At 68.0% G+C, this 112740-nt stretch carries 96 protein-coding genes and 1 riboswitch (1 of these 97 only partly in view); of the genes, 52 read left to right on the top strand and 44 right to left on the bottom strand.

Translation table 11 applies throughout. The features are described from left to right. Together DFP85_RS09200 and DFP85_RS09205 are read left to right on the top strand one after the other, a co-directional pair. Nucleotides 1–419 (top strand): selenium-binding protein SBP56-related protein (locus DFP85_RS09200; RefSeq protein WP_208108481.1); only part of this gene is annotated, 419 nt, incomplete at its 5' end. Between the two features lie 138 nt (nucleotides 420–557). Further along, entirely contained in the window at nucleotides 558–1094 is a 537-nt protein-coding gene (locus DFP85_RS09205; RefSeq protein WP_208108482.1) for a hypothetical protein, read from the top strand. A gap of 202 nt (nucleotides 1095–1296) precedes the next feature. On the opposite strand, the gene DFP85_RS09210 is transcribed toward DFP85_RS09205, so the two are convergent. The 5 genes from DFP85_RS09210 to recC all read right to left on the bottom strand — a co-directional run bounded on the left by DFP85_RS09210 (nucleotide 1297) and on the right by recC (nucleotide 13862). Beyond that, nucleotides 1297–2502, bottom strand: a complete 1206-nt coding sequence (locus DFP85_RS09210; RefSeq protein WP_133635992.1) for a GGDEF domain-containing protein — start codon at nucleotides 2500–2502, stop codon at nucleotides 1297–1299. A 174-nt stretch (nucleotides 2503–2676) separates the two neighbouring features. After that, nucleotides 2677–3693: a TauD/TfdA dioxygenase family protein gene (locus tag DFP85_RS09215; RefSeq protein ID WP_133635993.1), complete on the bottom strand. Its 1017-nt coding sequence runs from the start codon at nucleotides 3691–3693 to the stop codon at nucleotides 2677–2679. Nucleotides 3694–3923: 230 nt separating this feature from the next. Next, nucleotides 3924–6197, bottom strand: a complete 2274-nt coding sequence (gene recD / locus DFP85_RS09220; RefSeq protein ID WP_133635994.1) for an exodeoxyribonuclease V subunit alpha — start codon at nucleotides 6195–6197, stop codon at nucleotides 3924–3926. Beyond that, on the bottom strand, nucleotides 6190–10233 hold the full coding sequence (gene recB, locus DFP85_RS09225; RefSeq protein ID WP_133635995.1) for an exodeoxyribonuclease V subunit beta: 4044 nt from the start codon (nucleotides 10231–10233) through the stop codon (nucleotides 6190–6192). The genes recD and recB overlap by 8 nt, the downstream gene beginning before the upstream one ends. Next, nucleotides 10230–13862 (bottom strand): exodeoxyribonuclease V subunit gamma, encoded by a 3633-nt coding sequence (recC, locus tag DFP85_RS09230; protein WP_133635996.1) that lies wholly within the window; start codon nucleotides 13860–13862, stop codon nucleotides 10230–10232. The genes recB and recC overlap by 4 nt, the downstream gene beginning before the upstream one ends. 141 nt (nucleotides 13863–14003) lie before the next feature. Here recC and DFP85_RS09235 point away from each other — a divergent pair, with 141 nt between their 5' ends. From DFP85_RS09235 to DFP85_RS09245, 3 genes are all read left to right on the top strand, one after another. Further along, nucleotides 14004–15320 carry a DUF2252 domain-containing protein gene (locus tag DFP85_RS09235; RefSeq protein WP_133635997.1) on the top strand — a complete coding sequence of 439 codons (1317 nt, stop codon included), beginning with the start codon at nucleotides 14004–14006 and terminating at the stop codon, nucleotides 15318–15320. A gap of 117 nt (nucleotides 15321–15437) precedes the next feature. After that, nucleotides 15438–15902 (top strand): hypothetical protein, encoded by a 465-nt coding sequence (locus tag DFP85_RS09240; RefSeq protein ID WP_243737255.1) that lies wholly within the window; start codon nucleotides 15438–15440, stop codon nucleotides 15900–15902. An 87-nt stretch (nucleotides 15903–15989) separates the two neighbouring features. Beyond that, on the top strand, nucleotides 15990–16640 hold the full coding sequence (locus tag DFP85_RS09245; protein ID WP_133635998.1) for a flavin reductase family protein: 651 nt from the start codon (nucleotides 15990–15992) through the stop codon (nucleotides 16638–16640). A gap of 22 nt (nucleotides 16641–16662) precedes the next feature. Here the strand turns inward: DFP85_RS09245 and DFP85_RS09250 are convergent, their stop codons facing one another. From DFP85_RS09250 to dctP, 8 genes are all read right to left on the bottom strand, one after another. Continuing rightward, nucleotides 16663–17610, bottom strand: coding sequence for a D-2-hydroxyacid dehydrogenase family protein (locus tag DFP85_RS09250; RefSeq protein WP_133635999.1), 948 nt, complete (start codon nucleotides 17608–17610; stop codon nucleotides 16663–16665). Beyond that, nucleotides 17607–18359: a haloacid dehalogenase type II gene (locus DFP85_RS09255; RefSeq protein ID WP_243737256.1), complete on the bottom strand. Its 753-nt coding sequence runs from the start codon at nucleotides 18357–18359 to the stop codon at nucleotides 17607–17609. The genes DFP85_RS09250 and DFP85_RS09255 overlap by 4 nt, the downstream gene beginning before the upstream one ends. Continuing rightward, on the bottom strand, nucleotides 18356–18955 hold the full coding sequence (locus DFP85_RS09260; RefSeq protein ID WP_133636000.1) for a 2-hydroxychromene-2-carboxylate isomerase: 600 nt from the start codon (nucleotides 18953–18955) through the stop codon (nucleotides 18356–18358). Before DFP85_RS09260 ends, DFP85_RS09255 begins: the two co-directional genes overlap by 4 nt. A 9-nt stretch (nucleotides 18956–18964) precedes the next feature. Further along, complete coding sequence (locus DFP85_RS09265) at nucleotides 18965–20482, bottom strand: malonate--CoA ligase (protein ID WP_133636001.1); 1518 nt, start codon at nucleotides 20480–20482, stop codon at nucleotides 18965–18967. Continuing rightward, nucleotides 20479–21834, bottom strand: coding sequence for a malonyl-CoA decarboxylase (locus DFP85_RS09270; RefSeq protein WP_133636002.1), 1356 nt, complete (start codon nucleotides 21832–21834; stop codon nucleotides 20479–20481). The genes DFP85_RS09265 and DFP85_RS09270 overlap by 4 nt, the downstream gene beginning before the upstream one ends. Nucleotides 21835–21847: 13 nt before the next feature. Next, on the bottom strand, nucleotides 21848–23182 hold the full coding sequence (locus tag DFP85_RS09275; RefSeq protein ID WP_133636003.1) for a TRAP transporter large permease: 1335 nt from the start codon (nucleotides 23180–23182) through the stop codon (nucleotides 21848–21850). Nucleotide 23183: 1 nt separating this feature from the next. Continuing rightward, nucleotides 23184–23705 (bottom strand): TRAP transporter small permease subunit, encoded by a 522-nt coding sequence (locus DFP85_RS09280; RefSeq protein WP_133636004.1) that lies wholly within the window; start codon nucleotides 23703–23705, stop codon nucleotides 23184–23186. 65 nt (nucleotides 23706–23770) lie between these two features. Beyond that, on the bottom strand, nucleotides 23771–24772 hold the full coding sequence (gene dctP / locus DFP85_RS09285; protein ID WP_133636005.1) for a TRAP transporter substrate-binding protein DctP: 1002 nt from the start codon (nucleotides 24770–24772) through the stop codon (nucleotides 23771–23773). A 145-nt stretch (nucleotides 24773–24917) separates the two neighbouring features. Between dctP and DFP85_RS09290 the strand changes: the two genes are divergently transcribed. Beyond that, entirely contained in the window at nucleotides 24918–25592 is a 675-nt protein-coding gene (locus DFP85_RS09290) for a GntR family transcriptional regulator (RefSeq protein ID WP_133636006.1), read from the top strand. A 25-nt stretch (nucleotides 25593–25617) separates the two neighbouring features. Here DFP85_RS09290 and DFP85_RS09295 read toward each other — a convergent pair whose 3' ends face one another. From DFP85_RS09295 to DFP85_RS09305, 3 genes are all read right to left on the bottom strand, one after another. Then, nucleotides 25618–25848: a hypothetical protein gene (locus DFP85_RS09295; RefSeq protein WP_133636007.1), complete on the bottom strand. Its 231-nt coding sequence runs from the start codon at nucleotides 25846–25848 to the stop codon at nucleotides 25618–25620. Between the two features lie 80 nt (nucleotides 25849–25928). After that, on the bottom strand, nucleotides 25929–27275 hold the full coding sequence (locus DFP85_RS09300) for a short-chain fatty acid transporter (protein WP_133636008.1): 1347 nt from the start codon (nucleotides 27273–27275) through the stop codon (nucleotides 25929–25931). Between the two features lie 82 nt (nucleotides 27276–27357). Continuing rightward, a complete protein-coding gene (locus DFP85_RS09305) occupies nucleotides 27358–28872 on the bottom strand; it encodes an amidase (protein ID WP_133636009.1) in 1515 nt (504 codons plus the stop codon). 105 nt (nucleotides 28873–28977) lie between these two features. Between DFP85_RS09305 and DFP85_RS09310 the strand changes: the two genes are divergently transcribed. After that, entirely contained in the window at nucleotides 28978–29457 is a 480-nt protein-coding gene (locus DFP85_RS09310) for a GntR family transcriptional regulator (RefSeq protein WP_133636010.1), read from the top strand. Between the two features lie 9 nt (nucleotides 29458–29466). Here the strand turns inward: DFP85_RS09310 and DFP85_RS09315 are convergent, their stop codons facing one another. Continuing rightward, nucleotides 29467–29973 carry a methylated-DNA--[protein]-cysteine S-methyltransferase gene (locus DFP85_RS09315; RefSeq protein ID WP_133636011.1) on the bottom strand — a complete coding sequence of 169 codons (507 nt, stop codon included), beginning with the start codon at nucleotides 29971–29973 and terminating at the stop codon, nucleotides 29467–29469. Nucleotides 29974–30064: 91 nt separating this feature from the next. Then, nucleotides 30065–30949 (bottom strand): DMT family transporter, encoded by an 885-nt coding sequence (locus DFP85_RS09320; RefSeq protein ID WP_133636012.1) that lies wholly within the window; start codon nucleotides 30947–30949, stop codon nucleotides 30065–30067. A 121-nt stretch (nucleotides 30950–31070) separates the two neighbouring features. Here DFP85_RS09320 and DFP85_RS09325 point away from each other — a divergent pair, with 121 nt between their 5' ends. From DFP85_RS09325 to DFP85_RS09350, 6 genes are all read left to right on the top strand, one after another. After that, nucleotides 31071–31943 (top strand): LysR substrate-binding domain-containing protein, encoded by an 873-nt coding sequence (locus tag DFP85_RS09325; RefSeq protein ID WP_133636013.1) that lies wholly within the window; start codon nucleotides 31071–31073, stop codon nucleotides 31941–31943. Between the two features lie 105 nt (nucleotides 31944–32048). Further along, nucleotides 32049–33533 (top strand): protein adenylyltransferase SelO, encoded by a 1485-nt coding sequence (locus tag DFP85_RS09330; protein ID WP_133636014.1) that lies wholly within the window; start codon nucleotides 32049–32051, stop codon nucleotides 33531–33533. Nucleotides 33534–33846: 313 nt separating this feature from the next. Then, entirely contained in the window at nucleotides 33847–34704 is an 858-nt protein-coding gene (locus DFP85_RS09335) for an ABC transporter substrate-binding protein (RefSeq protein WP_133636015.1), read from the top strand. Between the two features lie 61 nt (nucleotides 34705–34765). After that, nucleotides 34766–35434 carry an amino acid ABC transporter permease gene (locus DFP85_RS09340; protein WP_133636016.1) on the top strand — a complete coding sequence of 223 codons (669 nt, stop codon included), beginning with the start codon at nucleotides 34766–34768 and terminating at the stop codon, nucleotides 35432–35434. A gap of 19 nt (nucleotides 35435–35453) precedes the next feature. Beyond that, nucleotides 35454–36194, top strand: a complete 741-nt coding sequence (locus DFP85_RS09345) for an amino acid ABC transporter ATP-binding protein (protein WP_133636017.1) — start codon at nucleotides 35454–35456, stop codon at nucleotides 36192–36194. A 3-nt stretch (nucleotides 36195–36197) separates the two neighbouring features. Next, on the top strand, nucleotides 36198–36866 hold the full coding sequence (locus tag DFP85_RS09350) for an amino acid ABC transporter permease (protein ID WP_106230754.1): 669 nt from the start codon (nucleotides 36198–36200) through the stop codon (nucleotides 36864–36866). 133 nt (nucleotides 36867–36999) lie between these two features. Here the strand turns inward: DFP85_RS09350 and katG are convergent, their stop codons facing one another. The 3 genes from katG to DFP85_RS09365 form a co-directional block, all read right to left on the bottom strand. After that, a complete protein-coding gene (katG, locus tag DFP85_RS09355) occupies nucleotides 37000–39180 on the bottom strand; it encodes a catalase/peroxidase HPI (RefSeq protein ID WP_133636018.1) in 2181 nt (726 codons plus the stop codon). Nucleotides 39181–39505: 325 nt separating this feature from the next. Beyond that, the gene (locus tag DFP85_RS09360; RefSeq protein WP_133636019.1) at nucleotides 39506–39904 is read right to left on the bottom strand and encodes a cupin domain-containing protein; all 399 of its coding nucleotides are present in this window, start codon (nucleotides 39902–39904) and stop codon (nucleotides 39506–39508) included. A gap of 213 nt (nucleotides 39905–40117) precedes the next feature. Next, nucleotides 40118–41068 (bottom strand): LysR family transcriptional regulator, encoded by a 951-nt coding sequence (locus DFP85_RS09365; RefSeq protein ID WP_133636020.1) that lies wholly within the window; start codon nucleotides 41066–41068, stop codon nucleotides 40118–40120. Nucleotides 41069–41291: 223 nt separating this feature from the next. On the opposite strand from DFP85_RS09365, the gene DFP85_RS09370 reads away from it, so the two are divergent. From DFP85_RS09370 to DFP85_RS09405, 8 genes are all read left to right on the top strand, one after another. Next, nucleotides 41292–42791: a CoA-acylating methylmalonate-semialdehyde dehydrogenase gene (locus DFP85_RS09370; protein WP_133636021.1), complete on the top strand. Its 1500-nt coding sequence runs from the start codon at nucleotides 41292–41294 to the stop codon at nucleotides 42789–42791. A 211-nt stretch (nucleotides 42792–43002) separates the two neighbouring features. After that, the gene (locus tag DFP85_RS09375) at nucleotides 43003–44241 is read left to right on the top strand and encodes an ABC transporter substrate-binding protein (RefSeq protein WP_133636022.1); all 1239 of its coding nucleotides are present in this window, start codon (nucleotides 43003–43005) and stop codon (nucleotides 44239–44241) included. Between the two features lie 57 nt (nucleotides 44242–44298). Beyond that, complete coding sequence (locus DFP85_RS09380; protein WP_133636023.1) at nucleotides 44299–45168, top strand: branched-chain amino acid ABC transporter permease; 870 nt, start codon at nucleotides 44299–44301, stop codon at nucleotides 45166–45168. Next, nucleotides 45165–46109, top strand: coding sequence for a branched-chain amino acid ABC transporter permease (locus tag DFP85_RS09385; RefSeq protein ID WP_133636024.1), 945 nt, complete (start codon nucleotides 45165–45167; stop codon nucleotides 46107–46109). The genes DFP85_RS09380 and DFP85_RS09385 overlap by 4 nt, the downstream gene beginning before the upstream one ends. Beyond that, entirely contained in the window at nucleotides 46106–46876 is a 771-nt protein-coding gene (locus tag DFP85_RS09390) for an ABC transporter ATP-binding protein (RefSeq protein ID WP_133636025.1), read from the top strand. The genes DFP85_RS09385 and DFP85_RS09390 overlap by 4 nt, the downstream gene beginning before the upstream one ends. Continuing rightward, on the top strand, nucleotides 46876–47577 hold the full coding sequence (locus DFP85_RS09395; RefSeq protein WP_208108483.1) for an ABC transporter ATP-binding protein: 702 nt from the start codon (nucleotides 46876–46878) through the stop codon (nucleotides 47575–47577). The genes DFP85_RS09390 and DFP85_RS09395 overlap by 1 nt, the downstream gene beginning before the upstream one ends. A 314-nt stretch (nucleotides 47578–47891) precedes the next feature. Beyond that, nucleotides 47892–51011 carry a DEAD/DEAH box helicase gene (locus DFP85_RS09400; RefSeq protein ID WP_133636027.1) on the top strand — a complete coding sequence of 1040 codons (3120 nt, stop codon included), beginning with the start codon at nucleotides 47892–47894 and terminating at the stop codon, nucleotides 51009–51011. Between the two features lie 102 nt (nucleotides 51012–51113). After that, entirely contained in the window at nucleotides 51114–51701 is a 588-nt protein-coding gene (locus DFP85_RS09405) for a peroxidase-related enzyme (protein ID WP_133636028.1), read from the top strand. 86 nt (nucleotides 51702–51787) lie between these two features. On the opposite strand, the gene DFP85_RS09410 is transcribed toward DFP85_RS09405, so the two are convergent. Both DFP85_RS09410 and rloA3 read right to left on the bottom strand, forming a co-directional pair. Next, the gene (locus tag DFP85_RS09410) at nucleotides 51788–53206 is read right to left on the bottom strand and encodes a DegQ family serine endoprotease (RefSeq protein ID WP_279512930.1); all 1419 of its coding nucleotides are present in this window, start codon (nucleotides 53204–53206) and stop codon (nucleotides 51788–51790) included. A 67-nt stretch (nucleotides 53207–53273) separates the two neighbouring features. Then, nucleotides 53274–53837, bottom strand: a complete 564-nt coding sequence (rloA3, locus tag DFP85_RS09415) for a retropepsin-like aspartic peptidase RloA3 (RefSeq protein WP_133636029.1) — start codon at nucleotides 53835–53837, stop codon at nucleotides 53274–53276. Nucleotides 53838–54111: 274 nt separating this feature from the next. Next, a riboswitch (TPP riboswitch) is annotated at nucleotides 54112–54231 on the top strand. On the opposite strand from rloA3, the gene DFP85_RS09420 reads away from it, so the two are divergent. Then, the gene (locus DFP85_RS09420; RefSeq protein ID WP_133636030.1) at nucleotides 54221–55603 is read left to right on the top strand and encodes an SLC5/6 family protein; all 1383 of its coding nucleotides are present in this window, start codon (nucleotides 54221–54223) and stop codon (nucleotides 55601–55603) included. It overlaps the preceding riboswitch by 11 nt. A 9-nt stretch (nucleotides 55604–55612) precedes the next feature. Here DFP85_RS09420 and DFP85_RS09425 read toward each other — a convergent pair whose 3' ends face one another. Then, nucleotides 55613–55975 carry a helix-turn-helix domain-containing protein gene (locus DFP85_RS09425; RefSeq protein WP_133636031.1) on the bottom strand — a complete coding sequence of 121 codons (363 nt, stop codon included), beginning with the start codon at nucleotides 55973–55975 and terminating at the stop codon, nucleotides 55613–55615. A 129-nt stretch (nucleotides 55976–56104) separates the two neighbouring features. Between DFP85_RS09425 and ilvD the strand changes: the two genes are divergently transcribed. The 3 genes from ilvD (at nucleotide 56105) to arcC (ending at nucleotide 60149) form a co-directional block, all read left to right on the top strand. Beyond that, nucleotides 56105–57793 (top strand): dihydroxy-acid dehydratase, encoded by a 1689-nt coding sequence (ilvD, locus tag DFP85_RS09430; RefSeq protein WP_133636032.1) that lies wholly within the window; start codon nucleotides 56105–56107, stop codon nucleotides 57791–57793. Nucleotides 57794–57902: 109 nt separating this feature from the next. Beyond that, on the top strand, nucleotides 57903–59150 hold the full coding sequence (locus tag DFP85_RS09435) for an arginine deiminase (protein ID WP_133636033.1): 1248 nt from the start codon (nucleotides 57903–57905) through the stop codon (nucleotides 59148–59150). Nucleotides 59151–59237: 87 nt separating this feature from the next. After that, a complete protein-coding gene (gene arcC / locus DFP85_RS09440; protein ID WP_133636034.1) occupies nucleotides 59238–60149 on the top strand; it encodes a carbamate kinase in 912 nt (303 codons plus the stop codon). A 34-nt stretch (nucleotides 60150–60183) separates the two neighbouring features. Here the strand turns inward: arcC and senA are convergent, their stop codons facing one another. Beyond that, the gene (gene senA, locus DFP85_RS09445; RefSeq protein ID WP_133636035.1) at nucleotides 60184–61533 is read right to left on the bottom strand and encodes a selenoneine synthase SenA; all 1350 of its coding nucleotides are present in this window, start codon (nucleotides 61531–61533) and stop codon (nucleotides 60184–60186) included. Between the two features lie 23 nt (nucleotides 61534–61556). On the opposite strand from senA, the gene senB reads away from it, so the two are divergent. Continuing rightward, nucleotides 61557–62552: a selenoneine biosynthesis selenosugar synthase SenB gene (senB, locus tag DFP85_RS09450; protein ID WP_208108484.1), complete on the top strand. Its 996-nt coding sequence runs from the start codon at nucleotides 61557–61559 to the stop codon at nucleotides 62550–62552. 43 nt (nucleotides 62553–62595) lie between these two features. Here senB and selD read toward each other — a convergent pair whose 3' ends face one another. Continuing rightward, nucleotides 62596–64890 (bottom strand): selenide, water dikinase SelD, encoded by a 2295-nt coding sequence (gene selD / locus DFP85_RS09455; RefSeq protein WP_133636036.1) that lies wholly within the window; start codon nucleotides 64888–64890, stop codon nucleotides 62596–62598. 97 nt (nucleotides 64891–64987) lie between these two features. Here selD and egtD point away from each other — a divergent pair, with 97 nt between their 5' ends. Continuing rightward, the gene (egtD, locus tag DFP85_RS09460) at nucleotides 64988–65965 is read left to right on the top strand and encodes an L-histidine N(alpha)-methyltransferase (RefSeq protein WP_133636037.1); all 978 of its coding nucleotides are present in this window, start codon (nucleotides 64988–64990) and stop codon (nucleotides 65963–65965) included. On the opposite strand, the gene DFP85_RS09465 is transcribed toward egtD, so the two are convergent. The 5 genes from DFP85_RS09465 to DFP85_RS09485 form a co-directional block, all read right to left on the bottom strand. Next, nucleotides 65962–66912 carry an IS481 family transposase gene (locus DFP85_RS09465; RefSeq protein WP_133636038.1) on the bottom strand — a complete coding sequence of 317 codons (951 nt, stop codon included), beginning with the start codon at nucleotides 66910–66912 and terminating at the stop codon, nucleotides 65962–65964. The two genes, egtD and DFP85_RS09465, sit on opposite strands and share 4 nt — an antisense overlap. A 132-nt stretch (nucleotides 66913–67044) precedes the next feature. Beyond that, a complete protein-coding gene (locus DFP85_RS09470) occupies nucleotides 67045–70158 on the bottom strand; it encodes a molybdopterin-dependent oxidoreductase (protein ID WP_133636039.1) in 3114 nt (1037 codons plus the stop codon). Continuing rightward, on the bottom strand, nucleotides 70151–71332 hold the full coding sequence (nrfD, locus tag DFP85_RS09475) for an NrfD/PsrC family molybdoenzyme membrane anchor subunit (RefSeq protein ID WP_133636040.1): 1182 nt from the start codon (nucleotides 71330–71332) through the stop codon (nucleotides 70151–70153). Before nrfD ends, DFP85_RS09470 begins: the two co-directional genes overlap by 8 nt. Then, entirely contained in the window at nucleotides 71316–72092 is a 777-nt protein-coding gene (dsrO, locus tag DFP85_RS09480) for a sulfate reduction electron transfer complex DsrMKJOP subunit DsrO (RefSeq protein WP_133636041.1), read from the bottom strand. Before dsrO ends, nrfD begins: the two co-directional genes overlap by 17 nt. Nucleotides 72093–72353: 261 nt before the next feature. Then, nucleotides 72354–72632, bottom strand: a complete 279-nt coding sequence (locus tag DFP85_RS09485; protein WP_106230791.1) for an XRE family transcriptional regulator — start codon at nucleotides 72630–72632, stop codon at nucleotides 72354–72356. A gap of 398 nt (nucleotides 72633–73030) precedes the next feature. Here DFP85_RS09485 and DFP85_RS09490 point away from each other — a divergent pair, with 398 nt between their 5' ends. The 6 genes from DFP85_RS09490 (at nucleotide 73031) to DFP85_RS09515 (ending at nucleotide 80575) form a co-directional block, all read left to right on the top strand. Further along, nucleotides 73031–74470, top strand: coding sequence for an APC family permease (locus DFP85_RS09490; RefSeq protein ID WP_133636042.1), 1440 nt, complete (start codon nucleotides 73031–73033; stop codon nucleotides 74468–74470). Between the two features lie 154 nt (nucleotides 74471–74624). Further along, nucleotides 74625–75605, top strand: coding sequence for a glutarate dioxygenase GlaH (glaH, locus tag DFP85_RS09495; RefSeq protein WP_133636043.1), 981 nt, complete (start codon nucleotides 74625–74627; stop codon nucleotides 75603–75605). 100 nt (nucleotides 75606–75705) lie between these two features. Further along, nucleotides 75706–76902 carry an L-2-hydroxyglutarate oxidase gene (gene lhgO / locus DFP85_RS09500; RefSeq protein WP_133636044.1) on the top strand — a complete coding sequence of 399 codons (1197 nt, stop codon included), beginning with the start codon at nucleotides 75706–75708 and terminating at the stop codon, nucleotides 76900–76902. Nucleotides 76903–77066: 164 nt separating this feature from the next. Continuing rightward, a complete protein-coding gene (locus DFP85_RS09505) occupies nucleotides 77067–78026 on the top strand; it encodes a TAXI family TRAP transporter solute-binding subunit (protein WP_133636045.1) in 960 nt (319 codons plus the stop codon). A 4-nt stretch (nucleotides 78027–78030) separates the two neighbouring features. Further along, nucleotides 78031–78540: a DUF1850 domain-containing protein gene (locus DFP85_RS09510; protein ID WP_133636046.1), complete on the top strand. Its 510-nt coding sequence runs from the start codon at nucleotides 78031–78033 to the stop codon at nucleotides 78538–78540. Between the two features lie 25 nt (nucleotides 78541–78565). Next, complete coding sequence (locus DFP85_RS09515) at nucleotides 78566–80575, top strand: TRAP transporter permease (RefSeq protein WP_133636047.1); 2010 nt, start codon at nucleotides 78566–78568, stop codon at nucleotides 80573–80575. Between the two features lie 70 nt (nucleotides 80576–80645). Here DFP85_RS09515 and DFP85_RS09520 read toward each other — a convergent pair whose 3' ends face one another. Beyond that, nucleotides 80646–81170 carry a hypothetical protein gene (locus tag DFP85_RS09520; protein ID WP_133636048.1) on the bottom strand — a complete coding sequence of 175 codons (525 nt, stop codon included), beginning with the start codon at nucleotides 81168–81170 and terminating at the stop codon, nucleotides 80646–80648. 231 nt (nucleotides 81171–81401) lie between these two features. Here DFP85_RS09520 and purE point away from each other — a divergent pair, with 231 nt between their 5' ends. Further along, the gene (purE, locus tag DFP85_RS09525; protein ID WP_133636049.1) at nucleotides 81402–81914 is read left to right on the top strand and encodes a 5-(carboxyamino)imidazole ribonucleotide mutase; all 513 of its coding nucleotides are present in this window, start codon (nucleotides 81402–81404) and stop codon (nucleotides 81912–81914) included. A gap of 11 nt (nucleotides 81915–81925) precedes the next feature. Further along, entirely contained in the window at nucleotides 81926–83038 is a 1113-nt protein-coding gene (locus DFP85_RS09530) for a 5-(carboxyamino)imidazole ribonucleotide synthase (RefSeq protein ID WP_133636050.1), read from the top strand. Between the two features lie 82 nt (nucleotides 83039–83120). Here DFP85_RS09530 and DFP85_RS09535 read toward each other — a convergent pair whose 3' ends face one another. Beyond that, a complete protein-coding gene (locus DFP85_RS09535; RefSeq protein ID WP_133636051.1) occupies nucleotides 83121–83672 on the bottom strand; it encodes a DUF2231 domain-containing protein in 552 nt (183 codons plus the stop codon). Beyond that, a complete protein-coding gene (locus DFP85_RS09540; protein ID WP_133636052.1) occupies nucleotides 83669–85108 on the bottom strand; it encodes an ethylbenzene dehydrogenase-related protein in 1440 nt (479 codons plus the stop codon). Before DFP85_RS09540 ends, DFP85_RS09535 begins: the two co-directional genes overlap by 4 nt. Before the next feature lie 245 nt (nucleotides 85109–85353). Between DFP85_RS09540 and DFP85_RS09545 the strand changes: the two genes are divergently transcribed. The 3 genes from DFP85_RS09545 (at nucleotide 85354) to DFP85_RS09555 (ending at nucleotide 88266) form a co-directional block, all read left to right on the top strand. Then, entirely contained in the window at nucleotides 85354–86646 is a 1293-nt protein-coding gene (locus tag DFP85_RS09545; protein WP_133636053.1) for a ferredoxin reductase family protein, read from the top strand. After that, nucleotides 86643–86996: a cytochrome b5 domain-containing protein gene (locus DFP85_RS09550; RefSeq protein WP_133636054.1), complete on the top strand. Its 354-nt coding sequence runs from the start codon at nucleotides 86643–86645 to the stop codon at nucleotides 86994–86996. The genes DFP85_RS09545 and DFP85_RS09550 overlap by 4 nt, the downstream gene beginning before the upstream one ends. Before the next feature lie 67 nt (nucleotides 86997–87063). Next, nucleotides 87064–88266, top strand: a complete 1203-nt coding sequence (locus DFP85_RS09555) for a cation:proton antiporter (protein WP_208108485.1) — start codon at nucleotides 87064–87066, stop codon at nucleotides 88264–88266. 28 nt (nucleotides 88267–88294) lie between these two features. Here DFP85_RS09555 and DFP85_RS09560 read toward each other — a convergent pair whose 3' ends face one another. Then, on the bottom strand, nucleotides 88295–89119 hold the full coding sequence (locus tag DFP85_RS09560; protein ID WP_243737257.1) for a TraX family protein: 825 nt from the start codon (nucleotides 89117–89119) through the stop codon (nucleotides 88295–88297). Nucleotides 89120–89220: 101 nt separating this feature from the next. On the opposite strand from DFP85_RS09560, the gene DFP85_RS09565 reads away from it, so the two are divergent. From DFP85_RS09565 to DFP85_RS09600, 8 genes are all read left to right on the top strand, one after another. Continuing rightward, on the top strand, nucleotides 89221–90180 hold the full coding sequence (locus DFP85_RS09565; protein WP_133636055.1) for a LysR family transcriptional regulator: 960 nt from the start codon (nucleotides 89221–89223) through the stop codon (nucleotides 90178–90180). A gap of 170 nt (nucleotides 90181–90350) precedes the next feature. Further along, nucleotides 90351–90863, top strand: coding sequence for a TRAP transporter small permease subunit (locus tag DFP85_RS09570; protein WP_133636056.1), 513 nt, complete (start codon nucleotides 90351–90353; stop codon nucleotides 90861–90863). After that, a complete protein-coding gene (locus DFP85_RS09575; RefSeq protein WP_133636057.1) occupies nucleotides 90860–92182 on the top strand; it encodes a TRAP transporter large permease in 1323 nt (440 codons plus the stop codon). Before DFP85_RS09570 ends, DFP85_RS09575 begins: the two co-directional genes overlap by 4 nt. Before the next feature lie 84 nt (nucleotides 92183–92266). Beyond that, the gene (locus DFP85_RS09580) at nucleotides 92267–93322 is read left to right on the top strand and encodes a TRAP transporter substrate-binding protein (RefSeq protein WP_133636058.1); all 1056 of its coding nucleotides are present in this window, start codon (nucleotides 92267–92269) and stop codon (nucleotides 93320–93322) included. Nucleotides 93323–93415: 93 nt separating this feature from the next. Then, nucleotides 93416–94795 (top strand): glutamine synthetase family protein, encoded by a 1380-nt coding sequence (locus DFP85_RS09585; RefSeq protein ID WP_133636059.1) that lies wholly within the window; start codon nucleotides 93416–93418, stop codon nucleotides 94793–94795. A gap of 175 nt (nucleotides 94796–94970) precedes the next feature. Beyond that, nucleotides 94971–96356 carry an aldehyde dehydrogenase family protein gene (locus DFP85_RS09590; protein WP_133636060.1) on the top strand — a complete coding sequence of 462 codons (1386 nt, stop codon included), beginning with the start codon at nucleotides 94971–94973 and terminating at the stop codon, nucleotides 96354–96356. Between the two features lie 14 nt (nucleotides 96357–96370). Then, the gene (locus DFP85_RS09595) at nucleotides 96371–97552 is read left to right on the top strand and encodes an iron-containing alcohol dehydrogenase (RefSeq protein ID WP_133636061.1); all 1182 of its coding nucleotides are present in this window, start codon (nucleotides 96371–96373) and stop codon (nucleotides 97550–97552) included. 79 nt (nucleotides 97553–97631) lie between these two features. Beyond that, the gene (locus DFP85_RS09600; protein WP_133636062.1) at nucleotides 97632–98372 is read left to right on the top strand and encodes a glutamine amidotransferase-related protein; all 741 of its coding nucleotides are present in this window, start codon (nucleotides 97632–97634) and stop codon (nucleotides 98370–98372) included. A gap of 85 nt (nucleotides 98373–98457) precedes the next feature. On the opposite strand, the gene DFP85_RS09605 is transcribed toward DFP85_RS09600, so the two are convergent. The 6 genes from DFP85_RS09605 to DFP85_RS09630 all read right to left on the bottom strand — a co-directional run bounded on the left by DFP85_RS09605 (nucleotide 98458) and on the right by DFP85_RS09630 (nucleotide 103650). Beyond that, nucleotides 98458–99228, bottom strand: coding sequence for a transporter substrate-binding domain-containing protein (locus DFP85_RS09605; RefSeq protein WP_133636063.1), 771 nt, complete (start codon nucleotides 99226–99228; stop codon nucleotides 98458–98460). Between the two features lie 146 nt (nucleotides 99229–99374). Further along, complete coding sequence (locus DFP85_RS09610) at nucleotides 99375–100106, bottom strand: ABC transporter permease (RefSeq protein ID WP_133636064.1); 732 nt, start codon at nucleotides 100104–100106, stop codon at nucleotides 99375–99377. Further along, nucleotides 100106–100810 (bottom strand): ABC transporter permease, encoded by a 705-nt coding sequence (locus tag DFP85_RS09615; RefSeq protein WP_133636065.1) that lies wholly within the window; start codon nucleotides 100808–100810, stop codon nucleotides 100106–100108. The genes DFP85_RS09610 and DFP85_RS09615 overlap by 1 nt, the downstream gene beginning before the upstream one ends. 24 nt (nucleotides 100811–100834) lie before the next feature. Continuing rightward, nucleotides 100835–101605 carry an ABC transporter ATP-binding protein gene (locus DFP85_RS09620; protein WP_133636066.1) on the bottom strand — a complete coding sequence of 257 codons (771 nt, stop codon included), beginning with the start codon at nucleotides 101603–101605 and terminating at the stop codon, nucleotides 100835–100837. A 241-nt stretch (nucleotides 101606–101846) separates the two neighbouring features. Then, on the bottom strand, nucleotides 101847–102833 hold the full coding sequence (locus tag DFP85_RS09625; protein ID WP_133636067.1) for a succinylglutamate desuccinylase: 987 nt from the start codon (nucleotides 102831–102833) through the stop codon (nucleotides 101847–101849). Beyond that, nucleotides 102823–103650, bottom strand: coding sequence for a DUF1338 domain-containing protein (locus DFP85_RS09630; RefSeq protein ID WP_166644626.1), 828 nt, complete (start codon nucleotides 103648–103650; stop codon nucleotides 102823–102825). The genes DFP85_RS09625 and DFP85_RS09630 overlap by 11 nt, the downstream gene beginning before the upstream one ends. Before the next feature lie 227 nt (nucleotides 103651–103877). Between DFP85_RS09630 and DFP85_RS09635 the strand changes: the two genes are divergently transcribed. Further along, nucleotides 103878–104756 carry a class I SAM-dependent methyltransferase gene (locus DFP85_RS09635; protein ID WP_133636068.1) on the top strand — a complete coding sequence of 293 codons (879 nt, stop codon included), beginning with the start codon at nucleotides 103878–103880 and terminating at the stop codon, nucleotides 104754–104756. On the opposite strand, the gene DFP85_RS09640 is transcribed toward DFP85_RS09635, so the two are convergent. Next, nucleotides 104753–105196 (bottom strand): hemerythrin domain-containing protein, encoded by a 444-nt coding sequence (locus DFP85_RS09640; RefSeq protein WP_133636069.1) that lies wholly within the window; start codon nucleotides 105194–105196, stop codon nucleotides 104753–104755. The two genes, DFP85_RS09635 and DFP85_RS09640, sit on opposite strands and share 4 nt — an antisense overlap. A 319-nt stretch (nucleotides 105197–105515) precedes the next feature. Here DFP85_RS09640 and wrbA point away from each other — a divergent pair, with 319 nt between their 5' ends. Continuing rightward, nucleotides 105516–106112 carry an NAD(P)H:quinone oxidoreductase gene (wrbA, locus tag DFP85_RS09645; protein WP_133636070.1) on the top strand — a complete coding sequence of 199 codons (597 nt, stop codon included), beginning with the start codon at nucleotides 105516–105518 and terminating at the stop codon, nucleotides 106110–106112. 99 nt (nucleotides 106113–106211) lie between these two features. On the opposite strand, the gene DFP85_RS09650 is transcribed toward wrbA, so the two are convergent. After that, nucleotides 106212–107285, bottom strand: coding sequence for a tartrate dehydrogenase (locus tag DFP85_RS09650; RefSeq protein ID WP_133636071.1), 1074 nt, complete (start codon nucleotides 107283–107285; stop codon nucleotides 106212–106214). Nucleotides 107286–107392: 107 nt separating this feature from the next. On the opposite strand from DFP85_RS09650, the gene DFP85_RS09655 reads away from it, so the two are divergent. Next, nucleotides 107393–108343, top strand: a complete 951-nt coding sequence (locus DFP85_RS09655; protein WP_133636072.1) for a LysR family transcriptional regulator — start codon at nucleotides 107393–107395, stop codon at nucleotides 108341–108343. Next, on the top strand, nucleotides 108340–109668 hold the full coding sequence (locus tag DFP85_RS09660; RefSeq protein WP_133636073.1) for a glycosyltransferase: 1329 nt from the start codon (nucleotides 108340–108342) through the stop codon (nucleotides 109666–109668). The genes DFP85_RS09655 and DFP85_RS09660 overlap by 4 nt, the downstream gene beginning before the upstream one ends. Before the next feature lie 6 nt (nucleotides 109669–109674). Here the strand turns inward: DFP85_RS09660 and DFP85_RS09665 are convergent, their stop codons facing one another. Then, a complete protein-coding gene (locus DFP85_RS09665; protein WP_133636074.1) occupies nucleotides 109675–110355 on the bottom strand; it encodes a TVP38/TMEM64 family protein in 681 nt (226 codons plus the stop codon). 252 nt (nucleotides 110356–110607) lie between these two features. Between DFP85_RS09665 and DFP85_RS09670 the strand changes: the two genes are divergently transcribed. Together DFP85_RS09670 and DFP85_RS09675 are read left to right on the top strand one after the other, a co-directional pair. Next, nucleotides 110608–111072, top strand: a complete 465-nt coding sequence (locus DFP85_RS09670) for a (2Fe-2S)-binding protein (RefSeq protein ID WP_133636075.1) — start codon at nucleotides 110608–110610, stop codon at nucleotides 111070–111072. Next, nucleotides 111069–112740: the 5' portion of a xanthine dehydrogenase family protein molybdopterin-binding subunit gene (locus DFP85_RS09675; protein WP_133636076.1), read on the top strand. Its footprint extends 662 nt past the window's final position; only the first 1672 of its 2334 coding nucleotides appear in the window; the start codon lies at nucleotides 111069–111071; the stop codon falls past the right edge of the window. Before DFP85_RS09670 ends, DFP85_RS09675 begins: the two co-directional genes overlap by 4 nt.

Below are 112740 nucleotides of genomic sequence, written 5' to 3' on the forward strand. Positions count from 1 at the left end.
ATCTCAGTCTCGACGACAAGTACCTGTACGTGGCCTGTTGGGGCCTGGGCGAGATGCACCAGTATGACGTGTCGGACCCCATGAACCCGGTCCTGGCCGGGAAGGTGGAACTGGGCGGCATCGCCCGAGGCACGCCCCATCCAGGCGGCGGGGCCTTCGCCTTTGGCCCGCAGATGGTCGAGATCAGCCGCGACGGCAAACGGGTCTACTGGACCAACTCGCTCTATTCCTCATGGGACAACCAGTTCTATCCCGGGCAGGAGGGCGGCCAGATGGTCATGGCCCGTGTCGGTGACAATGGCGGCCTGACGCTTGATCCCGATTTCTACGTCGATTTCCCCAAGGGCTATCGCGCCCACCAGATCCGGCTTGAGGGCGGCGATTGCTCGACCGACAGTTTCTGCTATCCCAACCTCTGAATGGGGCTCCACGACGCAGGCACGGTGACGGCCCTTTGGGGGGCCGTCCTGCTTTCCGGGTTCTATCACGGCGTCAATCCCGGGATGGGGTGGCCGCTTGCAGTATCGTCCGGCTTGATGGACGGGCGGGGCCAGGCCATGGTCAAGGCGCTCGGGGCGCTGGCGGCCGGCCACCTTCTGGCGATGCTGGCGATCCTGCTGCCCTTCTCCATGATGACCGTTCTGCTCGATTGGCAGACCGAAATCCGCGTCGGCGCCGCAGCACTGGTGATCGCCGCAGGTGCCTACCTGCTGATCAATCGCCGGCATCCGAGGATTCTTGCCCGGGTGCATCCCTCGCGCCTGGTGCTCTGGTCGTTTCTCGCCGCGATGGCGCACGGTGCGGGCTTGATGCTGCTGCCGATCTACCTGGGCATGTCCGGAACTGAGCCGGGCGAGGCCGGCCACGCGGCCGCGCACGAACTGATGGGGCGCAACATCGGCTCGGCGTTCGTCGTGGCGCTGGCGCATACCGCCGCCATGACGGTGGCCGGCGGCGTGATCGCCGCAGCGACCTATTACTACCTCGGGCTCAGGTTCCTGAAGCGCACATGGTTCAATCTCGATGTGGTCTGGGCGTTGAGCCTGATTCTCGTCGGTCTCTCGGGGCTGTATCTGGCCATCAACGGGCACTGACGCAGGCGCGGACACGATCTCGGGCCTGGTTCCGTCCAATCAGTGGCGTCAGATCCGCAATGATAGATGACGGACTGGAACTGCCCGGTTCGGCGCTAGAGTAAGAATCCCCGGCGGCCAGCGCCGCTACGCCCCAGCCGGTCGCCAGCGCCTGCACTTCATCCGCCACGCAAGGGAATTCGGCTTCTCCGGTGGCTGCCCTTCACGCCTCGCCTTCAACCTCCTGACTCGTCACGACCCGGTTCCTGCCGCCGTGCTTGCCGGCGTACAGGGCCTGGTCGGCCTGGTGGATCAGGTCGTCCAGATCGACATCCTCGTCGAGGACCCCGGCGATGCCGATGGTGACGGTCAGTCGGTGGTCTGGATTTTCCTCTCTCACCGACAGCTCGGCGACCTTGCTCTGCAGCCGTTCCGCGACCATTTGCGCGTCCTTCAGGTGGGTCTCCGGCAGGGCCACGATGAACTCCTCGCCGCCGAAGCGCCCGATCACGTCCTTGGGCCGGAGGGATCGCTTGCAGGTCTCCGCGATCGCGGCCAGCACCCGGTCGCCCTGGCTGTGCCCCCAGGTATCGTTGATGGCCTTGAAGTGATCCACGTCGATCATGAACAGGCTGAAGGGCGCCTTCTCATGCCGCGAGCGCCGCAGCAGCGCCTCTGCGCGTGTCATGAAATGACCGCGACTGTCCAGGCCCGTCAGTCCATCCCGTTCGGCGACTCGGCGCAGCTGGGCTTCCAGCGACTTGCGGTGAGAGATTTCCTCGGCCATCTGCTGGTTCTGGACCCGCTCTTCCTGCAGGAGCGCGAACTGCTTTCGCTGCAGCTTTTCCAGGCGCAGCAGGGCGAAGAAGCCCACGGCATTGGTCATGATCAGCAGCAGCGAGATGCGCAGGGCCACCACGGCAGGAATGTCCGCCACCACCACCGCCGCGGCCAGGAAGCCCAGGCTCAGGTAGAGGCTGGCGGTGGCCACCACGGGCAGCAGGTTGGGGATCAGCAGGTAGAACGCCATGGTGGCCACGACCACCGCGGTGACCTGGGTGGCGAGGCTCTCGGGGCGCAAGGGAATGATCAGGATGATGCCCGTCGCCAGTATCCAGAGGGGCAGGGCGTGCAGCCACCCCCGGCGGTTATAGTCGCCGGCGCGACCGATCAGGAAGGCCAGCACCAGGCAAGAGACCACCACCACCAGGCGCATGGCGAGCAGCAGGGTGAGTTCCGTGCTTACGCCGGTGTAATGGTAGTCGGAAATGGCAAACATGCCGAAGACCAGGGCCGCCACGCAGATCGCCAGGCCGGACTCGAGCCGCACCCTGGGCGCGATGTCCTGGCGGTAGATCGCTTCCCTGCCTGGCTCGAGAAACTGACCGGTCAGCCGGTTCAACCGATCGCTTGTGAAGGGTGACGACAAGGGGCGGTTCTCCCGGTCCTGTGGTGAGCGATGACGTGTCCTTTCAGGCGCTCGCGGTGAGCGCCCTTCCTGCCGGCCTGATGTAATATAAGTGATACAAGGTGGTGGGAAAACGGGCGGGTGCCAACGCTCATCCGGCTCGTGGCTCGCTGACCCGTTGCGCCACCGCGTCGCTCAGTTCTGCATGGGAATGCCATCTTCCCATCGAAAGCCGATACCGCCGCCTTTCCAGACCCCTTCGCCCAATGGATTGGGCCCCTGAATATCGACGTGTTGCGGCAGCCCGAATCCCGGCGCCAGGTCTTGCACGCCGCGAACGGTGCTGCGGTGCATGATCCGCAAGCCCTGCTCCTCGACCGGCAAATGGGCCTCGGGTGCCGCCCGATGGGCAACGGCGAGGTTGTCGATGAACACGCAGTCGTTTTCCTGATACTCGTAGGCGGTGGCGTATCCGTCCTCCAGCCCGGCATTCAGGATGTCGTTGTATTCATGACAGAGCCGTTTTATTTCGTCGGCATTCAACAGGCGAAAGGCATCTTCATCGGGTAGCTTTTCAATCACCGCCCCTGTCATGCCCAGATGCAACCAGATGCACTTGCGACCGGATATGGGATGCTCATGCACCACGGGGTGAACGACGCCCGACGCGGAGTTCACCGAGGAAAGACGGCTCCAGTACTCCTTTCGATCCTCCGGGAGCGCATCATGGGCGGCACCCTGATGGGCGAAGTAGGTCCCCCCGCCTTTTTCGGCCGGCCGAATGATGTGGTAGCCCGAGTGCGAAAAGGTGTCCGCGTTGAAGCTGCCATCATTGTGCCATTGCGGTCCCACACCCGGGATGCCGTGACGCTGATCGTTCGACAGGCGGAAGATATGTTGATTGCCGCCAGGCGTCGCCGGATGGACGCCATGAGTGCTGTGCAATTCCCTGCCGCCCCACCAACAGCTGGCCCGGAGAAAATCGTCGGCATCCAATGGTTTCTCGTTCTTGAAAACAAGAAACCCGCGGTTCGCCATCTCGTGTTCCAGAGCTTCGAGAACCTCGGGTGGCGGCGCGTCCCTGGATGACAAGTCGATGCCCTGTACCTGCGCACCCAGGGGATCCAGCGGGGTGATGGTTCCACCGAAAGCCTCGATCGTGGCAACGCGTGACGGATCCAGGGGTGGTAGCGTCGATTGACGGGGTTTCATGCGGGCCTCCTGTGGTTCAGCTCGCTGCAATAAGGATGACCGCGCCGCCGAGAGCGTCAGTGCAGCAGGGTGCGCCAGGAAGGCAGCGCCGTCATCCGAGCACAGGATGTATGGGCGGATCATGCTGGCAGAGACAACCCCGTTTTCCAAACGCGGGTCAGGTGTGCCGCAGCGCCTGGCGATGATGCATCAGTGCTTCATCAAGGATCGCCACCAGCCGCTGGCTGAGGTCACCGCGCTGACGACCTCCCGAGCCCGCTCACCCGCATCACGCGCCGCTCCACCGCGTCCAGCAGCTGGCCGCGGCCGGTCTCCACCAGAGTGAGCCAGTGCCTGGCGCGGGTGATGCCGGTGTAGACCAGCTCCCGGGTGAGGATCGGGTTGGGGGCGTCGGGGAGCAGCAGGGCGGTGTGGGTGAACTCCGAGCCCTGGGACTTGTGCACCGTCATGGCGTAGACCGTCTCCACCGCCTGCAGGCGGCTTGGCAGCACCCACTTGATCTGGCCGCTGCCATCGCCGGCGGGGAAGGCCACGCGCAGCGCGGGGCCGCGTCTTGCATCACCGCTTGGGCTTGCCGGCTGCGGCAGCGCCAGGGTGATGCCGATATCGCCGTTCATCAGCCCCAGCCCGTAGTCGTTGCTCGTCACCAGCACCGGGCGGCCGGGGTACCAGAGCCGGCGGCCCTCGCCGGTGTCGATCAGTCCTTCCTTCTCCAGCGCGACGCGGATGCGCTCGTTGAGCCCCTCCACGCCCCAGGGGCCGCGGCGCAGCGCGCAGAGCAGCTGGAACTGGCCGTGGGCGGCGAGCACCGCGCGGGCCCAGTCATCCAGGGCCTCGCGGTCGATCTCGCCATCCGCTCCCGCCTGTGGCGCGGCGGCCTGCATGACCTCCAGGTAGTGGCGATAGCCCACCGGTGGCGGCAGCGGCCGGCCGCGCAGCGTGCGGCCCCCGCCGCGGCTCTTTCCTCGATCAGGGAAGCCCGCGGCGTGGCCCGAGACCACCAGCCGCTCCAGCTTCCGGTCGTGGTCGGTCTCGAGCTTGAGGTGCGAGAGGTCGACATAGCCGTGGCCGAGCACCTCCCGAATGGCGGCGCGCTTCTCCCTGCCAGGGGCCTCGCGGTTGACGGCGCCGGCGAGCTGGCCGATGCCGCTCTCGGCATCGAAGCGGTGGCTCACGCGCAGCATGGCGATGGCCTGGTCCAGCGGGGCACCTTCGGCGTCGAGCATCTCCGCGGGTAGTGCCTGGCCGGTGGCCTCAGCGAGCCAGTCGGCGGTCTCGGGCGTGTAGTGGCCGCCCTCGGCGTGGGCGCAGAGGTCGCCCAGCACCGAGCCAGCCTCCACCGAGGCGAGCTGGTCCTTGTCGCCCAGCAGCACCAGGCGGGCCCGGGGCGGCAGGGCATCGAGCAGGGCGGCCATCATCTCCACGTCGACCATGGAGGCCTCGTCCACCACCAGCACGTCCAGCGGCAGAGGATGGCGGGCGTTGTGGCGGAAGTGGCGGGTATCGGGCCTTGAACCTAGCAGCCGGTGCAAGGTGGTGACCTCTGTCGGAATCGCCTGGCGAAGTGCCTCGACACCGCTATCGCCGATGTGTCGGCCCTTCACTGACGATTGCTCCCACAGAGGGGCCTGGCCATCCAGTTGCAGCGAGCTGACCTGCCCGGCGATGGATTCATTGAGGCGTGCGGCAGCCTTGCCGGTGGGGGCGGCCAGGCGGATGCGCAGCGCTCGATGTCCGCTGCCCAGCGCCAGGGTCTGCAGCACGGCGAGCAGCTTGACCACGGTGGTGGTCTTGCCGGTACCGGGGCCGCCGGTGATCACCGCGAAGGGCGATCGGACAGCCAGGGCGCAGGCGGCCTTCTGCCAGTCCAGGGTGTCGCTGGTGGGGAAGAGGGCGGAGAGGGCGGTGGCCAGGGTGGTGGGGTCGGAGGTATGGGTGGCTTCCGCCGGGCGCCTGTCGGCGCCATTCGCGCAATGAATTGCGCTCCTACAGGTTTCCTTGTCCAGTCTGGAAGCAATGTGCTGCTGGATCGAGCGCTCGTGGTGCCAGTAGCGGCGCAGGTAGAGCCGGGTGCCGTCGAGCACCAGCGGCGTATTGCCCGGCCCGTGGCCGACGACCAGCGGGTGAGTGAGCGCTTCCTGCCAGTCGGCCAGCGCCAGCTCGTCGAGCAGCTGGCTGGGCCGCGGTGGCGGTTCCTCCAGGCTGTCGCCCTCCGGCGGCAGCGAGAGCGCCAGGTCCGGCTCAGCCAGGGTACGTTCGAGGTCCAGGCAGACATGGCCGCGGCCGAGCTGGTGGCTGGCCAGCGCCGCGGCCAGCAGCAGCGGGGCGGGGGCGTCCGGCACCTCGCGGGCCAGGAAGGCGGCGAAGGCACGGTCCAGGGCGCGCAGCCAGCCGCGGGCCACCCAGCGGTCGAGCAGGGTGAACAGCGCCTCGCTGTCGTGCAGGGCCCCGGCGGTGGCGGCCTCGTTAGGAGCGGCCTCGTCGGCGTGCGGGTGGTCACTCATGGCTGGGCTCCTTTGTCGTGACGTGCTGGGCGTCGCGGAACAGGGCGTCCAGGTCTTCGATCAGTTGGCGGGGCGGGCGCTCGCGGTGCACGCCGCGGGAGGGCGCGTGCTGGCCGCGCAGGAAGACGTAGAGCGCGCCTCCCAGGTGGCGGTCGATGTCGTAGTCCGGCAGCCGCGCCTGGAGCAGGCGGTGCAGGGCCAGCAGGTAGAGGCAGTACTGCAGGTCGTAGCGCTTCTCGCGGACCGCCTCCGCCATGGCCGCCTCGGCGTAGGCCTCGTCGTCGCGGCCCAGGTGGTTGGACTTCCAGTCGAGCACGTAGAAGCGCCCCTCGTGCTCCACCACCAGGTCGATGAAGCCCTTGAGCATGCCGTTGAGCCGGTCGCGCTCCAGCGCCGGGCGGGCGGCGCCGCCCAGTGTGTGAGCGCTCACGAGGGCGTCCAGGCGGCCGGTGTCGACCCGGTGGGCGGCGAACCAGAACTCCAGCTCCACCTGGTAGTGAGCGCTCTCCAGCCGGTCGAGGCGCAGCGGTGCCACCGGTCCCTCCGGGGCGTTCGGCACCGGCAGCTCGCTTTCCAGCAGGCCACGCAGCCAGGCCTGCAGCACCGGGATGCGCTCGCGCCAGCCGCGCAGGTTGGCACGTCGCGCCAGGGTGTCGTTCAGGCGCTCGGGCTCGGCGGCCAGCCGCGCAAAGCCCTCATGCCCGGCCCATTCCAGCAGGCCGTGCAGGAAGGTGCCGGCCGCCGGGCCGCGGGGGAAGCGGTGGAGTGAACCGTCACTCGCCAGCTGGACAGGCAGTGCCGGGTCCTGGGGCTCGTCGCGCATCTCCCGGGCGGTGGCTTCAAGAGCGCTTTCAGGTTCTTCCAGAAGGGGGGGCTCTTCCATGGAAAGCGCGGTCTCGGGCTCTGCTATCAACACCGAGGGCAGGGGCGCGGTCTCGGGCTCTTCCTCCCCACCCCCGGTGCGCTCGACGCCCAGCCGCAGCGCCGAGTAGCTGGCGATCCACCAGTGCTCCCGGGCGCGGCGTGCCGGTGTCAGCGCCTCGCGCAGGGCCTTGTCGTTGGCCTCGACGGGCACCACCCGATCATCGGGCTCGGGGGCCGGTGCCACCGTCAGAACGCCATCGCTGCCACCGGCATCCTCCACCAGGGGGAAGAGCGCATCCAGCAGGCCATCCGGAGAGAGCGGCGCGCCCGCGGTGAGCACCTGGCCGATGGCGCTGCGCTCCAGCCCCTTGAGCGGGGCGATGCCCAGCCAGGTGGCGTGGCGGGCACGGGTCAGGGCCACGTAGAGCTTGCGCAGGTCCTCGCCGAGGCGCTCGTCGTCGGCGCGGGCCAGCACCGTCTCGTCGGCCTCCAGCGAAAGGTGGCGCCGGCCCGCCTCGTCGTGCCAGGTGAGCGGCAGGTCGGTGGCCTTCTTCTCGCGGAAGGCGCAGATGAAGGGCAGGAAGACCAGCGGGTACTCCAGCCCCTTGGACTTGTGGATGGTGATCACCTGCACCAGGTCGGCATCGCTCTCCAGGCGCAGGCGGTGGGTGTCGGCCTGCGCCGGCGGTTGGCTGCGCGCCTCGCTGAGGTGGCGCAGCAGGGCGTGCTCGCCGTCCAGCTCGGCGCTCGCCTGCTGCAGCAGCTCGCCGAGGTGCAGCAGGTCGGTGAGGTGGCGCTCACCGCTTGCGCTCTTCAGGAGCCGGGTAGGCACCGCGAAGTCGGCCAGCAGCCGGTGCAGCATGGGCAGCACGCCCTGGCGCTGCCACTGGCGGTGGTAAGCCCGGAACTGCAGCACGCGCTCCTCCCAGGCCAGCTCGTCGTGCTGCAGGGCGTCAAGGTCGTGGAGGCCCATGCCGAGGCTCGGCATGGCGAGCGCCGCATGCAGGCGCCGCTCGCTGTCGGGCTCGGCGCAGGCGGCGAGCCACACCTCCAGCTCCAGGGCCGCCGGGGTCTCGAACACCCCCTCCTTGTCGGAGAGATAGACGCTCTTGATGCCGCGCTCGAGCAGCGCGCCGCGGATCGCCCTGGCCTCGTTCGCGTTGTTGACCAGCACGGCGAGATCCGACGGCTTGAGGGGCCGGAAAGGCTCGCCTGGCGCGCCGATGCCGGTGCGCACGGCCTGGCCCTCGCGCAGCAGCTCGGCCATCCGGGTGGCGCAGCGCGCGGCCATCTCCTTGAAGTAGGCGCCCTTGCTCATGCCCTCGTCGTCGTCACCCGGTAGATGCCCGCCCGTCAAATGCCACAGGGTCATGGCCGGCAGCGGCTCGCCGTCGCGGGTGAGTGAGTCCTTCCTGCCCTTTGCCGCCACGGGTAAAAAAGGCACCGGGTTGTCCCCCTCGGGGGAGCGGAACAGGAAGGCGCCGCGGCCGGCGGGGTGGGCCTCGGCGAAGCGGAACACCCGGTTGACGGCCTCCACCATGGCGGTGGCCGAGCGGAAGTTGGTGCCCAGGGTGACGTGGCGCCCGGCGGTGTCGCGTCGCGCCTGCAGGTAGGTGTGGATGTCGGCGCCGCGGAAGGCGTAGATCGCCTGCTTGGGGTCGCCGATCAGCAGCACGGCGCTGGGGTCCTCAGGGTCCGGCGCCTGGGCCAACCGGTAGACGTGGTCGAAGAGCCGATACTGCACCGGGTCGGTGTCCTGGAACTCGTCCACCAGGGCCACCGGGAACTGGCGGCGCACGTGGGCCGCCAGCGCCTTGCCGGCGGGGCCCTCGAAGGCGCGGTCGAGGCGCTCGAGCAGGTCGTCGGGGCCGAGCTCGGCGCGGCGCTGCTGCATGCGTTCACGACGCTCGGCCATCCAGTGCACGGCGTGGGCCAGCAGGTCGGCGTGGGCATCGGGCAGGGCCTCGAGCCGCGCCGGCAGCTCGGCCAGGGCATGCAGGGCCGGGTGGTCCAGGGGCTCGCCCTGTTGCCAGATCTCGGCCATGCCCTCCGGCGTCAGGCGCTTCCAGGCGGTGTCGGTCAGCGCCGGGGTGGCGAGCTCGGGGTCCTGGGCCCAGTCGCGCAGGGCGCCCAGCCAGCCGGCACGGCTGCGGCTGTTGAGCTTGCGCTGGTCGAAGGCCTTGGCGGCGGCGGCCGCCTCCAGCCGCTCGGCGAGCTCCTCCAGCCAGGCGGGCCAGGGCGCCTTGAGCTCGGAGAGCACCCGCGCGCGCTCGGCCTGCATGGTGGCAAGTGCCCCGGCGGGGGGCGGGGCGTCGGGCAGCAGATCGGCGTCGCCCTGCAGGCGGCGCACGTCCTCGGCCAGGGCATCGGGGGTCTCCCAGTAGCGGGTGACCACCGCCAGGGCCTCGGCGTCCAGGGCGTAGTAGAAGCTGCGCCAGTAGTCCCGGGCGACCTCGAGCTCGAGCTCCGACTGGTCGAGGTTCATCTCCAGGGAGAAGAGGCTGCCGCTCTCGAAGGCGTGCTCGCGCAGCATGCGGTGGCACCAGGAGTGGATGGTGGAGACCGCGGCCTCGTCCATCCACTCGGCGGCGAGCTGCAGGCGGCGGGCGCAGGCGGGCCAGCGCTCGCGGGGGTAGCTGTCGCGCAGGGCGAGCAGCGGGTCGCCGCCCGGCGGATCACCAGGCGAATCGTCCACCGTCGTTGAGTTATCCACTGGCGGTTCGTCGAAGAGGTCTCCCGTGAGTCCATCGTTCGAGCTGGACGTGGCAGAGTCGGCGGTAGGCCGAAGAGGAGGTCCTACGCCAGGGATGGCGTCGGTAGCGCCCAGGGAAGGGTTCACAGCGCCTCCTCGTAGGCCTGCCGCCGACGATTCGTCTCCATTCCTTGACGCCAGAAATGCATCCGCAGCCTCCACCAGCCGGGCGCGGATGCGGTCGCGCAGCTCCCGGGTGGCGGCGTTGGTGAAGGTCACCACCAGGATCTCCGGCGGGGTGAGGGCGCGAGGGAAGCTCTCGGCGTCGGCCTCGTCCCGCGGGCCCAGCACCAGGCGCACGTAGAGCAGGGCGATGGTGAAGGTCTTGCCGGTGCCGGCGCTGGCCTCGATCAGTCGGCTGCCGGTGAGCGGCAGGTGGATCGGGTCCAGGGTGGGGGGCGTCCGGTCCTGTGCGCTCATGCCTTGCCTCCCTTGCCCTTGCCGCTATTGCCCTTCTTCTCCTTCGGCTTGCGTACCGCCTGCAACAGCGGGGCGTAGAGCCGCTCGGCCAGCTCCGCGAAGCCGCCACCTTCCGGCGACTGGACCAGCGCCTCGAGCTCCGGCCACTGGCGCATCAGGTAGGCGTCGCGGCCGCGCTCGCCATGGTCGCCATTGAAGCCGCTGCCGTGGAAGGCGGTGTCCAGCGCCTTCCAGGCCTTGGCGTCCTCCTCGCTGGCCTTGCCGGCGAGGCAACGTTGCATGGCCTGGGGCGTGCCGCCCTTCTCCAGCCAGGCGAAGGCGGTGTCCCGGGCCAGCGGCAGGGGCGTGGCCATGCCGAGCTGCCAGGCCGCGGCGATGTCGGCCAGGTGCGCGCGGGCCTGCTCGGCGGGGAGCGGGGCCAAGGTGCCGCCGCCGGCGCGGGAGAGCAGCCGCGTGGTCATGGGCCCCTCCAGCTGGCCGGCCAGGTGGGCCACCCAGGGAGTGAGCCAGTGCCGCCACTGGTACTTGCTCTTCTTGACCAGGCTGCTGGTGGTGAGCAGCACCCGGCAGCGCTCCATGGCGTCGTTGACGCGCAGCTCGCCCAGCCAGTCCTCCAGCGCCAGGCCCTCACCCCGCGCTTCTTGCAGGTCCAGCGAGACGCCGAGCGGTTCGTCCAGGGCGTGGGGCCACGCCTCGAGCACCTGGCGGTAGTCGGCGAAGAGGGTGTCCATGGGCTCGACGAGCTTGTCGCGCATCTGCTCGGCGAAGCCGCCCATGGCCAGGCGCCCCTGGCGCTCGAGGCGCTCCAGGGTGGCCAGCATGGCGGGCTCATGGGGCTCGCCGGCCTCCACTGCTTCGCGGCTCGCCTCGATCAGCGCATGCTGCAGCTGCCAGTGATCGAGGCCGTCCAGGGTGAAGGGCTCATGGTCGAGGCGCTCCATGGCATCAATCTCCAGGAAGACCTTGAGCCGGGTGGTATAGAAGGCCTGCACCGGGGCCTTGAGGAAGTTGCCCAGCTGGGCCAGGGTCAGCGGGCGCTCCTGCCGGAAGGGGGCCATCGGCGGCTCCGCCGCCGGGGCCTTCGCAGGCTCGGCATCGGGGCGGTGCAGCTCGCGCCACTCGTGGGCATAGGTGGCAAGGTGGGAGCCTTCGCGGAAGTACTCGACGCTGAACGGCTGCAGCGGGTGCTCGGTAGTCAGCGCCGCCAGCAGCGCCTTGCCGTCGGTATCGTCTGCCTTTCCGGCCAACCGCCAGCCGCGGGCGAGATGGTCACGCAGCTGGCCGAGCAGCACCGAGGGCGGCTGCTCCGTGTTGTCGATGATGCTGCGCCCCACCCAGCTGATGCTCAGCCGGTCGCGGGCCGAGAGCAGCGCCTCGAGGAAGAGGTAGCGGTCGTCCTCGCGGCGCGAGCGGTCGCCGGGGCGGTAATCCTGGGCCATCAGGTCAATGTCCAGCGGGCGCTGCACCCTGGGGTAGTCGGCGTCGTTCATCCCCAGCAGGCAGACGTGGCGGAAGGGGATGGCGCGCATCGGCATCAGGGTGGCGATGTTCACCGCCCCGGCCAGGAAGCGCTGGGAGAGGCTCGCCTCGTCCACCTGGGCAAGCCAGTGCTCGCGTACCACCGAGAGCGGCAGGGGCTCGCTGAGCCCGGCCTCCTCGGCGCTCTCCTGCCAGGCCTCCAGCGCCTGCTCCAGGCGGGTCAGCGCCATCAGGTCCTGGTCGGCCTCGGCCAGGAAGCAGGCCGCAAGCATCTCGCGCAGCCGCTCGCCCCAGGTGGCCACGTCGCAGGGTTCGGCGAGGGTCTGCCACTGGGCCTCCAGGGTGTCGATCAGGCTGACCAGCGGGCCGGCCAGCGCCGCCTCCAGCCCGCCGATGTCGTCATAGGGCTCGATGCCCTGCCAGTGGCCCTCGGCGGCATCGCCCACCGCATAGCCGAGCAGCAGCCGGCGCAGGCCGAAGGCCCAGGTGTTGGCGGTGAGGCCTTCCGGCAGGTCGAGGCTCTGGCGCTGGCGGGCATCGAGCCCCCAGCGGATGCCGGCACCCTCGATCCAGCGGCGCAGGGTGGGCAGGCCGCCCTCCGGGATGCCGAATCGCGCGCGGATGGCCGGCACCTCCAGCAGGTCGAGCAGGTCGCTCACCGAGAGGCGCAGCTCAGGCAGGCGCAGCAGCGATTCCAGGGCGATCAGCAGCGGCAGGCGGTGGCGGCTGGCCTGGTCGGAGAGGGTGAAGGGGATATGGCGCGGGTCGTCGGGGTCGAGGCGGCCGAACACCGCCTGCACCGCGGCGGCGTACTGGTCGACGTCGGGCACCATCACCAGGATGTCGCGGGGCTTGAGGGTGGGGTCCTCGCTGAAGGCGTCGAGCAGCTGGTCGTGGAGGATCTCCACCTCGCGCAGGGCGCTGTGGGCGACCTGGAAACGCAGCGAGTGGTCGCGGTCGGGGTCCACGGCGGGCCAGGTCTCGCGGGTCTCGGCGAGCGGGCGCAGCTCGAGGATATCGTCCTGCAGCTGGCGCAGCAGGCTGGGCTCGGCGTTGCTTTCCCCTTTACCCAGCGGTGAATCGAAGAGGTCAATGCGTAGCGCCTCGCCCTCGAAGAGGCCGCGGTAGGCCTGCTGCTCGTCGAACTCGTCGAGCAGGCGCAGGTAGTCGCGGCCCTGCTTGCCCCAGGCGGCCAGCAGCGGCTGGGCGTGGAGGTGCAGCTCGGTCTCGGCGAGGTCCGCCGGCATGCCGGGGCGGCGCTGCTGGCGCTTTCTTTCGGCTCGAAGGAGGTCCTTGTGCTCGATGATGTCCGCCCAGTAGTGGCGGCAGGGGTTGTGCACGCAGAGCAGCACCTGGCTGACCCGCGCCATGGCGGCCAGCGCCTCCAGGGTCTGGGCGGGCAGCGAGGAGATGCCGAAGACGATCACCCGGCGCGGCAGGCCCGGTGGCCGGCGTTCTGGGGAAAGCGCCTGGCATGCCTCGAGGAAGCGCTCATGCACCGCCGCACGGCTGGAGGCCAGGCCTTCGGGGCCCTGGGCTTCAAGAATGTCATCCCTGAGCGCGCGCCACAGCTCGGCCTGCCAGCGCTGCTCCTCGGCCAGCGGACGCGCCTCGCCGCGGGCGGTAAGGATCACGTCTTCGCCCGCCGCCCAGGCCGCCAGCCAGTCGGCGCGGTAGACCTGGTACTGGTCGAGGAGGTCGGCCAGGCGCTCGGCCAGTTGGTGGCGCTTGCGCAGGTCGTCGTCGTCTTCCAGGAAGCGTGCCAGGGGCGCGAAGGTGGGGGCGTCGAGCAGGGCGGGCAGCAGGCGCATCAGCCGCCATACCAGGCGCGGCTTGTCGAAGGGGGAGACCGGCGGCACCTGCTCTTCCCCGAGCACGGCCCGGTAGGCCTGCCACAGGAAGCGTGCCGGCAGGGTCACGTCCAGGGCCGCGGCGATGCCGGCACCGCCGTGGGCGCGGTCCTCGGCGAGCGCCAGCTTGAGCCACTGGCTGATGCCGTTGCTCTGCACCAGGATCGTCTCGTTCTCCAGCGGCCCCAGCGGGTGGCGGCGCATCCACTCCACCGCCAGGCCGCGCAGGGCCTCCAGGCGGTTGCCGTGGATCACCATAAAGCCGGGTTCGAGTTCGGGGCCCTGAAGAGCGAGTGGCATGGCGCGGTTCCTTCGCTGGGTGCCGGAGCGGTCTTCTCAATGGTGCCATATTCGCGGGGCGCGGGTTGCCCTGCGTCCTTGTCACTTTCCCGGGAGCCTGCTTGACTGGCCCTCGCGCCCGCCGACGAAGGGAATCCCGACATGACCCAACCGCTGACCCGCCACCATCGCGCCCGCCAGGTCCTCGACGAGATCCATGCGGCCAATGCCTCGCTCACCGACCAGGACCGGGCCGCCAAGTACGCCAAGCTCGCCGAGTCGCCCTATCGCTTCTTCCGCGGCACCAACCACCTCTACTGGCGTGACGTCTGGCACGACTGGCGCTTCGCGCTGTTCGGCGGCCTGCCGGAGACCCAGACCTGGCTGCAGGGCGACGCCCATGCCTACAACTTCGGCGCCTATGGCCACCACGACGACGCCGTGCGCTACGGCATGGACGACTTCGACGACGCCATGATCGGCGACTACCAGTACGACCTGTGGCGCCTGGCCATCAGCCTGGTGCTGGATGCCCGGGAGAATACGGGCCTGTCCGGCAAGGCCGTTCGCAAGGCGCTGAAGGCGCTGGTCACCAGCTACCACGACGAGCTGGCCGGCCACGTGGAGGGCGAGGTGCCCGGCGCAGTGACCCTGGCCACCGCCAGGGGGCCGCTCGGGCCCTTCATGAAGAAGGTGGGCAGGAAGAAGAGCCGGGCGAAGATGCTCGAGAAGTGGACCGTGCTGAGCGACGACGGGCGGCACTTCGCCGAGCGCCCCGAGAAGCTGGCGACCCTGCCGGCGCACCTGGCCAGCCAGTTGCGCAAGGCGGTCGAGGAGGAGTACCGCCAGACCCTGGGCGGTGCCCGGAGTGAGGCCGAGGAGGGACACTTCCGCGTCAAGGACATGGCGCGGCGCCTCGATGCCGGCACCGGCTCGCTGGGCCTAGAGCGCTTCTATGTGCTGATCGAGGGCGGGCAGGACCACGAGCACGACGACGTCATCCTCGATATCAAGCAGCAGACCCCGCCGGAGGGGTGGCGGCTGATGGACAGCGCCGAGAAGCGTGCCTGGCGTCGCGCCTTTCCCCACGAGGGGCTGCGCCACGCGGCCGCCTTCACCGCCATCGCCGAGCACCCCGACCCCTACCTGGGCTGGTTGCACCTGGGCGACACGGTGTTCTCGGTGCGCGAGCGCTCGCCCTACAAGGAGGACTTCCCGACCCACAAGCTCGACGGTGCCAAGCCCTATCGCCAGCTGGTCAGGCAGTGGGGGCGCATCCTGGCCCGGGAGCACCTGCGCGGCGCCCACGCCCTGAGCCCCGACGATCCCGGGTGCTTCGCCCGCGCCGTCGGTGCCTGCGTCGAGGGACGGCTCGAGCGCTGCGTGGACATGGTGACCACCCTGGCGGTCAGCTATGCCGACTGCGTGGGCCAGGACTATCGCACCTTCCTGACATGGCAGGACGATACCCCCACATGAGTGCCTGGTGGCTGGCAGTGGGCGGCGCCTCCCGTGGCCATGGCGCCGTGGACTATGCTGGAAAGAGGGCCGGAGCATGCGCCGGTCGAACCCAGGAGTCCCGAAAGGAGGCATGTCATGACAGGCTTCACGTCTCTCTTCACCCCCCTCGCCAAGGCAGTCTCGTGCCCGCTGGCCATCGGCCTGCTGCTCGCGGCGGCGCCCGCCCTGGCCAGTGAGGGCCACGACCTCACCTTCAGCGGCGACGGCACCTTCATCGCGCCCCATGGCGGCCAGGCCATCCGGGTGGCGCTCTACGACGTGGCGGCCGGCGAGGTCGTGGCCACCGAACAGGGCACCGTGGCGGCGGAGGAGCCCCCGGCCTTCGCCTTCACCTTCCCCGGCGCGCTGGAGGAGGGCCGGCTCTACGACGTCCACTACTGGATCGACTCCAACTTCGGCGGCGGCAGCGAAGGGAGCTGCGACCCGGTGAACGTCGACCACCAGTGGCGCGCTGCCCTCACCAACGTCAGCGAAGCGGTCAGCCTCGAGGTGGCCCACGACCCCGCCGAGCAGGCGCCCGTCTGCACCAGCTTCGAGTAGAGGAGTCCGCGACGTCGCCCCCCCTTGGACAACCGAGCCCCGAGGGGGCGACACTCTCGGGCCCGACCCCTGACGCGAGGCCACACCATGAGCGACTACCTGCTGGAGGAGCACGGGCTGAGCCCGGGCAAGATCTACCGCCTGCTGTCGGGCAGCATCTGCCCGCGCCCCATCGCCTGGGTCTCGACCCGGGACGCGGCAGGCAACACCAACCTGGCGCCCTTCTCGTTCTTCAACGTGGTGAGCGTCAACCCGCCGGTGCTGGGCTTCTCGCCGCTGCTCGACGGCGACGCCAGTCCCAAGGACACCATCCGCAACCTCGACGAGATAGGCGAGTGCGTGGTGCATATCAGCGGCGAGGGGCTGGTCGAGGAGATGAACGCCACCAGCGCGGGGCTCGAGCACGGCGACGACGAGTTCGTTCACGCCGGCCTGGAGAAGGTGGCCATGCCCGGTGTCTCGGTGCCGCGGGTGGCCGGCGCCCCGGTGGCCTTCGGCTGCCGGCTGCGCGAGATCATCCGCTTCGGCGACCAGCCGCTGGCCGGCAACCTGGTACTCGCCGAGGTGGTCTCGATCCACGTCGACGACGCCCTCTGGGACGGCCGCCACGTGGATGCCGAGGGGCTCAGGCCCATCGGGCGCATGGCCGGCAACGACTATGCCCGCTGCACCGACCTCTTCGAGGTGGAGCGCCCCGCCTCTGGCAGCGCCATGAGTCGCCAGCAGCGCGGCGGCTGATGGCAGCTCGCGCCCCCCTGCCTCACCCGGCCAGGTTGGTCACCGGCTGGCCGTCGGCAAAGGCCAGCAGGTTGTCGAAGGCATCGCCAAAATAGAGCTCGTAGCTGTCCTTCTCCACGTAGCCCAGGTGCGGCGTGGCGAGCAGGTTGGGCAGCTCGAGCAGCGGGTGAGCGATGAGCGGCTCCTCATCGAAGACATCCACCGCGGCCATGCCGGGGCGGCCGGCGTGCAGCGCCGCCTCCAGCGCCCCCGACGCGACCAGCGGGGCGCGGGCGGTATTGACCAGCAGCGCCGAGGGCCTCATGCGCGCGAGGTCCTCGGCGGTGACGATGCCGCGGGTCGCCTCGTTCAGGCGCAGGTGAAGGCTCAGCACGTCGCTGCGCTCGAAGAGCTCGGCCTGGCTGCCGGCGACCTCGAGCCCTGCCTCGGCAGCACGTTCCCGCGTGCCCTCGCGGCCCCACACCAGCACCTCCATCTCGAACGCCTGGCCATAGCGGGCTACCAGCTGGCCGATCCGGCCGTAGCCGAAGATGCCCAGGGTGCGGCCCTTCAGGCCGGTGCCCAGGGTGCGCTGCCAGCGCCCGGCCCTGAGGTTCGCCACCTCCTCGGGGAGATGGCGCAGGGCGGCGAGCACCAGGGCCCAGGTAAGCTCCGCGGCGGCATGGGGCGAGCCTGTGCCGGCCATCACCGTGATGCCGCGCTCCCGGCAGGCGGCGAGGTCGACGTGGGCAGCGCCGCCGCCGGTCTGGCTGATCACCTTCAGGTTGGGCAGGCGGTCGAGCAGTTCCGCGGTGATCGGCGTGCGCTCGCGGATCAGCACCAGCGCCTCGGCGTCCTGGAAGCGCTCGGCCAGGGCGTCCAGGTCGCTCACCGTGTCGTGGAAGACGGTGACGTCGTGCCCGGCCAGCCGTTCGAAGGCGTCCAGGTGGCGCACGGCGTCCTGGTAGTCGTCGGAGATGACGATCCTCACGAGCGGGGTCCCCCGGGCAGGCCGAGCCGGTCGGCCAGATCATGGAAGTCGTCGGCCACCAGGTCGAAGATCGGATCCACCGAGAGGTCGGGCGTGGCCTCGGGGCCGTGCTCCAGGGGGCGCCGGACGAAGGCGGTGCGAAAGCCCTCGCGGTGGGCGGCCTGGAGATCGTCCTGGTGAGCGGCGACCATCAGGACCCGCTCGGGTGGCTGGTCGAGCAGGCGGGCGGCCATGCGGTAGACCTCGGGGTCGCGCTTGTAGTGGCCGGCGAGCTCCGCCGAGAGCACGCAGTCCCAGGGCAGGCCGGCGCGCTTCGCCATGTTCACCAGCAGCGAGACGTTGCCGTTGGAGAGGGTGGCCAGCACGTAGCGCTCGCGCAGGCGGGCCAGCCCGGCGACGCTGTCCGGCCAGGGATCCAGGCGGTGCCAGACCCGGTTGAAGCGCTCCCGTTCGGCCTCGTCGAGGGCAGCACCGATGCCGAACTCCTCCAGCAGGCGGTCCAGCGTCATGCGGTGCAGGTCATCCAGGCGCGTCCAGGGCAGCTCGCCGTGGCGCACCCGGTCCATGGCCGGCGCATAGCCGCCGCGCCAGGCGTCGGCGAAGGCCGCCCAGTCCACCGTCAGGCCCAGGCGTTCGCCCAGCGCCTCGCCCTCGCGGATGACGCTGCTGCGCCAGTCCACCACGGTGCCGAAGACATCGAAGGTCAGGGCCCTGACATCGGCCAGGGCGGCAGGCGGTTGCGGCATCATCTGTTCTCCAGGGCCTCCTTGAGCAGTTCCAGGCGGTCCTGGCCCCAGAAGGGCTCGCCGTCGAGCAGGTACCAGGGCGCCCCGAAGCAGCCATCGGCAAGCGCCGCCTGGCAGGCCTCGTCCAGGCGCCGCTGGCCCGCCTCGCTCTCGGCGTCCTCCAGCAGGGCCGCGCCGTCCAGCCCGCAGGCCTCGGCGATCTCGCGCAGGGGTCCGGGATCGGCGATGTCCCGCTCCTCGGCCCAGCAGGCCCGCATCAGTGCCAGCGACAGCTCGGCGATGTCATGCCCCCGGGCCTTGGCCGCCAGCGCCAGCCGGGCCGCCGGGCGGTCATCCGTCGGGAAGTGCGCCGGCTCCCGGTTGAGGGGAATGCCCAGCCGCTGTGGCCAGCGCCTGAGCTCGGCCATGCGGTAGGCCTGGCGCTCCGGGGCGCGCTTGGCCAGCGGCAGCCCGCCGGTCCTGGGGAAGATCGCCCCGAGGGTGATTGGCACGTAGTCGATGCTGGCCCCGTGGCGGGCGGCGATCTCGCCGAGGCGCGCATGGCCCAGGTAGCTCCACGGCGAGACGTGGGTGTAGTAGTAGCGGATCGTGGTCGGCACGGTTGCCCCTCAGCGGTAGGTGTCCTGGTACTGCTCGCGCAGCTGGTTCTTCTGCACCTTGCCCATGGTGTTGCGCGGCAGGCTGTCGGCGAAGAAGACCCGCTTGGGTTGCTTGTACCTGGCCAGCTGGCCCTGCAGGTGGTCGAGCACCCGCGCCTCGTCGAGGCTTGCCCCCGGCTCGGGCACTACCACGGCGGTCACCCCCTCGCCGAGGTCGGGGTGGGGCAGGCCGATCACCGCGGACTCGTGGACGCCCTCGAGCTCGTCGATCACCTGCTCCACCTCCTTGGGATAGACGTTGTAGCCGCCGGAGATCACCAGGTCCTTGTCGCGGCCGACGATGTGCACGTAGCCGCGCTCGTCGACCATCGCCAGGTCGCCGGTGACGAAGAAGCCGTCCTCGAGGAGCTCCTCGCGGGTCTTCTCGGGCATCCGCCAGTAGCCGACGAAGACGTTAGGCCCGCGGATCTCCAGCATGCCGATCTCGCCCTTCGGCACCGGCTCGTGGGTCTCGCGGTCGGTGATGCGGTACTCCACGCCGGGCAGCGGCATGCCCACGGTGCCGGCGCGGCGCTCGCCGTCGTAGGGGTTGGAGATGTTCATGTTGGTCTCGGTCATGCCGTAGCGCTCGAGGATGGCATGGCCGGTCTTCTGCTCGAACGCCTGGTGGGTCTCGGCGGTCAGCGGCGCCGAGCCGGAGACGAACAGGCGCATGTTGGCGGTGACCGCCGGGTTCAGGCGCTCGTCGGCCACCAGCCGGGTGTAGAAGGTCGGCACGCCCATCATCACCGTGCCGCGGGGCATCTCCTCGAAGATCACCTCGGCGTCGAACTTCGGCAGGAAGAGCATGCTGGAGCCGGCCATCAGGGTGACGTTGCAGGCCACGAAGAGGCCGTGGGTGTGGAAGATCGGCAGGGCATGGATCAGCCGGTCCTCCTCGCTGAAGCGCCAGGCCTCGACCAGGGTGGCGGCGTTGGAGCCCAGGTTGCGGTGGGTGAGCATGGCCCCCTTGGAGCGGCCGGTGGTGCCCGAGGTGTAGAGGATCGCCGCCAGGTCGTTGTCGTCGCGCTCGACGATGGTGTCACGGGGCGTGGCCTTCTCGGTCGCCTCCATCAGGCTGCCGTCGGCCGACGTGCCGAGGGTCGCGACCTGCGGGCAGCCGGTGTCGGCGGCGATGCTCTTCGCGTTCTCGGCATCCTGCGGGCGGCAGACGAACAGCGCCGGCTCGGCATCGGCGAGGAAGTAGTGGATCTCCTCCCCGGTGTAGCCGGTGTTGAGCGGCAGGTAGACGCCGCCCACGCGCAGGGTGGCCAGGTAGAGCAGGATCGCCTCGGGGCTCTTGTCGACCTGCACCGCCACCCGGTCGCCCGGCGTCACGCCCAGCTCGACCAGGGCGCCGGCCAGGCGCTCGGTGGCGGTCAGGGCCTCGGCATGGCTGTAGCCGCGGCCCTCGCGGGTGGTGATGAAGTCGGCGTCGCCGCGCTCGCGCATGCGCCGGGCGAAGGTGGCGAAGAGGTTGTGGTTCATTTGGCGGTTTCTCCCTTGACCAGCTTCCTGGCCTTGCGGACGAGGTCCTTGACCTCGCTCGACCGGGCCATGGTGGCGTTGGCCGTGTAGTTCTCGTGGTTGCGCTCGATGTCGTCGAGCACGTAGAGGTAGTTGACCATCAGGCCGGCGGCCTGCCTGAGGCCCTTGGCCGAGACGTCGCCCAGCCAGTTGATGCGGTGCAGCTCGGCGCCGTTGCCCAGGTGGAAGCGGGCCACCGGGTTGAGCGGCAGGCCGCGGGCGTTCTTCTCCTCGACCAGGTAGCGGGCGGCCAGCGGCTTGACCACCGCCCGCAAGCGCTCGGCCTGCTCGGCGTCCTCGTGCCAGGCCGGCGCCTCCAGCTCGGCCAGGGACTCGCGCACCGCCTCGGGCAGGGTCTCGTCTTCGCGCCGCTCGGCCAGCCACTGGGCGAAGCCGGGCACCGGCGAGAGGGTGACGAAGTGCTTGAGCTGGGGCAGCTCCTGCTTGAGCTCCTGGACCACCTGCTTGATCAGGAAGTTGCCGAAGGAGATGCCGCGCAGGCCGGTCTGGCAGTTGCTGATGCCGAAGAAGGCGGCGGTGTCGGCGAGTTCGGGGTCGTCGATGCCGGCGTCCTCGCCGGCCAGGATCGGCTGGATGCGGGCCGGCAGCCCCTTGTGCAGGGCCACCTCCACGAAGATCAGCGGGTCGTCGCCGATCGCCGGGTGGAAGAAGGCGAAGCAGCGCCGGTCGCGGGCATCCAGCCGGCGGCGCAGGTCGTCCCAGTCGCGGATCTCGTGCACCGCCTCGTAGCGGATGATCTTCTCGAGTATCGAGGCCGGGGTGTCCCAGTCGATGCGCTTGAGCATCAGGAAGCCGCGGTTGAACCAGGAGCCGAAGAGGTGGGCGAAGTCGGCGTCGATGGCCGAGAGCTCGGGCTGCTCGCGAAGCAGCCCGAGCAGGTCCTCGCGCATCCGCACCAGCTCGACGGTGCCGCCGCTGGTCAGGTTGAGGCGTCGGATCAGCTCCTGTCGGCGTGGCTCGCAGGCCTCGAACAGCGCCTCCAGGCTCGCGTTGTCGCGCTGCTCGGCATAGCGCGCGTAGGCCGCGTCGATCTGTTCCGGCTCGGCGGCGAAGTCGCTGGCCAGCCGCTCGAAGAAGCGCTGCCGCTCCTCCGGTGCGAGGCGCTGGTACATGCCCAGGGCACGGCTGGCCAGGGCGATGCTCGAGGCCTCGCCATCGCTTTCCAGCAGGCGCTGGCAGGCCTCCACCAAGCGGCGATGGTCCGGCGGCGTCCCGTCGCCCTGGCGGCGACGCAGCAGGGCGTCGCGCTGGGTGATCGACTGGAACATCTCCTGCAGGAAGGTCATGTTCATGATGGCGACTCCGTCAGCCCATGAGCAGGTCGGGCAGCCACAGGGCGATACCCGGGAAGAAGCACAGCAGGACGATCGCCAGCACCATGCACAGGGCATAGGGCAGGCTGCCCATCAGGATGTCGCGCAGCGAGATGTCCGGCGCGATGCCCTTGATGATGAACAGGTTGAGCCCCACCGGCGGGGTGATCAGGCCGATCTCCAGGTTGATGGTCAGCACCACCGCAAACCAGTAGGGATCGAAGTTCGCGGAGAGGATGATCGGCAGCAGGATCGGCGCGGTCATCACGATCACCGCCACCGGCGGCAGGAAGAAGCCGGCGACCAGCAGGAAGAGGTTGATCACCGCCATCAGCACCCAGCGGTTGACCTCCAGGTCGGCGATGGCGCCGGCCACGGTCTGGGTGATGAACAGCGAGGAGAGCGCATAGGCGAACACCTCGGCGCAGGCGATCACCAGCATGATCATCACGCTCTCGCGCAGCGAGTCGCGCATGATCAGCTTGATCGGCCCGACCTGCCACATGCGGTAGATGATGATGGCCAGGGCCAGGCACAGGAAGGCGCCGACGCCGGCCGCCTCGGAGGGCGTGGCCACCCCGCCGTAGAGCGCGAAGAGGATGCCCACCACAACCGCCAGGAAGGGCAGCACCCGCACCAGCGCCTTGAGGTTGGTGTCGACGTTGGCCTTGATGGTCTCCTTCATCTGCCCGGCGGCCTGGCCCAGGGGGTTGGCATAGCCCCCGGCGAGCTTGCAGGCGATGACCGTCCAGATCATGAACAGGCCGGCGAGCATGAAGCCCGGCACCACGCCGGCGATGAACAGGCGGCCGATGGAGGTCTCGCTGGCGATGCCGTAGATGATCATGGTCACCGAGGGCGGGATCAGGATGCCCAGGGTGCCGCCGGCGGCGATGCAGCCGGCGGCCACGCCGTCCGGGTAGCCGCGGCTGCGCATCTCGGGAATGCCCATCTTGCCGATGGCCGCGCAGGTGGCGGGCGAGGAGCCGGAGAGCGCCGCGAAGATCGAGCAGGCGCCGATATTGGAGACCGCGAGGCCCGCGGGCAGTCGGCCCATCCACAGGTCCAGCGAGCGGTAGAGGTCGCGGCCGGTGGGCGAGGAGGCCACCGCGGCGCCCATCAGGATGAACATCGGGATGGCCACGAAGCCGAACTCGGCGAGGCGCTCGAAGAAGGTCTCGCCGAAGTAGGTGAGCTCGGGCAGGCCCCGGTCGTAGAGCAGGGCGATCAGCGAGACGCCGCCCAGGGCGAAGGCGATGGGGGTGCCGATGGCCATCAGCGCGACGAGGCCGAGGGCGACGATGATGCCGAGGGTGATCGGATCCATGTCAGGACTCCCCCCGCAGCATTTCGGCCACGTACTGCAGTGTCAGCAGGGTGGCGCCGACGGAGACAGGGAGCAGTGCCGGCCACAGGATGGGGTTCCATACCGTGCCGGTGGTCCACTGGCCGTGGAAGGCCTCTGCCACGTAGATCCAGCTGCCGTAGGCCAGCGCCGCGCAGAAGGCGAAGCCGAACAGCGAGGAAGTCCAGTACATGGCCTTGCGGGCGACGCCGCCGACCAGGTCGGGGAGCAGGGTGATGGCCACATGGCCACCGGTCATCAGCACGTAGGCGCTGCCCATCAGCATGGCGCCGGTGACCGAGAAAATGGTGAACTCCGTCTGCCAGCTGGTGCTCATGCCCAGCATGTAGCGCACGAAGACCATGTGGCAGATGGCCAGCACGCCGGCCACGAACATGGCGGCGGCGAGGTAGGCCGAGGCGCGGGAGATGGCATCCATCAGGCGGATGTAGCCGTGGATGAGGGGCGATCGTCTGGAAAGGGGCGAAGGGTTGGCCATGGCCATGTCGTCCTCCCGGAGTCAGGGACACCGGCCGCGGGGGCCGGTGTCGATGGCTGAGAAGAACCGGCTCACTCGACGGCCAGGGCGGCGTCGATCAGGGCCTGTCCGTTGGGGACGTTCTCGGCGAAGTTCTTGTAGGAGGTCTCCTTGGCGATCTCCAGCCAGGCGTTGTAGTCCTCCTCGCTCATGCTGACCACCTCGACGCCGTTCTCCTCGAACACCTCGACCATCTGCTGGTCCAGGCCGGCGGCCTCGGCGGCGAAGAAGGCCTCGGCTTCCTCGGCGGCGGCGGTCAGTGCCTGTTGCTGCTCCTCGTTGAGCCCCTCCCAGCTCTGCTCGGAGATCAGGATCGGCTCGTACATGAACCACAGGGCGTGCTCGCCGGGCTCGGTGAGGCACTCCACCTGCTCGTAGATGCGGTAGGAGACGAAGGACATCGACGAGGTGTTGGCGGCATCCAGCACCCCGGTCTGCAGCGCGGTGTAGATCTCCGAGGAGGGCATGGAGGCGATCGAGGCACCGGCGCCCTCCAGCATCTGCTCGAAGGCCGGGCCGGCGGCGCGGAAGGTCTGGCCGTCGACGCTCTCCGGCGAGGTGATGCAGTTCTGGCTCGAGGCGAAGCCGCCGGCCAGCCAGGCGTCGGCCAGCACCCGGGCGCCGCCCTCGTTGATCACGTCCTTGATCATGCCCATGAACTCGGAGTCGTTGAGGCGCTGGGCGTGCTCGTGGTTGCGCACCAGGCCGGGCATCAGGGTCGCGGAGAACTCCGGGTGGCGGCCGCTGGCGTAGTCGAGCGGCAGGGCGGTGATGTCCAGGCGCCCGCGGGAGAGGGCGGCCCACTGCTCGCGTGCCTTGAACAGCGACTGACCCGGGTAGACCTCGATCTCCAGGCCGACATCGGCCTCGGCGACCTTGTCGGCCATCATCTGCACCATCTCGTCGCGCACGTCTCCCTGTCCGCCGGGGAACTGGTGGGAGGCGCGCAGCACGGTCTGGGCGGAGGCGGTGGAGCTTGCGGCGATGGCGGCCAGGGCCAGGCCCGCCACGACGGGAGTGAGTGAGCGTTTCATGGCATCTCCAGCTACGGTTGTTGTTGTGAAGTGTGTATCAGCTTAGCTGATGTATACTTCAATAGACGTTCAGGCATGCCAGTGTCAATGTTGCGGCCTTAGACGAAGGTAGAGAGCCGAAGGAAGAAGCGGAGGAAATCGCGCCATGAAACGTTCGAACGCACAGCGCCTGAGGGACGCCCTGGAGGATGACATCATCAACGGCCGCCGGGCCCCGGGTGAGCGTCTGGACCCGGATGCGCTGTGTCGCGAGTTTGGGGTATCGCGCACGCCGGTGCGCGAGGCGGTGCAGCAACTGGTGGCCAGCGGCCTGGTGACGGTATCGCCCAAGAAGGGCACCTTCGTGGCCCGGGTGGGCATTGACGAGCTGATCGAGATGTTCGAGGTGATGGCCGAGCTCGAGGGGATGTGCGGTCGTCTGGCGGCGCGCCGCATCGGCGCGGAGGAGCTCACGGCGCTTCGAGAGGCGCACAATCGCTGCGAGGCGGCCGCCGAGGCAGGGGATGCCGACGACTATTACTACGAGAACGAGGCCTTCCACGACTGCATCTACCGCGCCAGCCACAACGGCTTCCTGGCCGGCGAGGCGCGCCAGCTCAAGCAGCGCCTCAAGCCCTACCGGCGCCTGCAGCTGCAGGTGCGGCAGCGCATCGGCTCCTCGCTGGAGGAGCATAGCGAGATCGTGGCAGCGATCGAGGCGGGGGACGCGGCCCGCGCCGAGCAGGCGATGCGCGACCACGTGCTGATTCAGGGGGAGCGCTTCAGCGACTTCGTCTCCAGTGTGCGCCGCTTCGGGGTCAACCAACCGGCCAGCGCCTGAGGCGTCGACGCCTCCCGGAGACGACTCAGTCCAGTAGCATCGGCACCTCGCCCGCCTCGAATGCGAGCAGCCAGCGCTTCCGGCCGATGCCGCCGTAGCCGGCCATGCGCCGGTCGCTCTCCAGCAGGGGGTGACCGGCCGCGACCAGGTCGTCTTGACCGGGCGACTCCCCCGCCCCTGCCGCGACGCCGCAGTAGGACGTCGGCTGGGTGGTGGTGATGCTGTTGAACAACTCCGGCAGGAAGGTCATGTTCATATGAGTGTGCTCAATTTTTAGTCTATTCGTCGATATCCCCCGGCTAAGCCGGGGGATAAAATCTTTTCTTGGAAGGAAGTTTAAGGGAAGAAAGTCAGCCCGATTACGTAAAACGGGACTGCAATCAAAAGCAGAGTCATGCAGTAGCCCATAATGTGGCGAGCCTTGACCCCTGTTATGCCAAGCAAGGCGAGAGCCCAGAAAGGCTGGAACATGTTCGTCCAGGTGTCGCCTGCACCGAAGGCTGTGATGATTCTTCCAACGGAGACCCCCAGTTCTTGAGCAACTTCCGCAAGAATGGGGCCCTGCACAGCCCACTGGCCACCCCCGGAGGGAACAAAAATGTTTAGCAAGCCTGCAGAAAACCAGGTGATCACAGGAAGAGTTTCAGGCGTTGCAATGCTTAGCATTGCGTCTACAAAAATAACCGCAAGCCCTGACAGGGTCACCATCCCCATGATCCCACCGTAGAATGGGAACTGAAGTATTATTCCGCTTGCTCCTTTTGAAGCGTCTGTCACGGCGTTCATGTACCTGACTGGTGTCTTGTGTAAAGCCAAGCCAAGGAAAAGGAAGATGAAGTTGACAATGTTCAGGTTGAGATCAAATCCGTTCCGAGAAAAGTGCAAGAATGCATAGCAGACAGCCAGTGTCAAAAGAATCACTGTGAACCATACAGAATCCATGCGGGCCCCGATGCTGTTAGAAGTATCTATATTTGCATTGGGGTCTTCTTCCTTGAGAAATTGCGGCGCGTAGTCTTCAATTCCAGACAATTCATTTTCTTTGCGTGGTGACATCAGGAAGAAAGTGACAGGGACAACCACTGCAATCAGCATTAAACTGTTGAGAAGCGCATAGCTTGAAAATGCTGTCTCGGTGATAGGTATGATGCCTATGGCGTCTTCAAGAAAGTGACCGCTTGTTGCAACAGTCAAGCCTGATGAGGAAGAAGGCCCCAAGTGCCAGACCATTTGCCCAGAATAGCCGGCTGCTACAATTAATGGGTAGTGAAGTTTTACACCTTGTCTATATGCTGCCTTGCCTATCTCTAATGCAAAAATAGCCCCGACGATCAAGCCAAGCGCCCAGTTGAACCATGAAAAGATACAGGCCACCAGAGCAGTCAGTGCAGCTGCTTGTGCGCTGCTACTTGGCTGAGAGGCCAGCCGCTGTATCCACTTTTTTACAGCAGGAGCGGTTGCCAATGCGTGCCCGGTAACCAATATCATTACCATCTGCATGGTAAAGGATAGTAGGTTCCAGAACCCCCCGTACCAATGGTCAACCATTGTTATAATGCTGTTATCTGTAAGAAAAAGCCCAAGGATAAATGTTACAATTGTCAATAAAAAAGCAAAAATTATTGGCTCAGGCATAAATCGCTCTGAGAATGTGGAGAATATGTCGCCTAGTTGTTTTATCATAGTGGGGGTCTCTTTTTGGTTGATTTCGTTATTCCCTTCCGATGGAAGGTTTCATGAGCTTGCGTGTTCAACCAAGCTTCTTTCATCTTTTATTATTTTCTATAATTTGGGGTTTCCTTTTTTTCCAGTCGGGAGCAGCCTCCTCGTAAGCTTTAGCCAGTTTAAGAAGCGATAACTCACTCCGGTGAGGAGCGATGACTTGAATGCCCATCGGAAGTCCTTTAGAGCTGAAGCCTGCCGGCATATTCAAAATTGGGCATCCGGAGAGAGAGCCGGGCACAACTACTTGCATCCAACGGTGGTATGTGTCCATCTCCCTCCCAGATATTTCGCTAGGCCATGGCGTTGTTGCAGGGAATGGGAAGCATTGCGCGCTTGGTAATACTAAAAAATCATAGTCTTTAAATTGTTGATGGAGAGTGGAATACCAATGGCTTCTTGCTACGCTGGCTTTGTGTATCTCATGCGCAGATAGAGATAGGCCCTCTCGTATTTCCCATTGAGCTTCCGGCTTCAGTAATTTACGCTTTGATGTGTCATTGTATAAATCTGCAAGATTCCCTGATATTGCCCATTGGCGAAGTTTTGTCCAGCTCTCCCAGATGCGGCTCATCGCCATGGGAGGGGGCGCATTTTCTACTTCGCAACCTATGTGCTCGAAAATTCTCAGGGCATCTTCACAAAGGTCTATTACCCCTTCTTCCATCGGAAGTTCGCCATCCCAGTCTTTTAACCAGCCTATTCGCGTGCCCTTTTGGTTGCTTCCTAATGTTTCTAATAACCTGGAAGGGTCATCCGTTAGTGTAAGTGGGCTTCTTGGTTCATGCCCTGCCTGGGTTGCAAGCAATCTTTGTAAGTCATCAACATTTCGAGCCATCGGCCCTTCTGTGCCTAACTGGTGGCAAAAGATTTCCGGTGCTGGACCTGATGGTATGCGTCCAAATGTGGGTCGTAACCCATATATATTATGGTAAGCGGCTGGGTTTCGCAGTGAACCCATCATATCGCTGCCATCTGCAACTGGTAGCATGTTTAATGCTAATGCAGCAGCTGCACCTCCACTTGATCCGCCTGCAGTCAGTCTGGTGTCGTAGGCGTTGCGGGTTATTCCAAATACGCTGTTGAATGTCTGAGACCCCAAGCCAAATTCCGGTGTGTTTGTTTTTCCTATTAATATTGCGCCACTGTTTCTTATTCTGCTCACCATGAAGCTATCCGCAGAAGGGATTTGGTCCTTGAATAATGGCGAGCCCAGAGTGGTCTTGATGTCGTATGTTGATGATAAATCTTTGATAGCTAGTGGTATGCCGTGTAACCATCCCCGGGAATTTCCCTTGGATATCTCAATGTCACATTGGTGAGCCTCTTTAAAAAGCTCTTGCGGCTGCTTCAGAGATACGATTGCATTTACTACAGGGTTTAGAGATTCGATATGCTTGAGATATGCTTCCATGACTTCAGCACAGCTGACTTCTCTCGAGTGGATCTTGTTTGAGAGTTCTATTGCACCATATGTCACAATTTCTGGCGCCCTATAGTCAGCTGGCCAGTCAATAGCATCGTGTTGTGGTATGTCAGATCTGTAATTTTGGCTCATCGCATCTATACTTCATAATTATTTGTTGTATACAACAGATACATATAGCGCATATATCAACGTTGTGCAAGTAGGCTTTCTGAGGAGCACGCTAAGGTGATTCGTATGGACATAAAGAAACGCTCGAACGCACAGCGCCTGAGAGACGCCCTGGAGGACGGCATCATCAACGGCCGCCGGCCCCGGGTGAACGCCTGGATCCGGAGGCGTGGTGTCGCGAGTTCGGGGTGTCGCGAGTTCGGGGTGTCGCGCACGCCGGTGCGCGAGGCGGTGCAGCAGCTGGTGGCCAGCGGCCTGGTGACGGTATCGCCCAAGAAGGGCACCTGCGTCGCGCAGGTGGGCATCGACGAGCTGATCGAGATGTTCGAGGTGATGGCGAATTTCGAGGGGATGTGTGGCCGTCTGGCGGCGCGGCGCATCTGCTCCTCCCTGGACGAGCACCGCGAGATCCTCGCGGCCATCGAGCACGGCGATGCCGAGCGGGCGGAACGCCTGCTGCGCGAGCATGTGGTGATCCAGGGCGAGCGCTTCAGCGACTTCGTCTCCAGCGGGCGCCGTTTCGGGGCCCAGCTCGACGCCGTCTGAGGGTCCCCTTCAGAGCAGCCCCATCGGGACCTCTCCCGCCTCGTGGGCGAGCAACCACTGCTTGCGCCCGATGCCGCCGGCATAGCCGGTCAGGCGCCCGTCGCTGCCGATCACCCGGTGGCAGGGCACCACGATGGCGATGGGATTCTTGCCATTGGCGGCGCCCACCGCGCGCTGGCCCCCCTTGCAGCGCAGCTGCTCGGCGATCTCGGCGTAGTTGCGCGTCTCGCCGAAGGGGATGGTGGCGAGTGCCGCCCAGACCCGCTGCTGGAAGTCGGTGCCGGTCGGCGAGAGCGGCAGGTCGAAGTCATGGCGGGCCCCGGCGAAGTAGTCGGCCAGCTGCTCCCGGGCGCGTTCGGTCAACGCATTCGGCCGGGCGGGGACGTCCGCCCTCTCGACGAACTCGATCCCGGTGATGCCGGTGGCGCTGGCGTGGATGCGCACCAGGCCCAGGGCGTCGCTGCCGGGCGGATGGTAGTGGTCCAGGTAGTGATCGGTAGAGACATCGCGGCTCATGGTCTGGCCTCCAGGGTGGCGAGCAAGGCCCTGTCTCGGACAGGGCTTGCGGATCGGCTCTCCCTTGAGTGTATCGCAACCTGCGGCGCTGTCAGCGGGAAGCGGTCATGCTGCCGGCGAGCACCAGCACCGCCGCCACCGGCAGCCGCCAGTCCGGCGCGGTGACTCCGGCCAGCACCAGGAACAGCGTGGCGAGTACCGGCACGGCGTGGGCCAGGTTGCCGACCCGCTGGGCCTGCGGGTCGCGCATGGCGCGGTCCCAGGCGAGCATGGCGATGCCATAGGGGCCCAGTCCCAGGGCCGCGGTGGCCAGCAGCGCCGGGGGCGAGGGCAGTTCGCTGACCCCCTCCAGCACCAGGCTGGCGACGCCGGTCACCACGCTGGCGGTGAGCAGCAGGTGCGACATGCGCTCGCCGAGGCGCCAGCCCGGGACCTGGCAGGCCAGGGAGTAGAGCGCCCAGCACAGCGCCGCCACCATCGCCAGGCCGTAGCCGCCCCAGGCACCGGAGAACCCGCCCGCCAGCACTTGGGGCACGACCAGCAGCGCGGCGCCCGAGAACGCCAGCAGGGCCCCGCCGAGGGTGTCCAGCGGCAGGCGTCCCAGCATCCGCCAGCGGCTCGCCAGCAGGAAGAGCACCGGCCAGGTGTAGGTGATCAGCGCGGCCTCGGCAGGGGGCGCCAGGGAGAAGCTGGCGAAGCAGGCACCCACGGCGCCGGCCATCAACAGCGGCACCCCGGCATGGACCATCAGGCCATGGCCCCTGGCGAGCCTCGCGACGCGCTGATTCCCGCCACGCGCCATGGGCAGGGTGCCCAGCGCCCCGGCCAGCAACGCCAGTGCCGCGAGGCGCAGCGGCGGCAGCTCTCCCGCCCGGGCGACCAGCAGCGGCACCAATGCCCAGAGCACCACCGCCAGCGCCGCGGCGCTGCCGCCAAGCCAGGGGGAGCGAGTGAGCCGTGAGGCATGGAGCTGCATGGTCGTGGCCTCCGATATCGTGCGGACAGGAGCGGTGGATGGTGCCGCCATGCTATCCATGCCATATTCATCACGATAACGATCTTTGTTGATCCAATTCATCAAGACTGGTGATGTATCCATGCGTGCCCCGACCCTCGACCTCGGCCTGCTGCGCACCCTGGTGGCCGTCGCCGACACCGGCAGCGTCACCGCGGCCGCGCGGCGCCTGGCCTATACCCAATCCACCGTCAGCATGCAGCTGCAGCGCCTCGAGAGCGCGCTGGGGGTCGCCCTGCACGAGCGGGAAGGTCGCCGCCTGCGCTTCACCGCCGAAGGGGACCGTCTGCTGGGCCACGCCCGCCGCCTGCTGGCGCTCAATGACGAGGCGCTGGCCGACATGCGGGCGCGGCGCGTCACCGGCGAGCTGAACCTGGGGATTCCCGAGGACTACGCCAGCCTGCTCACCTCGGTGTTCTCCTGGTTCCATCAGCTCTACCCCGAGGTGCGCCTCCAGGTGACCTGCGGCACCAGCGCTCACCTGATGGAGCGGGTGCGCGCCGACGAGCTGGACCTGGCGCTGGTCACGCGCCAGCGCCACTCGCCGGGCGGCGAGATGATCCGCCGCGAGCCGCTGGCCTGGGCGGTGGGCCTGCAGCACCAGCCCGCGCTCTCCGACCCGCTGCCCCTGGGGCTCTACTCCCCCGGGGCCGACCTCTTCCGGGAGGTGGCGGAGCAGGCGCTGGCCGCCGCCGGTCGCGACTGGCGGGTGGCCTACATGAGCCAGTCCATGGTCGGCCTGGGGCCGGTGGTGCAGGCGGGGCTGGCCATCGTGGTGGTGACCCGCAGCATGCTGACGCCGCAGCTGCGTGCCCTGGACGAGTCGAGCGGCCTGCCGCCGCTGCCCGCCGTGGAACTGGCCCTGCACCGGGCCGCACGGCGGCCCACCGAGCCGGCCCGGCGCCTGGCCGAGCTGATCCGCGAGCAGCTCTCGCCGGTGGCAAACGCGGATTGAGCGCTCCGGCCGGCTATGGGCACGACAGGTCGAAAGCCACAATCCCGAGCGTTATACTCGGGTATTGAATCCCAGGCCCTGCCTCGGCCGTCGACCGGAGTCGCCATGTTTCCCGAGTTCACCCTTCGCTACGCCCGCCTGCCCGAGCACTTCTTCCTGCGTTTCGACCCCGTGCCCGTGAAGGCCCCGCGGCTGGTGGCCTTCAACCGGCCGCTGGCCGAGGCGCTGGGCTTCGACCTGGATGCCTTCGACGCGGACCAGGTCGCCGAGTGGTTCTCCGGCAACGCCGTGCCGCCAGGCGCCGAGCCCGTTGCCCAGGCCTATGCCGGCCACCAGTTCGGCCACTTCAACCCGCGCCTCGGCGATGGTCGCGCGGTGCTGCTTGGCGAGGTGACCGACCGCGAGGGTCGGCTGCGCGACATCCAGCTCAAGGGGGCCGGCATGACCCCCTTCTCCCGGGGCGCCGATGGCCGCGCGCCCCTGGGTCCGGTGCTGCGCGAGTACCTCGTCAGCGAGGCAATGCATGTGCTGGGCGTGCCCACCACCCGGGCCCTGGCTGCGGTGACCACCGGCGAGCGCGTGTTCCGGCGCGTGCCGGAACCCGGTGCCGTGCTGACCCGCGTCGCCACCAGCCACCTTCGCGTGGGCACCTTCCAGTACTTTGCCGCCCGGGAAGACGTGGAGGCGGTGCGCACCCTGGCCGAGATGGCCATCGAGCGCCACTATCCACATCTTCTGGGGCCTGAACTCGTCGAGGTGGACGAGGGCGAGCGTTACCTGTCCCTGGTGGAGGCGGTGGCCGCGCGCCAGGCGAGGCTGGTGGCCAGGTGGATGGGACTGGGCTTCATCCACGGGGTGATGAACACCGACAACTGCAGCATCGCCGGCGAGACCATCGACTACGGCCCCTGCGCCTTCATGGAGGCCTATGACCCGGCCACGGTGTTCAGCTCCATCGACGAGGGCGGCCGCTATGCCTATCGCAACCAGCCGTGGATCGCCCAGTGGAACCTGGCGCGTTTTGCCGAGACGCTGCTGCCGCTGATCGATGACGACCAGGAGCGCGCGGTGGCGCGCGCCACCGAGCTGATCAAGCGCTATGAGCCGCGCTACGAGGCCGAGTGGCTGGCGGTGATGCGCGAGAAGCTGGGGCTGGCGACGGAAGAGGAGGGCGACCGCACCCTGGTGGATGCCTTCCTCGAGGCCATGCAGGCCGGTCGTGCCGACTTCACCCTGGCGTTCCGCCGCCTGGGCGAGGCGGTGGAGGAGGACGCCCCCGCGCTGCTCGAGCAGTTCGATAACGACGAGGATCTGCGCGCCTGGCTGCCACGCTGGCGCGAGCGGCTGGCCCGGGAGGATGCCGGCCCCGAGGCGATCGCCGAGCGGATGCGAGCGGTCAACCCACTCTACATCCCCCGTAACCACCGGGTGGAGGAGGCCCTGGCCGCCGCCGCCGAGGACGACTTCGCGCCCTTCGAGACCCTGCGCGAGGTGCTGGCCGACCCCTTCACCGAACAGCCCGGCCGCGAGGCGTACGCCCAGCCGGCGCCGCCCACGGAGGCCGTCTTCCGCACCTTCTGCGGAACCTGAACGCCGCCATTCGGCAGGCAGAAAAGAAAACGCCCGGGTGCAGCACCCGGGCGTCTCTGTATAGGTCGGATGCCTTTCCGTGTCTTGCATACCATTGTTCTCCGCAGAGCCGGTGTTGGAGCCAGTGGCATGGAGAGGCTACATGCTGCAGACCGTCGGCCCCTCTTCCCGGTAGTGCCCTGGACGTGGCGCGAGCAGGTGTCGTGTCGCAGTGTCGCGGAGATGCGCCCCTGTGGCGATTTGACAGTCGTGAAACGGCGCACTCATATTGACGTGGCGGAATAATAAAACTCACCAACAACGCGAGAATGTCATGAAAGGAATAAAAGCATCGCTTCTGCCTGCCGCCCTGATGGGAACCATGGTCATCGGCAGCGGACTGGCCACGACCGCCTCTGCACAGGATCCCTACACGGTTGGTGTGGAGGCCTCCTTCCCGCCCTGGGCCTATGTCGAGGGGGGAGAATTCAAGGGCATTGCCATCGACGCCATGGAGGCGATTGCCGAGGAGGTCGGCATCGAGATCGAGTTCCAGGACATGCCTTTCCCGTCCCTGATTCCGGCACTGGCGGCGGAGAAGATCGATATCCTCGCTACCGGCCTCACCGTCACCGAAGAGCGTAGCGAAAACATCGACTTCACCATTCCCTGGTGGGAAACCAACGACGTGGTACTGGTGCCCGAAGACTCCGACCTGAACGTCTTTACCGCCGTATGCTGCGGGGCCCGAGTCGGTGTGCAGGGCGGCTCTTCCCAGCAGGCCTGGATGGAAGAGAACGTGGTGAATTCCAGCGATATCGACGTCGAGCTGGCCAAGTATGATAACTATGTCACCGCCGTGGATGACATGGCGATCGGTCGTATCTCCTCGGTCATCGTTGATGACACTTCTGCTCAGGAGTACATCAATTCCGGCAAGCCGGTGAAGATGGCGGGCAAGATCTATATCCGCGCACCGCTGGCGCTGGCGGTCTCCAAGGACGACCCCCAGGAGATCCTCGGTGATCTGAACCAGGGGATCCTGGCCATCTATGAGTCCGGCGAGTGGGGCGAGATCGTCGACGAGTACATCCCCGGTGTCACCGTTCCTGCCATTCCGGGGCACATGCCCGATTTCGTCGATACCTACCAGAAACCGGTGGCCGGTCTTCCCGAGCTGGGTAACGAATAAGTCGCCGTGACATGGGCGCCCTCCCACCAGGAAGGGCGCCCGTCAGGTCAGGGAAGTCGGCATGGATATCTACGACGTACTGCTACGAGATTTCCCCTTCCTGTTGAAGGGGCTGGGGGTGGCCATCGTGCTGTTGGCCGCCCTGTTGACGATCGGTTTCGTGCTGGGCATGGCTATCTGCCTGGTGCAGCTCTATGGCCCAAGGACCCGGCTGGTACAGTGGCCACTGACCCTCTATGAACGTGTGTTCAGGGGTGTGCCGATCATCATCATGCTGTTCATCTTCTTCTATGGCATCTCGGGTGTTATCGACATCTCGGCCTTCGGCGCCGCCATACTGGCCATGGGGCTACGCTCGGCGGCCTATCAGTCGCAGATATTCCGCAGTGCCTTCCAGTCGGTGCCTGCCGGGCAGATGATGGCGGCCCGTGCCATGGGCATGTCCAAGATCAAGGCGATTCGCCACATTGTCTTTCCCCAGGCGGCGCGGCATGCCATCGGCCCCTGGACCAACGAATTCTCCTCGGAGATCAAGGAGACCTCCCTGGCCTATGTCATCGGGGTGGTCGAGCTGACCCGGCAGGCGCATTACATCATTACCAGTACCCAGGGCAACGTGTTGACGGTATTTGCCGTGGTGGCGCTGCTGTATTTCATCCTCAACCGGACAGGCAACAGCCTGCTGTATGCCCTTGAACGCAAGCTGGCCGTGCCGGGCTTCGAAAAATGATGCGAGAGGAACGCCGATAATGGCCGACGATCTGATTCTGGACGTGCAGGATGTGAAGAAGGCTTACGACGGCCTCGAGGTGCTCAAGGGCATCGGCTTCAGTCTGAAAAAGGGTGAGACCAAGGTGCTGATCGGCCCCTCCGGCTCCGGCAAGAGCACCCTGCTGCGCTGTATCAATCATCTCACGGTGCCGGATGCCGGGCGCATCTTCCTCAATGGCGATGAGGTGCTGGATTCCAACATTGACGCCATGCGAGCGCGGATGGGATTCGTCTTCCAGGACTTCAACCTCTTCTCTCACCTGACGGTGCTCGACAACGTGCGCATCTGCCAGATCAAGGTCAATGGTACTGACAAGGAAACCGCTACCCAGCGGGCGCATCGTGAACTGGAGCGGGTCGGCCTGGGTGACAAGGCCGCCGCCTATCCGGCCGAGCTCTCCGGTGGCCAGCAGCAGCGCGTCTCCATTGCCCGAGCCCTGGCGATGGACCCCGACGTGCTGCTGTTCGACGAGCCTACCTCGGCGCTGGACCCGGAGTTGACCGGCGAGGTGGTGAGGGTGATGCAGCAGTTGGCCATCGAGGGCATGACCATGGTGGTGGTCACCCACGAGATGAGTTTCGCACGGCAGGCCGCCGACGAGATCATCTTCATGGAGAACGGCGTCATCGTCGAGCAGGGGCCACCCGAGACCATGTTCAACGACTCCACTCACGAGCGGACCCGGGCCTTCCTCAATGTCATCACGGAGCACGGGTGAGCCATGCGGGAATTCATCGAGTTTGGCATCGAGTGGCTGCCTGAGCTTCTCAAGGGTGTACCGGTCACCCTGTCGCTGTGGGTGATCGCCATCACCCTGGGCTTTTTCCTGGGTCTGGTGCTGTGCTGGGCCAGGGTCTACGGCAACCGGCTCTTCTACTGGATCAGCACCGTCTACGTGGAGCTGTTTCGCGGCACGCCGATGCTGGTGCAGATGTTCTTCATCTACCTGGGGCTGCCCCACGTGGGGATTGTCTTCGACGCCTTCACCGCCGCGGTGATCGCGATCACCCTCAACAGTGCGGCGTACCAGGCCGAGTACTTCCGCGGCTCGGTGCTGTCGGTGCCCAAGGGACAGCTTGTGGCGGCCAGGGCATGCGGGATGAGCCAATGGCAGGCGATCCGCCATATCATGCTGCCCCAGGCGCTACGCCGGGTGATCCCCCAGTGGTCCAACGAGGCGATCATCGAGCTCAAGTTCACCTCCATCGCCTATACCATCGGCGTGGTGGAGATCACGTCCATTGCCTCGGATATCGGGTCGCGCACCCTGGACTTCTTCCTGGTCTTTCTCTGGGCAGGGCTGATCTACCTGGTGCTCACTTCCACTGTGGCGAGCCTGCTGGGGCTCCTGGAGCGACGCACCTTCGTGCCCGGGGTGACAACCCATTGATGACACTCCCGGACTAGCCGAGCGATCTAGCTGGCCGGGCGAGAGGTCACGCAGAGGGGCAAAAAGAAGACGCCCGGGTGCAGCACCCGGGCGTCTCTGTATAGGCCGGGCTGCCGCCCGGCCTGGACCAATATCAGGCCTGGGTCTTCTCCAGGTCGAAGCGGTCGGCGTTCATTACCTTGCTCCAGGCCTTGACGAAGTCCCTGACGAACTTCTCCTGGTTGTCGTCCTGGGCGTAGACCTCGGCGTAGGAGCGCAGGATGGAGTGGGAACCGAACACCAGGTCCACTCGGGTGGCAGTCCACTTCTTCTGGTCCGTCTTGCGGTCGCGAACCTCGTAGAGATTCTCGCCCACCGACTTCCAGCTGTAGGCCATGTCAGTCAGGTTGACGAAGAAGTCGTTGGTCAGCTGGCCCTCGCGGTCGGTGAACACGCCATGCCTGGTGTCGCCGTGGTTGGTGCCCAGGACGCGCATGCCGCCAATCAGCACGGTCATCTCCGGGGCGGTCAGCCCCAGCAGCTGGGCGCGGTCGAGCAGCATCTCTTCCGGCTTGACCACATACTCCTTCTTCTGCCAGTTGCGGAAGCCATCGGCCAGCGGCTCCAGCGGCTCGAACGACTCGGCGTCGGTCATCTCGTCGCTGGCATCGCCGCGACCTTTCAGGAATGGCACGTGTATCTCGTAACCCGCGGCTTTCGCGGCTTTCTCGATGCCCACGCTGCCGCCCAGCACGATGATATCGGCCAGGCTGGCGCCGCTGTCGGCGGCGATCTTCTCGTAGACCTTGAGCACCCTGGCCAGGCGGTCCGGCTCGTTGCCTTCCCAGTCCTTCTGCGGGGCAAGGCGGATGCGCGCACCGTTGGCGCCGCCGCGCATGTCGGAGCCGCGGAAGGTACGGGCGCTGTCCCAGGCGGTGCTGACCATCTCGCCGATGGAAAGGCCTGCTTCGGCGATCTTCTCTTTCACCACCTCTTCGATGTAGTTGGTGTTGCCCGCAGGAATCGGGTCCTGCCAGATCAGGTCCTCGTCCGGCACTTCCGGGCCGATGTAACGGGATTTCGGGCCCAGGTCGCGGTGAGTCAGCTTGAACCAGGCGCGAGCGAAGGCATCCTGGAAGCGCTCCGGATCCTGGCGGAACTCCTCGAGGATCTTGCGGTAGGTCGGGTCCACCTTCATGCCCATGTCGGCATCGGTCATGATCGGGTTGTGGCGAATGGACGGGTCGCTGGCATCGACCGGCTTGTCCTCCTCCTTGATGTCGACGGGCTCCCACTGGTTGGCGCCGGCGGGGCTCTTCTTCAGCTCCCACTCATGGTCCAGCAGCATGTCGAAGTAACCCATGTCGAACTTGGTCGGGTGGGTCGTCCAGGCACCCTCGATACCGGAAGTGATGGCGTTGGAGGCCCTGCCCTGCATGTTGGGGTTATCCCAGCCGAGGCCCTGGCCGACGATATCAGAGCCTTCCGGCTCCGCACCCAAGGCATCGGCATCGCCGTTGCCGTGGCACTTGCCGACGGTGTGACCACCGACCGTCAGGGCCGCGGTCTCCTCGTCGTTCATGGCCATGCGGGCGAAGGTTTCACGCACCTGGGCGGCGGTCTTCATGGGGTCGGGCTCGCCGTTCACGCCCTCGGGGTTCACGTAGATCAGCCCCATCTGCACGGCGGCCAGCGGGTTCTCCATGGTGTCGGGCTTGTTGACGTCTTCATAACGGCTGTCGGACGGTGCCAGCCACTCCTTCTCGGCGCCCCAGTAGGTGTCCTTTTCCGGGTGCCAGATGTCCTCGCGGCCGAAGGAGAAGCCGAAGGTCCTGAGCCCCATGGACTCATAGGCGACGTTGCCGGCCAGGATCATCAGATCCGCCCAGCTGATCTTGTTGCCGTACTTCTTCTTGATTGGCCACAGCAGACGGCGAGCCTTGTCGAGGCTGGCGTTGTCCGGCCAGGAGGCAATCGGGGCAAAACGCTGGTTGCCGGTACCCCCGCCACCGCGGCCATCGGCCAGCCTGTAGGTGCCGGCGGAGTGCCATGCCATCCGGATCATGAAGCCGCCGTAATGCCCCCAGTCGGCCGGCCACCACTCCTGGCTGTCGGTCATCAGGGCATGCAGATCCTGCTTGATGGCATCGAAGTCGAGCTTGCGAACCTCCTCCCGATATTCGAAGCCCTCATCCATGGGGTTGGTCTTGATATCGTGCTGGTGGAGGATGTCGAGATTGATTGATTCGGGCCACCAGCCGGTTACGCTCTGTCCGCTGGTGGAGTTCGCGCCGTGCATGACCGGGCACTTGCCTATGTTCTGCTGATCACCCATATCGCTCTCCAATCTGGCTGCGTTGTTGAACTGCTACCTGTGTATAGACGATGGCAGTCCTGCGAGACAATGAGGCCGGTCAACCATCGGCCTCCAGCAGGCCTGATGGACGGGTCTCCTTGTCCTGTGAGTTCAAGTTACGCCCCTGCAGTCCATTAGCTCAATGTGACATTGCCGACCATGCCGATAGCGAATCTTTATCGTGCCGTCCAGGCCGGCGCTGCCTCGCCTGACAAGGGCGCTCGGGCCGGGGCGCCGTAAGAAAGGGACCGATCGGGGTTTGCCCCGACCGGTCCCTTTGTCGCCACTTTTCCATGGCGTCAGCTCATTCGGGCTGGGATACCATGATGGGCTCGCCCTTGGGGCCCACCTGGAAGACGACGAAGCTGGCGCCATCGCTGCTCATGGTCCTGGCGACCATCGGGCGATCGGGGGGTTCCTGGAAGCCCTCGCCGGCGGCAATGCGCCTGGGCTCTTCTCCCTCGACATCGACCTCGATGGTCCCCTCGATCACGTAGACGAAGACGTGTCCCGGATGGATATGGCGGTCCGTCACCCAGTCCTCGCCTACATCGAAGCGCACGATGTTGGCTTCCATCTCCTCCTGGCCCTCGAGTGTCGATTTCAGGATCGAGGTCGTCTCGCCGGTGGCGAACAGGGGCATGAAAGCCAGGGCGGCGACCAGGGCAGAGGCGGCGCCCATGGCTGTCCGGTGTGGATGCATGATCTCCTCCTTCCACCTGGGGTGGTAGTCGGATACGGGGGTGCCGTCGCAGGGAGCCTCGGCCTGGCGTGCCTGACGACTGCCGACCAGGAGACCCCCACCGGCATCCCTCACTATAGTCCCGTCCGGGCGGGTTCGCCCTGCGTCAAGCCGCCGGTGGCTCGTGCCCGAAGTCCTCGTGCGTTCGCGCACCGGTACCCCGGTGGCATGTGCTCAGGAGGGGCTGACCTCGGGGATCACCATCGCCTTCGCCTCGCCCATCAGGAAGGCGCGGTTGGTCTCCAGCGCCTCGCGCAGGAAGTCCCACAGCAGGCGTACCCGGGCCAGGCGGCGCTGCTCCTGGCGAGCGGTGATCCAGAACTGGCGGTCGATCGCCACCTCGTCTTCCAGCACGTTCACCAGCGCTGGCGAGGCGCCGGCCATGAAGCAGGGCAGCACGGCGAGGCCCGCCCCGTGCAGACAGGCGGCGTGCTGGGTGGTGACGCTGGTGCTGCGCATGGCGAAGTGCGGGCCCGGGTAGCCCACTACCGCCGGGTCGAGCAGCGGCTCCAGATAGCTGAGCTGCTCGCTGAAAATCAGGTCGTCGACGTAGCCCACCAGGCGGTGCGCGCCCAGCTCGGCGAGCCGCTGTGGCCTGCCATGGCGGGCGAGGTAGCCCTCGCTGCCGTAGAGGCGCAGCCGGTAGTCGCAGAGCCGCGAGATCACCAGGCCCGGGCTCACCGGGCGCTCCACGGTGATGGCCAGGTCCGCCTCGTGGCGGCTCAGGTTGACCACGCGGGGCAGGGCGAGCAGGTCCAGGGTGACGCCCGGATGGCGTTCGCAGAAGGCCGAGAGCAGCGGGGCGATCACCCAGGTGCCGAAGCCCTCGGTAACGCCGAGGCGGATCTGGCCACTGATCTGGTGGTTCTTGTCGGTGAGGCTCTCGCCGGCCTCGAAGGCGTGGCGGGCCATCTCCTCGGCGTGGGCGAGCAGCTGCTGGCCGGCCTCGGTGAGGTGGTAGCCATGGGTGCTGCGCTCGAACAGCTGGGTGTTGAGCGCCTGCTCGAAGCGCCGGGTGCGCCGCGACAGGGTGGAGTGGTCCAGCCCCAGCCGGCGGGCGGCGTCGGTGAGCCGCTCGCTGCGCGCCACCTCGAGGAAGATCTGGATATCCTGCCAGTCGAGCATGAGCGTCTCCCGCGGCCGTGTGGTTGTGCATAGGTGCACAAGCAATGTGCCCGAGTGCCCGTTGTCACGCCATCCGACGTCTGTATAGACTCGATGTCACCACAGTTCGTGTATAGATACACATAAAGTCTAATATCCCCGCCGCCGCGGTGCCTGACGATGGCCGAACAACGACAAGCCAGGCTCGCGGCGGGGCAGGAACAGCCCAGAGGAGCATGCCACCATGTCCGTTCGCGAGATTCCCATGTACATCGAAGGCCAGCCCGTCCAGTCCCAGAGCCAGGAGTGGCGCGACGTGGTCAACCCGGCCACCCAGGAAGTGGTGGCGCGGGTGCCGTTCTGCACCGCCGAGGAGGTCGAGCAGGCCGTGGCCAGCGCCAAGGAGGCCTTCAAGACCTGGCGCAAGGTGCCGCTGGCCAAGCGCATGCGCATCATGCTCAAGCTGCAGGCGCTGATCCGTGACAACACCGACGAGCTGGCCGCGCTGATCACCGAGGAGCATGGCAAGACCCTGCCCGACGCCGCCGGTGAGGTGGGCCGCGGCCTGGAGGTGGTGGAGCACGCCTGTTCGATCACATCCCTGCAGCTGGGCGAGCTGGCCGAGAACGCCGCCAGCGAGGTGGACGTCTACACCCTCAACCAGCCGCTGGGCGTGGGCGCCGGCATCACTGCCTTCAACTTCCCGATCATGCTGCCCTGCTTCATGTTCCCGCTGGCCATCGCCACCGGCAACACCTTCGTGCTCAAGCCCTCCGAGCAGGACCCGAGTTCCACCATGCGCCTGGTCGAGCTGGCCCACGAGGCCGGGGTGCCGGCTGGCGTGCTCAACGTGGTGCATGGCGGCCCGGACGTGGCCAACCAGATTGCCGACCATACCGACATCAAGGCGCTCTCCTTCATCGGCTCCACCCATGTGGGCTCGCTGCTCTACAACCGCGCCGCGGCCGCCGGCAAGCGCATGCAGTCGATGATGGGCGCCAAGAACCACTGCGTGGTCATGCCCGACGCCAACCGCAGCCAGGCGATCAACAACCTGCTGGGCTCCGCCTACGGTGCCGCCGGTCAGCGCTGCATGGCCAACTCCGTGGTGGTGCTGGTGGGCGAGGCCCGCGAGTGGCTGGACGACATCGTCGAGGGCACCCGCAGCATGAAGGTCGGTCCCGGCACCCAGACTGACGCCGACCTCGGCCCGCTGGTCTCTCCCCAGGCCAAGGAGCGCGTGGAGCGGCTGATCGCCGCCGGCGAGAAGGAGGGCGCGAAGCTGCTGGTCGACGGCCGCGGCTGCCAGGTGGAGGGCTATCCGGACGGCAACTTCGTCGGCCCGACCCTGTTCGCCGACGTGACCCCCGAGATGACCATCTATCGCGAGGAGATCTTCGGCCCGGTGCTCTGCGTGGTGAGCGTCGACACCCTGGATGAGGCGATCGCCTTCATCAACGCCAACCCCAACGGCAACGGCACCTCCATCTTCACCAACTCCGGCTGGGTGGCGCGCCGCTTCGAGTCCGACATCGACGTCGGCCAGGTGGGCATCAACGTGCCGATCCCGGTGCCGGTCGCCTACTTCAGCTTCACCGGCTCCCGCGCCTCCAAGCTCGGTGACCTGGGCCCCAACGGCAAGCAGGCCATCGCCTTCTGGACCCAGACCAAGACCGTCACCGCGCGCTGGTTCGAGCCGGAGAACGTCTCCAGCGGCATCAACAGCACCATCTCGCTGAGCTGATCCCCGCCCGCTTAAGGGCTGTCGGCGGCCCCGTCTCGAGAGAGGCGGGGCCGCCGTCGTTGCGGGGCCTGCGTTGAGGGAAGGGCGGGCAGGCCGTTTGACAGGGGCATGACGTCATACCTATAGGATATGGACCGCCGCCCCTCGGGTGGCGAGCTCACCCGACCGTCAACCACAACGACAAGACAAGACAAGACAAGAGGTGGAGAGCATGTCGAACCAGACTCGCACCATTCCCCGGCCCCGGCGGCTGTGCACCGCCGTGTGCCTGGCCCTCGGGCTCGGCGTGGCGGGGAGCGCCACCGCCCAGGAGCCGGTCCGCATCGGCGCCATCTACATCATGTCCGGCTCCCCCTCGGTCTATGGCCAGTTCGCCCAGCAGGGCATGCAGCTCGCCGTGGACGAGATCAACGAGGCGGGGGGCATCCTCGACCGCCAGGTCGAGTTCGTGCTCGAGGACAGCCAGATCAAGGCCGATGCCGCCATCCAGGCCGCCCGCAAGCTGGTCTACTCCGAGCAGGTGCACGGCCTGATGGGCCTGGACAGCTCCGGCGTGGCCACGGGCGTCGTCCCGGTGGTGCCCGAGCTGAAGCGGCCCTTCATCATCACCCACGCCGCCACCCCGGACGTCACCGGCAAGCTCTGCAACCGCTACACCTACCGGCTGAGCGTCAACATCAGCCAGAACACCCGGGCGGCCGCCGAGATCGCCGCCGAGACCGGCGCCCGGCGCTGGACGACCATCGGGCCGGACTACGCCTTCGGCCACCAGTCCTGGGAGTTCTTCGGCGACTACCTCAAGGAGCTCGACCCCGAGGTGGAGCTGATGGAGCGCACGGCCTTCCCGCGCTTCGGCAACGAGGACTTCACCCCCTTCATCAACAACGTCATGGATGCCGAGCCCGAGGGCGTGCTGGTCTCGCTGTGGGGCGGCGACCTGGTCAACTTCATCCGCCAGGCCAACAACCTCGGCTTCTTCGAGCAGGACTTCGAGGTGCTGATGACCCTGGGCGGGGCCACCGAGGTGATGTCCGCCCTGGGCGAGGACATGCCCGAGGGGATCTGGGTCGGCACCCGCTACTGGTTCGCGGCCCACGAGAACGCCACCAACGACGCCTTCGTCAGCGCCTACATGGAGCGCTTCGGCAACCCGCCGAGCTACAACGCCCAGGGCGCCTATGCCGGCATCTATGCCTACAAGGCCGCCATCGAGGAGGCCGGCTCCACCGATCCCGAGGCGATCACCGATGCGCTCTCCGGCCTGACCTTCCAGGCCCCCAACGGCCCGCTCACCTTCCGCGAGGGGGACCACCAGGCCGTGGTCGGCCCGACCTGGGGACAGACCGCCGAGGTCAGCGACGAGTACGGCGTGCGCATGCTCGACCCGATGAAGACCTTCGACGGCGACCTCGTGACGCCCGACGTGTCGGAGACCGGCTGCTCGCTCTGACACCGCCTGCCGGCCGCCCCTCCCGGGCGGCCGGCCCGACCCATCCGGGAGTCCACGATGCAGAGCTTCATTGCCGCGCTGCTCAACAGCCTCGACATCGCGCTGCTGCTGTTCGTCATCGCCGTCGGCCTCAACATCATCTTCGGCGTGCTCAACGTCATCAACTTCGCCCACGGCGCCCTCTACATGCTGGGCGCCTATTTCGCCTATACCGCGATGGGGTTGCTGGGGCTCTCCTTCTGGCTGGCGCTGGTGGTAGCCCCGCTGCTGGTGGCGGTGGTGGCGGTCGCCATCGAGCGGCTGATGCTGCGCACGGTCTATGACCGCCACATCACCGACAGCCTGCTGCTCACCTTCGCCCTGCTGCTGATCATCGACGAGTCCGTGCGGATGATCTGGGGGCCCTCCATCCAGGTGGTGAACCCGCCGGCGCTGCTCGCCGGGACCGTCTCGGTGTTCGGCGTGAACTACCCCCTCTACGGCCTCTTCGTGATCGCCGTGGGGCTCGCCATGATGCTGGGCCTGTGGTTGCTCTTCACCCGCACCCGCCTGGGGCGCATCGTCCGCGCCGCGGCGCTGGACCGGGAGATGGCCCAGACCCTGGGGATCAACGTGCCGCTGGTGATCACCGGGGTGTTCGCCTTCGGCGCCTGGATCGCTGCGGTGGGGGGCGTGGTGGCCGCACCCATGCGGGCCATCGGGCCGGCGATGGGCGAGAAGATCATCATCGAGTCGTTCATCGTGGTGGTGATCGGCGGGCTCGGAAGCTTCCCCGGCACCCTGCTGGGCGCCCTGGTGCTGGGCGGCATCCACGGCTTCGGCGGGCGCTTCCTGCCCGAGATCAACCTGGTGCTGCCCTACATCGGCATGGCGCTGGTGCTGCTGCTCAAGCCCCAGGGGCTGATGGGCAAGGGGGCGAGCGCATGACCACACGACTGCTGATCGCCGGGCTGCTGGCGCTGGTGCTGGCCGCGCTCTTCCTGCTGCCCTATGGCGTCTCCTACTTCTACATCTTCGTCGCCACCGAGATCCTGATCATGGGACTCTTCGCGGCCAGCTTCAATCTGGTGTTCGGCTACACCGGGATGCTCTCCTTCGGCCATGCGGCCTTCTTCGGGATGGGGTCCTACACCACCGCCATGCTGCTGCTCCACCTGCAGGTGCCGCTGGTGTGGACCCTGCTGGCGGCGATGCTGACCTCGATGCTGCTGGCCGCGGTGATCGGCTTCTTCTGCGTGCGGCTCAACGAGGTCTACTTCGCCATGCTGACCCTGGCGTTCGGCATGATGGTGTTCTCCGTGGCCCACCAGTGGCGCAGCGTGACCAACGGCAGCGACGGCATCACGGGCTTTCCCCTCACCGAGTTCGGCCTCGGGCTCGACCTGCAGCTCGCCAACCCCCTGGTCTACTACTACGTGGTGCTGGTGGTGGTGGTGCTGGCCGCGGCACTGCTCTACCTCGTCACGCGCTCGCCCTTCGGCCTGATCCTCAAGGCCATCAGCGAGAACCCGGAGCGGGTCGCCTTCTGCGGGCTCAACGAGCGGCGCTTCCGGCTGATCGCCTTCATCGTGGCGGGGCTCTTCGCGGGGCTGGCCGGCGGGCTCTTCGCGCCCTTCAACCGGGTGGCGAGCCCCGACATGATCCACTGGAGCCACTCCGCGGAGGCGGTGCTGATGACCATCCTCGGCGGCTCGGCCTACTTCCTGGGGCCCTTCTTCGGCGCCATGGTGTTCGTGCTGCTGGAGACCTGGATCACCAGCTACACCGACCACTGGATGCTGGTCCTCGGCATCATCCTGGCGCTGATGGTGATGTTCTTCCGCCGCGGTATCCTCGGGACCGTGCTCGACCGGGTGCTGAGACGATGACCGAACCACTGCTCTCGATCCGCGACCTCACCAAGACCTTCGGCGGCGTGCATGCCGTGGACGGGGTCTCCCTCGACGTGCGCCCGCGCGAGACCGTGGCGCTGATCGGGCCCAACGGCGCGGGCAAGACGACCTTCTACAACATGATCTCGGGGCGCATGACGCCGACCTCGGGGAGCATCCACTATGACGGCGAGGAGATCACCGGCCTGCCGCCGCACCGCATCAGCCGGCTCGGCATCTCCCGCTCCTTCCAGATCACCAACATCTTCCAGGAGCTCACGGTACGCCAGAACGTCGAGGTCGCGCTCACCGCCTTCCACGGCAAGGCGCTCGCGATGCTGCGCCTGGCCTCGCGCGACCGCGAGATCATCGACGAGGCCTACGCCCTGCTCGAGCGGCTGGGGCTCGAGGCCCTGGCGGATCAGCGTGCCGGGGTGCTCAGCTACGGCGACAAGCGCCTGCTCGAGATCGCCATCGTGCTGGCGACCCGCCCGCGGCTGGTGCTGCTCGACGAGCCCACGGCGGGCATGACCCCGGAGGAGACCCGCCACGTCACCCAGCTGATCCGCAGGCTCGCCGACTCCGGCGACTACACCTTCCTGGTCACCGAGCATGACATGAGCGTGGTGTTCGGGATTGCCGACCGCATCCTGGTGATGCACCGCGGCCAGCGGCTGGCGGAGGGCACGCCGGAGGAGATCCGCAACGACCCCGAGGTGAAGCGCGCCTATCTCGGCGAGGAAGAAGAGGAGGCGGCATCCTGATGCTCAAGGTCGAGGATATCCACACCTACTACGGCGAGAGCCATGCGCTGCAGGGCGTGAGCCTGGAGGTCGAGGCCGGGGAGGTCGTCTGCCTGCTGGGCCGCAACGGCGCCGGGAAGAGCACCACGCTCAAGAGCATCATGGGGGTCACGCCGCCGCGGCAGGGCAGGGTGCTGTTCGAGGGCCGGGACATCCGCGGGCTGCCCGCCCACCGCATCGCCCGGCTCGGCATCGCCCTGGTGCCGGAGGACCGGCGCATCTTCCCCGGGCTCAGCGTCTACGAGAACCTGGAGGTGGCGATGCAGCCCGGCCACCGGGGCGAGCGCCGCTGGACCCCGGAGCGGGTGCTCGACACCTACCCGATGCTCGCGGAGCTGCGCCACCAGGACGGCGCCACCCTCTCGGGCGGGCAGCAGCAGATGCTGGCGATCGCCCGGGCCCTGGTCACCGAGCCGCGCCTGCTGCTGCTCGACGAGCCCAACGAGGGGCTGGCCCCGGTCATCGTCCACCAGATCGGCGAGCTGATCGACGACCTGGCGAGCACCACCACCATCCTCTTCACCGACCAGAGCGTGCCCTTCGCCCTGCGCCATGCCAGCAAGGCTTTCATCCTCCAGAAGGGGCAGGTCGCCTACGCCGGCACCACCGCCGAGCTGCGCGAGAACCCCGATCTCCAGGAGCGCTATCTCTCCGTTGCCTGAGCAGGCTGGGGGCTACGCCGAAGGAAGTTGGCCACCTGTAACCTAACGTTCGCATACGGTGCCCTGGCTCCGATTGGAGGCGGGGCATCTTGCTTTGAGTCCCTCGCCCTTTGTTCTGGAGCGGTTCCAGCGTTTCAGTAATTCGTCATGTTGCGACTTGGATGCGATAGTGGCGGTGCGATAAAGAAATCGGGCGGTTGGATCCATTACTATGAGGTACCAATCTTTGCAGCGATGGCATCCTCGGGAGCGACTGTAGTGGGTGGATGTTTCCACTGCTGTCTCTCGTCGGACACGCAAGGGAGAAGAAGGGCATGGACAAGCTTCCCGAAGGCCTTTACGAGCGGTTGCTCGATGAAGAGCTGCAGGCACAGTTGGAGGCGTATCCCGAACTGAAACCGGTGCTTCGCTCGCTCGATGATGAAACGGCACCTCACGCTTACTCTCAGTTTCTCGGCCAGCTACTTCATCAAGCGCTGAGGAGCGTCGCATCTGAGCAGCGTCTTCCTCTTTTGAACCGCATTATTGAGCTGGTGTCAGCCACCGATGGCCTCGACTACCTGACTCGTAAGCAGCTGCTCAGCACCGATAAGCCGATTCTTACTGAGATAAGGCGAAGCCGCGAATCATTACCCCGCCCGTATACGCCGCTTTCTACCAGCGCACTGTTCACGGGGCTGGGACATGACCCGCCCCTGGAGCATGAGCTGCGCGCGGAAATGGCGACGGCAGATAGCGTTGATGTTCTGGTCTCGTTCATTAAGTGGTCCGGCCTCCGGTTGTTGATGCCCGCCTTCGAGCGCTTGGCCGAGAGAGGCGTGCCGGTTCGCCTGATCTCCACCAGCTACATGGGTGCCAGCGATCCGACGGCACTGGAGTGGCTGTCCCGGCAGCCTAACGTCACCGTACGTGTCTCCTACGACACCGGTGGTACTCGATTGCATGCCAAGGCTTATCACTTTCGGCGTGAGAGTGGTTACTCCACGGCCTATATCGGCTCAGCGAACATGTCCCACTCGGCGATGACCCAAGGGCTGGAGTGGACCGTCAAGGTTACCGCTCAGGATATGGCACATATCCTTGAGCGCTTCGAGGCGGAGTTCTCCGCTTATTGGGAGAGCGACGAGTTCGAGCACTATACCCCGGAGGATTTCACGCGCTTTCGACAGGCCATCGCCGCGCACAAGGAGCGCGGCCGGGGTGGGGCGACATTTTTCGCCGAAATCACGCCGCGGCCGTTCCAACTACGAATTCTGGAAGCCATCGATGCCGCCCGGCAGCGCGGCTCGTTTCGCAACCTGGTGGTGGCGGCGACCGGAACCGGCAAGACGGTGATCTCGGCGCTGGATTATCGGCGACTCTGTGAGCGTGAAGGCAGCCAGGTGCCCCTGCTCTTCGTCGCGCATCGCAAGGAGATCCTGGAGCAGGCTCAGTCCTGCTACCGCACCGTGCTGCGTGACCAGAACTTCGGTGAGCTCTGGGTAGGCGGGCATGTCCCGACAGAGCATCGTCACCTGTTTGCCTCGGTGCAAACCCTGAATCGCCACCGCCCTTGGGAGACCTCGGGCCGGGAGCATTTCCAGTATGTGGTGATCGATGAGGCTCATCATGAGACCGCTAGCAGCTATCGGGCGCTGCTCGAGGAGCTAAACCCTGCCGTTCTGCTGGGGCTGACGGCGACGCCCGAACGTATGGACGGTAGCAGCATCCTGCCGGACTTCGATGGCGACTTCGCCGCGGAGATTCGCCTGCCCGAGGCCCTCGAGGAGAAGCTGCTATGCCCCTTCCACTACTTCGGGGTCAGCGATAGCGTCGACCTCAGTGATGACTCGCTGTGGCGCAACGGCCGCTATGACGTCCGTCAGCTGGAGAATCTTCTAACCGGCGATGACTTTCGTGCCAAGCAGCGGGTCGACACCGTCCTGCAGGCGCTGGAGCGTTACCAGCCCGATCTGCACGGCATCCGTGCGGTAGGGTTCTGCGCCGGCCTTCGCCACGCCGAGTATATGGCCGAGTGTTTCAATCAGTTGGGCAGTGAGTACCGAGCCGCGGTCCTGGTCGGTGATACGCCAGCGGAGATCCGCGCCGAGCGGCTGCGGGAGTTTCGTGACGGAAGACTGCCCTTTCTGTTCACCGTGGATGTGCTCAGTGAAGGGGTGGATGTTCCGGATATCAACCTGGTGATGTTCCTACGCCCCACCGAGAGCCTGACGGTATTTCTGCAGCAACTGGGACGTGGGCTGCGTCATGCGCCAGGCAAGGAGTGCCTCACCGTCTTGGACTTCGTGGGGCAGACCCATCGCCGCTATCGCCTGGATACCAAGTTCACTGCACTGCTATCCGGCCAGCGGCAGCGACTTGATCGTGAGGTAGAAGCCGACTTCCCCAGCCTGCCGCCTGGCTGCAGTATTCAGCTTGAACGGGTCGCTCGGGAGCGAGTGCTAAGCAAGATTCGCGCGGTGCTCAGCGACCTCAATCAGTTTATCCCCGAGACCCTGCGCACTTGGCCAGAGGAAGTAGGGCAGCCACTGACGTTTGGGCGTTTCCTGGAGGTGACGGGACTGTCCCCGGTACAGGTGCTGTCGCGCAAGAGTTGGTCGGAGTGGAAGGCAATAGCCGACCGCAACCCACTCCCTGCGGATCCGGACCTCGATCAGGCCCGCAAGGCTCTACCGCGTATCGCTTTGCGTAGCGATCCAGTGCTCTTGAGAGCTATCGAGGACATTGGCGGTCAAGATGGGACGGTTCAGGAGGCGTTGGGGCGCTACGACGTGGCACAGCAAACGGCGCTGCACTATCTGCTGTGGGGCCGGAAGGGCGGTCTCGTGGGCGTGAATAACCTTGAAGAGTCGCTGCAGAAATGGCGTGACAATCCCAGTGTAGCGGCCGATGCCGCCGAGATCGCCGCCTGGCGGCGGGCTCATCAACAGGTGCCTCTGCAACGGCTGAGTGAGCTGCCTTTCGACTGCGGGCTACTCCTGCATGGCGCCTACGGTTTGCCAGAGATCAAGGCGGCACTTGGGATAGCGAGCTTGGAAAAGCCGGGTGCCACCGGCGTGGGGGTGATCCATGCAAAGGACATTCGTGCCTATATCCATCTGGTAACCTTTCAAAAAGATGACACCGACTTCTCTCCTACCACGCGCTATCGAGACTATCCCATCAGTCGCACGCTACTGCATTGGGAGAGCCAGTCGAACACCAGTCAGGCCAGTGCAACGGGGCAGAACTACCTTCACTTCGAGGAGCGCGGCTACACGATTCTCTTCTTCGCTCGCCTCACCAAGCGCATCGAGGGTGAGACGGCGCCATTTGTCTTCCTTGGTCCAGCCAAAGCGCTTAAGAGCTATCACGGCGATCGCCCCATCGCCATGACCTGGGAGCTGGAGTACCCCATGCCTGCCGAGCTCTTCGAGGAGGCGCGCCCGGCGTAGCGAACCCAAGGTCAGGGCCATGCGACTTTGGCAGCCATGTTGACGTTGACGTTAACTGCTATCTTGGTGTCATCGCCAACAACCACAACACCTGGAGCCTCCATGTCCGCCCCGATCAGCCGCTTCCCCGTTCCCGAATCGATCCACGATCTGCCCGATGACGTCCGCGATGCCATGCTGGCGGTGCAGGAGAAGGCCGGCTTCGTGCCCAACGTCTTCCTGATGCTGGCCCACCGGCCGGCCGAGTTTCGCGCCTTCTTCGCCTACCACGATGCCTTGATGGAGCGGGAATCCGATACGCTCACCAAGGCCGAGAAGGAGATGATCGTGGTTGCCACCAGCGCCCGCAACCGCTGCCTCTACTGCGTGGTGGCCCACGGCGCCCTGGTGCGGATCTACAGCAAGGACCCGCTGCTCGCCGACCAGGTAGCGACCAATCATCGCACCGCGCCGATCAGCGAGCGGCATCGCACCATGTTGGACTTCGCCCTCTACTGCGGCCTGGAGGTGGGAGAGCTCACCGACGAGTGGGAGGCCCGCCTGAAAACGGCCGGGTTCACCCACGACGACATCTGGGACATCGGCGCCATCACCGCCTTCTTCGGCCTCTCCAACCGCCTGGTCACCCTGACCGGCACGCCCCCCAACGAGGAGTTCTACCTGATGGGACGGGTGCCGCGGGAGAAGTAAGGCGGAATGACCGGGGCTACGTAAATCAGCGCCCCGGCGGTGTTACCTCCGGGGCGCTGAGTCATGGCAATGAGTGAGCTCTGGGGTCAGTCACCGCCGAGGCTCAAGGCCACGAAGTAGGAGTTGCCATCCCGGTAGAGCCGTACCGGGATCGCCTGGCCTTCCGGCAGGTCGGCGACGATATCGGCCAGCTGTTCCGGGCTCTCCACCTGCTGCTGCCCGATGCTCACCAGCACATCGCCGGGGCGGATCCCGGCGGCTGCCGCGCGTCCGGTGGGGTCGACATCGGCGATGCGCACGCCATGGTCGAGTCCGAGCTGTTGGCGCTCTGCGTCGCTCAAGGGCTGTGCCGCGATGCCGAGGCGGGCCGGTTCGCTCTCGTTGCCGGCCTGGTCGGCACCCGCGTTCGGCCACTCGCCAACCTCCACGGTGATCGACTGCCGCTCGCCTTCACGCAGCACCAGCAGCTCGACCTCCTCGCCGGGGGCCACGGCGCCGATCAGCCTGGGCAGCGTGGTGGAGTGGTCGACCTCCTGGCCATTGGCTTCCAGGATGATGTCGCCCGCCTGGAGCCCGCCTTCGGCCGCCGGGCCGTCGGGGGCCAGGTCCGCGATCAGGGCGCCTTCGGCCTGGTCCATCCCGAAGGAGCTTGCCAGGTCCGGGGAAACCGGCTGGATCCGGACGCCGAGCCAGCCGCGGCTGACGTACCCCTCATTGCGCAGCTGGTCGGCGACATCCAGGGCCACATCGATCGGGATGGCGAAGGAGAGCCCCATGTACCCGCCGCTGCGCGTCAGGATCTGGGCGTTGACGCCGATCACCTCCCCTTCCAGGTTGAACAGTGGCCCACCGGAGTTGCCCGGGTTGATGGCCACGTCGGTCTGGATGAAGGGCACATAGACATCCTGGGGCAGGGTGCGGTTGATGGCACTGATGATGCCGGCCGTCACGGAATGATCGAAGCCGAAGGGGGAGCCGATGGCGGCGACCCACTGGCCCACCTCAAGGTCTCCCGATTCGCCCATCTCGAGGGTGGGAAGGTCGTCGGCATCGACCTTGAGCACGGCGACATCGGTCTTGTCATCGGTACCCACCAGTTCGGCCTCGAGTTCGCGCCGGTCGTTGAGGCGCACCAGGATCTCGTCGGCCTCCTTGACCACATGGGCATTGGTCATGATGTAGCCGTCTTCATCGAAGATGAAGCCCGAGCCCAGCGAGCGGCGCTCCTGGTTGCCCTGGCCTCGGCCGCCGCCGGGGGGCATGGGGATGCGGTCACCGAAGAAGTGCCGAAAGATCTCGGGGATCTCCTGGCCGCCGAACTGGCCGGTGGGGGGAGCCTGTCGCTCGACCGTCCGGGTCGTCGAGATATTGACGACCGACGGGGCGGCGTCCTCCACCAGCTCGGTGAAGTCCGGCAGGCGCTGTTGCGCCAGGGCAGGCTGGGAAGCGACAAGGAGAAGTCCCAGCAGCATTAGCCAGGAAAGCGTGCGTGTCTTGACTGTCACGATGGGCTCCTGTTTGGCATCGGGTGTCAGGCGTCATGATCGGCGGCGATAGCCCCGGCGGGGCCCGTCATACGCCGATATCCTCGTCATACTCCTTCCCGGAGTGTGACTTGACGGGCGAATCATCGTTGCATTCGGGCTCATGCATGAAGGTGCGGGTCGTCTCGACACTGCCCAGGTCCTGGATCGTGCGTCGCCCGAGCAATACCGGGTAGTTCATGTCGTCGCGATCCTCCAGGCTGAACTGCTCCTCGCGAAGCGTCTCTCCCATGCAGAGCGTCATCAGCACCACGGGCCGGCTCTCCACCCCGCCGGCACCCCTCACCCGCAGGTCGCGAAACACTGGCCGCTCGAAGGTCTTCGAGACGACCTCGTTCGTCGCCTCGTCCTCCACCTCGGTGGTGAATCGTACCCAGTCCTCGCCGTCGCGCTCGAACGCCTCGATCTCCTCGGCCTGCATCGACGACGTCAGGGCGCCGGTGTCGAGCTTCACCTTGACCTCCGTGCCCCACGGCTCGATGGTGCCCTTCTCGACCCAGCCATAGGTGGTGGTCTCGGCCGCCTGGGCGGCACTCCCCAGCAGCCCGGCGCCGAGCAAGGCCAGCAGTGTTCTTCGGATCGATCTGTGCATGCGTTTCCTCCCTGGCTACACGTGGATGATGTCGGTGATGCGAATGGCAAGGCGTCCATGATCCATGGACTCGCCCTGCGACCGTCATCGAGGAGAGGGAGTTCCGTCATCGCCGAGAGGGACCTTCGCGAGAGACCGCCGGGGCCTGTTGCCTGGCGCCGCCGGCAAGCCCACGGGAACCGGGCCCGGGTGGTCGCCAGGGGAGGTCGGCGCTATGATGTCCCTCGATCGCCCCGCCAGGCCAGGATGCGAGGCGCGATCCCACAATCCATTCACTTGTCGCCAGGGGAGTCCCGCCGCCGAGAGCATCGGCCGGGGCTGAGAGAGCGCATGGCGCTGACCCTGGAACCTGATCCGGTTCACACCGGCGGAGGAAGTGCGACATGCCCTACCTGACGTCTGCCGTGCTCGGCGCGGCGCTGCTGTGCTTTGCGTTCCTGGGCCTCAGGGCCCGCCGGGCCGATGGCCCCCTCGATGACTACGTCACCGCGCGCAACTCCCAGGGGGCCCAGTCGCTGGGCCTCTCCTTCCTGGCCTCGGGGATGGGCGCCTGGATCCTCTTCGTGCCCCCCGAGATCGGCGCCTTCGTCGGCCCGCTGGCGCTGGCCGGCTATGCCGTCGGTTCGGCGCTGCCGTTCATCGTGCTCGGGCTCTACGGGCCGGCGATCCGCCGCCACCTGCCGGAGGGGCGCAGCATCGGCGAGTTCGCCGAGGCCTGCTACGGCGCCGGGGTACGGCGCTGGGTGTCGCTGGTCTCGGTGCTGTACATGGCCTGCTTCCTGGCCGCAGAGCTGACGGCCATCGGTGCCATCACTGCGCTGCTCTCGGAGGTGCCGCCGGCGCTGGTGGTCATCGGCGTGGCGGTTTCCACGTTGCTCTACACGGCGGTGGGCGGCCTGCGGGCGAGCCTCGCCACCGACCGCTGGCAGGCCTGGCTGCTGATCGCGCTGCTGGCCCTGGTCGGTGGCGTGGCGCTCACGCGCCTGCCCGAGATGCCGGTGGACGCCGCGCTGCCCTCGATCCCCACCGGCAGCGCCCTCGCCGTGGCGCTGACCCTGGTGATCGCGGTCACCGCGGCCAACCTCTTCCACCAGGGCTACTGGCAGCGCGTCTGGGCGGCGCGCGACGACCGCGCCCTGGGTCGCGGCGCCTGGCTGGGCGGCGGCATCACCGTGCTGGTGGTGATGGTGGTGGGCGGCCTCGGCATGCTGGCGGCCATGGCCGGCGTGGCGCTGGGCGAGCCGCCGATCCCCTTCTTCGCGCTGCTCGCCGAGGCGCCGGGCTGGCTGGCCCTGCCGGCGCTGGTGCTGGCGGTGACCCTGGTCGCCTCCAGCGTGGATACCCTGCAGAACGGCCTCGCCTCGCTGGTGGTGGCGGGTTCCGGCCGGCGCGGGCTCTCCCTCGGTGCGGCACGCTGGGTCACGGTGGCGCTGATGGTGCCGGTGGTGGTCGTGGCGCTGCAGGGGCTTTCGGTGCTGCGGCTGTTCCTGATCGCCGACCTGCTCTGTGCGGCCATCGTGGTGCCGGTGCTGCTGGGCCTCTGGTCGCGGATGAGCCCCCTGGCCGCGGTGGCCGGCGGGGTGGCAGGCATGCTCGGCGCCATCCTGCCGGGCTGGGTCGCCCAGGGCAGCCTCGCGGCGGGCGTGCTGGCGGCGAGCTTCCCCGGCAGCATCCCGACCCTGCCGCCCTTCCTGGGCGCGCTGCTCGCCTCCACCCTGGTCAGCCTGCTGGTGGCCGGGTGGCGACCCGGCTCTTCTACGCGTTGAGATATCGAGTCAGTCGAGAAAGAGATCGGCGGGTAGTCCGAAGCGCTGGGTCAGTGCCTTGATCTGGCGGACGTTCAGCCGTCGCTTGCCATTGAGGATCTCGGAGATCACCGACTGGGTGCCGACCTCCGGCAGGCTCGACTGGTCGAGGCCATGCCACTGCATCAGGTGGCGGAGCATGTCGGCGCCTCTCACCTCCGGCATCGGGCGGTGAGTGTCGTCGTACTCCTCGATGAGGTCACCCATATGGGAGGCGAGGCTCGCCAGTGGGTGTTCCTCGTCATCCCCGATCAGCTCCAGCAACTCATCGAGTGCCGCGACCAGGGCGTCGTAGTCGTGCTCGGATTCTGGTGAGCGAAGAGCATGTGGCATGGTGTTTTCCGTCTTGCTGTGCTCGATAGATTCTAGCGCAGCGATAGATGGACCTGCTGGCAATATGGACAGCCACATGACTTGCGGTCCACCCTCTGGAGGTCACGCCATCTTCACAGGAGCCCTGCCATGTCCGATACGCCGAAGGATCCCCGCCGCCGCCATTCCGCCGAGGTGGTAGACGGAGTCGGCAAGTCCGCCAGCCGCGCCATGCTGCGTGCGGTGGGCTTCACCGACGAGGATTTCGCCAAGCCCCAGGTGGGCATCGCCTCCACCTGGAGCAACCTCACCCCCTGCAACAGCCATATCGACGAGCTGGCCCGCCGGGCCAGCGACGGGGCCGACGGGGCCGGCGGCAAGGGGGTGATCTTCAACACCATCACCATCTCCGATGGCATCGCCAACGGCACCGAGGGCATGAAGTACTCGCTGGTGTCGCGGGAGGTGATCGCCGACTCCATCGAGACGGTGGCCGGCTGCGAGGGCTTCGACGGCCTGGTGGCCATCGGTGGCTGCGACAAGAACATGCCGGGCTGCATGATGGGGCTGGCGCGGCTGAACAGGCCGAGCGTCTTCGTCTACGGCGGCACCATCCTGCCCGGCACCGGCCATACCGACATCGTCTCGGTGTTCGAGGCCATGGGCGCCTACAGCCGCGGTGACCTGGACCTGATCGAGGTGAAGCAGATCGAGGAGACGGCGATCCCCGGTCCCGGCTCCTGCGGCGGAATGTACACCGCCAACACCATGGCCTCGGCCATCGAGGCGCTGGGCATGAGCCTGCCCGGCAGCTCGGCGCAGAACGCGGTCTCCCAGGCCAAGCGCGACGACTGCAAGGCGGCCGGCGCGGCGGTGCTCGAGCTGCTCGAGCGCGACATCAAGCCCTCCGACATCATGACCCGCCGGGCCTTCGAGAACGCCATCACCGTGGTGATCGCCCTGGGTGGCTCCACCAATGCGGTGCTGCACCTGATCGCCATGGCCAGCACCATCGGCGTGGAGCTCTCGCTTGCCGACTTCACCGAGATCGGCCGCCGCGTGCCGGTGGTCGCCGACCTGCGCCCCAGCGGCCACTACATGATGAGCGAGCTGGTGGCGATCGGTGGCATCCAGCCGCTGATGAAGACCCTGCTCGAGGCCGGCCTTCTCCACGGCGACTGCCTGACGGTGACCGGCCAGACGCTTGCCGAGAACCTGGCCGATGTCGCCCCCTATCCCGATGACCAGCAGATCATCGCGCCGATGGATCGCCCGGTGAAGGCCGAGAGCCACCTGCGCATCCTGCACGGCAACCTGGCGCCGGAAGGGGCGGTGGCCAAGATCACCGGCAAGGAGGGCACGCGCTTCGCAGGCTCCGCCAGGGTGTTCGGCTCCGAGGAGGAGGCCCAGGCACGCATCAATGACGGCACCGTGGTGGCCGGCGACGTGGTGGTGATCCGCTACGAGGGGCCCCGGGGCGGGCCCGGCATGCGCGAGATGCTCACCCCGACCTCGGCGATCATGGGCCGGGGGCTCGGCAGCGAGGTGGCGCTGATCACCGACGGGCGCTTCTCCGGCGGCAGCCATGGCTTCGTGGTAGGTCACGTGACCCCCGAGGCCTTCGACGGCGGCCCCCTGGCGCTGGTGGAGGATGGCGACCTGATCACCATCGATGCCGAGGCCGATACCATCGACGTCGACCTCTCCGACGAGGAGCTGATGCGCCGCCGCGCCGCCTGGCGCCAGCCCGAGCCGCGCTATGCGCGGGGGGTGCTGTCGAAGTACGCGCGCACGGTGAGCTCGGCCTCCACCGGGGCGGTGACCGACCTGCCGGAGTGACCCTTCCCGGCCGCCGGCATCGCGCCCGGCGGCATGGGCTATGCTTCGTCACGGCAGGCGCCGGCCGCTACCGGTGCCTGTCGCGATGCCCGGCGACACGGAGGCCACCATGCCCGAGCCCATCGGGGGGGTCCTGCCCGAACTGGGCGTGCATTCCGAGACCGGCACCCTGCGGCAGGTGATCGTCTGCCGTCCGGGCCTGGCCCATCGGCGGCTGACGCCTTCCAACTGCCATGCCCTGCTGTTCGACGACGTCTTCTGGGTCAAGCAGGCCCAGCAGGATCATGACGTCCTTGCGGGCGTGATGCGGGACAAGGGCGTGGAGGTGCTCGACGTCAACGACCTGCTGGCCGAGACCCTCGATATCACGGAAGCCCGCGCCTGGGTGCTGGACCACCGGATCACCTGGAACCACATCGGGGTGGGGATGGTGTCCGACCTGCGCGCCTGGCTGGACGAGCTGCCGGGCGATGCCCTGGCCGGGTTCCTGGTCGGCGGGCTGGGGGTGAGGGACCTGCCGTTCGAGCCGGTGGGGCTGTTCGGCAACCACCTGGGGCATGCCGGCTTCGTGCTGCCGCCCCTGCCCAACTTCCTCTTCACCCGCGACAGCAGCGCCTGGATCCATGGCGGGGTCACCCTCAATCCCATGCGCTGGGCCGCCCGCCAGCCCGAAACCCTGCTGATGGCGGCGGTCTATCGCTTCCATCCGGCCTTCGCGGGCCGGGTGAAGGTGCACTGGGGGGATCCCCTGGCGGACCACGGCCTCGCCACCCTCGAGGGCGGGGATGTCATGCCGGTGGGGCACGGCACGGTGCTGGTGGGCATGGGCGAGCGCTCCTCGCCCCAGGCCATCGGCCAGCTGGCGAAGGCGCTGTTCGACAGCGGCACGGCCGAGCGGGTGGTCGCCTGCCAGCTCCCCCGGTCCCGCTCGGCCATGCACCTGGACACGGTCTTTACCTTCTGTGGCGGCAACGTGGTGACCGCTTTCAGGGAGGTCGCGGAGGCGGTGGTCTGCTATGACCTGCGTCCCGGCGAGGGCGGCAGGACCCTGGCGTTCCGGCGGGACCCGCGCCGGCTGTTCGACATTGTCGCGGACATCCTGGGCTACCCGGCGCTGGAGGTGGTGCCCACCGGCGGCGACACCCCGGAGGAACGCGAGCGCGAACAGTGGAACGACGGCAACAACGTGCTGGCGTTGAGCCCCGGTGTCGTCGTCGGCTATGACCGCAACGATGACACCAATGCGGCGCTCGAGGCGGCGGGTATCGAGGTGCTGGCCATTCCCGGCGCCGAGCTGGGAAGGGGACGCGGCGGCGGGCGCTGCATGAGCTGCCCGACCCGTCGTGATCCTGTCTGAGAGGGGAGGGAAGCCGCATGGCATATGGTATCGAGAGCCGGCATCCGGCCCCCGGTGTGATTCTCGTCGCGATCCTGGGAGGCTGACATGCTGGTGGTGGCGGCACTGGGCGGCAACGCCCTCCTGAAGCGCGGGGAGCCGCTGACGGCCGCGGCGCAGCGGGCGAACGTGCAGGTGGCGGTCCGCGCGCTGGCCGAGATCGTGCGCGCCGGGCATCGCTTGGTGATCACCCATGGCAACGGCCCCCAGGTGGGCCTGCTGGCGCTGCAGGGCGCGGCCTATCGGCCGGACGAGGCCTATCCGCTGGACGTGCTGGGCGCCGAGACCGAGGGCATGATCGGCTACATGATCGAGCAGGAGCTGGAGAACGCGCTCGACCATGACCGCCCGGTGGCCACCCTGCTGACCCAGGTGGTGGTGGATCCCCGGGATCCCGCCTTTGCCCATCCCACCAAGTTCGTCGGGCCGGTCTACGAACGGGACGAGGCCGAGCGTCGCGCGGCGGCGGCCGGCTGGCAGATCGCCCGGGACGGCGACAAGTGGCGTCGGGTCGTGCCGTCGCCGACGCCGCTGGAGATCCCGGACCTGCGGGTGCTGCAGCTGCTGCTCGCCCAGGGCGTGGTGGTGGTCTGCACCGGGGGCGGCGGGATCCCGGTCCTGCGCCGGGAGGATGGCAGCATGATCGGCGTGGAGGCGGTCATCGACAAGGACGCTGCCAGCGCGCTGCTGGCGCGCCAGCTGGGCGCCGACGCCCTGCTGCTGCTGACCGATGTGGAGGCGGTGTACCGGGATTACGGCACGGACGCCGCGACCCCGGTTCACGAACTGACGGTTGTCCAGGCCCGGGAGATGGCCCTGCCGGCCGGTTCCATGGGACCCAAGCTGGCGGCCGCCTGTGACTTTGCCGAAACTGGTGGTATCAGCGGCATCGGCCGGCTGGTCGATGCCGTCTCCATCCTCGAGGGAAGGGCGGGGACACGGGTGTCAGCCGACGCATAGGCCGCGCAGGTCCTGAACCCCCAGGGCGGGGCCCTCAACGGGCGCAGGTGCGAAAGCCGGCCAGGATGTCCTGGCGGTCCGGCGTGAAGAAGTTGCGGTAGCCGTTGTGGGCCAGCCGCGAGCGGGTGGCCCAGGCGCCGCCGCGCAGCACGTAGCGCCCCTCCCGGAACCAGGGGGCCGAGTAGTCGCGGTAGAGCTCGGGTTCGAAACCCGGGAAGGGCGCGAAGGGCGAGGCCGTCCACTCCCAGACGTTGCCCAGCATCTGCCGGCAGCCGAAGGCGCTGTCGCCCTCGGGCAGCGCCGCCACGTCGAGCCGGCCCAGGCGCCAGGCGTCGAGGTTGGCGCGGGCGGCATCCGGCGGTGACTCGCCCCAGGGGAAGCGTCGCTTGCCGGGGGCGAGCGAGCCCCCGTCGGGTGACGGCGCCCGGCTGGCGGCGACCTCCCATTCCGCCTCGCTGGGCAGGCGTCGCCCGGCCCAGCGGCACCAGGCCTCGGCCTCGTGCCAGCCGACGTGCACGACCGGCTGGTGGGAAGCCAGCGGCCGCCAGCGGTCGAAGCAGCGCTCCTCCCAGTGGCCATCGGTGTCGCGGCGCCAGTAGATCGGCCCCTGCAGCGCCTGGTGCTCGCGCCACTGCCACCCGGCCTCGCTCCACAGCTCGCGCCGCGCGTAGCCGCCGTCCTCGATGAAGGCGGCGTACTCTGCGTTGGTGACCGGCGCCCTGGCGATCGAGAAGGGCGCCACCTCGACCTCCAGGGGCGGCTTCTCGTTGTCGAAGCGGAAGGGCACGGCCTCGTCGGAGCCCAGCCGGTGGCGCCCGCCGGGGATGGCCACATCGCCGGGCAGGGGGCCGTTCGAGGCGGGAGCGGGACGCTGGCCCGGCAGTGGGGTGCCCAGGTCCGGGGCCGGGTCGCCCAGCGTCTGGCGGGTATAGAGGAAGGCCTCGCCGTGCATGTCCTCGTGCAGGGTGGTGAGCTGGTAGACATAGCTCTGGGCGGCGCTCGCGGTGCCGTCGGGCAGGCGCTCGAGCATCGCCTGCTGTACCCGCGAGAGGTAGTCCAGGGTCTCGTCGCGGGAGGGCAGCGGTAGCGCCCAACGGTCGTCGTGGGCGATGCTGCTCGAATCGAACAGCCGGTCGGCGCCGGCGAGCTGGTAGTCGGGCAGGCCATGGAGGCCGCGCAGGGCGAAATGGTCGTGGAAGAAGCCCAGGTGGCCGAGCTCCCACAGCGGCGGGTTGACGATCGCCAGGCGCGGGCCCAGCTCGCGGGCCTCGAGGATGTCCTGCATCAGCGCCAGGCTGCGGGTGCGGGCATCGACGAGCATCGCCGCCAGCTCATCGGCGGCCCGCGGCGGCGTCGGTGGTGTGCCGAGAGGTGAAGAGGGCATGCTGACTTCCTCGAGGAGAGACCATGGCATTGAAGGTAGCCCTGATCAGCCCGGCGGGTCGAGGCTCACGAGCCGGCAACCGCGCCACGGCGACCCGCTGGGCGGGCCTGCTGCGGACGCTGGGCTGCCGGGTGCGGATCGCCGGCGCCGAGGAGGACACCGACCGTTGGCAGATCGCCGGCCAGCCGCCCGACCTGGTGATGGCGCTGCATGCCTGGCGCAGCCATAGGGCCATCCGCACCGCTCGCCGGGCCTTCCCGGGCTGCCCCCTGGTGGTGGTGCTGACGGGCACCGACGTCTATCGCTTCCAGCACAGTCATCCCGAGGCGTTCGAGGAGAGCCTGGCGGCGGCGGATGCCCTGGTCGGCCTGCATGACCGCCTGGCCGAGGACCTTCCCCCGCGTTTCCTGTCGCGGCTGCAGGTCGTCCACCAGTCGGCGCAGCCGCTACCTCCGCATGCCCCGCGGCCGGGTCGCCGGCATCTGGACGTGCTGGTGGCGGGCCACCTGCGCGAGGAGAAGGACCCGCTGCGCGCGGCGCTTGCGGTGCGCGACCTGCCGGCGGACTCGCGGCTGCGGGTCATCCAGCTGGGCGGTGCCCTGGACGAGGCCTGGGCCAGGGCGGCCCGTGACGAGATGGCGGGCAACCCCCGCTACCGCTGGCTGGGTGACCAGCCTCGCTGGCGGGTGCGACGGTGGATGGCCCGGGCCCGGCTGATGGTGATCAGCTCGCGCATGGAGGGGGGCGCCAACGTGGTCAGCGAGGCCTGCGTGGCGGGCCTGCCGGTGCTGGCCTCCGACATCCCGGGCAACCGCGGCCTGCTGGGCGAGGACTATGTCGGCTACTTCCCGGTCGCCGATACCGCGGCGCTTGGCGACCTGCTGCGCCGCGCCGAGACCGAGCCGGCCTTCGTCGAGGGCCTGCGCCGCCAGGTGCTGGCGCGTGCGCCGCTGTTCACTCCCGAGGCCGAGCGTGAGGGGCTGGCGCGGGTCATCGTCGCCTGCGGGCTCACCCCCTGATGCCGTCCCGCCCCCGGCTCCCTCTGCCCGCCATCATCGGTCCTCAGCCCCTCAGGTGGATGGGCTCCAGCGCCTCGCCGGGGTCGAGGACCCGACCGATGACGGCGGCCCGGGCATAGCCCAGGGCATGCAGGGCGTCCAGGCAGGCCCCGGCGCGTTCGGCGGGCACGCTGGCCAGCAGGCCGCCGGCGGTCTGGGGGTCGAAGAGCAGCGGGTAGCGGGGGTGGTCGACCCACGCGGCCTGGTCGCGGATGGCCCGGCGCAGGCGCACGTTGGCGGGCTGCAGGGAGCTCAGGATGCCGGCGGCCACGGTCTCCTCCGCGCCCTCGAGCAGCGGCAGGGCGGCCAGGTCGAGTTCGGCATCCACGCCCGAGGGACGGGTCATCTCCACCAGGTGCCCCAGCAGGCCGAAGCCGGTGAGGTCGGTGCAGGCGGTGGCGCCGTGCTCCCGCAGGCAGTTCGCCGCCTGGCGGCTGGACTGGCTCATGCTCGTGAGTGCCGCATCGATCCAGCGCCCGCGGGCGGCGAGCCGCGCATGGGCGGCGAACAGGGTGCCGGTGCCGATGGGCTTGGTCAGGATCAGCGCCTGGCCGGGCCGCAGGCCGCCCTTCGTCAGGGCGCTGTCGCCGCCGGCATCGATCAGGCCATTGACGGCAAAGCCCAGGGCCAGCTCGCTGCCCTCGCCGGTGTGCCCGCCGACCAGGGCGCAGCCGGCCTCGTTGAGCACCTCCACGGCGCCGGCCATCATCTGGTAGACGGTGTCCTCCACCTTGGCCTCGAGCCCATGGGGCACCGTGGCCACGGCGGTGGCGGTCTGCGCCTCGGCGCCCATGGCGAAGATGTCGCCCAGGGCGTGGTTGGCGGCGATCCTGCCGAACACATAGGGGTCGTCGATGAAGGCGCGGAAGAAGTCGATGGTATGCACCATGTCCTTGCCCGGCGGTACCCGCACCACGGCGGCGTCGTCCGGGGCATGCAGGCCGACCAGGACCTCCTCGCGCGCCACCGGCTCCAGGGTCGAGAGGGCCCGGGAGAGCACCGAGGCGCCCACCTTGGCCCCGCAGCCGCCGCAGCGCATGGCAATGGCCGAGATCGCCTGGCTGTGCTCCTCCTCGTCCAGCACCACCCGGCTGGGGGGCGGGGCCTTCATGGTGTCCTGCATCATGGGCGGCAGGTCGTTGAAGCGGGCCATGAAGCGCCGGTCGATGAAGTCCTTCCAGCGCCATACCCAGTCGCCGGCCAGGCACATCGCGCCCCGGGAGGCCACGGCGTGGCGGTCGCCGGTGCTGATCAGGGCCAGCCATCTCGCCTGGGGGCGGTAGGGGGTGAGGGGACGGCCGGTCACGGCGGCGCGCAGGTTGTCGGCCAGCGGTCGGCCCTGGCGCACGGCGAAGACCCCGGCCTTCTCGCGGGGATGGTTGACCTGGGTGGCGATGTCGCCGGCGGCGAAGATGCGCGGGTCCGACGGCGAGCGCAGGGTGTCGTCGACCTGGATGAAGCCGTCGTCATCGAGTTCGAGCCGGGTGTCCTTGAGCCAGTCGGCACCGCCGGCGTTGGTCACCCAGACGATCTCGTCGGCGCCGTGCCAGCTGCCGTCGGCGGCCTGCAGGTGGCCCGCCTCGACGTCGACGACCTCGGTGGCGGTATGCACCTCGACCCCCCGGCGGCGCAGCGTGACGTCGAAGTGCTGGCGTACCCGGGCATTGTGGGTGGGCAGGATGCTCTCGCCGCGGGTGAAGAGGGCAAAGGCGAGCTCGGCCGGGTCGCGCCCGCGGGCGGCCAGCTCCCTGCCCAGCCGGTACTGCATGGCCAGCAGCAGCTCGACGCCGCCGGCGCCGCCGCCGACCACAGCGACGCGGGTCCGGCCCGGGTGCGCCTCGATGCGCCGGAGCAGCGTCTGCCAGCGGTCGTTGAACTGGTGGATCGGCTTGACCGGGACGGCGTGCCCGGCGGCACCGCCTAGCGCATCCACGCGCGGCGTCGAACCGATATTGATCGACAGCCAGTCATAGGGCACAGGGGGGCGCGAGCGGCAGAGCACGGTGCGGGCATCGTGGTCGATGCCGATGGCCTCGTCGCGGAAGAAGCGCGCCCCGGCGTATTCGGCCAGCCGGCGCAGGTCGATATGCACCTCGTCGTAGGTGTAATGCCCGGCGACATAGCCCGGCAGCATGCCCGAGTAGGGGGTATGGGTGTCGCGGCAGATCAGGGTGAGCCTGACGCCCGGCTCGGGCTTCATGGCGAAGCGCTTCAGCACCCCCACGTGGGTATGCCCGCCGCCGACGAGGACGATATCCCGTAACGCTGGTAATCCCGGGGGCTGCTGCGGTTGCTGCATGGTCAGGCTCGCTCTAGATTGGTGAGGCGTTGCCGCCACAGTCTAAAGGCAAACCGGTGAGGCGACGCCAGAACCGTTCGCCAGCGAGGGGTCCCTGATGTCCGCAGCCGTGCAGTTCCATGACCAGCATGCCGGCGAGGCGGGGCCCTCGTTTCGCGACGAGGTGATCCGGGGGCTCGGCGCCACGCCGAAGGCCCTGTCGCCCAAGTATTTCTATGACGAGCGGGGCTCGCGGCTCTTCGAGGCGATCTGCGAGCAGCCCGAGTATTACCTGACCCGCACCGAGGAGGGCATCCTGTCCCGGGCCGCCGACGAGATCGCGGCGCGGGTCGGCCCGGATTCGCTGATGGTCGAACTGGGCAGCGGCGCCAGCCGCAAGGTCAGGCTGCTGCTGGAGGCGATGCGTCCCCGCCGCTACCTGGGCATGGATATCTCCCGCGACTTCCTGCTGCAGAGCACCCGTCGCCTGGCGGCGGACTACCCCTGGCTGGAGGTGCATGCCGCCTGGGGGGACTTCTCGCGCCGCCTCGAGCTGCCCCCGGGCCTCGAGGGCCGCCGGGTGGTGGCGTTCTTCCCCGGCTCGAGCATCGGCAACTTCACCCCGCGCGAGGCCGAGGCCTTCCTGGCCCGCCTGCGCCGGGCGATGCCGCCGGGCAGCGGGGTGCTGGTCGGCGTCGACCTGGTCAAGGACCACGAGATTCTGGAGGCGGCCTACAACGATGCCGCGGGTGTCACGGCGGCCTTCAACCTCAACCTGCTGGCGCGCATGCGCCGCGAGCTGGGGGCCGCGGTGAAGTTGGATGCCTTCCGACACCTTGCCTTCTTCAATGCGCCGGCATCGCGCATCGAGATGCACTTGGTCAGCCGGCAGCGCCAGGCCATTACCCTCGACGGACAGCGCTTCGCCTTCGAGCAAGGCGAGACGCTGCACACCGAGAACTCCTGCAAGTACAGCGTGGCGGGGTTCCAGGCCCTGGCGGCGCGTGCCGGCTACCGGTCACGCGCCGTGTGGTGCGATGACGAGGCGCTGTTCAGCGTGCACTATCTCTCAAGCGACCAGCTATCGAGCGACTAGCTGTGTAAACCCATCAGGTTGTTCACGGAAAGGCCCAGCCGGCTAACCGGAGGATGATAATCCAGGCTGGCATGCGGCCGATGCCAGTTGTACTGATGGAGCCAGGCAGGCAGGTGCCTGCCACGCTCTTCCGAACTTACGTATGACCGAGCGTAGGCCCACTCACGTAGTGCCGTCTGGATGAATCGTTCCGCCTTGCCGTTGGTGCGGGGGCTGTACGGCTTGGTCCGGCGGTGTTTCAGCCTCAGCCGCCGGCACAGGCGCCGGAAGCGCCGAGACCGGTAGCAAGCACCGTTGTCGGTGAGCACCCGGGTAAAGCGGATGCCCAGGCCGGCGTAGTAGCGCATGGCCCGCAGCAGGGCCAGGCAAGCGCTCCAACTCGTCTCGTCCGGGTGAACGCTGCTGAAGGCCACTCGCGTGTGGTCATCGATGGCGACATGAACGTACTCCCACCCTGCGCCACGCGTGTTCTGCTGGCGATCGCCGGTCACGCGATGCCCCGGTCGCTCGAAGCGTCCCAGCTTCTTGATGTCCAGATGCAGGAGGTCCCCTGGGGCGTCGTGTTCATAGCGGTTGTCGGGCCTTGCCGGGGACAGGACAGCCAACCGGTTCAGCCCATTGCGTTTGAGAATGCGCGCCACCGTGCTCTGGCCGATGCCCAGTGCCTCGGCGATCTGGCGATAGGTCTGGCGCTGCTGACGACGTTCGATGATCTGCTCCACAGTAGCCGCGCCTGTCGCGAAGGGGCTTCGGGCAGGGCGTGACGTACGATCCTTGAGACCGGCGCGACCCTCCTCGCGGAAACGACGCACCCACTTGTAGACCGTTCTCACACTGACGCCCTGGGCTTGTGCTACTTCTCTGGGCCGAAGCCCTTCATCGATCACGCGAGCGGCCAGCAGGGCTCGACCATGCGGAGTGAGACGGGCATTCTTATGGGTGTTCATCCGGGCCTCCTGGAGCGATTGGTTGGTTCGCATCTCCAGTCTTCCGGGTAGGCTCCGGATGAACAACCTACCGAGAGATCACAACTAGCGATCGGGTGACCAGCCGCTCGCTGGGCCGGGCAGCGCTGCCCGTCAGGCCTCGAGCCGGGTCACGCGGATCGGCAGGCCCTGGCGCACGGCGGCGCCGCTGATGGGCTCGAGCCAGGTACCGTCCACGCGGCGGGTCGGGTCCTTGAAGCCCAGGTCGTTGATGTTGATGCCGGCGCGCAGCCACTCCAGGTCGGGCTGGGACTCGCCGTCGATCACGTGGGGGGTGGCCCCCAGGTCGCGGTGGCCGTAGCCGTGCTCGATGCCCAGGGCCCCCGGCATCACCCCCTCGCCGACCAGCGCCAGGGCGACCACGCTGCCGCCGGGGCTCTCGATGCGGATGGTGTCGCCGTGGCGGATGCCGAAGCGCTCGGCGTCCTGGCGGTGCATCATCACCGGGTTGTAGGGCTTGATCATGCGCAGCCGCTCGAGGCCGATGGCGTAGGAGTTCATCAGGTTCGACTTGAACGAGAACGCCAGCAGCGGCCACTCGTCCTCGGTGAACACCTCGCGCATGGCGCGGCCGTCGGCCAGCGGCGGCAGGGCATGGCGCGGCACGCCGCGGTTGGGTTCGCCGGTCTGGGTGTTGATGCTGGTGCCCACCTGCTCGTTGTAGACGCACAGGGTGCGCTTCCAGGCGCTGGTGAGGTTCTCGCCCTTGAAGTGGTCCTTGAACGCCTCGAAGCGCCCGCCGCGGGCGTAGAGGTAGGCCACCGGGCCGTGTTCCTCGGGCGGCAGGGTGCGCGCCAGCCTCGGGATCAGCGGCGCCAGCCCGGCGTGGTCGATGTCGTTTCGCCCGGCGGCCGGCAGTGGCTCGCCCTGGAAGGCCACGTTGGCCGCGGCGCGCAGGAAGAAGTCCTCGGCGCGATTCAGCGGGTGCAGGTTGCCGTCGGCGTCGGGGATCGCGCCCTCGCCGAAGCCGGGCAGCCCCAGGCGCTTGGCGGTGGCGATGAAGAAGCTTTCCATGGAGACCGGTTCGCCTTCCTTGGTCTTCTGCTGGCGCGGCTCCACCACCGGCCAGCAGGCGGTGGTCATCCTGCCCAGGGTGCCTTTCCAGGCGCCGGTGAAGCCCCACACCTCGTACATCACCGAGTCCGGCACGATGTAGTCGGCGTAGCGGTTGGTCTCGTTGAGGAAGCCGTCGACGGCGACGAAGAGCCCCAGGCGCTTCGGGTCCTTGAGCTTGTCGGCGATCAGCGCCTCCAGGCCCGCCTGGCCGTAGATGGGGTTGGCCATGCAGCCGATGACTGCCTTGATCGGGTAGGGGTAGCCGTCCAGTGCCGAGGGCAGGTGCTCGGTCAGCGTCGGCGGTGCCAGTGAGCGCCAGGGGGCACGGGCGGGGTAGGGGGGCTCCCCGGCGGCCACCTTGCGCTGGTACTCGGAGGACTCCTCGTAGGGGAAGCGCGAGCGGGAGAGAAACACGCCCTTGGGGCCGCGCTTGCCGGGGAAGTTGGCCAGGTCGTAGCGGGGGCCTCCGCCCACGCCGTTGAACTGGCCGCCGCCGGGGGCGCTGCCGCCCTTGCGGTTGTGGTTGCCGGCCAGCACGTTGAGCATCTGCATGCCGAAGGCGGCGTAGAAGCCGTTGCCGGACATCATGCCGCCGTGGGAGTTGGTCACCGCGCGGCGGCCATGGCTGGCGAAGCGGGTGGCCAGGTCGATGATGGTGGCCTCGGGAATGCCGCAGTGCGCGGCGTACTCGGCCAGGGAGTATTCGTTGGCGGACTCGCGCAGCAGCACCATGCTGCTCTTGACCCGCACGTTCTCGCCAGGCCCTTCCTCAAGACCAGCGAGTTCGACGTCGCGGTCGACGAAGAGCTCGGCAGCCATGACATCCATGCTCTTCGCCAGCTCGCCGTCGGCCATCACCATGGGCACGTCGGCATCGCTTCCGGCCTCGGCCAGGCCCAGGTCGCTGGCGCGCAGGAAGCGGCCGCGACGCGGGTGCTCCTCGGTAGCGATCACCAGGTGGGTGGCGTTGGTGTGGGTCGCTTCATTGGCGGCGTCCGCGGCGGATTGGCCGGGCAGCGCCAGGAACTCCTTCGCGTAGCCCTCGTGGTCGAGCAGCCACTGGATCATGGCCATGGCCAGGGCGCTGTCGCTGCCCGGGCGGATCGGCACCCAGCGGTTGTGATCGGCGGCATGGGAGGCCGAGGCGTTGAGGCCCGGATCCACCACCACGTACTCCAGGCTGCCCTCGGCGCGCGCCTGGGCGATCAGCCGCCCCTGGCGCTTGAAGGGGTTGCCGGCCTGGCTGGGGGCGGTGCCCACGTAGAGGATGAAGTGGGCGTTCTGGATGTCCGGCTTGGTGTGGGCGTTCTTGGCCAGGTCATCCATCACCGCGCCGGACCCCATGCGATAGGCCAGGCCGCAGTAGGAGCCATGGTGGCCGTAGTTGCGGGTGCCGAAGGCGTTGAAGGCGAAGCGCTTGAGCAGCGCCGAGCGTCCGTAGTCGGTGGCCTCCATCACCATCAGCTGGTTGGCCTTCGGGCCGTACTCGGGGTTCTCCGGGTCGGTGGGGGTGTCAAGGTCATGTATGGCGCGAAGCCCGTCCACGTGGCCCTCGCCGAACAGGTCGCCGCCTTCGCAGATCTCCTCGATGACCTGCTCGAAAGGCACCTTCTGCCATTCACGGCTGCCGCGCCCGCCCACCCGCTTGAGGCAGTGGGTGACGCGGAAGGGGCTGTCGATCTGCGCCATCATGGCGTTGCCGCGGGCGCAGGCGGTGGAGCGGTTCTGCTGGCCCTGGTCGCCATAGGCGCTCAGCCCGCGCAGGGCCTCGACCACCGGGGTGCGCATGGGCAGGTGCTCGTCGGAGGAGAGCGGGTTGTAGGGGTTGCCGGAGACGCGCAGCACCTGGTCGGTGGCGTTGTCGACGCGCACCCGCACGCCGCACTTGGTGGTGCAGCCGTAGCAGACGGTGAAGGCCACGCGCTGGTCGGGGTTGAGGGTCAGCTCGCCGCTCTCGGGGTCGACGGTGTACTCCGGCGCCAGGGAGTTGCCGTGGATGCGGTGCTCGGGCGTCTCGCCGGCGCTGCCGGTGACGCCCTTGGCCATCTTGACCAGCGGGTCGGAGTAGCCGGCGGCGAAGGTGGCGGCACCGCCGGCGGCGACGGCGCCCTTGAGGAAGCGGCGACGTGAGGTGTCGGGTGACTTAGCCATGACGGAGGGCTCCTTCGACGTCAGGATGTTCGGGGGCGGCGGGGGAGGCGTCGGCGGCGCTGCCGCCCCGGGAGGCCTGGCGCCACGGCACGAAGAGGTCGACCAACAGGAGGGCGGCGAGCCACAGGCCGAAGGTGCCGACGATGCCGAGAATGCCGGACGAGCCGGCGGGGATGCCGTAGTGGTGGAAGCCGGCGCTGTGGCGGGCCACGGTCTGCACGTCCATCAGCACCACCCAGCGGAACATCCAGCCGACGTGCAGGGCCACCAGGCCGAGCACCCAGGCCCAGGCGTAGAGTGCCGGGCGGCGTGAGGCGGGGCGGGTGAGCAGGTAGAGCACGGCGCCGAACAGCACCAGGCCGGTGAGGCCACCCCACAGGGCGGTGCTGCGCCACTCGGCGCTGTCGCGCACGGATTCCATCGCCGCGGCCACGGAGCCGACGTTGGCGTTGATGCCGTCGAGGAACCAGCTGCCGGCGACGAGTCCGGCCACCAGGCAGGCCCCCAGCATCACCTTGAGCATCTGCCGACTGACCGTGGTGCTGCGCTCACCGGCCACGCGGTTGAGCACCAGGGTCAGGCCGGTAGCGGCGATGAAGCCGGTGGCCACGAACATCGGCGGCAGCCAGACGGTGTGCCACAGCGGACGGGCCTTGACGATGGCCACCTCGGCGCCGGTATAGAGCATGATGCCGGTGGAGAGGGCCAGGGTCCCCAGACCCACCAGCACCACCAGGGCGCGCGGGGTGGGAGCGGAGCCGAAGGACAACCAGTGGGCGACGAAGCCCTTGAGCCCGGGGGCCTGGCGATGGGCCTGCAGCGCCGGACGCCAGGCGAGCCAGGCCAGCACGATCACGCCGACCACGTAGAGGGGCAGCACCAGGCTGCCGACGGACATCCAGGAGTGGCTGTTGGCGTAGGCATAGAAGTGCCAGAAGCGCAGCGGCTGGTGCAGGTCGGCGAGCAGCGCCACCGGCGCCACCAGGGTGGTGGTGAGGCAGGCGAGCAGCGCCAGGCGTGCGGTGGGCAGCCAGGCTTTCCTGCCGAATACCAGCGCGGGGGCGGCCAGCCACAGGGTGGCGTAGGAGAGCGCGATCATGAAGAAGTACTGCACCGCCCAGGGGTACCAGGCGATGTCGTAGCGCGGGGCGAGCAGCTCAATGGTGGAATTCATAGCCCATCTCCTTGCCGTGGGGGTCGAGGACGTCCAGGGCGACCGGCTCGGCGTCGGGGCGAGTGACGAAGCGCTCGTCCATGCCGAGATAGAAGACCTGGGGCAGGGTGTTCTTCTCGGGCTGCAGCACCATCAGCTCGTCGCGGTGCTCGGCGATCATGCGGCTGATCTGGCTCTCGGGGTCGCGCATGTCGCCGATGATCCGCGCGCCGCCTACGCAGCTCTCCACGCAGGCCGGCAGCAGGCCCGCCTCCAGGCGGTGGGCGCAGAAGGTGCACTTGTCGGCGGTCTGGGTGCGCTCGTTGATGAAGCGGGCGTCGTAGGGGCAGGCGTTGACGCAGTAGGCGCAGCCCACGCAGCGGTCGCTGTCCACCACCACGATGCCGTCCTGGCGCTGGAAGGTGGCCTCCACCGGGCAGACCGGCACGCAGGGCGGGTTCTCGCAGTGGTTGCACAGGCGCGGCAGCATGAAGGTGGCGACCTCACCGGTCTCCTGGTGCGCCACCTCGTACTGGGAGACGGTGGTACGGAAGCTGCCCAGGGGGGCGGCGTTCTCGATATGGCACGACACGGTGCAGGCCTGGCAGCCGATGCACTGGCGCAGGTCGATGAGCATGCCGTAGCGCTTGCTGGGATCGCCTTCACGGCGGGGCGGCTGCTGGTTGATGCCGGCGCTGGCGATGCTCGAGAGCGGTACCATCGCGGCGCCCGCGCTGAGGCGGGCCAGCTGGCCGAGCAGGGTGCGGCGAATGGGGTCCATGGCGCCTCCGGTGGCCTGGTGGGGCGGCGTCTCCGCCTTAGGGACAAGGGTTGATACCGGAAGGCTACCTGCGACCAAGGTCTAGGCACTTGATGTCAGTCAAGAGTTCGTTAGCAAGCTCTTAATCCTGGCATAATGTTCATTCAAATAGTTGAGAATAAAGGGCTTTCTGACGCCCGGCAGGCAAGAAAAAAACGCCCCGCGGGGAAGGCGGAGCGTTCGCTGTTCGTCATCGAGTCGGCCTCCCGCGGGAGGGGGCGATCAGGGCGGTGAGCCGCTCGGGTCGATGGTGCGATAGACGAGGCGGAGCTCGTCCACGGAGAGGTGCTCCAGTTTCCCCGAGAGGAGGTCGCTGATCTTCTGCATCGGCAGGCCTGCGCGGCGGGCGATTTCCTTGCTGCCCAGGTCCGACACGGCGATCAGCCGCGTGATGATGCGCATGAGGCGTGTACGTTTTTCCAGGTCCCTGACATCGAGGTCAGGGCAGCTTCGCGGGGGGTCGGTGAGTTCCGCGTGGGCGGTGTGACGTGCCGTGCTCATGATGCTCCAGTGGGCGGTTTCGACAGCCACACTATGGGGTCTATCCGACGATTTTGCCAGTATCGATTCGGTGATTCTTTGGTGTGAGATGAGGCCCTGTCGCGGGGTCGCCGTCCGGGGCAGGGTGTGCAGAATATCGAACCTTCCGGGCAGTCCGGCCGAGGGCTGGCAGATGGCGCCAGCGGCAGCTTCTGGATGCACATATCCTGATATTAACGGGCTTGTATTGTCCTGACCTGACGGGGATTCCTCGACTGCCATTGGCCAGTTGCGACAAATGTCTAGGCTCCGGGTGTTCAATATTCCTTGAACGTTTGTCCTTCGTTTACTATTTTTGTCGATGTTTTTAGGAAAAATCTTACATCATCACAATCGACAACCGACGAGAAGAGGCTGACATGAACAACGAGACGTCCACGGAGACGCACCTGACGCGAGTCCTTGCCCGCAAGGACGTGCTGGCCCTGGCCTTCGGCGCCATGATCGGCTGGGGCTGGATCGTGCTGACCGGCAGCTGGATCCAGTCGGCCGGCAGCCTGGGGGCGATCACCGCCTTCCTGATCGGCGGGCTGATCATCGTGCTGGTGGGCCTGACCTATGCCGAGCTGGCCTCGGCGATGCCCCAGGTGGGCGGCGAGCACGTCTACAGCTACCGGGCCATGGGGCACTTCGCCTCCTTCCTCTGTACTTGGGCGATCACCCTGGGCTACGTGAGCGTGGTGGCCTTCGAGGCCGTGGCGCTGCCCACCGTGGTGGAGCACCTCTTCCCGAATTATGCCGTGGGCAAGATGTGGAACATCGCCGGCTGGGACGTGAAGGCCACCTGGGTCGCCGTCGGCGTGGCGGGGTCGGTGCTGATGATGTGGATCAACTACATCGGCGTGCGCACCGCCGCCCTGGTGCAGAAGGTGGTGACCCTGCTGATCCTGGCGGTGGGCATCCTGTTCATCACCGGGGCCCTGTTTCAGGGCAGTACCGAGACCATGCAGCCGCTGTTCAGCGTCGAGGAGGGCGTGATGGGCGGCATCATGATGGTGATCATCATGGTGCCCTTCATGTTCGTCGGCTTCGACGTCATTCCCCAGGCCGCCGAGGAGATCAACCTGCCGTTCCGCGAGATCGGCCGGGTGCTGATGATCTCGGTGATCCTGGCGGTGTTCTGGTACTCCTTCATCATCCTGGGGACCGCGCTGATGCTCGATCCCGAGGCGCTGGGCGCGAGCTCCCTGGCGGTGCCGGATGCCATGCAGGCGGCCTTCCAGGCGCCCTGGGCCGGCAACCTGATGATCCTGGCCGGCATCGCGGGCATCATCACCAGCTGGAACGCCTTCTACATCGGCGGCTCGCGGGCCATCTATGCCCTGGCGCACTCCGGCATGCTGCCGGCCTTCCTGGCCAAGCTGCACCCGAAGCATCGCACCCCGACCAACGCCATCCTGGTGATGGGGGCGCTCTCTTCCATCGCGCCCTTCTTCGGCCGCCAGGCGCTGGTCTGGCTGGTGGTGGCCGGTGGCCTGGGCATCGTCATCGCCTACCTCTTCGTGGCGCTCTCCTTCGTGGTGCTGCGCCGGCGCGAGCCGGAGATGGCGCGCCCCTTCCGGGTCCGCCGTGGCAAGACCGTGGGGGCCCTGTCGGTGATCCTGTCGGTGATGCTGATCGGCATGTACCTGCCCGGCAGCCCCTCGGCGCTCTCCACCATCGAGTGGTTCATGTTCGCCGGCTGGATGGCGATCGGCCTGGTCCTCTATGCCTGGTCGCGACACCGCTATGGCGTCGCCTACAGCGACACCATGATGAAGCGCGAGCTGGCCGGCGCGGATCCCTATCCCGGTCGCTGATCCCTGGTGCGACAGACGGCCGCCCCTTTAGTCCCGGGGCGGCCATCGACAACAGGACGTAAAGGATGGCCACTGGCCGTCCTTTATTTTTGACAAAAACAAAAAATATAGATATTTTTAGATTGTGTCCACGTAACGCCATGGAGCCCCTGACATGACCGTACTGACCCAGCTTCCCGAGACCGCCATGCCCCTGCCCGCCGACATCCGCGGCTTCACGCTGGCCCCCTCCGCCCAGTCGCCGCGCCTGCTGCAGCTGACCGTCAGCCGCGAGGTCGTCGAGGCCTTCCTCGAGGCCGTCGCCGAGTGGCCGGTGCAGGCCCTGGAGTACAAGTCCATGCTGCGCTTCCGCGTGGCGAAGATCCTCGACGACCTGTGCGACAACACCCTGCAGCCGGTGCTGGTCAACACCCTGGTGGATCGCACCACCGGTGGCTTCCAGGTGGTTCCCGAAGGGCTCGACTCCGTCGAGCAGGCCGACGAGATGGTCAAGGTGGCCACCGCCGTGGCGCACCTGATGGGGCGTTCCAACTACGACGCCATGAGCGGCCAGTACTATGCCCGCTTCGTGGTGCGCAACGTCGACGAGTCCGACAGCTACCTGCGCCAGCCGCACCGCGTGATGGAACTGCACAACGACGGCACCTTCGTCGAACAGGACACCGACTACGTGCTGATGATGAAGATCGACGAGCAGCACATGGAGGGCGGCAACTCCCTGCTGCTGCACCTGGACGACTGGGAGGGGCTGGAGCGCTTCTATCACCACCCGCTTGCACGCCGGGCGATGCGCTGGACCGCGCCGCCCAGCAAGAACGTCGCCAAGGATGTCTACCATGCGGTCTTCGACGTGGACGCCAGCGGCCTGCCGATCATGTCCTACATCGACCAGTTCGTGCAGCCCAAGGACTTCGAGGAGGGCAACTGGCTGACCGACCTCTCCGAGTCGCTCGAGAACAGCCCGGCGATCCTCTCGGTGCCCAACCCGGTGGGCAGCTTCCTGCTGATCAACAACCACTTCTGGCTGCACGGCCGGGATCGCTTCACGCCCCACCCGGAGCTGCGCCGCGAACTGATGCGCCAGCGGGGCTACTTCACCCATGCCAAGACCCTGCGCAACCCGCGCCAGTCTTGAGCAGAGCGAGCCGAGGCGCCGCGAGGCGACCGGCGGGTTAGACTGACGAGGCCACGCCGTGACCACGGCGTGGCCGTCTCATGGGAGGAGCGAGGACGGCATGTACGATTTCATCATCATCGGCGGCGGCATCCTGGGCATGTCCACCGCCATGCAGCTCAAGCAGGCCTATCCGGACCGCCGCATGCTGGTGGTGGAGAAGGAGCGCGAGGCGGCGTGCCACCAGACCGGCCACAACAGCGGCGTGATCCACGCCGGGGTCTACTACACGCCCGGCAGTCTCAAGGCGCGCTTCTGCCTGGAGGGCAACCGCGCCACCAAGGCCTTCTGCGAGGCCCACGCCATCCCCTACGACAGCTGCGGCAAGCTGCTGGTGGCCACCAACGACCTGGAGATGCAGCGCATGCAGGCGCTGTGGGAGCGCACCGAGGCCAACGGCCTGGAGCGCGAGTGGCTGGGCCCCGAGGCGCTCGCCGAGCGAGAGCCCAACATCACCGGGGTCGGCGGCATCTTCGTGCCCTCCAGCGGCATCGTCGACTACGCCGCGGTGACCCGGGCCATGGCCGCCGAGTTCGAGCGGATGGGCGGCGAGGTCCGCTACGGGGCGGAGGTTACCGCCCTGGAGGAGCGGCGCCAGGAGGTGGTGGTGACCACCGGCGCCGGCGAGTTCACCGGGCGCTACCTCGTGACCTGCTCGGGGCTGATGGCCGACCGGGTGGTGCGCATGCTGGGCCAGGATCCCGGCTTCACCATCTGCCCCTTCCGCGGCGAGTACTATCGGCTGCCGGAGAAGCACAACGACATCGTCAACCACCTGATCTACCCGATCCCCGACCCCTCCATGCCCTTCCTGGGCGTGCACCTGACGCGGATGATCGACGGTTCGGTCACCGTGGGCCCCAATGCGGTGCTCGCCTTCAAGCGCGAGGGCTATCGCCGGCGCGACGTGTCCCTCGGTGACATGGCGAGGATGTTCAGCGACCCGGGCATCCTCAAGGTGCTGGGCCGCAACCTGAAACCGGGCCTCACGGAAATGAAGAACTCGCTGCACAGGCGCGGGTATCTGGAACTGGTGCGCAAGTACTGCCCGAGCCTGGGCCTGGAGGACCTGGGGCCCTACCCGGCCGGGGTGCGGGCCCAGGCGGTGTCCCGTGACGGCAAGCTGGTGGACGACTTCCTGTTCGTCAACACGCCGCGCACCGTCAACGTGGGCAATGCGCCCTCGCCGGCGGCCACCTCGGCGATCCCCATCGGCGCCCATATCGTCGACAAGGTGAAGGCGCTGGTCGAGGCGTGAGGCGAGGGTTCGACCTTGGGGGAATTGCCGAAAATCCCAAGGAACGTAGAAATAGTGGTATTGGGTTCTCACGCAGCGACCGTGCTAGCGTGAGATGGGGCGCCACGAGATGCCGGCGCCGAGACACTCCACAATAAACCTGGTTCCAGGACCGGAGGATTGCCATGCGTTTCTTCAAGTACGCCGCCGCCGCCACGCTGCTGGCCACGGCCCCCCTGGCTGCCGCCCAGCAGCTCTCCATCGCCACCGGCGGTACCGGCGGTACCTACTATCCCTACGGGGGTGGCCTGGCCGAGCTGATCGGCAACCACATCGAGGGGGCCGAGGCCGTTGCCGAGGTCACCGGTGCCTCCGTGGAGAACATGGGGCTGGTGTGGCGCGGTGACTCCGACCTCGCCCTGGCGCTGGCCGACACCGTCTACCAGGCCTACAACGGCACCGGCGACTTCGAGGGCCGCCAGCTGGAGAATATCCGCGCCCTGGCCTCCATCTACCCCAACGCCGTGCAGATCGTCACCCTGGCCGATTCCGGCATCGAGTCGCTTTCCGACCTCGAGGGCAAGACGGTCTCCGTGGGCGCGCCGGGCAGCGGTACCGAGGTCAATGCCCAGGCACTGCTCGAGGCCAACGGCATCAGCTACGACGATTTCGACCCGCGGCGCCTGAACTTCAACGAGACCGCCGACGCCATCCGCGATGGCGACATCGATGCCGGCTTCTGGAGCGTGGGCCCGCCCACCAGTTCGATCATGAACCTGGCCACCACCCGCGACATCCGCCTGGTCGGCCTGAGCCAGGAGGAGATCGACAAGGCCAAGGAGGCCGAGCCTGTCTTCGCCGCCTACAAGCTGAAGGCCGGCCTCTACGAGGGCATGGACGAGGCGGTGCAGAGCATCGGCATCCCCAACGTGCTGGCGGTGAGCAGCGAGATGGACGAGGAGCTGGCCTACCAGATCACCAAGGTGCTCTTCGAGCAGACCGACGAGCTGATCGCCATCCACCCGGCGGCCAATGACACCACCGTGGAGTTCAGCGTGGAGTCGACCCCGATTGCCTTCCATCCGGGCGCGCTGCGCTACTACGAGGAGGTGGGCGCCGAGATCCAGGACCACCAGCGCCCCTGAGGCGATGCGTGATTCGCCCCTGAACGCAGGGCGGGCCTGGCTGCCCGCCCTGCTGCTGTGTGCGGGTCTCGTCCTGGCCGGCCCGGCGGCAGGCCAGGACGAGGCCCGGCTGGAGGTGCTGGACGCCGAGGGCGAACACCTGGTGAGCCTGCCGATGCCCGAGGGGGAGGGTTGGTGCCTGGAGTGGAACCACTCGGTCGAGGGGTTCCCGGTGCTGGACTGCTATCGCCACCGGGAGGGGCGCATGGTGCTCGAGCGCAGCCACCTGCCTGACTTCGCGGCGGGGCTCGACCATATCCCCGGGCGCGGTCGCCAGGTCTCCGACGGCGAGGGCGGCTACTGGATCGAGGCGATCGACGAGCCGGTACCCGGCAATGCTTATCGGCTTCGGGTGGGCGCCATGCGCGTCGACCACCGCCTGGTGGTGGACGGCGAGCGCATCAGCCTGAGCGGACTGGCCGCGAACCGGCGAGTGACGATCCGCCTGAGCTTGGCTGCCGCTTCCCCTGACTGAACGACAACCCTTCGAGAGAACCACGATGAGCGATTCGGGTACCTCCCCCATCATTCCCGGCAGCCAGGCGAACCATTCCCGCCCGGTGCTGTGGCTGATCACCCTGGTAGCGGTGGGACTGTCACTGTTCCAGCTCTACTCCGCCGGCATCCAGCCGCTGGGCCTCTTCTACCAGCGCAGCATCCACCTGATGCTGATCATGATGCTGGCCTTCCTTATGTTCCCGCTGCTGGGGCCGAAGCATGATCGGGGCCCGATCAGTGGCCTGATCGACGCGGTCTTCCTCGGCGGGGCGCTGGTCACCGGTGGCTACCTGGTGCTCTATCTCGACGAGATCATCAACCGCGCCGGCTTCTGGAGCCAGACCGACATCGTGGTCGGCTGCATCGCCACCGTCACCGTCCTCGAGGCGGCGCGCCGGGCGGTAGGCCTGGGCATGACCATCATCGGCGTGGTCGCGATCCTCTACGCCTTCGCCGGCCCGCGCGGCGAGCTGCCATGGCTCGGCCAGTTCCTGCCCGGCATCCTCGAGCACCGCGGCTACAACCTGGACCGCCTGGTGGGCCAGCTCTACCTGGGCCAGGAGGGCATCTTCGGCCTGCCCATGGGCGTGGCGGCCACCTACATCTTCATCTTCGTGCTGTTCGGTGCCTTCCTGGAAATCACCGGCGCGGGCAAGTTCTTCATCGACCTGGCCTATGCCGCCACCGGCCGCCAGCGCGGCGGCCCGGCCAAGGCGGCGGTGATCGCCTCGGCGGGCATGGGCTCGATCTCCGGCAGCGCCATCGCCAACGTGGTGACCACCGGGGCCTTCACCATCCCGCTGATGAAGCGCCTGGGCTACAAGCCCCACCAGGCCGGCGGCATCGAGGCGGCGGCCTCCACCGGCGGGCAGATCATGCCGCCGCTGATGGGCGCCGGGGCCTTCCTGATTGCCGAGTACACCCGGATGCCCTACCTCGAGGTGGTCAAGGTCAGCATCCTGCCGGCCATCATGTACTTCGCCACCGTCTACCTCTTCGTGCACATCATCGCCCTGAAGCAGGGCATGCAGGGCATGGCGCGCTCGGAGCTGCCCCAGATGCGCGACGTGATGGGGGCCGGCTGGCACTTCCTGCTGCCGCTGCTGGTGCTGGTGTGGCTGCTGGTGATGAACATGTCGCCGATGCGGGTCGGCTACTACGCGATCCTCACCATGCTGGCCGTGGCGGTGCTGCGTTTCGCGGTGTGGTTCCTGTTCATCGCGCCGCGCGAGGGGCAGAAGGTGACCGGGGAGACGCTGCGCGAGGCGCTCAAGGCCGGGCTGGTCAAGCTGGTCGGCGGCCTGGAGCTGGGCGCGCGCAATGCCGTGGCCGTCTCCATGGCCTGCGCCGTGGCCGGCGTGATCGTCGGCGTGGTGGGCCTGACCGGGCTGGGGCTGAAGTTCTCCTCGATGATGATGGCCTTCTCCGGCGGCAACCTGCTGCTGGCGCTGGTGATGGTGCTGCTGGCCAGCCTGGTGCTGGGCATGGGGCTGCCGGTCACCGCTAGCTACATCGTGCTGATCGTGCTGGTGGGCCCGGCGCTGACCGCCGAGTTCGGGGTGCCGCTGCTGATCGCCCACCTGGTGGTGTTCTGGTACTCCCAGGATTCCAACGTCACGCCGCCCATCGCGCTCGCCGGCTTCGCCGGCGCGGCGATCGCCGGGGCCAAGCCCATGGACACCGGCTTCCAGGCCTGGAAGTTTGCCAAGGGGCTCTACCTGATCCCGCTGTTCATGGTCTACAACCCGGAGATCATCATGGGCGGGCCGCTGCCCTTGCTGGTGTGGACGGCCTTCACCGGGCTGCTGGCCCTGGGGGCCTTCGCCGCGGCCCTGGAAGGGTACCTGTTCACCCGCATGTCCTGGCCGGTGCGCCTGGTGCTGCTGCCGGCGATCGTCGCGGTCTTCTACCCGAGCCTCGCGGTGGAAGTCGCCGGCGCGGCGGTGATGGCGCTGGCGCTGGCCGGCAACTGGCTGGCCAGCCGCCGCGAGGCAGGGGCACCGGCCGGCTGAGAGTTGCGGCGAGACGCGCAGGGCCCGCCCGGGGTTGCCGGGCGGGCCCTGCGCATTTCGGCCTGTGGGCTTACTGGGAAGTGGACGTCTCGGTCTCGGCGTCGACATCGGCCTCGGCATCGGCTTCCGCCTCGGCCTCTGCGGTGGTTTCGTCACCCTCGGCGTCCAGGGCGTCGCCGGCGTCCTCCATCGCCTGTTCCGTCTCCTCGGCGGCCTCGTCCAGTGCCTCTCCAGCGTCGTCGGCGGCCTGCTCGGCCTCCGCTTCCGTGGCCTCGGCGGCCTCGCCGGTTTCCTGGGCGGCCTCGTCACCCGCGGCCTCCAGGGCGTCGCCGGCGTCCTCCATCGCCTGTTCCGTCTCGTCGGCGGCCTCGTCCAGCGCCTCGCCAGCGTCGTCGGCAGCCTGTTCGGCTTCCGCTTCCGTGGCCTCGGCAGTCTCCTCGGCGGCCTGCTCTGCCGATTCTTCTGCCTGCTGGAGCTCCTGCTCGGCCGTCTCTTCCTGCTGTGTGGCCTGGTCGGTCGGTTCGCTGTCAGAGTCGCAGCCGACGAGCAGCAGTGAGCCGGCCAGTGCCGTGGTGAAGATCAGTGAACGCTTCATGGTCATTCTCCTTGAGGGTTTCCAGGTGGGCTTGTCCTTGCTGCCCCCTCACCATGACCCTAGCAACGAAAGTCGCATCCAGCATGCAAGCCGCTGTCTTCTTCCGGCGACAGGAGGGGAGGGGAAGAGGCTGGCCGAGTGGTCAAGATGACTGCGAAGGCCCGCAGCGCTAGAATGGCCGGCTTTTCCGCACTCTACTACCGTACTGAGGCAGTCGCCGAGGAGCAGGCCATGCAGTCCGATACACAGGCGCCGAAGGTCGGCGTGATCATGGGGTCGAAGTCCGACTGGCCGGTGATGGAGCATGCCGTGGCGATGCTCGAGCGGCTTGGCGTGCCCTGCGAGACCCGGGTGGTCTCCGCCCACCGCACCCCCGACCTGCTGTTCGACTACGCCAAGGGAGCGGCCGAGCGCGGCCTGCAGGTGATCATCGCCGGCGCCGGCGGGGCCGCCCACCTGCCGGGGATGGTGGCCTCCCAGACCGCGCTGCCGGTGCTCGGCGTGCCGGTGGAGTCCAAGGCGCTCAAGGGGCTGGACTCGCTGCTTTCCATCGTGCAGATGCCCGGCGGCATCGCCGTGGGCACGCTCGCCATCGGCAAGGCCGGCGCCACCAATGCCGGCCTTCTGGCCGCACAGATCGTCGGCCTGCAGGATGCGACGGTGCGCACCGCCGTGGAGGCCTTCCGCGCCGAGCAGACCCGAACGGTGCTCGACAATCCCGATCCCCGGCCTGACAGCGAATGAAGGAGCCCACCATGAATATCGGCGTCCTGGGGGCCGGCCAGCTCGGCCGCATGCTGGCCCTCGCCGGCTACCCGCTGGCCAACCGCTTCACCTTCCTCGATACCACCGGCCACCCCAGCGCTGGCATCGGGGACGTGATGATCGACACCGACCGCAAGCACCTCGAGGCCTTCCTGGAGAAGGTCGACCTGGTCACCTACGAGTTCGAGCACCTGCCGGTCTCGCTGGTGCAGGCGATCGAGGAGGTCAGGCCGGTCTTTCCCTCCAGCGAGGCGATCCGCGTCTGCCAGAACCGCGCCGAGGAGAAGGCGCTGTTCGACCGACTGGGCATTCCCACCCCGGCCTACCGCCTGGTGGAGCACGCCGACGAGCTGGAGGCCGCGGCCCGCGAGCTTGGCTGCCCGGTGGTGGCCAAGTCGGTCACCGAAGGCTACGACGGCAAGGGCCAGGCGGTGCTCAGGGATCCCGCCGAGGCCCATGACGCCTGGCGCGCGATCAACCACCCGCGGCTGGTCGTGGAAGCCTTCGTCGACTTCGTGCGCGAGGTGTCGATCATCGCCGTGCGCGGTCGTGACGGCGAGGTGGCCTTCTACCCCATGGCCGAGAACCAGCACGTGGACGGCATCCTGCGCTACTCCATCGCGCCCCTGCCGGACCTGGACGAGGGGGTCGAGCAGATCGCCGACGGCTACATCCGTGCCCTGCTCGACGAGCTCGACTACGTGGGCGTGCTGACCCTGGAGCTCTTCCAGTGCGCCGACGGCAGCCTGCTGGCCAACGAGATGGCCCCCCGGGTGCACAACTCCGGCCACTGGTCGATCGACGGCGCGGTGACCAGCCAGTTCGAGAACCACCTGCGCGCCATCCAGGGCCTGCCGCTGGGCGACACCTCGGCGCGCATGCCGACCTGCATGGTCAACGTGATCGGCCGCGAGGGCGAGGCGGCCGAGATCCTGGCCCTGCCGGACGCCCACCTGCATCGCTACGACAAGAGCGAGCGAGCCGGGCGCAAGCTGGCCCACGTCAACCTGCTGGCGCCCACCCACGAGGCACTGCTGGAGCGGGTGCGCGCCTGCGCCGCCCTGCTGCCGGACGCCCCGGCACCGCGCTTCAGCTTCGAGTAGGCCGGGCTCACCCGCCGCCATGAGGAAGGCCCCGCCGATGCGGGGCCTTCTTCGTTGGTGCAGGGTATGGCAGAGGCGGGGGTCAGGTGGCCGTGCGGCGCCCCCTGAGTCCCACCACGGCACAGGCGACCCCGATGAGCACCATTACGGCACTGACCCAGAAAGGACTGTAGAAGGTGGTATAGACCTCCCAACCCATCAGGCCGAGGACATCGGAGAACAGCGTCGGAGCACCGACGAGATGGCCACCCAGGGTGCCGGCGGCGGCGAAGAACAGCCCGCCGATCAGCGCGAGGAGCACCAGTACCCAGCGCCGTGCGCCTTCGAAGGCCGCACTGCCGGCCCGCCAGACCAGCACGGTCAGCATGGTGAAGATACCCAGCGACCAGAACGCCATCAGGATGTGGTTGCGGGCCAGGGGGCTGTGGGTGCTGGCCTCCAGTGGCCAGACCAGGAACCCCGTGACGATGGCGGCCAGGGCGCCGAGCAGGCTGAGGACCAGCACCGGCAGCAGGGCGGCGCGACTGAGGTCGGCCATCCGGCCGGGCAGCAGGGCACCGACCAGGATCATCAGGGTGGCGAGTGCCCAGAAGCCCAGCGGGAAGTGGACGAGCATATGGTGCATGCCGGTCATGAGCGGTCTCCTTCACGAGTGGTATGGAAGCCGGGAAGCAGGGCAAGGGTCACCCCGAGCATGGCGACCAGTCCGGCCAGCAGGGTCATCCACCAGCGCCAGGTGATGGCGTCGTTGAACTCCATCTCCACGCCGTAGAGCGCCAGCTGCTTCTCGCTGTGGCGCGCGCGCACCGGGGTGCCCTCGGCGATGTCCTCGGCACCGGCATGGGCGCGGCTGATCAGCAGCGGCCAGTCCACCTGACCGGGGTAGAAGAGGGTCATGTCGAACCAGTCATCGCTCCACTCGGGCGAACTCCCCGAGAAACTGACGGCCTGGAGGTCGGCGTCCCGCCCCAGCCCCAGGGAGTAGGGATGGGAGACATAGTGCCAGCGGCTGCCGGTGGCGTTGCGGTAGACGGCGATTCCGATGTCGTAGATTCCCTGCTCGGCGAGGATCTTGTCGTCCAGCGGGCTGCCGGTGTCCAGGTCGCGCACCAGGGTCACGTCCCAGTGGCCGTCCTCCCAGCGTGCCTGGCCGTGCACGGCGATGCTGCCCCGCGAACCCTCGGGCTGGCGCAGCAGGCGGCGAGGGATGACGTCACCCTCCTGCCAGTCGTGGTCGGGGTCGAAGTCGGTCCGGTTCTCTTCCGACAGGTAGTAGAGGCCGTCGAAATCGACCTCGCCGGAGGTCACGTCCTCCCAGCGCAAGGCGCGCTGGCCGGTCTGCTCGGGGTCGAGCATCCAGCGTGGCTGGTTGGTGTCGCCATCCCAGTTGGTGGTATAGGGCCCCGAGCCGGCATCGCTGTTGCGGTATTCGCCGATCCACTGGTCGTCCGAGGCGCCGATGGGGTTGGAGCGTCCGGCCCGCCAGTGCCAGAGGTCGAGGAAATAGCCGGCCTCACGCTGGGCGGCGAGGACCTCGGCATCCGCCACGCTGCGCCAGTCGTTCTGGTCGCTGCGGGTGGCGGGCAGGTACTTGCGGACGTCGCTTTGCCCCAGCTGCTCCCCGAGATGGGGGTGCTCCGAGACCTCGGCCGGGCTGGCCGAATCGCTGAAGAAGCGCATCCGGTCGCCCACGGTGATATAGCCGCCATAGCGGCCGAAGTCGGGGACCCCACCGTCGTCCACCAGCATGGCGACCCGGTCCTCGTAGGTGCCGTCGGGATCGGGACCCGGCCGGGAATTGCCGTGGCGGACCCACTCGCCCTCCGTGTAGCGCAGCATGTCGTGGTAGACATGGGCCTGCTCGGCGGGCCAGCGGTAGCGGAAGAAGATCTGCTCCTCGTTGTAGGCGGCCTGGACCTGCAGCGGCATGGTCAGCTCATCGGGGATCGAGATGTTGCGTTCCGGGTCGTCCTCGATCACCCCGGTTCCCTGGGTGACCCAGGCGAGGCCCAGCGCGACAGGCAACCCCAGGACCAGCCAGGGGGTGGTGCCCTTGTCTTGACGTGCCATGTGAACTCCTGAATCAGAGGGTAAGGTGATGTGTTGGATCTTCAGTGTGGACCCTGGCGACCCCCATGGCATGACACAGGTCAAGTCGGCTGCGACAAGGCGCCACATCCGCTGATGGCGGGCCGTCGCGTGCCCGGGCCCGTGGGTGATCGGGATCAAGGAAACATCGACTCGTGACGCTTTCCATTGCTCCCGGCACGACCAGGGCAACAATGGGAGGACGACACCGGGGCAGGGGAGGGAAGATGCGACACCATCCGAGAACGGGCGATCTCGCCCTGGCGGCGGCGGTGCTGCTGCCGCTGGTGGTGGCCCTGCCGCGGTTGGGCTGGCCCGCCGATGATGCCGGCGCCTGGCTGGCCTGGGTCGGCCGTGCCGCAGGGATCCTGGGACTCGCGATGCTGCTGCTGGCGGCGGCGACCAGCATCCGGGTGCCGGGCTGGGATCGTCCCTTTGGCGGTTTGGCCCGGCTCTGGCGCCTGCACCACGCCCTGGGCTTCGGTGCCTTCGTGCTGCTGATGGCCCACGCCCTGGCGCTGGCCCTGGCGGCGGTGCCGCTGGGAGTGCCGGTAGCGGTGGAGGTGCTCTTCCCGCCCCTCTCCCGAGGCCCCGTCTGGCTCGGCTGGCTGGCCTGGCTGGCGATGCTGCTGTTCCTCGCCCCCACCTTCGGCTTCTTCGGCCGGCCCCGCTACCAGACCTGGAAGCGTCTTCACCTGTTGTCGGCCGCGGCCCTGCTGCTGGCCCTGGCCCACGCCCTGCCGCTGGCGGGGGAAGCCTGGCCCTGGTGGCTGCTGGGGCTGGCCGGCCTGGCGGCCATCGCCTGGCGCAAGCTGTTCTCGTCCCGGGCGCGACTGGCCTATCGCATCGAAGCGGTGGAGCCCCTGGCCCGCGGGGTGGTGGAGCTGGTACTCGCCCCCGAGGGGCGGCGGCTGGTCCACGAGCCCGGGCAGTTCGTCTACCTGGCCCCGCTGGACGAAGCACTCTCGGCCGGCCGCGGCGAGGAGCATCCCTATACCCTCGCCTCGGCCCCGGCCGATGAGTGCCTGCGCATCGGCATCAAGGACCTGGGCGATGCCAGCCATGCCCTGCAGTCGGTGACGCCGGGCTCGATGGTGCAGGTCGAGGGCCCCTACGGCGACTTCTTCGGCCGCCACCTGTCGCGTCGCCACCGGCTCTGGCTCGCCGGGGGCATCGGCATCACGCCCTTCGTCGGCGGGGCCCGCGACCTGCTGGCCCGCGGGGCGGTGGAGGGGCAGGTGCTGCTGATCTACCTGGCCAACCGCCCGGAGCGGGCCTACTACCTGGAGGAGCTCGAGGCGATCGCCGAGCGGCTGGCGGGCTTCTCGGTGGTGTCGCACTACTACCTCGAACGGGGCGCCCTGGATGCGGCCTTCCTCGCCGCGCACTGCCCCGACGTCGCCGAGCGGGAGATCCACCTCTGTGGCCCGCCGGCCATGAACGCCCACCTGAGGCGACTGCTCGCCGGCCAGGGGGTGCCACGCTCACGCATCCATAGCGAGGTCCTCGATTTCCTGTGAACACCGTCGCCTACACCGCCTTCGTCGCCTTCCTCTCCAGCGTGCTGACCCTGGTCTCGATCCATGCGCTCTCCTCGCCGGACGCGACGGTGCCCGGCAACCCGGAAGCCATCACCCGCGAGGAGCTGGCCCGCCACGACAGCGCCGAGAGCTGCTGGAAGGCCATCCATGGCACGGTCTATGACGTCACCGGCTTCATTCCCGACCACCCGACCCCCGCGGCGGTGATGCTCGAGTGGTGCGGCCGCGATGCCAGCCAGGCCTGGGAGAACAAGCGCCCCGGTCGGCCCCACAGCAGCTTTGCCGAAGGCATGCTGGAGCGCTTCCGGATCGGCCTGCTGGTCGACTAGGCGGTTGCGTCGCCATGCTAGGCTGGGCGCTCGACAACCTGCCCCGCGCGATCAAGGAAACGACACCGTGACGCTCCCCGACACACTCGCCTGGCTGCCCGTGGCCCCGAGCCTTGCCGCGACCAGCCTGATGCTGCTGGGGGTGATCCTCTCCACCAGCATCCTGGCCGACGTGGTGGCCAGCCGGACCTGCCTGCCGCGTATCTCGCTTCTGGTGCTGGTGGGCGTCGGGGTGGCGGTCATCCAGCAGTGGGGCCTGGACCAGCCCGGTGCCCGGCCGCTGGATGGCCTGGCCGAACCGCTGATCCAGGTGGCACTGGTGATGGTGGCCTTCCTGCTCGGCGGCGAGCTGACCCTGGATCGGCTGCGCAGCACCGGGCCGCTGATCCTGATCGTCTCCATGTCGGTGATCCTGGCCGGGGTGCTCTCCGTCGGCCTCGGCCTGCTGGCGCTGGGATTCCCGCTGGCGGTGGCGGTGTCGCTGGCGGCCATCTCCGTGGCCACCGACCCGGCGGCGGTCAGCGAGACGATCCATGAGAGTGGTGATAGCCGGCTGCGCGCCCGGCTGCTGCTGGGGATCGTCGCCATCGACGATGGCTGGGGCGTCCTGGCCTTCGGCCTGGCCATGGCGCTGCTCGGCTGGTGGCTCTCGGGGGATGGCGGCATGGCGCTGCTGCATGCGACCTGGGAACTGGGCGGGGCGATACTGCTAGGCACCGCGATCGGGCTGCCGGCCGCCTGGCTGACCGGCCGGCTGCGCCGGGGGGAGCCGACCCAGGTCGAGGCCGTCGCGCTGATCCTGCTGCTGGCCGGGACCTCGGCCTGGCTGGGGGTCTCGTCGCTGCTGGCGGCCATGCTCGCCGGGACCCTGGTCGCCAACCTCTCCCGCCACCACACCCGCTCGTTCAACGAGATCGAGCACATCGAGTGGCCCTTCCTGGTGTTCTTCTTCGTGCTCTCGGGCGCCAGCATCGACCTCTACCGCCTGGACGAGGCGCTCGGCCTGACCCTGGCCTACATCCTGCTGCGCCTGGCGGGGCGCTACCTGGGCGGCAGGCTCGGCGTGCGCCTCGCCCGGCAGCGGCAGACCGAGCTGCCGGCAAACCTGGGACTGGCGCTGACCCCCCAGGCCGGGGTGGCGATGGGCATGGCGCTGCTCGCCGCCGAACGCTTTCCCGAGCATGGCCCGGTGCTGCTCTCGGCGGTGGTGGCCTCGACCGTGGTCTTCGAGATCCTCGGGCCGCTGCTGGTCAGGCGGGTGCTCCGCTGACGGGCGCCGGCCGGTTCCCCGCGGCCCGTCAGCCGAGCTGGCCGGCAAGCCACAGCCACAGCGCCATCGCCGCGAAGTGGCCCGGGTACCAGGCGAGCCACAGCCGGCGCGGCATGGCCGTGGGCACCGCCGGGGCCAGGCGGTGGGCGCCGGCGGCCAGCAGCAGCGCCGTGAGGCAGGTGGCGACGGTGAACGACTTGGCCATGTCGGAGCTGTTCATCAGGCCGGCGACGACCAGCACCGGCAGCGCCATGGCGGCGGCCTTCAGGCGGTCGGCGAGCGTGTCGCCGGCCAGGTGCAGGTGTTGCATGGCGAGCATGTAGAGGGGGATCATCAGCAGGCCATGGTGGCTGTACTCGACCCAGAGGCCGGCGACGCCCCACACGCCCAGCGCGATGGCGGCCTCGGCGACCAGCCTCGGCTGGCCGAGGGTGCCGGCGGCGAGACGAGCCGGCAGGGCGCGCAGCCAGACGCCCCCCGTCAGGCCCAGCGAGAGGGTGAAGCAGATATTGAGGATCAGGGCGTCGGAGGCGCGCGGCATCAGCATGTAGGGCAGCTGGGCGACCAGGCCGATCACCAGGATGCGCCGGGCATAGCGCAGCGGGTTGCGGGTGTTGAAGAGCCCGTGCCAGGCGACCATGGCGGCGAACAGCGGAAAGGCGATGCGGCCGATGGAGGAGCCTGCCCAGCCCAGGTCCCAGGCGTCCGGCGCGATATAGCGGGACAGGTGGTCGACGGTCATGGTGACGAGTGCCAGCCATTGTCCCCAGCCGGTCCAGGTGGACGAGGGGCGGGCGCTGCTCGGCGTGGCGGGGGCCATGGCATCGGCAGTGGCATTTCCCTGTGGTGTCATCGGAACCTCCCTGGCGTGACGATGCGGACCGATTGACCGGGGCCGCCGGCAGGAGTTCCCGGTCGCCATTCGGCGACAACCAGGTGCCGGGAGAGCACGGGATGCGAAACGGATTCGGATTCGATCTGCGCAGCATGGAGATCTTCGTCGAGGCCCTGGAGCAGGGCAGCCAGAGTGCCGCCGCCCGGCGCCTCGGGTTGACGCAGTCCTCGGTGTCGCAGTGCCTGGCCAACCTGGAGCATGCCCTGGGGGTGGCCCTGTTCAAGCGCCATAGCCGGCCGCTGGAGCCCACCAGCGCCGGGCGGCTGTTCCACGACCGGGCCCGGCGCATGCTCGAGGAGGCCCGGGCCACCCGGCGCGAGCTGCTCTCGGGGACGGCGGGACAGCTGCACCAGGTGCGCATGGCACTGGTGGACTCGCTGGCCACCGCGGTCGGCCAGCCGCTGATCGAGGTGATCCGCCGCCACACCGGGGACTACACCCTCACCACCGGGCTCTCGCACATGCACGGCCATGCGCTGCTCACCCGGCATGTGGACATCATCATCTCCGACGACCGGCTGGAGAACTACGACGGCCTGGAGCGCCACGCCGTGCTCGGCGAGCCCTTCGTGCTGGTGGTGCCCGCGGAGGTGCCCGGCCCCCTGGACAACCTGCGCTGGCTGGCCCGCCAGCTCGACTTCATGCGCTACACCCCCCAGTCGCTGATCGGCCAGGCGATCGAGCGCCACCTGCGCCTCAACCAGCTGGAGCTGCCGGCACGGCTGCACCTGGACAACACCTTCGCCTTGCTCAGCCTGGTCAGTGCCGGGGCCGGCTGGACCATCACCACCCCGCTTTGCCTCTACCAGGCGGGCCTGACCGGATTGCGGGTGAGGGTCGCGCCGCTGCCCACCGCTCCCTTCGCCCGCCAGCTGACCCTGGTCGCACGTCGCGACGAGCTCGGCGCCCTGCCGGCCCTGCTGGCCAGCGATAGCCGTCGACTCCTCGAGCGCCACTTCCTGGCCGAGATCACCCGCGAGCTGCCCTGGCTGGCCGAGGGGATCCGCTTCGACGGCTGAGTCGCCGCGGCGCTGCCTCCTGACGGCGCAGGGCGCTCGGTGCGGCCCCTCCGGCATGCACTATCGGTTCTGTCGATAGTACAGCCGTTGTCGAAGCCGATGCTGCTTGCGGTTCCTCCCGGGCCTGCCAAGACTCCAGGCATCGTCGGCCCAGGAACAATGACAACACCATGCCGAGAGCCATCGTCTGCTACGTGCGCTGGGTGGATGCCTTCAACCGTCGGGTGGGGCGCCTGGTCATGCTGCTGATCTTCGTGATGATCGGCCTGCTGCTCTATGCCTCCATCTCGCGCAGCCTGTTCAACAGCCCACTGGTGTGGGGCGTCGAGGTCTCCCAGTTCCTGATGGCCAGCTACTACCTGCTGGGTGGCGCCTACTCCATGCAGCTCGATGCCCACGTGCGCATGGACCTCTTCTACACGCGCTGGTCGGACCGCACCCGGGCCCTGGTCGATGTCCTGACCATGCTGCTGCTGTTCGTCTTCCTCGGGGCCCTGCTGGCCGGCGGCATCTCCAGCACCGGCTATGCGCTGCGCTACGGCGAGACCAGCTACACCACCTGGGCGCCGCCGCTGGCGCCGATCAAGATCATCATGACCCTCGGCATCCTGCTGATGCTGCTGCAGTGCCTCTCGACCTTCTTCAAGGACATCGCGCGGATCCGCGGGGAGGTCATCGAATGACCTACCAGGCCATCGCCGCGCTGATGTTCTCGACCATGATGCTGCTGCTGCTCACCGGGCAGCGGGTGTTCGGCGTCATCGGCTTCGTCGGGGCCGCCTCGGCACTGCTGCTGTGGGGCGACGGCGGCGTGGAGATGCCCTTCACGGCGGCGATCCAGCTGATGAACTGGTACCCGCTGCTGACCCTGCCGCTGTTCATCTTCATGGGCTACATGCTCTCGGAATCGGGCATCGCCGGCGAGCTCTACGAGATGTTCCATGTCTGGATGGGCTCGCTGAAGGGGGGCCTGGCGGTGGGCACCATCGGCCTGATGGTGGTGATCTCGGCGATGAACGGCCTGAGCGTGGCGGGGATGGCCATCGGCGCCACCATTGCCCTGCCGGAGCTTTTGCGCCGCGGCTACGACAAGACCATGGTCACCGGGGTGATCCAGGCGGGCAGCTCCCTGGGCATCCTGGTGCCGCCCAGCGTGGTGCTGGTGCTCTACGGCATGATCGCCCGCCAGCCGGTCAGCCAGCTGTGGCTGGCGGGGGCCATCCCCGGGCTGATCCTGGCCGGGCTCTTCGTGCTCTACATCGTCGTGCGCTGTCACTTCCAGCCCCACCTGGGTCCGGCGCTGCCCGCCGAGGAACGCAACCTGTCACTGGCCGAGAAGCTGCGCCTGCTGCGCGCCGGCATCCTGCCGCTGCTGATCTTCTTCTTCATGACCGGCCTGTTCCTGATGGGCGTGACCAGCCTGGTGGAGAGCTCGGCCGTCGGCGCCCTGGCGGCGACCCTGGCGGCGCTGGCCAAGCGACGGCTCAACGGCAAGGTGATGGAGGCGACGCTGCACAAGACGCTGGGCATCAGCTGCATGTTCATGTGGATCATCCTCGCCGCGCTCTGCTTCGGGGCGGTGTTCGACGGGTTGGGGGCCGTGCGCGCCATCGAGGGGCTCTTCCTGGACCGCATCGGCATGAGTCCCTGGCAGATACTGGTGATGATGCAGCTCTCCTACCTCCTGCTCGGCATGTTCCTCGACGATACCGCCATGCTGGTGATCGTCGCACCGCTCTACGTGCCGCTGGTGATCAGCCTGGGCTTCGACCCGATCTGGTACGGGGTGCTCTACACCATCACCGTGCAGATCGCCTACATGACCCCGCCCTTCGGCTACAACCTCTTCCTGATGCGGGCCATGGCGCCGCCGGAGATCTCGCTGGGGGACATCTACCGCAGCGTCTGGCCCTTCGTGGGCATCATGCTGGTGGGGCTGGCGCTGATCACCGCCTTCCCGCAGCTGGCGCTGTGGCTGCCGCAGCTCTATCGCGGCTATTGAGCCGGGCGAGCGCGCCCAAGGAGGTGCCGACACGCGACTGCAACGACCTTGCCGAACAACAACCACCATCGCAGGAGAAGAACCATGACCAACCGTCGCGATTTCCTCAAGAAGGCCGGGGTGGCCACCGCCGCCACGGTCGGGGCGGCCACCGTCGGTGCCCCCTACGTGAAGGCGCAATCCAGCCCCATCCGCTGGCGCCTGCAGACCTATGCCGGCCCGGCCCTGGCCGAGCACGTCATCAAGCCCTCCATCGATGCCTTCAACCGGGCCGCCAACGGCGAGATGGAGATCGAGCTCTACTACGCCGACCAGCTGGTGCCCACCGGCGAGCTGTTCCGCGCCATGCAGCGCGGCACCATCGATGCGGTGCAGAGCGACGACGACTCCATCAACGCCCCGGTGGATGTCTCGGTGTTCGGCGGCTACTTCCCCTTCGCCTCGCGCTACAGCCTCGACGTGCCGGCGCTGTTCCACCACTACGGCCTCAAGGAGATCTGGGAGGAGGCCTACGGCGAGGTGGAGGGCGTGACCTGGCTGGGGTCCGGCTCCTGGGATCCCTGCAACTTCGTCACCCGGGAGCCGATCCGCAGCATCAAGGACCTCGAGGGCAAGCGGGTCTTCACCTTCCCCACGGCGGGGCGCTTCCTGAGCCGCTTCGGCGTGGTGCCGGTGACCCTGCCCTGGGAGGACATCGAGGTCGCCATGCAGACCCGCGAGCTCGACGGCATCGCCTGGGCCGGCATCACCGAGGCCTACACCGTGGGCTGGGCCGATGTCAGCAGCTACTACCTGACCAACAACATCTCCGGCGCCTGGTCCGGCTCCTACTTCGCCAACACCGAGCGCTGGGAGGAGCTGCCCGAGCACTTGAAGACGCTGTTCCGCCTCTGCATGGACAGCTCCCACTACTACCGCCAGCACTGGTACTGGTGGGGCGAGGCGCACTACCGCACCACCGGCGGCAAGCTGGAGCTGACCTCGATCCCCGAGGCGGAGTGGCAGACCATCGAGGACGAGGCGCTGTCGTTCTGGGACGAGATCGCCCAGGAGAGCGAGCGCAGCGCCCGAGTGGTGCAGATCCTCAAGGACTATCGCCAGACCATGCAGGAGGCCGGTCCTCCTTACCGCTACTCCTGAGCAACGGACGGGGTGGTGCGGCGCCCGTCGCCCGCCCCGCAGGCTCGCCGTCGGTCGACGGTGGGACAGGACCCGGCAGGATGAGGAGGCGCCATGAGCCGATTGCAGCCAAGAGCGGTAGCCAGTGCCGAGGACGCGCGCCGCATCGTCGAGGCCCGTGGCCTCAGCCACGTCAAGGTGGGGATGTTCGACATCGACGGCGTGATGCTCGGCAAGTACATGGGGCGCGAGAAGTTCTTCGCTTCCCTGGAGAAGGGATTCGCCTTCTGCGATGTGGTGCTGGGCTGGGACAGCAAGGACGAGCTCTACGACAACGTGCGCTTCACCGGCTGGCACACCGGCTACCCGGATGCGCCACTGCGGATCGTGCCGGAGAGCTGTCGCGAGGTGCCCGCCGAGGGCGACATGCTGCTCTTCCTCGCCGAGTTCGAGGGCCCCGCCGAGGCGATCTGCCCTCGCGGCCTGCTCAGGCGGGTGCTGGCGCGGGCCGAGGCGATGGGCTTCACCGCCCGTGCCGCCCTGGAGTACGAGTTCTTCCTCTTCCAGGAGACGCCGGAATCGGTCCGCGAGAAGGGTTTCCGGAACCTGAGGCCGTTCACCCCCGACATGATGGGCTACTCCATGCTCAGGAGCTCGGTGCACGGCGAGCTCTACCACGAGCTGCTGGCCATGGCCGAGGCCATGGACTTTCCCATCGAGGGGCTGCACACCGAGACCGGCCCCGGGGTGCTCGAGGCGGCGATCGGGGTGGACGAGGCGATCGCCGCCGCCGACAAGGGGGCGTTGTTCAAGACCTTCACCAAGGTGTGGGCCCAGCGTCGAGGCCTGATGGCCACCTTCATGGCCAAGTGGTCACCGGACTATCCTGGCCAGAGTGGCCATATCCACCTGTCGCTGCGCCACGCCGACAGTGGCGCCTCGGCCTTCTTCGATGCGGCGGCGCCGGACCGGATGAGCGACCTGCAGCGCCACTTCGTGGCCGGCCAGCAGGCCCTGATGCCGGAGCTGCTGGCGATGTTTGCCCCCACCATCAACAGCTACACCCGGCTGATCCCCGGCTTCTGGGCGCCCACCGATGCCACCTGGGGCGTCGAGAACCGTACCACCGCGCTGCGGGTGATTCCCGGCAGCGAGGCCTCCCAGCGGGTCGAGTACCGCCTGGGCAGCGCCGATGCCAATCCCTACCTGGCGATGGCCGCGGCCATCGCCTCGGGACTCTGGGGGATCGAGCAGCGCCTCGAGCCCGACCCGCCGGTCGAGGGCAACGCCTATGATCGCGAGCATCCGCCGCACCAGGCGCTGCCCCGTACCCTGTGGGAGGCCGCCCAGCGCCTGCGGGGCTCGGCGGCGGCCCGCGACCTCTTCGGCGACGACTTCGTCGAGCACTTCGCGGCGACCCGCGAGTGGGAGGAGCGCCAGTTCCGGCGCCATATCACGGACTGGGAGTTGGATCGCTATTTCGAGATCATCTGAGGAAACGATGAATACGCTATTGCGCTCCGCATCTCGCACGCGGGCGGTGCTCGGATTCCTCACCTACTGGAGTAGGCTCCGGATCCTGCGCTCCGGCCACGCACGACCTGCGTTCGCTCATGACGCGTCTTCAAGGTTTCCTACGCGGCAACATTGAGTGGGAGTGCCCAAAATCATGGCCATACAACGCACGATTTCGCCGGTGGACGGGTCGGTCTACGTGGAGCGGGAACAGGCCTCTGCGGCGGCCATCGAGGCGGCCCTCGACAAGGCGGTGGCGGCACAGCGTGACTGGCGCGAGGTGCCGCTGGAGGAGCGCGCGCGTCTCTGCTCGCGCATGGTGGATGCCTTCGTGGCTCGCCGCGACGCCCTGGCGGAGGAGCTGACCTGGCAGATGGGGCGGCCCATCGCCGCGGCCGCCGGCGAGGTGGGCGGCTTCGAGGAGCGGGCGCGGACCATGATCGCCCTGGCCGAGGAGGCGCTGGCGCCGATCCAGCTGGCAGAAAAGCCCGGCTTCACGCGCTACATCACCCGCGAGCCGCTGGGGGTATCGCTGGTGGTGGCACCCTGGAACTACCCCTACATGACCGCGGTGAACGCCCTGGTGCCGGCGATCATGGCCGGCAACAGCGTGCTCCTCAAGCACTCCGCCCAGACGCCGCTGTGCGCCGAGCGCCTCCAGCAGGCCTGCGACGAGGCCGGGCTGCCGGCTGGCGTTTTCCAGCACCTGCACCTCTCCCATGCCGACACCGAGGCGCTGATCCGTGACCCGCGGCTCGACCACGTCGCCTTCACCGGCTCGGTGGCGGGCGGGGCCATGGTCGAGCGCAACGCTGTCGGGCGCTTCATCGCCACCGGCCTGGAGCTGGGCGGCAAGGATCCGGCCTACGTGCGCGCCGATGCCGATCTCGACGCCGCGGTGGAGGGGGTGATGGACGGGGCCTTCTTCAACTCGGGGCAGAGCTGCTGCGGGATCGAGCGCCTCTACGTGGACGCCTCGATCCACGACGCCTTCGTCGAGCGCGCGGTGGCCTGGGTGCGACAGCTCCGGCTCGGCAACCCCACCGACCCGGCGACGACCCTCGGCCCGCTGGTCAGGCCGGCGGCGGCGGACTTCGTGCGCGGCCAGGTGGAGGAGGCGGTGGCGGCCGGCGCCACGGCCTGGATCGACCCCGGCGACTACCCGCTCTCGGTGCCGGGCAGCGCCTACCTGGCGCCCCAGCTGCTGACCGGGGTCGACCACACCATGCGCGTGATGACCGAGGAGAGCTTTGGCCCGGTGGTGGGCGTCATGCCGGTGGCCGACGACGAGGCCGCCATCGCGCTGATGAACGACAGTGCCTTCGGCCTCACCGCGGCGGTGTTCACCCGCGACCTCGTCGCCGGCGAGGCCATCGCCCGGCGGCTGGAGGCCGGCACGGTCTTCACCAACCGCTGCGACTACCTGGACCCGGAACTGGCCTGGACGGGGGTCAAGTGTTCCGGTCGCGGCTGCTCGCTGTCGCGGCTGGGCTACGAGACCCTGACCCGGCCCAAGTCCTTCCATCTCAAGCATGCCTGACGGCGGAGGTCCCCATGAGCTTCGATCCCGACCACTACCGCATGGGCTGGAACTACCCGGCCCCCATCCTCACCGGCCCCGGCCGCGTCCGCGAGCTTCCCGGGCTGTGCCGGGAGCTCGGCATGACCGCGCCGCTGCTGGTCACCGACCCGGGCCTGGCGGGCCTGCCCATGGTGCGCGACCTCCTCGACCTGGGCCGGGCCGAGGGCCTGGCCATCGGGGTCTTCAGCGAGATCAAGGGCAACCCCACCGGGGCCAACGTGCTGGCCGGGGTGGCTGCCTTCAACGATGGCGGCCACGACGGGGTGATCGCCTTCGGCGGCGGCTCGGGGCTCGATGCCGCCAAGGCCGTGGCACTGATGGCCCGCCAGCGCGAGGGACTCTCGCTGTGGGCGCTGGAGGACGTGGGCGACAACTGGACCCGTGCCGACGGGGCGGCCATCGTGCCCTGCGTGGCGGTGCCCACCACCGCCGGCACCGGCTCCGAGGTGGGGCGCGCCTCGGTGATCACCGACGAGGCGGCCCACGTCAAGCGGATCATCTTCCATCCCGGCATGGTGCCGGACCGGGTCATCCTCGATCCGGAGCTCACCGTCGGCCTGCCGGCGGCCATCACCGCGGCCACCGGCATGGACGCGCTCTCCCACTGCCTGGAGGCCTGGTGCTCGCCGATGTTCCACCCCATGGCGGAGGGCATCGCCGTGGAGGGGGTGAGGCGGGTGCGCGACTTCCTGCCCCGGGCCTTCGCCGACGGCGGGGACCTGGAGGCGCGCATGAACATGCTGGTGGCCTCGAGCATGGGCGCCACCGCCTTCCAGCGCGGCCTGGGCGCCATGCACGCCCTGGCCCACCCCCTCGGGGCGCTGCATGACGCCCACCACGGCACCCTCAATGCGGTGCTGATGCCCTATGTGCTGCGCGCCAACGAGCGGGCCATCGGCGAGCCCATGGTGCGCCTGGGACGCTACCTCGCTCTGTCCCAGCCCGGGACGGCCAGCGTAATCGACTGGGTGCTGGACCTGCGCGAGCGGCTCGGCATCCCGCACACCCTGGCCGAGCTGGGCATCGACAGCGGGCGTGCCGAGCGGGTGGGACGGATGGCGGTGGAAGACCCCTCCTCGGGGACCAATCCCGTCGCCTTCTCGGCCGACGAGTACCGCGACCTCTTCGTGGCGGCCGTGGAGGGCCGGCTCTGAACGCATCGGGTCGATGGCCGGCCGCGGCGCCTGGGCGCTCGGCTCGAGTAGGGGGCGAGATGACGCGGGAGGGCAGGGCATGGTGATCGGACTGCTGCAGTGTGACGACGTGGCGCCGGAGTTGCGCGGGCGCCACGGCAACTACCCCGAGATGTTCGAGGCGCTGTTCCATCGCGTCGACCCGAGCCTGAGGTTCCGGGTGTGGCGCTGCCTGGACGGCGAGATCCCCGACGACGTCGAGGCGGTGGATGCCTGGCTGACCACGGGATCGAAGTTCGGGGTCAACGATGACCTGCCCTGGATCGCCGCGCTCGAGGCCTTCGTGCGCGCCCTCTGGGTGGCGGGCAAGCCGCTGGTGGGCATCTGCTTCGGCCACCAGCTGATGGCCAGGGCGCTGGGCGGCGAGGTGGTGAAGAGCACCAGGGGCTGGGGCGTGGGCCTGTCGTTCAACCGGGTCACCGAGCGGGCCGACTGGATGACGCCCTGGCAGCCGGGACTCGACCTGCTGGTGAGCCACCAGGACCAGGTGGCGCGGCTGCCGGAGGGCGCTCGGGTGCTGGGCGGCAGCGACTTCTGCCCGGCCTACCTGATGCAGGTCGGCGAGCACTTTCTCGGCGTGCAGGGCCATCCCGAGTTTACTCCGGCCTACTCCCGGGACCTGATGGCGCTGCGCGCCGACCTGGTCGGCCACCACCGGGTGCGCGAGGGCGAGGCATCGCTCTCGGCGCCGGTGGACGACACCCTGATGGTGCGCTGGATCCTGGCCTTCATGCGCCGGGCCATCGAGCGGCGCGGGAGCGCTTCCCGGGCCCCGTCCTGAAGGCCTCGCCCTGAAGACCGGACCCGAACGCAGGACCGGGGCCGCTGGGGCCCCGGTCGTGTCGGCTGGCGGTTGACCGCTCGGGTCAGTCCGCGCCGAAGTACCTCTCGTGGATCTCGTCGTAGGTGCCGTTCTCCTTCAGCGTCGCCAGGGCCGCGTTGAAGGCCTCGGCCAGCTCCTTGTCACGCTGGCGGAAGGCGATGCCGAAGCCCTCGCCGAAGTACTCCTTGGGCTCGGTGATCTTCTTGCCCACCACCTTGTAGTCGCCGGCCTCGCTGTCGAGCAGGGTGGACTTGCCGATCGGGAAGTCGAGGAACACCGCATCGAGGCGGCCGGAATCCATGTCCAGCACCATGTCGTCGGCGGTGGCGTAGCGGTTGACGTCGGCCACGTCGCCATACAGGTCGGTCACGTAGTTGTCCTGCAGGGTGCCGCGCTGCACGCCGAGGGTCAGGCCATCGAGGGTCTCCTCGGACGGGGTACCGATCTCGACATCGCCGGGGGCGAACCAGGCCGACGGCGGGGTGATGTAGGGATCGGAGAACAGCACCTGCTCACGGCGCTGCTCGTTGATGGTCATCGAGGACATGATGGCGTCGTACTTGCGCGCCTGGAGGCCGGGGATGATGCCGTCCCAGCCCTGCACGACCCACTCGCACTGGATGCCGATCTCGGCGCACAGGGCGTTGCCCAGGTCGATGTCGAAGCCGGTCAGCTCGCCATCGGGGGTGCGGTACTCCATGGGCTCGTAGGGCACGTCGACGCCGATGCGGATGTCGCGGACCTCGGCACTGGCGCTGCCGGCGACCAGGGCGGCGCCGAACACGCCGAGGCTCAGGATCTTGTGTAGCTTCATGGGTGTCTTCCCGTGTTGTTGGTGGTTTCACCTCGTGGGTGACGACGCGACCACGATAGCGTATGCCCGGGTCCGTCGGAAGGGAGAACCGGTCGCTTTCAAACGCCGGTTCCCAACGATTGTTTTACGCTCCCCGTCGTCGCCTGTCAGCCGCTGGCCGGCTTGAGGTGCGCCAGCAGGCGCCGTTCCAGGTAGCGGAACAGGTAGAGGATGGCGAACGTCAGGCAGAGGTAGATGGCCGCGACGAACAGGAAGGCGTCGAAGGGCGCGTAGTAGCGTGCATAGACGAAGCGGGCCGCGCCGGTGAGGTCCATGATGGTGACCACGCTGGCGATGGCGCTGGCGTGGAGCATGAAGATCACCTCGTTGCCGTAGGCCGGCAGGGCGCGCCGGAAGGCGCTGGGCAGCACGATGCGCCGCAGCATCAGCCCCCGGGACATGCCGTAGGCCCGCGCGGCCTCGATCTCGCCCCGGGCCGTGGACTTGATGGCGCCGCGGAAGATCTCGGTGGTGTAGGCCGCGGTATTGAGGGTGAAGGCGATCAGCGCCGGCACGAAGGGCTTCTCGAGGATCACCCACAGCCAGGTCTCCTGGATTCCCTCGACGAACACCACGCCGTAGTAGATCAGGTAGAGCTGGACCAGCAGCGGCGTGCCGCGGAACACGTAGCAGTAGAGGAAGATCGGCAGGCTGATCCAGCGATGCCGCGAGCCGCGGCCGATGGCCAGCGGGACCGCCAGCACCAGGCCGATGATCAGCGACAGGAACACCAGCTGCACGGTGGTGACCAGGCCCTCGCCGTAGTAGCCGAGGGTCTGCAGGGTGAAGATGCTGTTGTCGGCGAGCTGGGCTTCCAGCCAGGTCATCAGGGCTTCCATCAGTCCGCCTCCCGGTAGCCGACGTCATAGCGTTTCTGCAGCCGCGCGAAGCCCCACTCCGAGACCGAGGCGATCAGCAGGTAGATGGCGGCGACGATGATCATGAAGGTGAAGGGCTCGCGGGTGGCCTTGGAGGCCTCTGCGGCCACCCGCACCATGTCGGTGAGGCCGATCACCGAGACCAGGGCGGTGGTCTTGAGCAGCACCATCCAGTTGTTGGAAAGGCCGGGGATGGCGTGGCGCATCATCTGCGGGAAGCGGATGCGCCGGAACACCAGCCAGTGGTTCATGCCGTAGGCGCGGCCGGCCTCGATCTGGCCGCTGTCCACCGCCAGGAAGGCGCCGCGGAAGGTCTCGCCCATGTAGGCCCCGAAGATCAGCCCGATGGTGATCACCCCGGCGACGAACTCGTTGACGTTGATGAAGATGTCCCAGCCGAAGCGCTCGTAGAGCTGGTCGGTGACCATGTTGATGCCGATCTGGCCGCCGAAGAAGAGCAGCATCATCAGCACCAGGTCGGGGACGCCGCGGATGACGGTGGTATAGAGGGTGCCGATGCGGTGGGCCAGCCAGCTTCGTGACATCTTGGCGCTGGCGGTGAGCAGGCCCAGCACGATGGCCAGGAGCAGTGAAAGCACCGCCAGCTCGATGGTGATCAGCGCGCCTTCGGCGAGGCGCGGGCCGTAGCCGTGAAGGTCGATCATGGGAGTCTCCTCGTCCGGGTCGCCTCAGTGCTTGGGCGCCAGGAACTGCTTTAGCCGATCGGAGCGCGGGTTGCCCAGCACCTCGTCCGGCGGGCCGGCTTCCTCGACCCGCCCCTGGTGGAGATAGATCACCTGGGAAGAGACGTCGCGGGCGAAGGCCATCTCGTGGGTGACCACGATCATGGTGCGGCCCTCCTCGGCGAGGTCGCGCATCACCTTCAGCACGTCGCCAACCAGCTCCGGGTCCAGGGCCGAGGTGGGCTCGTCGAAGAGCATCACCTCGGGGTCCATGGCCAGGGCTCGGGCGATGGCCCCGCGCTGCTGCTGGCCGCCGGACATCTGCGCCGGGTAGTAGTCGGCGCGTTCGGCCAGGCCGACCCGCTCGAGCAGCTGCCGGGCATGGGCGATGGCCTCCTTCTTCGACTTTCCGAGCACATGCACCGGCGCCTCGATGACGTTCTCGAGCAGGGTCATGTGGGCCCAGAGGTTGAAACTCTGGAAGACCATGGAGAGCTTGGCGCGCATGCGCACGACCTGCTTCCAGTCGGCCGGCTCGCGGCCGTGTCGGGTCTGCTTGAAGCGGATCTCCTCGCCGTGGACGATCAGGTCGCCCTCGTCGGGCTGCTCGAGCAGGTTCATGCAGCGCAGGAAGGTGCTCTTGCCGGAACCGGAGGCTCCGATCAGCGTGATCACGTCGCCCTTGTGGGCCTTCAGGGAGAGGCCCTTGAGGACCTCGGTGTCGCCGAAGCGCTTGGTGATGTTGCGCACTTCCAGCGGAATCGGGGTATCGGCCATGGAACGGGCTCCAGATCGTGGGCGGTCCGCCGCATCAGGGGTCGGCCGGCGCGGGCCGGGTCAGGACCGGGGATCGAAAAGAGGGCGATTCTAACAGGCCGGAGGATTTCCGGAAGGAGACCGCGACCAGCCGGATAGTCTACCTCGGTCCGGGGCGGGGATGGCATGGGACATGGGGATTCTCCTGGCGATTGTTGTTGTCGATTGTTGTTGTTGATTGTTGTCGTGGGGGCCGGGGGCGTCAGGCCGGTGGCGGGCTCGGCACCACCAGCAGCGCCGCCCGGGCACCGATCTCGACCTCGGCATTGGGAAAGACCACCGACAGGGGCGTCGCGCCGACGCGGGTCTCGCCGGCGACGGCGTCTTCCGCCAGTCGGGTGCCCGGCGGGAACTCGCTGAAGTTGGGCGTATTGTCCGGGAAGCAGAGCCGGAAGGCCTTGCTGTGGCGCAGCAGCTCGTGCTCGGCGCGAAAGAAGGTCATGGCACCGGGGTCGCCCTCGGCCGGGGCACCGCCCTCCACCAGTGCCTCGAGCAGCCGGGCCATGGGCGCCAGGGGGGTGAGGTCGTTGTGGCCGAACGGCCGGGCGCGGCCCAGTTCCAGGGTGAAGGCCGCCGCGCCATGGTAGTGCCTGGCGTAATGCGAGAAGGTCCAGCTGTGGCGGTGCTGGTGCAGTACCGCCTGGATGCCGGCGGCGGCCAGCCAGCGCCACTGCTCGGGAGGCATCGGCGTCTCGGCGAAGGGCTCGACCACGAAGCGGGGGAAGCGGCTGTCGCGGATCGCCGTGTGCAGGTCGTAGTGCAGGCGCTCCCGGCCGGGATGGCGGGCGTAGAAGGCATCCACCTCGGCCATCAGCGCCCGGGCCCGGTCGGGCTCGTCACCCGCCTCCTCGAGGTCGCGGCGGAACAGCCGGTTGAGGTTGGTGGCGACATAGCGCTCGCCGCGCCGGATCGCCTCGGGGTTGCCCAGGATCACCAGCAGCGGGGCGCCCAGGCGAAGCAGCCCGGCCTCCAGCCGGGCCAGGACCTCGCCCAGCAGCTCCATGGGGGCCGTCTCGTTGCCGTGGACACCGACCGAGAGCACGCAGGCCCTCGCCGCCGGCGCGGGGGTGTCCGGCACGAGCTCGAGCACCCCCGGAGCGAGCAGCCGGAAACGCCCCCCGGCGACCCCGCCCTCGGCGCGGGAGGGCGGGCGCCCCTCCAGGCCCTGGTCGAGCCACTCAGCCAGCATGGTCGGGACGGGCGTCGGTGGACTCGAAGATCCGGTCGGCGCTGGCGGCGACGAAGCCCTGGTAGAGCCGCCCCTCGGCATCCGGGTAGCGGCGGGCGAACTCGTAGTAGCAGGTGGGAATCTCCTCGACCCGGCCGCCGGAGAAGGTGAAGGGCATGCGGTCGGCGAGCGTCGAGGCCTGCTCGAGCAGCACCTCGGGGGAGCCCTTGATGCGCCCGCCGGAGGCATTGATGGAGAGCCCCAGCGACTCGACCTTCGCCAGCAGCTTCTCCAGGGTGTCGTGGCGGCGCAGGTGGTTGACGCTGACCGTGAAGTGGTTGGCCCGCAGCCCGATGATCGACAGCCAGGCGGCGTACTCGCTCTCTTCCGCGAGGGTCCGGTACTCCCCCCAGGTCGGCGTCTCCCAGAGGCGGCCGGCCCAGAGCACTTCGGGCGAGGCAATGCGGGCGGGATCGACCTGGGCCACCAGCTCGTCGATGATCTCCTGGGCGGGGGCCGAGAGCTCGCGGCACTTCAGCTCCGAGAGGAAGACCCTGGGCTGGTCCTCCCGCGGCGGCAGGTAGCCCCAGGCACGCAGCTTCTTGGCCTCGAAGTCGTAGGGCTCCAGTCGGGTGTAGCCCAGCGCCAGCAGGTGGGGCTCAAGGTCGGCCAGGCGGATGGGGCCGCGGTCGAAAGTGCGGAAGGCCACGTGGTCGTTGACGATGGTCTCGCCGTCGGCGACCAGGGCGTCATGGATGCGGCTCGCCTGGGGCGTCATGGCGGTATAGTCGTCCCAGAGGCGGGCGAAGAAGTGATCGAGGCTCATGTCGGAAGGCATGTAGGCACCTGTTGTCGATGTTGTGGCGGCTGGCAACACCATCCCGTCCGTCGCCGGCCGACTCAAGGGCCAGGGTCGGTCGGATGAAAGTGGCGGGGCCCAGGGTGAAAATCCGCGCCTGGCCGGGGGCGGCGGCCGGCCGTGACCTTTGCACGATGGGGAACGGGGCCTTGCCCGGCTAGACTGGCGGTGATCCCTGTCCCAGGGGCCTGCCCCAGGAGAATGCCATGACCGACCATGCCCGCCAGCTCGATGCCCACTATGATGCGCCTGCCGAACGGGGCGGGCCAAGCCTGACGGTACGGCTGCGGTCGGCCTTCCGCGAGGCGGGATGCGACCCGGATCGCCTCACCCTGGACGAGGTGGCCGGCATCGACCAGCTGCACCTGGGCGGGCGACGGGCCAGCCGCTCGCTGGCGGCCCTGGGGCGCCTCGCCCCGGGCAGCCGGGTGCTGGACGTGGGCTGCGGCACGGGCGGGGCGAGCCGGCTGCTGGCGGCGGAGTTCGGCGCCGAGGTGACGGGGCTGGACATCACCGCGGCCTTCGTCGAGGTGGCCGGCTGGCTGAGCCGTGCCACCGGCCTCGACGGCCGGACGCGCTTCCTGTGCGCCGATGCGGCGCGCGCGCCGCTGGCGGATGGCGCCTTCGATGCGGTGTGGTGCCAGCATGCGTTGATGAACATGCCCGACATCGCCGCGGTGCTCGCCGAGTGGCGCCGGCTGCTGGTGCCGGGCGGCACGCTGCTGCTGCACGAGGTGGTGGCCGGCGACGACCCCTCGCCGCTGCGCCTGCCGGTCCCCTGGGCACGCCGCGTCGAGACCAGCCACCTGCGCTCCCGTCACGTCCTGGAGGGGCTGCTGGCCGAGGGCGGCTTCGCCCCGGTGGCGGTGCAGGACGTCACCGAGTCGGCGCTTGCCTGGCGACGCAAGCACAGCCGTCGTGAGGGCGATCTCGCGCCCCCGGGTCCGGTGCTGCCCGGTCCGGGGCTGATCTTCGGCGAGGCCTTCGCCGAGATGGCGCGCAACCTGCGCGACAACCTGGCCGCGGACCGGGTGCGGATCCTCGAGGGCGCCTTCCGGAAGTCCCGCCCTTCATCTGACTCCTAGGAGCCCTGCCGCTGTCTCGCCATTTCCTGCCGATAGGATTCGGCGAGTTCGCTTTTCTGGTGTTCCGCAAGCCCCCTGCCTGCAAGCTGAAAGACCTCGTGTTCTTCCTCGTCGAGGTGATGGATCACCAGCTCGCTCAGCTTCCTGGCCTGGGTCAGCCATCCAGGCGAGGTGTAGTCGGTGGCATCCAGGGTCTCGAGCTGTTCGTCGATCTCATGGTGCTCCGCCACGCTATGACGGGCCTTCTCCTGAGTCAGGTCGATCGCCATCATCGGGACGTAGAGGGCGCGCTCTTCGGCGGCAGCATGGTATTGAAGCTCGGCGCGCAGCTGGCGGTAGAGCTGGTCACGCTCCTGGCTGTCGCCGGACGTCTGCAGGAGATTTTCCAGCAGCTCCCGCTGGATATCGTGGTCCTCACGCAAGGCTTCGAAGATCGTCATGGTGGTGCTCCTTGATCTGGGGGCATCGGGTCGTGGAAGGGAAGCTGCTCTGCGCGTGAGAGGCATCGCGTTCCCGGACCAGCATAGGCCAGGATCTGCCACAGGAATATCGGGCCAGCCGCCCGTCACGTCTTGCCGGTTGGTGCCCGCCTGCCATTGCTGGCCGCGGATCGGAAACGGATCCTCGAGGGCGTATGGCGCAGGGCCTGACGTTTCGATCCGGTCGATCGATAACGTCGAGTTTCTTCGCTTCTCTTCGTTTCCGTCGATTCTAGACTGGGAACCATCACTCGATGGAACGACGAGAGGAGCCAAGCGCATGACCCGGATACTGGTGCTCTACCACTCCATGTATGGCCATATCGATACCCTGGCCCGCACCGTGGCCGAAGGGGCGCGCGACGTCGAGGGCGTCGAGGTCACCCTCAAGCGGGTGCCCGAGACCATGGATGCCGAGGCATTCGCCAAGGCAGGCGGTCGGTCGTTCGACAGCCCCGAGGCGAGCCCCGAGGAGTTGGCCGACTTCGACGCGGTGATCTTCGGCAGCCCGACCCGCTTCGGCAACATGTCCGCCCAGATGCGCACCTTCCTCGACCAGACCGGCGGCCTGTGGGCGGGCGGCAAGCTGCGCGGCAAGGTGGCGAGTGTCTTCACCTCCACCGGTACCGGCGGCGGCCAGGAGACCACCATCACCTCCTTCTGGAACACCCTGGCGCACCACGGCATGGTGATCGTGCCACTGGGCTACGGCATCGGCGAGCAGTACGTCTTCGACCAGGCGGGCGGCGGCAACCCCTATGGTGCCTCCACCATCGCCGGTGGCGACGGCTCGCGCCAGCCCGACGAACGGGAGCTCAGTATCGCTCGCTTCCAAGGCGAGCACGTGGCGCGCATCGCCGCCAGGCTGGCCGGCTGACGCCGCGCCCGCTCAACCCCGCGACGATCCGGGCCCCGCCCCGCTCTCCCATGCGGAGAGCGGGGCGGGGCCTTTTCACGCCGAGCTGTCGGGGGAGAATCAGCCGGCGATGCGCTCGGCGATGGCGCGGCCCATGGCCTCGGTGGTGCCCTGTCCGCCGAGGTCCGGCGTCAGTACCGCCTTGTCGCCCTCGGCGAGCACCGCCTCGAAGGCATCGACGATGGCCTGGCCGGCCGCTGGGTGGCCCAGGTGCTCGAGCATCATCGCCGCGGACCAGACCTGGCCGATGGGATTGGCGATGCCCTTGCCGGCGATGTCCGGGGCGCTGCCGTGGACCGGCTCGAAGAGGCTCGGGAAGAGGCCGTCCGGGTTGATGTTGGCCGACGGGGCCACGCCGATGGTGCCGGTGCAGGCCGGTCCCAGGTCGGAGAGGATGTCGCCGAACAGGTTGCTGGCCACCACCACGTCGAACCAGTCGGGATGCATCACGAAGTTGGCGGTGAGGATGTCGATATGGAACTGGTCCACCGACACCTCGGGGTAGTTCACGCCCATCGCCTTCACGCGCTCGTCCCACCAGGGCATGGTGATGGCGATGCCGTTGGACTTGGTGGCCGAGGTGAGCTTCTTGCGCGGGCGTGACTGGGCCAGCTCATAGGCGTACTTCAGCACCCGGTCGACCCCGGTGCGGGTCATCACGGTCTCCTGGATCACCACCTCGCGCTCGGTGCCCTCGAACATCTTGCCGCCGACGCTGGAATACTCGCCCTCGGTGTTCTCTCGCACCACGTAGAAGTCGATATCGCCGGGTTCACGGTCCGCCAACGGACTCTTCACGCCGGGCAGCAGCTTGCAGGGGCGCAGGTTGACGTACTGGTCGAAGCGACGACGGAACTGCAGCAGGGAGCCCCACAGGGAGATGTGGTCGGGTACGGTCTCCGGCCAGCCCACGGCACCGTAGAAGATGGCATCGGCGTCCTTGAGCTGCTCGAACCAGTCGTCGGGCAGCATCTGGCCGTGCTCGGCGTAGTAGTCGCAGCTGGCGAAGTCGAAGTGCTCGAGCGTCAGGTCGATGCCGAAGCGCGCGGCGGCGGCCTCGAGGGCGCGCAGCCCCTCGGGCATCACCTCCTTGCCGATGCCGTCGCCGGGAATGACGGCGATGCGATGGGTCATGGAACTCCTCCTGGGATGCATGGGTCGTGCCTGCAGTCTAGACCTGCACGGAGGAAAGATAATCGCGGTACCATTCAACTCATTGTTGAACGAGAGTGGAGAATGGCATGACGCCCCTCGATGACCTGGCCTTCTTCCGCCGCCTGGCCCATGCCGGCAGTCTTACCGCTACCGCCCGGGAACTGGGCCTGTCGCTGTCGGCGGTGAGCAAGCGCCTCAAGCAGCTCGAGGCCCGGCTGGGCGTCGAGCTGGCCAGCCGCACCACCCGGCGCCTGGCGCTGACCGCCGAGGGCGAGCGCTACCTGGCACGGGGCGGGATGATCCTCGAGGAGCTCAGCGAGCTCGAGGAGTCCCTCGGCGAGCATCGTGCCGAGCTCTCCGGCCCGCTACGGGTCAACGCCACCTTCGGCTTCGGCCGCCGCCACGTGGCCCCGCTGCTCTCTGCCTTCTGCCGGGACCATCCCGGCATCGAGGCGAGCCTCGAGCTCTCCGGCTTCCCGCTGAGCCTGGGCGACCAGGCCTTCGACATCGGCATCCGCGTCGGCGAGCCGCCGGACTCCCGGCTGGTGGCCCGCCGGATCCTGGCCAACCGTCGCGTGCTCTGCGCCGCCCCCGCCCGGCTGGCGGCCCTGCCGCCGCTGCGCTCGCCGGCGGACCTCTCGGGACAGGCGTGCCTGCTGCTGCGCGAGAACGACAGCGACTTCGCGGTGTGGCGCTTCCAGCGCCGCGACGACCCCGCGGTGGAACAGGCGGTGAAGGTGGCTGGGCCACTGGCCAGCAATGACGGCGAGGTGGTCATGCGGCTGGCGCTGGACGGGCACGGCATCGCGCTGCGCTCTTGGTGGGACGTGCACGACCACCTGGCCCGCGGTCGCCTGGTCGAGCTGCTGCCCGACTGGCAGGGGGTGCGCGCCGACTTCCACGCCGTCTATCGCCAGCACCGGCACGTGCCGGCGCGCATCCGCGCCTTCGTCGCCTATCTTGAACAGGAGATGGCCAGCCGGGTGCCTACCCGGCAGAATGGCGCCACCGCCAGCCGAGGAGCCCTGTTGCCGTGAATGTGCTGATGTTCACCAATACCTACCTGCCCATCGTCGGCGGGGTCAGCGAGTCGGTGCAGCGCCTCAAGCACCAGCTGCAGGCCGCCGGCCACCGGGTGCTGGTGGTGGCGCCGCGCCTGGAGGGGCAGCCCCGGGAGGAGCGCGACGTGGTGCGGGTGGTGGCGGTGCAGCACTTCAACGGCAGCGACTTCTCGTTGCCGGTGCCGATCCCCGGCCAGCTCCATGAGGCGATCGAGGCCTTCGAACCCGATATCGTCCATGCCCACCACCCCTTCCTGCTGGGCGACACGGCCGCCCGGGCGGCGGAGACCTACGGTCTGCCCCTGGTCTTCACTCATCACACCCTCTACGAGCACTACACCCATTACGTGCCCGGTGACTCGCCGCGCATGCAGCGCTTCGCGGTGGCGCTCGCCACCCAGTACACCTGGCTGTGCGACGAGGTGATCGCGCCCAGCGAGAGCATCCAGGACCTGCTGCGCCGGCGCGAGGCCAATCCCCGCATCAGCGTGGTGCCGAGCGGCGTGGATACCGCGCGGTTTGCCGTCGGGGACAGGGCGCACTGGCGCCACCGCCTCGGCATTCCCGAGGCCGCCTACGTGATTGGCCACCTGGGGCGCCTGGCGCTGGAGAAGAACCTGGCGTTCCTGGCCGGGGCGGTAGCGGAGGCGCTGGTCCGCGCGCCCGGGGCCCACTTCCTGGTGGTGGGCGAGGGCGAGGCCCGCGGCGACATCCAGGCCATCGCCGAAGCCCGGGGCGTGGCGGGGCGCCTGCATTTCACCGGTCGCCTGCATGGGCAGGCGCTGATCGATGCCTATCATGCCATGGACGTCTTCGCCTTCGCCTCCCACAGCGAGACCCAGGGGATGGTGGTGGCCGAGGCCATGGCGGCCGGCCTGCCCGTGGTGGCCATCGAGGCCCCCGGGGTGCGCGAGGTGGTGGTCGACGGCCGCAACGGCCGACTGCTCGCCGCGGATGACCTGGACGCCATGGCCGAGGCGCTGGCCGCCCTGACGGACCCTGGTGTCCGCCTGCCGCTGGCCGAGGCCGCACTGGAGACCGCCGCCGAGTACGACGAGCCACGCTGTGCCGAGCGGTGCCTGGCGGTCTATCGCCGCGCCATCGCCCGGGGCGGCCCCTTCACCCACGCCGACGAGGGCGGCTGGGAGCGGGTGCGTCACCGGCTGGGCGCCGAGTGGCAGATGCTTCGCCATCGTGGCCGCCTGTTGCGCCATCTGGTGCAGGAGGAGTGGGAGCAGGACCGGCCCGCCTGGTGGCCCGGCCACCGGACACAGGACGAGAGCGAGGTGCCGCGCAAGTAGTTTCCGTCAGCGGGTGCGGCGGCGCCGGACCGACCAGGCCTTGAGGCCCGCCAGCAGGGCGATCCCCGCCAGCAGGCCGCCGGCGGCCCAGAGCAGGTCGCCGCGGCTCTCGGCAGTGGCCAGCTCGCCCAGCTGGCTGCCCAGCAGGGTGACCCCGGCCAGCCCCGGCGCGATGCCCAGCAACGAGCCGATCATGTAGTCGCGAAAGCGCAGACGGAAGGCCCCGGCCATCATGTTGGTCAGGGTGAAGGGCGCCAGCGGCAGCAGGTTGACCAGGGTCATGGTGCGGATACCGCGCCCCGAGAGGTAGCGCGAGACACCGCGCAGGTGCCGGCCGCCGTGGCGCATCAGCGCCTCGCGGCCCAGCCGACGGCCCACCCACCAGGTCAGCACCGAGGCGGCGAGGGTTCCCGCCAGGGCATGGGCGAAGCCCCACCAGGGGCCGAACAGCAGCCCGGTCAGCGCCACCAGCAGGCTGAGCGGGAACATCACCAGCGACGCCCCGGCGTAGACGGCCATCACCACCAGCACCGCCCAGGGGGCGTCGCGCCAGGCCAGGGACCCCTGGACCAGGCCCTGCAGCGTGGCGACGGTGAGCAGCTCCTCGCTGGCCAGCCACTGCCAGCCCATGGCCAGGCCGGCGAGCAGGATGAGGGCGATCAGCGGAAGCAGGAGCGGACGGGGCATGCGAGCGAGCGCCTTGGCTGCTGGGGGAAGGCTACCGCTGTGGGTAGTCGTCCGGGATCAGGTGGCAAGGTTGAGGTGCCGGTCATCGAGAGAGCATGAAGCGTCGATGCCCGCTCAACATGAAACGCCCAGCCTAACATGCCTCGCGGCACTTCCTGCGCCCGGGTCCGCTGGTTGCGAAATGCCCCTGAGCGGTTAAGGTCACTCCATGGCGTTCGCCTGCGCCGTTCCCCATCACCGAGGAGAGACACCATGGTCACCTTGACGATCAACGGCAGCGAGCATGAGCTCGATGTGCCCGACAACATGCCGCTGCTGTGGGCACTGCGTGACGTGGCGGGCCTGAAGGGCACCAAGTTCGGCTGCGGCATCGCCGAGTGCGGTGCCTGTACCGTGCACCTGGACGGCGAGGCTACCCGCTCCTGCGTGACGCCGGTCTCCGCTGTCCAGGGTCGCCAGGTGACCACCATCGAGGCCATGGCCGACGATGCCGTGGGCCAGCGCGTGCAGCAGGCCTGGCTGGATCTCGGCGTGGCCCAGTGCGGGTACTGCCAGGGTGGCCAGATCATGAACGCCACGGCACTGCTCAAGAGAACGCCTCGACCGGACACCCGGGAAATCGTCGATGCCATGGCCGGCAACCTGTGCCGCTGTGGTACCTACAACCGGATCCTGGCGGCCATCGAACGCGCCGCAGGCAAGGAGGTCAGCTCATGAGCCGGTCAGCCGATACACTGCTGCTCGCCAACGTCAGCCGCCGCGGTCTCCTGAAGGGGCTGGCCGGGGGCTCGGCTCTCCTGCTGGCAGCCCGCTGGGACCTGGGGCTGGCCAATGAACAGGCTCAGTTCGGGGCCGGCGCCATGCCCGGTGGCTGGGTGGACAATCCGAACGTTTTCATTCACATCGATTCCGACGGTCTGGTCACCATCGTCAACAACCGTGCCGAGATGGGCCAGGGCATCCGCACGAGTCTGGTGATGGTGGCCGCCGACGAGCTGGGCGCGGACTGGGATCAGGTCCGGGCCGAGCAGGCGAATGCGGACCAGGACAGGTACGGCAACCAGAATACCGATGGCTCCCGCAGCATGCGTCACTGGTATCAGCCCATGCGACGTGCGGCCGCCGCCGCCAGGCTGATGCTCGAGCAGGCGGCGGCCAACCGGTGGGATGTCCCCGTTCACGAGGTGCGGGCCGGGATCCACAAGGTGGTGCACTCCGCCTCGGGCCGGGAGCTCGGTTTCGGAGAGCTGGCGGAGTCGGCGAGGGAGCTGGATGTGCCGGGCAGGGATGCCCTGGTGCTGAAATCCGACAGCGAACTGCGCTTCATCGGCAAGGAGTCGGGCCTGATCAATGGCGAGCTGAAATCCGCCTATCCCAAGGCCATTGACGGTGAGGACATTGTCACCGGCAGGGCCGTATTCGGCGCAGATGTGGATCTGGAGGACACCCTCTACGCGGTCGTGGCTCGTCCACCCGTCTACGGCGCCAAGGTGAAAAGCGTCGATGACAGCGAGGCGCTCAATGTCACCGGTGTCAGGAAGGTGATCCCCATTGAAGGCACGGGGCAGCCCGCCGCCTTCAACCCGCTGGGTGGCGTTGCCGTGGTGGCCTCCAACACCTGGGCCGCCATGGAGGGGCGCAGGGCCCTGAAGATCGAGTGGGACAGGGCTGCCGCCGGGGACAATGCCGATTACACCTCCGATGCCTACCGGGAATCACTGGAGAAGGCCGCGCAATCCCCCGGCAAGGTCATTCGCCAGTCCGGCGATGCCGAGGCCGCCCTGGAAGCCGCCGACAGGCGGGTATCTGCTACCTACTACATGCCCCACATGGCACAGGCCCCCATGGAGCCGCCGGTGGCGGTGGTGAGGATCAGGGATGGCAAGGCGGAGGCCTGGGCGCCGGTCCAGAACCCCAGGGCGACCCGTGAGGGCATCGCGGGACTGCTGGAGATGGACCTGGAGGACGTCACCGTCCACCAGACCCTGCTGGGCGGCGGTTTCGGGCGCAAGTCGAAGCCGGATTTCGTGATGGAGGCGGCTCGAGTGGCCAGGGAGTTCGAGGGACAGCCCATCAAGCTGCAGTGGTCCCGGGAAGACGATATCCAGCATGCCTACTTCCACGCCGTCTCCGTCGATCATCTCGAAGCCGGCCTCGACGCCGATGGCAAGGCGACCAGCTGGCGTCACCGGACCCTGTCGCCCAGCATCGCCTCCCTGTTTGCCCCGGACCCCAGGCACAAGGGGGAATTCGAGCTGGGCATGGGCTTCAATACCATGCCGTTCAGTATTCCTGCCATCCGGCTGGAGAATCCGCCGGCGCCGGCCCATGTCCGCATCGGCTGGTTCCGCTCGGTCTACAACCTGCCCCATGCCTGGGCCATCC

The organism is Halomonas ventosae (assembly GCF_004363555.1).
Classification (GTDB): domain Bacteria; phylum Pseudomonadota; class Gammaproteobacteria; order Pseudomonadales; family Halomonadaceae; genus Halomonas; species Halomonas ventosae.

Excerpts from the sequence above, each read along its gene's own strand:
- DFP85_RS09580 (WP_133636058.1), top strand. The coding sequence starts at position 92,267 with ATGACCAACCGTCGCGATTTCCTCAAGAAGGCCGGGGTGGCCACCGCC.
- DFP85_RS09425 (WP_133636031.1), bottom strand. The coding sequence starts at position 55,975 with ATGCCACATGCTCTTCGCTCACCAGAATCCGAGCACGACTACGACGCC.
- DFP85_RS09280 (WP_133636004.1), bottom strand. The coding sequence starts at position 23,705 with ATGGCCATGGCCAACCCTTCGCCCCTTTCCAGACGATCGCCCCTCATC.
- DFP85_RS09665 (WP_133636074.1), bottom strand. The coding sequence starts at position 110,355 with ATGCCCCGTCCGCTCCTGCTTCCGCTGATCGCCCTCATCCTGCTCGCC.
- DFP85_RS09630 (WP_166644626.1), bottom strand. The coding sequence starts at position 103,650 with ATGCCTTCCGACATGAGCCTCGATCACTTCTTCGCCCGCCTCTGGGAC.
- DFP85_RS09235 (WP_133635997.1), top strand. The coding sequence starts at position 14,004 with ATGACCCAACCGCTGACCCGCCACCATCGCGCCCGCCAGGTCCTCGAC.
- wrbA (WP_133636070.1), top strand. The coding sequence starts at position 105,516 with ATGACCCGGATACTGGTGCTCTACCACTCCATGTATGGCCATATCGAT.
- DFP85_RS09350 (WP_106230754.1), top strand. The coding sequence starts at position 36,198 with ATGCGGGAATTCATCGAGTTTGGCATCGAGTGGCTGCCTGAGCTTCTC.
- katG (WP_133636018.1), bottom strand. The coding sequence starts at position 39,180 with ATGGGTGATCAGCAGAACATAGGCAAGTGCCCGGTCATGCACGGCGCG.
- DFP85_RS09420 (WP_133636030.1), top strand. The coding sequence starts at position 54,221 with ATGCCCTACCTGACGTCTGCCGTGCTCGGCGCGGCGCTGCTGTGCTTT.
- DFP85_RS09325 (WP_133636013.1), top strand. The coding sequence starts at position 31,071 with ATGCGTGCCCCGACCCTCGACCTCGGCCTGCTGCGCACCCTGGTGGCC.
- DFP85_RS09345 (WP_133636017.1), top strand. The coding sequence starts at position 35,454 with ATGGCCGACGATCTGATTCTGGACGTGCAGGATGTGAAGAAGGCTTAC.
- DFP85_RS09390 (WP_133636025.1), top strand. The coding sequence starts at position 46,106 with ATGACCGAACCACTGCTCTCGATCCGCGACCTCACCAAGACCTTCGGC.
- DFP85_RS09435 (WP_133636033.1), top strand. The coding sequence starts at position 57,903 with ATGCCCGAGCCCATCGGGGGGGTCCTGCCCGAACTGGGCGTGCATTCC.
- DFP85_RS09560 (WP_243737257.1), bottom strand. The coding sequence starts at position 89,119 with ATGACACCACAGGGAAATGCCACTGCCGATGCCATGGCCCCCGCCACG.
- recC (WP_133635996.1), bottom strand. The coding sequence starts at position 13,862 with ATGCCACTCGCTCTTCAGGGCCCCGAACTCGAACCCGGCTTTATGGTG.
- selD (WP_133636036.1), bottom strand. The coding sequence starts at position 64,890 with ATGCAGCAACCGCAGCAGCCCCCGGGATTACCAGCGTTACGGGATATC.
- DFP85_RS09620 (WP_133636066.1), bottom strand. The coding sequence starts at position 101,605 with ATGGCCGATACCCCGATTCCGCTGGAAGTGCGCAACATCACCAAGCGC.
- DFP85_RS09530 (WP_133636050.1), top strand. The coding sequence starts at position 81,926 with ATGAATATCGGCGTCCTGGGGGCCGGCCAGCTCGGCCGCATGCTGGCC.
- dctP (WP_133636005.1), bottom strand. The coding sequence starts at position 24,772 with ATGAAACGCTCACTCACTCCCGTCGTGGCGGGCCTGGCCCTGGCCGCC.
- DFP85_RS09310 (WP_133636010.1), top strand. The coding sequence starts at position 28,978 with ATGGACATAAAGAAACGCTCGAACGCACAGCGCCTGAGAGACGCCCTG.
- DFP85_RS09335 (WP_133636015.1), top strand. The coding sequence starts at position 33,847 with ATGAAAGGAATAAAAGCATCGCTTCTGCCTGCCGCCCTGATGGGAACC.
- dsrO (WP_133636041.1), bottom strand. The coding sequence starts at position 72,092 with ATGGACCCCATTCGCCGCACCCTGCTCGGCCAGCTGGCCCGCCTCAGC.
- DFP85_RS09320 (WP_133636012.1), bottom strand. The coding sequence starts at position 30,949 with ATGCAGCTCCATGCCTCACGGCTCACTCGCTCCCCCTGGCTTGGCGGC.
- egtD (WP_133636037.1), top strand. The coding sequence starts at position 64,988 with ATGTCCGCAGCCGTGCAGTTCCATGACCAGCATGCCGGCGAGGCGGGG.
- DFP85_RS09565 (WP_133636055.1), top strand. The coding sequence starts at position 89,221 with ATGCGAAACGGATTCGGATTCGATCTGCGCAGCATGGAGATCTTCGTC.
- senA (WP_133636035.1), bottom strand. The coding sequence starts at position 61,533 with ATGCCCTCTTCACCTCTCGGCACACCACCGACGCCGCCGCGGGCCGCC.
- DFP85_RS09590 (WP_133636060.1), top strand. The coding sequence starts at position 94,971 with ATGGCCATACAACGCACGATTTCGCCGGTGGACGGGTCGGTCTACGTG.
- DFP85_RS09635 (WP_133636068.1), top strand. The coding sequence starts at position 103,878 with ATGACCGACCATGCCCGCCAGCTCGATGCCCACTATGATGCGCCTGCC.
- DFP85_RS09535 (WP_133636051.1), bottom strand. The coding sequence starts at position 83,672 with ATGACCGGCATGCACCATATGCTCGTCCACTTCCCGCTGGGCTTCTGG.
- DFP85_RS09270 (WP_133636002.1), bottom strand. The coding sequence starts at position 21,834 with ATGAACATGACCTTCCTGCAGGAGATGTTCCAGTCGATCACCCAGCGC.
- DFP85_RS09615 (WP_133636065.1), bottom strand. The coding sequence starts at position 100,810 with ATGATCGACCTTCACGGCTACGGCCCGCGCCTCGCCGAAGGCGCGCTG.
- DFP85_RS09575 (WP_133636057.1), top strand. The coding sequence starts at position 90,860 with ATGACCTACCAGGCCATCGCCGCGCTGATGTTCTCGACCATGATGCTG.
- DFP85_RS09625 (WP_133636067.1), bottom strand. The coding sequence starts at position 102,833 with ATGCTGGCTGAGTGGCTCGACCAGGGCCTGGAGGGGCGCCCGCCCTCC.
- DFP85_RS09275 (WP_133636003.1), bottom strand. The coding sequence starts at position 23,182 with ATGGATCCGATCACCCTCGGCATCATCGTCGCCCTCGGCCTCGTCGCG.
- senB (WP_208108484.1), top strand. The coding sequence starts at position 61,557 with ATGGCATTGAAGGTAGCCCTGATCAGCCCGGCGGGTCGAGGCTCACGA.
- DFP85_RS09380 (WP_133636023.1), top strand. The coding sequence starts at position 44,299 with ATGCAGAGCTTCATTGCCGCGCTGCTCAACAGCCTCGACATCGCGCTG.
- purE (WP_133636049.1), top strand. The coding sequence starts at position 81,402 with ATGCAGTCCGATACACAGGCGCCGAAGGTCGGCGTGATCATGGGGTCG.
- DFP85_RS09215 (WP_133635993.1), bottom strand. The coding sequence starts at position 3,693 with ATGAAACCCCGTCAATCGACGCTACCACCCCTGGATCCGTCACGCGTT.
- DFP85_RS09375 (WP_133636022.1), top strand. The coding sequence starts at position 43,003 with ATGTCGAACCAGACTCGCACCATTCCCCGGCCCCGGCGGCTGTGCACC.
- DFP85_RS09365 (WP_133636020.1), bottom strand. The coding sequence starts at position 41,068 with ATGCTCGACTGGCAGGATATCCAGATCTTCCTCGAGGTGGCGCGCAGC.
- DFP85_RS09300 (WP_133636008.1), bottom strand. The coding sequence starts at position 27,275 with ATGATAAAACAACTAGGCGACATATTCTCCACATTCTCAGAGCGATTT.
- lhgO (WP_133636044.1), top strand. The coding sequence starts at position 75,706 with ATGTACGATTTCATCATCATCGGCGGCGGCATCCTGGGCATGTCCACC.
- DFP85_RS09330 (WP_133636014.1), top strand. The coding sequence starts at position 32,049 with ATGTTTCCCGAGTTCACCCTTCGCTACGCCCGCCTGCCCGAGCACTTC.
- DFP85_RS09465 (WP_133636038.1), bottom strand. The coding sequence starts at position 66,912 with ATGAACACCCATAAGAATGCCCGTCTCACTCCGCATGGTCGAGCCCTG.
- DFP85_RS09205 (WP_208108482.1), top strand. The coding sequence starts at position 558 with ATGGTCAAGGCGCTCGGGGCGCTGGCGGCCGGCCACCTTCTGGCGATG.
- DFP85_RS09315 (WP_133636011.1), bottom strand. The coding sequence starts at position 29,973 with ATGAGCCGCGATGTCTCTACCGATCACTACCTGGACCACTACCATCCG.
- DFP85_RS09520 (WP_133636048.1), bottom strand. The coding sequence starts at position 81,170 with ATGAAGCGTTCACTGATCTTCACCACGGCACTGGCCGGCTCACTGCTG.
- DFP85_RS09490 (WP_133636042.1), top strand. The coding sequence starts at position 73,031 with ATGAACAACGAGACGTCCACGGAGACGCACCTGACGCGAGTCCTTGCC.
- DFP85_RS09245 (WP_133635998.1), top strand. The coding sequence starts at position 15,990 with ATGAGCGACTACCTGCTGGAGGAGCACGGGCTGAGCCCGGGCAAGATC.
- arcC (WP_133636034.1), top strand. The coding sequence starts at position 59,238 with ATGCTGGTGGTGGCGGCACTGGGCGGCAACGCCCTCCTGAAGCGCGGG.
- DFP85_RS09600 (WP_133636062.1), top strand. The coding sequence starts at position 97,632 with ATGGTGATCGGACTGCTGCAGTGTGACGACGTGGCGCCGGAGTTGCGC.
- DFP85_RS09585 (WP_133636059.1), top strand. The coding sequence starts at position 93,416 with ATGAGCCGATTGCAGCCAAGAGCGGTAGCCAGTGCCGAGGACGCGCGC.
- DFP85_RS09305 (WP_133636009.1), bottom strand. The coding sequence starts at position 28,872 with ATGAGCCAAAATTACAGATCTGACATACCACAACACGATGCTATTGAC.
- DFP85_RS09340 (WP_133636016.1), top strand. The coding sequence starts at position 34,766 with ATGGATATCTACGACGTACTGCTACGAGATTTCCCCTTCCTGTTGAAG.
- DFP85_RS09545 (WP_133636053.1), top strand. The coding sequence starts at position 85,354 with ATGCGACACCATCCGAGAACGGGCGATCTCGCCCTGGCGGCGGCGGTG.
- DFP85_RS09470 (WP_133636039.1), bottom strand. The coding sequence starts at position 70,158 with ATGGCTAAGTCACCCGACACCTCACGTCGCCGCTTCCTCAAGGGCGCC.
- DFP85_RS09610 (WP_133636064.1), bottom strand. The coding sequence starts at position 100,106 with ATGGAAGCCCTGATGACCTGGCTGGAAGCCCAGCTCGCCGACAACAGC.
- DFP85_RS09670 (WP_133636075.1), top strand. The coding sequence starts at position 110,608 with ATGGTCACCTTGACGATCAACGGCAGCGAGCATGAGCTCGATGTGCCC.
- DFP85_RS09655 (WP_133636072.1), top strand. The coding sequence starts at position 107,393 with ATGACGCCCCTCGATGACCTGGCCTTCTTCCGCCGCCTGGCCCATGCC.
- DFP85_RS09505 (WP_133636045.1), top strand. The coding sequence starts at position 77,067 with ATGCGTTTCTTCAAGTACGCCGCCGCCGCCACGCTGCTGGCCACGGCC.
- DFP85_RS09605 (WP_133636063.1), bottom strand. The coding sequence starts at position 99,228 with ATGAAGCTACACAAGATCCTGAGCCTCGGCGTGTTCGGCGCCGCCCTG.
- DFP85_RS09540 (WP_133636052.1), bottom strand. The coding sequence starts at position 85,108 with ATGGCACGTCAAGACAAGGGCACCACCCCCTGGCTGGTCCTGGGGTTG.
- DFP85_RS09650 (WP_133636071.1), bottom strand. The coding sequence starts at position 107,285 with ATGACCCATCGCATCGCCGTCATTCCCGGCGACGGCATCGGCAAGGAG.
- recD (WP_133635994.1), bottom strand. The coding sequence starts at position 6,197 with ATGAGTGACCACCCGCACGCCGACGAGGCCGCTCCTAACGAGGCCGCC.
- DFP85_RS09395 (WP_208108483.1), top strand. The coding sequence starts at position 46,876 with ATGCTCAAGGTCGAGGATATCCACACCTACTACGGCGAGAGCCATGCG.
- DFP85_RS09255 (WP_243737256.1), bottom strand. The coding sequence starts at position 18,359 with ATGATGCCGCAACCGCCTGCCGCCCTGGCCGATGTCAGGGCCCTGACC.
- DFP85_RS09510 (WP_133636046.1), top strand. The coding sequence starts at position 78,031 with ATGCGTGATTCGCCCCTGAACGCAGGGCGGGCCTGGCTGCCCGCCCTG.
- DFP85_RS09360 (WP_133636019.1), bottom strand. The coding sequence starts at position 39,904 with ATGCATCCACACCGGACAGCCATGGGCGCCGCCTCTGCCCTGGTCGCC.
- DFP85_RS09515 (WP_133636047.1), top strand. The coding sequence starts at position 78,566 with ATGAGCGATTCGGGTACCTCCCCCATCATTCCCGGCAGCCAGGCGAAC.
- glaH (WP_133636043.1), top strand. The coding sequence starts at position 74,625 with ATGACCGTACTGACCCAGCTTCCCGAGACCGCCATGCCCCTGCCCGCC.
- DFP85_RS09240 (WP_243737255.1), top strand. The coding sequence starts at position 15,438 with ATGACAGGCTTCACGTCTCTCTTCACCCCCCTCGCCAAGGCAGTCTCG.
- DFP85_RS09295 (WP_133636007.1), bottom strand. The coding sequence starts at position 25,848 with ATGAACATGACCTTCCTGCCGGAGTTGTTCAACAGCATCACCACCACC.
- DFP85_RS09370 (WP_133636021.1), top strand. The coding sequence starts at position 41,292 with ATGTCCGTTCGCGAGATTCCCATGTACATCGAAGGCCAGCCCGTCCAG.
- nrfD (WP_133636040.1), bottom strand. The coding sequence starts at position 71,332 with ATGAATTCCACCATTGAGCTGCTCGCCCCGCGCTACGACATCGCCTGG.
- recB (WP_133635995.1), bottom strand. The coding sequence starts at position 10,233 with ATGAGCGCACAGGACCGGACGCCCCCCACCCTGGACCCGATCCACCTG.
- DFP85_RS09640 (WP_133636069.1), bottom strand. The coding sequence starts at position 105,196 with ATGACGATCTTCGAAGCCTTGCGTGAGGACCACGATATCCAGCGGGAG.
- rloA3 (WP_133636029.1), bottom strand. The coding sequence starts at position 53,837 with ATGCACAGATCGATCCGAAGAACACTGCTGGCCTTGCTCGGCGCCGGG.
- DFP85_RS09570 (WP_133636056.1), top strand. The coding sequence starts at position 90,351 with ATGCCGAGAGCCATCGTCTGCTACGTGCGCTGGGTGGATGCCTTCAAC.
- DFP85_RS09405 (WP_133636028.1), top strand. The coding sequence starts at position 51,114 with ATGTCCGCCCCGATCAGCCGCTTCCCCGTTCCCGAATCGATCCACGAT.
- DFP85_RS09385 (WP_133636024.1), top strand. The coding sequence starts at position 45,165 with ATGACCACACGACTGCTGATCGCCGGGCTGCTGGCGCTGGTGCTGGCC.
- DFP85_RS09485 (WP_106230791.1), bottom strand. The coding sequence starts at position 72,632 with ATGAGCACGGCACGTCACACCGCCCACGCGGAACTCACCGACCCCCCG.
- DFP85_RS09265 (WP_133636001.1), bottom strand. The coding sequence starts at position 20,482 with ATGAACCACAACCTCTTCGCCACCTTCGCCCGGCGCATGCGCGAGCGC.
- DFP85_RS09290 (WP_133636006.1), top strand. The coding sequence starts at position 24,918 with ATGAAACGTTCGAACGCACAGCGCCTGAGGGACGCCCTGGAGGATGAC.
- DFP85_RS09400 (WP_133636027.1), top strand. The coding sequence starts at position 47,892 with ATGGACAAGCTTCCCGAAGGCCTTTACGAGCGGTTGCTCGATGAAGAG.
- DFP85_RS09595 (WP_133636061.1), top strand. The coding sequence starts at position 96,371 with ATGAGCTTCGATCCCGACCACTACCGCATGGGCTGGAACTACCCGGCC.
- ilvD (WP_133636032.1), top strand. The coding sequence starts at position 56,105 with ATGTCCGATACGCCGAAGGATCCCCGCCGCCGCCATTCCGCCGAGGTG.